Source organism: Burkholderia orbicola, assembly GCF_900100915.1.
Lineage (GTDB): Bacteria > Pseudomonadota > Gammaproteobacteria > Burkholderiales > Burkholderiaceae > Burkholderia > Burkholderia orbicola.
The window spans coordinates 339,387-451,873 of sequence record NZ_FNKW01000003.1; the positions used below are offsets into that span (position 1 = coordinate 339,387).

Sequence of the window (112,487 nt, forward strand, 5' to 3'; positions counted from 1 at the left end):
GCGGGACACTCGCTGTTGCTCGACGCGGTGGCCGCCGCGCTGATCGGTTACGCGGTGTGGGGCGCGAAGCGGCCCAACGTGTTCGGGACGGTCGTCGGCGCGGTGTTCGTCGGCGTGCTGCTCAACGGGCTCACGATGCTGAACGCTCCCTACTATATGCAGGATTTCATCAAGGGCGTGCTGCTCGTGCTGGCCCTCGCGTTTACGTTCGGCATCGGTCGCCGGGCGGATGCGCGGGCGTGACGGGTGAGGTCGCAAGCCTTGGTACAGGCACGGACTGGTTCGAATAACCTGAAGGCCTGACTGTTTGTTATCCAAAGTAATATCGATTGCCGAATCGGTCGGTTTGAGTTCGTGTGCCGTGCTGATAGATTGAGTCGATATCGTTCTGTACGGAGACAGACCCGCCATGCGCTCGTTGCTTCGCCGAAAGTCGCGCCTCGAACCGAAACTCGGTGTACTCGTATTGGGCGCCGCACTCGCGCTCGGTATGCCCGCGGCACACGCCGGCCCGCTCAAGGGCGCGCCCGCGCCGTTCGACAAGGGCGGCGTGAAGATCGCGCTCGTCAACTACCTGTCGACCGGCGATTTCTTCCAGGCCTACGAAGCCGGCGCGCAGAAGCAGGCACGCGCGCTCGGCATCGATCTGCGCATCTACGAAGGCCGGCAGGACGCGGCCGAGCAGCGCGAGCAGATTCAGCAGGCGATCAGCATCGGCGTGTCCGCGATCATCGTCAATCACGGCTTGCCGGAATCGCTGAAGGACGTCGTTCAGCGCGCGCTCGACAAAGGCATCAAGGTCGTCGCGTTCGACGTCGATCTCGCCAATCCGAAGGTGCCGCAGATCGAGCAGAACGATCGCGACCTCGCGAACCTGCTGCTCGATCAGGCCGTGAAGGACAACGGCGACGCGTTCTCGGCGGGGTACGTGTACGTGGCCGGATTCGCGCCGCTCGACCGGCGCGACGCCGCGTGGCGCGATTTCAAGCGCGCGCACCCGAAGGTGCAGGAAAAGGCGCGCTGGGGCACCGTCGACAATCCGATCGCGCAGTCGGTCGCGAACCAGGCGGCCGCTGCGTACCGTGCGAATCCGGACATTCGCGTCGTGTTCGCCCCGTACGACGAGTTCGCGCGCGGCGCGAAGCTCGCGGCCGACGAGGCCAGGCTCTCGTCGAAAATTCGCATTTACAGCGCGGACGTGTCGACGGCCGACATCGCGGCCATCCGCGCGCCGAACAGCGCGTGGGTCGCGACGGCCGCGACCAATCCGGCGGTCGTCGGCGCGGTGTCGGTGCGGGCTGCGGCGTTGCTGGTCGCCGGGCAAAACCCGGGCGCGCGCATCGCGGTCAAGCCGACGCTGATCACGCGGGACGACCTCGTGAAGAACGACATTCACACCGTGGCCGAGCTCGGCGCGAAGTTTCCGGCGTTCCGCGCGAGCGACGCGGCGACGGCCGCGTGGATTCCGGCGCTCGACTGATCGCGCTGGCACGCAGCGAACCGATCCGGCGCCCGCGTGCCGCCTACCCATGACTCGACCATGACGACCCTGAACGACTATCTCGCGCAAAAGCGCGATGCGTGGCACGCGAAGCAGCAGGCCGCCCGCAACGATCCCGATTTCAAGGCGACGCCGCTGAAGGCGACCGTGCGCGCGCTTGGCCGCAGCGGCGTGCGCGAGATCCGGATTCGCGATTTCCAGGTGATCAGCGACAGCCCGCCCGATTTCGCGGGCTACAACCTCGGGCCCGCATCGCCGGAGTTGCAGCTCGGCGTGCTCGGCAGTTGCCTCACGCACATCACGTTGATCCAGGCCGCGGAGCGGGGGCTGAAGATCGACGCGATCGAAGTCGAAGTCACCGGCGACCAGCATCCGCTCGCGCAGCAGCCGGGGTTCGAGCATGTGCCGGTATTCCCGCACAACCTCCGCTATACGCTGGACATCGTGTCGCCGGAGCCGCCGGAGGCGATCCGTGCATTGCATCAGGCGGTGGAGGAGGTGTGCCCGATCTTCAACCTGCTGAGGCTGCCGCAGCACATCGACGGGGAATTGCGGCATACCCGCGCGTGATGCGCTGACGCGTTGCTGCACGGCCAAGTTTGGAAGTGCAATCGAGGTATTGTGATAAGAATACTTATCCCGATGGTCGTGATGCGAATGCGTGGCGTTGACGGATTCGCACCATCGCGCGCCCGAGGAGGGCGGTCACGACGCTAGTTTCCCGGTTCCTTCGTCACGTCCTGACGATAGGCGCGCGGCGAGCAGCCCACGATGCGTTTGAACGCGTGGCCGAACGCGCTATCCGAGTCGTAGCCGAGCCGCTGCGCGATCGCCGAGATCGATGCGTTCGAGCGGCGCAGTTCGCGCATCGCCAGCTGTATCCGCCACCGCAGCACGTATTCGAGCGGCCCGAACCCCAACCGCCGCTTGAAATGCAGCGCGAACGTCGACCGCGACACGTGGCAGCAGGCCGCCAGCGCGTCGACGGTCCAGCGCCGCTCGGGCGCCGCGTGAATCGCGGCCAGCGCCGCGCTGACCCGCGCATCCGCGAACCCGGCCAGCCACCCGACATCGCCGTTCGCGCCGGCGTCCACGTAGCGCCGCAGGATCTGCACCAGCATCATGTGTCCGAGATGCCGAACCATCAGCGACCCGCCCGGCGACGACGCGCCGAATTCCCGTGCGAGCTGCTGCAGTGACCAGCGCAGCACCGCCGCCGGTTCGGAATCGCCGTTCACGATCACCACGGGCGGCAGGCTGCCGAGCAGCAGCGGCATGCGTTCCTCGTACGCGAAGCGGCCGCCGATCAGAAAGCAGTCGGCTGGCTCGCCGTAGTGCGCGATACCGCGTTCGAGATGCCGGTACACGTCGGCGGCCGGCGCCGGCGCGACCGACGGATCGCTCGCCAGCGAAAATGCCCGCGGCGCGGCGAGCAGGAAGCAGTCTCCCGTGCGGAGCCGAACGGGCGGTCCCGCACCGTCGACGGTCAGCCAGCAACTGCCTTCGACCACCGCATTGAACTTGATTCCGTCGGGCGGGGGAAGGTCGACCGCCCACGGGCCGCCGGCGCGCAGGCCGGTGAAAAACGAGTCGCGCGTTTCCAGCAGCGACAGCACTTCCGATAGCGGGTCCACGCGCATTCCCCGGACGATCTCGACGAAAAACCGGATTCTATTGCATTCACAGTCCGGATGCGCGGCCGGAGAATGCGTTCGTGCAGTGACGCGGCCGACGGGCGGTCGCGTGCTTCGCGCACCGTTCCTGGAGCTTTCGATGACGAGCAGGCAGCATCCCCTTCATTCCGGATTCGACGCCGCCTCGACGGCGAGCGACGTCCTGGCCGGCCTCGATTTGCACGGCAAGACCGCCATCGTCACGGGCGGCCATTCGGGTCTCGGGCTCGAGACGACGCGAGCACTGGCGCAGGCCGGTGCGCACGTCGTCGTCGGCGCACGGAGCGTCGCGGCCGCGCGCGAGGCGACGCACGGCATCGCCGGCGTGGAGGTCGCGCCGCTCGAACTTGCCGACCCAGCCAGCGTGGCCGCATTCGCCGCGCGGTTCGTCGATGCGGGACGCCACGTGCATATCGTCATCAACAGCGCGGGCATCATGGCGTGCCCCGAGACTCGCTTGGGCGACGGTCGGGAAGCGCAGTTGGCCGTCAATCACCTCGGTCACTACGCGCTCGTCAACCGGCTGTGGCCCGTGCTCGCGCATGGCGACGGCGCCCGCGTGGTGGCGGTGTCGTCGCTCGGGCACCGGCTGTCGCCGATCCGCTGGGACGATATCGATTTCGCGCGCGGCTACGACAAATGGCTCGCGTACGGGCAGTCGAAAACCGCCAATGCGTTGTTCGCGGTGCAACTCGACATGCTCGGCGCGCCGTTCGGCGTCCGCGCGTATTCGCTGCATCCGGGCAAGATCGCGACGCCGCTGCAGCGCCATCTGACGCGCGAGGAAATGATGGCGCAGGGCTGGGTCGACGAACACGGCGTGCCGATCGATCCGACGTTCAAGACGCCCGCGCAGGGGGCGGCAACCCAGGTATGGGCGGCGACGTCGCCGCGCCTGGCCGATCTCGGCGGCGTCTATTGCGAGGATTGCGACGTCGCGACGGTGACGCTCGGCGACGAGGAATCGGGCGTGCGGCCGCATGCGATCGATCCGGAGGACGCGGCGCGGCTGTGGGCGTGGTCCGCGGCAGCGACGGGCGTCGATGCCTTTGCGGCGCGGGGCTGACGCCCAGGCATTCGCCAGGCCGGGCGCCGCGCGGGTATCGGCGGCGGTTCGATACTCGCGCGCGGCAAGCTAGCCGCGCGCCTGCCGCAGCGCGCGCCCCATCTCCGCGATCGGCATCGCGACGATTGAATTCAGCAACCGCATTTCCCCGGCGTCCGGATGCGCGATGTTTCGCACTTCATCGAGCGTCTGCTCGACGTGACGATCGAGCGGTTCGAGAAAGCGCTGCAGTTCGCTGGCGGCCGCCTTGTCCCTGAGCCCGAGCGCCTGACCGAACGCGACCAGTGCATTCGTGTCGATATCGGCGAACCGCGTCGCATTCCCGAGCGGCATCGTCAGCTCGCAGTGCGGCCAGTGCTCGCCGCGATGGTCGGGCCGGTGCGTCGGCGTGTGATACACGACCGTGCTGACGATGTCGTAGAACGGCGCGAGCCGGTAGCCGCGCGCGTCGACGAAGAACGACAGGTTCTTCAGGTGCGCGTCGGCATTGCCGACCACCACGTTGAACACGGTCCAGCGGAACACCGACAGGCGTGTCAGTGCGCGCGTGCTGGTGCGCTCGATCGCGCGGGCGAGCTCCCGCGCATTCGCCCGCTGGTACTTGAAACCGCGGTCGTAGTTGAGCAACTGCATCGCGTCGATCGTATGCACGCGCCCGGCCGGTTCGGACGCGATGTCGCGGTCGAACCGGTCGATCACGTAGCAGGCGGACGGCGCGCGCAGGAAATGCACGTCCGGCACGTCGAGCCCCATCTTCTTCGCGAGCTGCATGCAGAAGAACTCGTTGATCGCCGAATGCGGATAGCCGGCCGCGCGCATGTCGGGTTTGAGCAGGTGCATCGACGGTTCGCTGCCGACCGGCTCGAACAGCGCGTAGTCGGGCGCATCGCCGCGCAACACCAGCAGCAGCTTCTGCTGCGCGCCGGCCGCCGACATGCGCTTGGGCGCGGTGGCGGTCAGCGCGCGCTCGGGCATCGCCTGGATCCGGCGCTCGAGTTCGTCGAGCGGCAGCGGCTGCAGGCCGCCGGGCGTTTCCTGCTCGCCATCGGCCAGCAGCGTCAGCGCGCCGGCCGATTCGCGGCCGAAGTATGCGAGCAGGCCCCACGCGTCGGCCGCATCGACCTTCGCCTCGCGCGCGAGCGACGTGCGCATGCCCTCCTCGGGCAGCAGGTTGTCGAAGAACCACTGGACCGGGCGATCGGTCGATGTGTCGGTGAACACGCCCGCGTGCAGCGGAAATGCCGGCGACAGCGGATATGCGACGGGTGACGCGAGCCATTGCGGGTCGTACGCGAACGACCAGATCCCCTTGTCGTCTGTCAGCGTGCCCATGCGCACGCCGTTCGCGGATGCGATCAGCGTTCTAGCCGCCATGGCTGCTCCTGCGGCGTTGCGCGGCCTTCAGCGCGGTGGCTTCGGAGATCTCGATCGACGACTCGGCATACAGCCGCACGCCCAGTTCGCCCAGCAGCAGCATGACCTTGCCGATTTGCGCGGTCGGCTTGCCGGCTTCCACCTGGCTGATGAATTTCGGCGACAGCCCGGTCGCGTTCGCGAGCTCGTCCCGAGTGAATCCCTGCTGGATCCGCGCCGCGCGAATGAAGTGGGCGAGCGCGCCGATCGTGTCGACGGATTGGGACTCCGACATAACGTTCTCCGTGCTTCGTATCTGATCGGGAACAGTATTGCATACCTCATCGGATTCGGCAGCAATTCGTATTCGTACGGGAACGAACGGTGGATCCTGCAAGCTGCATCTTTATTTCGTTCCCGACCGGGAACGGATCGCCGAGAAAGGAGTGCCGGGACGATGTTCGTATACGATCGGATACGGAGAGGGTCGAGACCGTCGCACCTTTGCACGCGCCCCACCGGCCACGCCGACGACGGCGCCCGCTGGATGTCCGCCTCGGCAGTCAGTCCGCGGCCGTTCCGCGCGCCGAGCGACGATCCTCGATCGTTCCGCGAACAGATTCGGCCCGAACCTTTCGCCACCGCGGCACGCTGTCCGCAGAACGCCCCTTTCTACAATCCCGTTCGATTCGCTACACCCGCTGTCCGTCCCAAAAGCAGGCCCGGTCCTTGCGACCGGCAAGCGTCGTCGGCGGCGTTCGCGCCCCGACACATGACGATTTGCACGGGAGGGCGTATGGAACCGATGCCGGTCGTACTGCAATGGCACGACGTGCTCGCCAGAATCGCGCTGGCGCTCGTCGCGGGCGGGCTGATCGGCGTCGACCGCAGCGAATCCGGCAAGACGGCCGGCCTGCGCACGACGATTCTCGTCTGCCTCGCCGCATGCCTGTCGATGCTGCAGGTCAACGCGCTGCTGCTGCAGGCGGGCAAACCGGAGGGCGCGTTCTCGGTGCTCGACCTGATGCGGCTGCCGCTCGGCATCCTGACCGGGATGGGCTTCATCGGCGGCGGCGCGATCCTGCATCGCGACGGCCTCGTGTCGGGCGTCACCACGGCCGCGACGCTATGGTTCGTGACGGTCATCGGGCTGTGCATCGGCGGCGGCCAGTTGTCGCTCGGCGTGCTCGGACTGGCGCTCGCACTGCTGGTCGTCTGGCCGCTGCGGTTCGTCGAGCGGCGCTTGAGGGGTGTCAGGACCGCGCTGGTCACGGTCGAATATCCGCTGGGCTCGGCTGCACGCGAGCAACTGGCCGCGAAGCTGCGCGATGCGGGTTTCACCTGCCGGACGAAAAGCTTTAGCGAAACGGCCGCCCGAGCGGTGCGCGAGGAAGAACTGTTCGTGCAGTGGCGCGAAGCGGTCGGCGCCGACGTGATGCTGAAGCAACTGATGCGGATCGTCGAATCGGCCGGCCTGACGTCGGCCCGCTGCTCGACCGAGAACTGACCGGCCCGACGGCCGGAACGCGCGATGCTCGTGCAGCAAGCCGCCGTGGGGCGGTTGATCAAGGAGCGAAACATGACATGTGTATCGGAAGTGATGACACGCGACGCCGCGACCATCGGCCCGACGCAGAGCCTGCGCGAGGCGGCCCGGTTGATGAGCGACCTGAACGTCGGTGCGCTGCCCGTATGCGACGGCACGCGCCTGATCGGCATGCTGACGGACCGCGACATCGTCGTGCGCGCGGTGTCGATGGGCGTGCCGCCGGACGAGGCGGTGGAGGGCGTCGTCAGCGGGCCCGCGAACTGGTGTTACGAGGACGACGACATCTCGGCGGTGCAAAAGAAGATGGAGGACGCGCAGATCCGCCGCGTGCCGGTGGTCGACCGGCAGAAGCGGCTGGTCGGCATCGTCGCGCTGGGCGATCTGGCGACCGCCGCGGACGGCGCGATGTCGTCGACGCTCGGCGCCGTATCGGCGCCGTCGCGCCCGGACCGGTGATCGCCATGGCAGACACGGAGAACGACATGAACGAAGACAGGGAAACGCAGATCCGCGAGCGTGCGTACCGGCTGTGGCAGGCGGACGGCGCGCCGGACGGCAGGGCCGACGAATACTGGCAACGGGCCGAGCAGCAACTCGACGCCGAGGGCAGCATCGCAGTGGACGAGCGCGCCGGGCAGACAGAAGAAGTGCCGGCCGATCAGTCCGCGAAGCGGCGCATTCCGGGCGAGCCGCTGCAGGACACCGATGCCATACCGACCGACGAGGTCGCGCACGAAAGGCGGCGCACGCGGTGAAACGCGGTGCGCGGCGAGCCGGCAAGGAGGACGAAGATGACGGCGCACGCAGGAGAGAAGGCGGAAAAGACCGGTGACTTTCGATGCGAGAAATGCCACCGGTCGACGCACGTGCAGGCGGGACACCCGATCCCGAAGTGCCCGCATTGCGGTAACGGCACGTACGGCGAGCGTACGCGCGAGCCGGGCAACAAGCAGTAGGGGGCGGCCGGCGCACGTCGCATCGTACGACGCGACGTGCGCGATCGGGCCGCAGCGCGCACTGCGGCGGCGCGATCGGCTAACCGTCCTCGCCCACTTCGGTCGGGTCCGGCAAGTCGGGTAGATCGTCGTGGCGCCCGTCGTCGGGCTCCGGCGGCGGAATATCCGGCGTGTCGGTCATCTCGTCGTCGTTCGGTGTCGCGTTTGTCGTGTGCGTCGCGCTCATGATCGTCCTCCTCGGTGTCGACAGGGCACCGGCGCGCAGCCGGCATGTCGCTTTCGAGCATCGGGCGTGCCGGGTTGCGTTTCGTATCGGCGCTGCCACTCGTGTTGCGCAGGCTGCGCCGGATGACGCACCGCTTGTAATTTCTTTAGCGGATTCATTCGCTCGCGATGCGACGACGCAGCCCGATGACGGCATGTCGCTTGCTGGAAGCGTCGTAGGCCGCCGCATCGCCCGTCGCGGCGTGGCACGGCGCAACGCAGTCCCCATCCGGACAGGGAGAAATTCATGACCCAGGACAGTCAACGACAGGACCCCGCGTCGCCCGACGCGGTGCGCGAGACGGCCGACACGCCGGAGCGGCGTAACCCGACCCGTGGCGGCGAATCGACTGCGCGCCCCGGCCATGCGCCCGGCGGCGGCGAACTCGACACGATTCCCGACGATCAGGCGCGCAAGGTGGTGCCGGACGATCCGCGCCAGACCGAGGCGCACGATCCGGCCGGCAAGCCGTGGCCGGACGAGCACGATGCGCCCGACGATTCGGGCAACCGGCCGCGGCCGCTGTAGCGCACCGGAGCGGGGGCGCCGGCCGAATCGTCACGCGTCGTTCCGTTCCGCCATCCACGCACCGGAGTCCATCATGTCATCAGACGAAGTTTCCGAGTCGCGCCGCAAATGGGTGCAAGGCACGACGGCCGGGCTGGTCGCCAGCGTCGCCCTGCCGACGCTCGCGCAGACGGGCGGCGGCGCGCCCGACGCCGGCGATACGGCGCCGCGCGATCCGCGCACGCTTTATCCGCATGCGCCGTTTCCGCAACAGCAGCAGCCCTGGCCGGGCCTCGCGGGCCGCATGACGCCGCGCCCCGATCACGGCGAGCGCAGCTATCGCGGCAGCGGCCGGCTCGACGGCCGCAAGGCGCTGATCACCGGCGGCGACTCGGGCATCGGCCGCGCGGTGGCGATCGCCTGTGCACGAGAAGGCGCGGACGTCGCGATCGTCTATCTGCCCGACGAGGAGCCCGATGCGCGCGAAGTCGTGGACCTGATCCGCGGCGCGGGACGCAAGGCGGTGCCGCTGCCGGTCGACATTCGCAGCGAAGGCGCGTGCAACGGCCTCGTCGAACGGGCGGTCGCCGCGCTCGGCGGGCTCGACATTCTGGTGAACAACGCGGGCCGCCAGCAGAGCCACGAATCGATTCTCGACATCAGCACGGAGCAGTTCGACTGGACGCTGCGCACCAACCTTTACGCGATGTTCTGGATCACGCGGGCCGCCATTCCACACATGCCGCCCGGTTCGGCGATCGTCAACACGACGTCGGTCAATGCGTACGACCCGTCGGCGAACCTGCTGGACTACGCGATGACGAAAGCGGCGATCGCGAATTTCACGAAGGGGCTCGCGAAGCAGATGATCAAGCGCGGCATTCGTGTCAACGGCGTCGCGCCGGGGCCGTTCTGGACGCCGTTGCAGGTCAGCGGCGGGCAGACCACGCACAACGTGGAGACGTTCGGCGAACAGGTGCCGATGGGGCGGCCGGGACAACCGGCCGAGATCGCGTCGATCTACGTCGAGCTGCTTTCGTCGCGCTCGAGCTACGTGACTGGGCAGATCTATGGCGCGTCGGGTGGGGCGGGGCAGCCTTAGTCGGCTGCGCGGTGCAGGCCGACGCGGCTGTATGCGGCCGGAGCCACCGTTCATCGACACCGCTTGGGCGATTCCGCCCCAAATCGGCGCCGTATGCGCGAGCAGCGATCTTTATCACCGCAGCAGATAAACGTATCCGAATCGCTTCGTTGACGCACGCCGGCACGGCCTCGTAGATTCGCGTTTTGACCGAATCAGGGGCCGTGCCGTGACGACTACCGCCATCCGCGACGCCGCAACGCTTTCCGCCAGGCATCCCGCCTTGCGGCCGGACGGCGCGGCGCAGCATTTCGACATCGTGCCGTTCGACGCGCCGCTCGGCGCCGAGGTGATCGGCCTGAACCTGTCGCAACCGCTTGGCGCCGACGATTTCGCGCGCATCCATCGCGCGCACCTCGATCACCACGTGCTGGTGTTTCGCGACCAGCGCATCACGCCGGACGAGCACATCGCGTTCAGCCGCCGCTTCGGCCCGCTGCAGATTCACGTGCTGCACCAGTTCGCGCTGGCCGGCCACCCGGAAGTGCTGATCGTGTCGAACATCGTCGAGAACGGCAAACCGGTCGGGCTCGGCGACGCCGGCCATTTCTGGCATTCCGACCTGTCGTACAAGGAAAAACCGAGCCTAGGCTCGCTGCTGCACGCGCAGGAGCTGCCGGCGGAAGGCGGCGACACGCTGTTCGCGAACATGCATCTCGCGTGGGACACGCTGCCGGCCCATCTGCGCCGCGCGGTCGAAGGGCTGCGCGCCGAGCATACGTATCTCGCGCGCTACGCGGAACTGCAGGCGCGCAGCCCGTGGCGGCCCAACCTGTCGCCCGAGCAGATCGCGCAGGTCGCGGCGGTCGTGCATCCGATCGTGCGCACCCATCCGGAAACCGGCCGCAAGGCGCTGTTCGTCAGCGAGCATTTCACGACGCGCATCGTCGGGCTGCCCGACGACGAAAGCCGCGCGCTGCTCGACGAACTGTTCGCGCACAGCGTGCGCGCCGAGCACCTGTACCGGCACGCATGGCGCGACCACGATCTGGTGTTCTGGGACAACCGTTCGCTGATGCATCTCGCCGCCGGCACGCCCGACCATCTGCGCCGCAAGCTGTACCGCACGACGATCGAAGGCGACGCGCCTTTCTGAGCCGCGCGCCGCGTCATTCATTTCCGCCCCATCCTGACCGGAGTTCCGATGTCGTTTTCGTTCTTGCCGGCGCGTCGCGCGCTGGCGGCCACGCTCACCGCCGCGCTCGCCTTCGCGGGCGCGGTCATTCCGCAAGCCGCGCATGCGGAAGGCCGCATCCGCATCGCCGAGCAGTTCGGCGTCGTCTATCTGATGCTGAACGTCGCGCGCGACCAGCAACTGATCGAGAAGGAAGGGCGCAAGGCCGGCCTCGACATCAAGGTCGACTGGGTGCGGCTGTCGGGCGGCGCGGCCGTGAACGACGCGCTGCTGTCCGGCGCGGTGGACATCGCGGGCGCGGGCGTCGGGCCGCTCCTGACCGTGTGGGACCGCACGCGCGGCCGGCAGAACGTGAAGGGCGTCGCGTCGCTCGGCAATTTTCCGTACTACCTCGTGAGCAGCAACCCGAACGTGAAGACGATCGCCGACCTGAGCGCGAAGGACCGCATCGCGGTGCCGGCGGTCGGCGTGTCGGTGCAGTCGCGCGTGCTGCAGTACGCGGCCGCGAAGCAGTGGGGCGACAAGCAGTTCGACAAGCTCGACCCGCTCACGCAGGCGATTCCGCATCCGGACGCGACGGCCGCGATTCTCGCGAACAGCAACGTGATCACCGGCCACTTCGGCAATCCGCCGTTCCAGGAGCAGGAACTTGCCGGCAACCCGAACGCGCACATCGTGCTGAATTCGTATGACGTGCTCGGCGGCCCGAGCTCCGCGACGGTGCTGTACGCGACCGAGCAGTTCCGCGACGACAACCCGAAGACCTACCGGGCGTTCGTCGCCGCGCTGGCCGACGCCGCCCGGCAGATCGCGGCCGATCCGGAACGCGCGGCCGATACCTATATTCGCGTGAACGGGTCGAAGATCGATCGCGCGTTGCTGCTGAAGATCCTGCGCAATCCGCAGGTGCAGTTCAAGACCGCGCCGCAGAATACGCTGCCGCTCGCGCAGTTCATGCATCGCACCGGCGCGATCCGCAACGAACCGAAGTCGTGGCGCGACTACTTCTTCGACGATCCGGCGACGGCCGGCGGCAGTTGAGCGGCGCCGATGCCGTGACGCCGCGATCGACGCTTATGCGTCGGCGCGGTTTCGATATGTGCAATCGATGGTTGGTCCGCACGACGCCCGGCCGTATGTTGATGTTTTTCCCGCAAGAGATTCGATCGTGAACGCCACTTCTCCCCGAACCTGGTTGCCGCCGTATGCGGCACGCGGCAGCGCATCGCCGGCCGCGTCCGCCGCATCCGAGGCCGGTGCCGCCGGGCGGCCGGCGGCGCATGCCGCGCAGGCCGGCGCGCACAGCGAACGCCTGCTCGCCATCGACGAGGTCAGCCTCGAATACCGCAGCGGCGCGCGGATCGTTCGCGCGACGCATCAGGTGAGCTTCGACGTGTACGGCAGCGACCGCTTCGTGCTGCTCGGCCCGTCGGGGTGCGGGAAGTCGACGCTGCTGAAGGCGGTCGCCGGCTTCATCGAGCCCGTCTCGGGTTCGATCACGCTCGACGGCCAGCCCGTGCGCGGGCCGGGGCCCGACCGCATCGTCGTGTTCCAGGAGTTCGACCAGTTGCCGCCGTGGAAGACGGTGGTCGAGAACGTCGCGTTTCCGTTGCGCGCCGCCGCGAAGCTGTCGCGCGCCGAAGCACGCGAGCGTGCGCTGCACTATCTCGACAAGGTCGGCCTCGGCGCGTTTGCCGACGCGTATCCGCATACGTTGTCGGGCGGCATGAAGCAGCGTGTCGCGATTGCGCGGGCGCTGGCGATGCAGCCGCGCGTGCTGCTGATGGACGAACCGTTCGCGGCGCTCGACGCGCTCACGCGTCGCAAGATGCAGGAGGAACTGCTGCGGCTGTGGGACGAATTCCGCTTCACGCTGCTGTTCGTCACGCACTCGATCGAGGAGGCGCTGGTGGTCGGCAATCGGATTCTGCTGCTGTCCCCGCATCCGGGCCGCGTGCGCGCGGAGCTCAACAGTCACGAGCATTCGCTGGAGAACGTCGATACCGGCGACTTCCGCGACAACGTCGCGCAAATCCATCACCTGCTGTTCGACACCGACGCACCGCATGCACCGCACGCAGCGACGACGGAGGACGCCGCATCATGAGTACGATCGATCCGGCCGTGCCGCCGCTGCCCCCCGTGCGCGCCGAATACACGCGCACGCTCGATACGCTGCCCGACGTAGAGCGTGCGGCACCCACGCCGCTGCTGCGCCGCATCGCCGGCGCCGCCTGGTTTCGCCGCAGCGTCATCGCGCTCGTGCTGATCGCCGCATGGGAGATCGTCGCGCGCATCGTCGCGAACGATCTGCTCGTCCCGACCTTCGGCGCGACGCTGGCCGCGTTCGTGCAGGGCATCGAGTCGGGCGAACTGCTGGTCAAGACCGGCATCTCGATGTCGGTGCTGCTGCGCGGCTATGCGCTGGGCGTGCTGCTGGCGTTCGCGCTGACGTCGCTCGCGGTATCCACGCGCATCGGCCGCGACCTGCTGACGATGCTCACGTCGATGTTCAATCCGCTGCCGTCGATCTCATTGCTGCCGATCGCGCTACTGTGGTTCGGGCTCGGCACCGGCAGCCTGCTGTTCGTGCTCGTGCATGCGGTGCTGTGGCCGCTCGCGCTCAGCATCTATACCGGCTTCGTCGGCGTGCCCGCCACGCTGAAAATGGCCGGGCGCAACTACGGGCTCACGGGCCTGCGCCAGATCGCGCTGATCCTCGTGCCGGCCGCGCTGCCGTCGATCCTGTCGGGCCTGCGCGTGGGCTGGGCCTTCGCGTGGCGCACGCTGATCGCGGCCGAGCTCGTGTTCGGCGCAAGCGCGGGGCAGGGCGGGCTCGGCTGGTACATCTTCCAGAACCGCAACGAGCTGTATACCGACCGCGTGTTCGCGGGGCTCGCGGCCGTCGTCGTGATCGGGCTGCTGGTCGAGAATCTGGTGTTCGATACGCTCGAACGCGCGACCGTGCGCCGCTGGGGCATTCAGCACTGACGGGGCGGTCCGCGATCAATCCCGGCGCTTGTATAACGTAAGCTGAAATCGGTTTTTCACGCGCGGCGGGGGCGTCCTTATACTCGGCGGATGCGTGTAACGGACGCCGTGTCGCGCGTTGCCTCGCCCCCCGATCTCCCCCAATAAGGACCTGCCGAATGACTGCCCGTGATGCCGTCGATCCGCGCGACGCATTGCGCGACGCGCTCGCCGCGCTGCCCGACCTCGCGACTTTGATCGGCGAGGATGCCGCACCACGCGAGGCGCGTCGCGAACTGCCGTTCGAAGGCTTCGCGCTCTTCCGGCGCTCGGCGCTGGGCGCGCTGCGAATTCCGGTCGAGCGCGGCGGCCTCGGCGGCACGCTGGTCGACCTGTTCGACACGATCGCGACGCTGGCGGCCGCCGATTCGAATCTCGCGCACGCGCTGCGCATCCACTACGACCAGACCGAGACGCTGCGGCTGTCGCCGCGGACGGCGTTCAACGACGTGCAGCTCGAGCGCGTGCTCGCCGGCGCGATCTTCGGCGGCGCGTCGACCGAGCGCGGCACGTCGCGCCCGGGCGAGAACACGACCGTGCTGCGCCGCGACGGCGACCACTACCGCGTGACGGGCCGCAAATACTATTCGACGGGCACCGCGTTCGCCGATTTCGCGCGCATCAACGTGGAGAACGAGCAGGGCGACGCGCTCGCCGTGATCATTCCGGTGGCGCGCGACGGCCTGCAGGTGCTCGACGACTGGGACGGCATGGGCCAGCGCATGACCGCGAGCGGCAGCCTGTTGCTGAATGACGTGCAGGTGTTCGCGGACGAAGTGGTCCCGCGTGACGGGTCGACGCTCGTCGGCCGTCATTGCGGCGCGCTGCGGCAGCTTCATCTCGTTGCGACGGGCGCCGGCATCGTGCGCAACGTGGTGGCCGATGCGCGCCGCTACGTGCTCGCGCACGGCCGTCCCGCGCTGCACAGCCCGGCGCCGACCGCGCGCGACGATCATTTCGTCCAGCAGATCGTCGGCGAGTTGTCCGCGCACAGCCATGCGATCGACGCGCTCGTGCGAGAAAACGCGCGCGCGCTCGACCGTTCCGCCGACGCGATCGAAGCCGGCGCCGCCGACGCGGATGCGCTCGTGCTCGACAGCGCGCTCGCGACCGCGCGCACGCAACTGATCGTCAGCAAGCTCGCGCTGCATGCGGCCGAGCGGCTGTTCGAAGTGGGCGGCGCGTCGGCGACGGCGCGCGAGCACAACTTCGATCGCCACTGGCGCAACCTGCGCACGATCTTCAGCCACAACCCGTTGCTGCACAAGGCGCGCGTGGTCGGCGATTACGTGCTGAACGGCGTGACCACGCACCTGACCGAAGGGCGCGTGTTCTGACGACGGCCGCCAGCGGCGGCGGCTACGCCGTCGTGGCGGGTTTCGGCGTCGGCTTCAACGCCGCAAGCCGGCTTCGCGCAGCAGCGGCAGCACGCGCTCGCCGAAGAAGTCCAGGTCGGGCTTGAAGTCGTAGAAACTCAACTGGATGCCGTCGATGCCCGCGCGGTGCAGCCGCACGATGGTATCGGCGACTTCTTCGGGCGACCCGGTGATCGAGATGTTGCCGCCGATCGCGCGCGCGGCCCCCTGCGCACGCTGCTCGAACCCGCCGCGCCACGCGTGCGCGTCGCTGTCGAAGCGGTGGAAGCTGCCTTCGTCCGCATGCGCGACGATCGCGTCACGGTAGGCGCGCGCTTCGGCCGCCGTCTCGCGGCAGATCACGAGCGGATTGAGCAAGGTGCGGATCGTACGGCCGCGCGCGGCGGCGGCCGCCTTCACGCGGGCGGTATGCGCGGGCAGCGCGTCGATCGCGCGTTCGGCGTCCGGGCCAGCCGGGCTCGTGACGAACACGATGTCCGAATAGCGCGCGGCGAATGCGATGCCCGCATCGGAACCCGTCGCGTTGATCAGCAGCGGGCGGCCGTAGCGCGGCTTCGGCGTCACGAATGCGCCGCCCAGCCGCCAGCTCGACAGCTCGGGCGTGTAGCTGAAATTATCCGGTTGCGCCCACAACTGCTGGACCGCATCGAGGAATTCCGCGGCCATCTCGTAGCGCCGGTCGTGTTCGATCCGGTTCCAGCCGAACATCTCATGCTCGATCGCGCGGTGGCCGGTCACCACGTTGATGCCCCAGCGGCCGCGCGAAATGTGGTCGAGCGTCGCGGTGAACTTCGCGAAATGCAGCGGATGCCACGGCCCGTAGAGCACGTGGCTCGTCGCGACGAGGATGATCCGCTCGGTGCGCGCCGTCAGCGCGGCCAGCGTCATGAACGAATCGAGCGCCTGGCCGTCGAACACGCCGCCGTAGCCGCCTTTCGGCAGCCATTGCGACAGCGCGAACACGAGGTCGAAGCCGAGCGCTTCGGCACGGGCCACCAGATCGGCGTTGTAGTCGAACGTCCAGTCGGTCGAGCGCGGCAGCGTCGATGCGCTCCATCCTCCAGCCTGGATCGGCAGGAACAACCCGAGCATCAGCGGCTGCGCGAGCGTGCGCGAGACGGGGCTGTCGGGGAATTCCGCCGGCGAACGAACGTCGACGAACGGCGTCGGCGCGAGCGGGGCGGCGAGGGTGGAATCGCTCATCACAGGGTCCTTGCTGAAAGGTGCCGCGCGACTCGCGCGGGTGCGTGGCCCGATGCGGCGGCAAGTGGAGCGAGACGCGTCATAACTTGCCCGGCCTCGGATCGGGCACGAAGCCGTCGCGGTTCGGCATCCGCACGCGCGGCAGCGTGCGCGCGTCGAGCCGGGCGTCGGCGGGCACGATGCCGTTCAGGTGCAGGACGTACGCGGTGACCGCATAGACATCGTCCGCGCTGAGCGATTGCGGCGCGTTGTACGGCATCGCGCGGCGAATGTAGTCGAACAGCGTCGTCGCGTACGGCCAGTAGCTGCCGACCGTCTTTTTGGGTTTCGCGCTGGCGAGCGAGCCGACCCCGCCGACGAGCGGATCGCCGACACCGCCTTCGCCGCCCGCGCCGTGACACATCGCGCATTTGTCCGCGAACACGTGGCCGCCGCGGGCGACCGTACCCGCGCCGGGCGGCAGGCCGCTGCCGTCCGGTGCGACGTCGATGTCCCACGCGGCGAGCGCCGCGCGATCGACCGGCTGGCCGAGACCGAAGCCGGCGCCGAACGCGCTCGACGTCATCGCGCAGGCTGCAAGCAGGCAGGCGAGCGGCTTACGCATTGCGCACCTCGCCGTCCGTGCCGACGCGCCAGTTCTGGATGCCGTTGTAGTGGTACTGCGAGTTCAGGCCACGCGCGGCGACGAGCGCGTCGCGGGTCGGCTGCACGTAGCCGGTCTCGTCGGTCGCACGGCTTTGCAGGTCGGCCGGCTCGCCGCGCCACACCCAGTCGGCTTCGAAGCGCGTCAGCGCACGATCGCGTACGTCGCCGGCGAGCCGCGCCGGTCGCCACGTGCGGCCGCCGTCGGTCGACACGTCGACGGCGCGAATCCGGCCGCGACCCGACCACGCGTAGCCGCTGATCGGGTAGTAGCCGTGCGCGGCGAGCCGATGGCCGGCCGACGGCCGCGTGATGACCGACTTCGCGTCCATCTCGAACACGAACTGGCGCGCGCAGCCATCCGGCAGCAGATTCGTGTACTTCGACGTTTCCTCGCGCGTCATCTCCGGCGCACGCACCAGCTTCAGCCGCCGCAGCCACTTGATGTTCGTGTTGCCTTCGAAACCCGGCACGATCAGCCGCACCGGGTAGCCGTTCTCCGGGCGCAGCCGTTCGCCGTTCTGCGCATAGACGACCAGCGCGCGCTCGAGAATCCGGTCGAGCGGCAGGCTGCGCGTCATCGCCGCGCCGTCCGCGCCTTCGGCGAGCAGCCAGCGCGCGTCGGCGTCGACACCTGTCTCGTCGAGCAGCGTCGACAGCCGGACGCCGGTCCATTCGCAGCACGACAGCAACCCGTGCGTGAACTGAACCGGCAGCCCGCTCGGGCCGTTCCATTCGCTGCCCGTGTTGCCCGAGCATTCGAGGAAGTGAATGCGCGATTCGGACGGAAAGCGCAGCAGGTCGTCGAGCGTGAAGACGCGCGGCTCGCGCACGAGGCCGTGCACGACGACGCGATGGCGTTGCGCATCGATGTCCGGCACGCCCGCGTGATGACGTTCGTAGACGAGCCCGTTCGGCGTGATGTCGCCGAACAGGTCGGCGAGCGGCGTCATCGATGAACCGGAACCGGGCAGCGCAGGCGTGCGGGCGCTGCGGCGAATCACGTCGCGCTCGTGCTGACCTGGCACGCCGTAGGGTGGCGACAGCAGCGGCGCACCGGGCGTGCGCGTCCACGGCGGCACATCGAGCGGCTCGCTCGCGAGCGCACCGCCGGCGGGCAGCATGGCGGCTGCCCAGCCGCCGGCGAGCTGGCGCAGCGCCGCACGCCGGCCGGAGCGCGGCGCACGGGGAGGAAAACGGGAATCGGTCATGGTCGAACGTGTATGGCGCGCGGGAGCCGCGCGGACAAACGATCATTCTCGGCAACCGGGCGCGGCACGGCAAACAACGATTCCCGCTTTGCTTATCGTGACGATTGCGCCACGCCCGACGCGCGTGCCGTCAGAACTTCACGCGCAGCCCGCTGACGAACGCAAGCTGGCGGTTCGTCGACGACGCGCTGCCGATGTTCGAGATCGCCGCGATCTTGCGATAGCCGCCCGACGTCGCGGTGCTCGCATCGCCGGCCGCGAGCTGGTAGATGCCCGACACATAGATATCGGTACGCTTCGACAGCGCATAGTCGAACCCGAGCGTGAACTGGTGCCAGCGCGGCTTCAGCGTCTGGCCGCTCGTGCCCGGCAGGCCGCTCGCGCGCCCGTCAGTAAACGTATAGACGCCGATCAGCGTGGCCGCCGGCGTGATCTGGTAACGCGCGTTCACGTCGTAGTTGTTGAACTTGCGCGACGAACCGTCGAGATAGTTGAGTTGCGTGTGGCTCCATGCGAAGCCGAGCGTCGCGGGGCCGAGCGCGTAGTTCGCGCCCACCGCGCCGATCTGCTGCTTCAGCACGCCGCCGTTCAGCCCGTAGAAGAACGCGCCGCTGTAGTCGTTGCCGGTGGTCGAGGTCGCGCCGCCCACCGCGCCGCTGGTATTCGACGCCGCATTCGGATGATTGAACCGCACATAGCCGCCGCCGATCGACAGCGGGCCGTTCACGTAATTCGCCGATGCGCCCCACGCGTTGTTGTTCGAGAACCCGGTGCCCGCGCCGCCATTGGCCTGGTTGCTGAATGCATAGAGCAGATCGGCGGTGAAGCCGGCGATCGTGTCGCTGCGGAACTTCACCGCGTTGTTCAGCCGGAAGCTCTGGTTCAGGTTGTCGTTGTCGCCCACGTGCGTGGCCGGCGACCAGAAACCCGCTCCCGAATACTGCGCGACGAGATCGGTGATCGGCTCGTACTGACGGCCGAACGTCAGCGTGCCGAGGCCTTTCTTGCCGAGGCCCACGTACGCGGACCGGCCGAACAGGCGGCCGCCCTGGCCGAGCCCGCCGTCGCTCGGCCGGAACCCGCTTTCCAGCGTGAAGACCGCCTGCAGGCCGCCGCCGAGATCCTCCGCGCCTTTCAGGCCCCAGCGGCTGCCGCTCAGCTTGCCGCTCGTCTGCTGAATGTTGCTCGCGCCGCCCTGGTTGTTCGTGTATGCGATGCCGGCGTCGACCACGCCGTACAACGTCACCGAACTCTGCGCCTGCGCGCTGACCGAACCGATCGACACCAAACCCAGTACCACCGTTTTTTTGATCATGACCATCCTCTGTTTTTATCAATACGTTTGCGAGGATCACGATGCTATTGACGACCGACGCGCCGATGAACGGCCGATCCGTGGTTTGTAAATCGCGGCGCGGCCGATTTGTAATGTGCGTTGCCGCCGGCCCGACAGGTGTGTCGCGATCGCATCCGGCGTGCCTGCTGCGGCGAACGCATCGCGCGGACCGCGAACGTCGCTCGCCGGAAACGACCGTGTGCGGTCATATCGATCGATGAAATCATTCGATATCCGCAATATCCGTCATTCGCATGACGATGCGTTTACGCAACGGCCCGCTAGGCGACCACCGGCCGATGCGCTATGCGCGTTCGCATATCGATTCCGCAAAACGTTGGTAGGGCCAAGCGAGGTGCGCCGGTACAGTCTGGCATCCGGCGCTGGCCGGGCATGCCTCGGGAACGGCAGGGCGCACAGGTGCGCGCGCTTCCCGACTGGATCGATCAACGAGAAAGGAGCCGATTGACATGAGTCGCGATGTGCTGTTTCTGCTGGAGCCGGGCTTTGCCGATCCGAAGCATCCGGGCCAGCGCTTCGTCTGTCCGCATGGATTGCCGATCGAAGGGCTGCTGGCAAGCGCGCCCGATCTCGCCGCGCGTCTCGACGTGAAGCGTGTCGGCTTCGCGCGGCCGCGGCCCGCGGTGATCGACGCGCTCGACGACGCACACCAGGGCCTGCCGGTGCTCGTGCTGGGCCGCGACCAGCCCGCGCCGGACGACGCGCAGACGCTCGGCGACGTGCGCTTCGTCACCGACGCGCGCCGCATCCTCGAACTGCTGGCCGAGCGCCACGGTTTTCCGACGCTGCATTGACGCGGCGGTTTCACTTCCTTCTTATCCGATCGACAGGAGCATCCGATGTCGTCAATGTCGGCGGCACGTCGCCGCCTGCTGCTTGCCGGCGCCGCCATCGCGGCGCACCCATTGGCCGCGTGCGCCGCGCCGGCCGCCGACGCCGATCTGGCCGGCACGACGTTGCGCGTCGCGACCTACAAGGGCGGTTGGCGCGCGCTGTTGCAGGCGGCCGGGCTCGCCGACACGCCGTACCGGATCGACTGGCGCGAACTGAACAACGGCGTGCTGCATATCGAGGCGCTCAACGCGGACGCGCTCGATATCGGTTCGGGTAGCGAAATTCCGGCCGTGTTCGCCGCGCGCCAGAAAGCCAACGTGCGATTCATCTCGCGCGTGCGCGAAGACCTGAACAACCAGGTCACGCTCGCGCGCAAGGACACGCCGATCCGCAGCATCGCGGACCTGAAGGGCAAGCGCGTCGGCTACGTGCGCGCGACGACGTCGCACTATTTCCTGTATCGACAGCTGGCGGAAGCCGGCCTGACCTTCGACGACATCCAGCCGATCAACCTGTCGCCGACCGACGGGCTGTCCGCGTACGATCGCGGCGACATCGATGCGTGGGCGATCTACGGCTACAACGGCCAGCTCGCGCGCAATCGCTACGACGCCCGTGTGCTGAAGACGGGGAAGGGGTATCTGTCGGGCAATTTTCCGGTGTACGCGAATCCGCGCACGCTCGACGATGCGCGTCGCCGTGCGGCGACGGGCGATCTGCTGCTGCGGTTTCGACGTGCGTATGCGTGGGCGAACGGGCATTTCCGCGACTATGCGCTCGCGCAGAATCGCGAGACGCGTGTGCCGGTTGCCGATCTCGTCGCGATGTTCGACCAGCGCAGCGAAGACTTCGCGCTGCTGCCGGTGACGCCCGACGTGATCGCGCAGCACCAGCAGGTCGCGGACGTGTTTGCCCGCATCGGCGTGCTGGACGGGCCGGCCCATGTCGCGCCGTTCTGGGACACGTCGTTCAATCCGCTGGTTGCGGCGGGGTGAAGCGATGAAACGGGAGGCGCGTGCGGGGTCGCTCGATATGTGCCGGTTCGCGTTCGTCAAACGGCGAAAATCCGCCGCTGGTAGTCGAGGATCAGGCGATCGATGTCCTGATCGGCGCGTCGCGGCTGGTTTTTCGGCTCGAGCCAAAGCCACCGCATCATCCGGTAGCGCGCCTCCACGCACATCAGCCATGCGTCCCAGTCCGACCAGTGTCGCAGCAACGGGATGTTGCGAATGTCGCGCAGCCCGTCGCGGATTTCGTACACGTTGAAGTACTTGCCCGCACGCTGGCTCAATTCGTCGAAGGCGCGTGCGGCCTGCTCCGGGTCGGAAAGCAGGAAGTCGTGGATTTCGATGATCACGTGGCTGCCGGAGAGCTGTTCCAGCAGCGCGTCGTCGAACAGGTCGAACTCCGCGCCTTCGATATCGCACAGGATGACCCGCCCGGCCGGCTCCCCGCCGTGCTCCGACAGAATCGCGGGCAAGTCGCGATCGGCCTTGCCGAAGACCGCGACGCGGTCCGCCAGCCCCATTTCCGCGGCGCGGTGCTGGATCGCGTGGCGGCGCTGCTCGTCCATCTCGAAGCACAGGCTGCGCGCAAAGACGTTGTTCCTGACCAGGCCGATGCCGAAAATCCCGTCGGCGGCGCCGAGGTCGACCAACACCTTCTCCGGCGATCCGAGCGCTTCGAGGATCGCGCAAACGGCGATCTCGTAGGTGCCGAGCAGATAGCCGCCGACCGCGACTTCCGCCCAGTGACTGAAGCCGATCGGAAAACCGCGCAGGATGCCGTACTGGACGATCGAGCCCGTCTGCTCGCGCAGCAACTGCGACAGATAGTGCAGGCGAAGATTCGCGGCCTGGATCGAGCTTTGGCTGAAATACTGCGCGTGGTCCATTTTTATCGTTCTCTCGGGTGAGGAAGCGCGTGGGGAAGGGCGGCGATGGCGGGAGACTTCCGTCGTCATTCCGCCTGGGACCAGAATATAGCGCGTTGTCGGCTCGCTCAGGAAGCCGGCTGCCGGCGCGGTGCCGGCGATACGATGGAAGGGAGCACGCGGAGCGTCCGGCCGGACGATTCGCGAATACGCCGGCCACGTTGGAGGCGGCACGCCTGGCAGCATATGGAATGCGTACCCGTCGGGCGCCCCTTCATCTGTCGGACCGCAAGGACGCACGATCCACCGACCAACCGCCTGCATACGCAGACGATCGGTCGGCACCTTCCCGTCATTCACCCGAACGCCGCATGACCACGGCCGAATCGCTTTTCTCCGAAGCGAAATCCCGTCACGCGGCTTCCGGGATTCGACGCGTTCATACAAACACGGTCAATTCACCCCCACCGCACTCCACGCGCGCGCGACCGTCGCGCTTTCGGCCGAGTTCGCGCCATACAGGTCGTTTGCCGCCTGGATCGACGCACGCCGCGCGTTCGGATAGCTCGAGTTGGCGTTCAGGTACACGGTCAGCGTCCGGTACCAGATCTTGCCGGCCTTGTCGCGACCCAGCCCGCTGAAGGTCGTGTCGCCGTTGCAGACCAGTTGCGCTCTCGACAGGCCGGTGTCGGTCGACGGCACCGACGGGCCTTCCGACAGCAGATAGAAGAAGCGGTTGCCGACCCCCGACGAGAAATGCGGATCGTGGCGCGGATTCGACCACGAGAAGCCGCCGGACGGATAGCAACTGAACGACCGGCCGTCGAGGTCCTGCTTGTACATCTTGCGCAGGCCGCCGCTCACCACGCGTGCACCGATCACGTAGTTGCCGGGATCGTTCGGGTTGTTCGCGTAGAACTTCACGAGCGTGCCGAAGATGTCGGACGTCGATTCGTTCAGGCCGCCCGCGTCACCCGAATAGTTCAGGTTGGCGGTAGCCTCGGTCACGCCGTGGCTCATCTCGTGCCCGGCGACGTCGACCGACACCACGGGTTTCGGCAGGCGCGTGCCAGGTTCGCCGTCGCCGTATGCCATCACGCGCGACGACAGCCATGCCGCGTTCGCGCCCGTCGTGCCGCTGCCGGTATTGAACACCACGTGCGCGTAGCTTTTCACGCCGCGGCCGTCGTTGAAGATGCCGTTGCGGTTGTGCGTGGTCTTGTAGTAGTCCCAAGTCAATGCCAGCCCGTAGTCGATGTCTGCCGCGACGGTCTGCCGGTCGGTGGTCGTGTTGTTGCCCCACACGTTCGTGCTGCTCGTGAAGATCGGCAGGTCGGTCGCTTGCTCGACTTCGTCCGAGCTGAGACCACGACCATCGTAGACCGAGCCGCCGCCGCGGCCCGGGTCGAGCATCCGGTACGCGTTCGTGCCGGTCTGGTCCGTCGTGAGCGTCAGGTTGCCGTAGTACAGCGAGCGGCCGGTGCCGGTCGCGGCGGCGGTCTTGATCAGGTCCTGTGCGTCGAGCACGGTGCCGGTGCGTGCGTCGACGTAGTACAGCACGGCGTCGCCATGCGTGTCGGTTGCCTTGCCGTAGACGCGCACCGCGTAGGCCAGCGTCGGCGTGACGTCGCGTGCGAACACGACCAGCTCCGCGTCGTCGACGCGGCGCACGTCCGAGTTGAAGCGCGCGGCCGCGATGTGTCTCGCGCGCGTCGCGCCCACGTCGGGTGCGTTGCGTACCACGGCGCGGTTCCCGACCTTGCCGATCGTGCCGGCGAGGTTGATCGGCGCGAGCTGGGTCACGCTGGCCTGCTTCAGTTGCCCCTTGCTCGAATGGACGACCACGTCGCCGCCGATCACGGGCAGGCCCGCATGGAAGCGGTCGAAGCGCACGTGCTCGGTGCCGTCGGGATCGACGATCACATCACGTACCTGGAACTGATCGCCGTCGGTCGGTGCGGCTGCTTGCGGCCCCGCGAACTTCAACGTGCGTGCCGTGCCGCTGACGGCCACGCTGAAGGCGGCCGGGTTCTGCTGGATCAGTTGCAGCGCCTTGTCGACAGCGGCCGGCTGGTCGCCGGCCTGGGCAAAAGCGCTGAGACTCGCGACGGTAATCGCGGTGATGGGCAGCAGTCGAGACAGTTTCTTCATGTAATTCCCCAGGTTATGGATGGGTTTGTTCGAGGAATGCATCAAGTGATGACTTTTAAACAAGACATGTCGCGAACAGCAGGGGGATGCTAGAAGGTCGTTTTTATAATTACAAGATATTTTCCATTCGATTGATTTTTCATTCCATCGCCGTCAATCAAGTCAGGATTTGGTGAGGGATTTGAAACGATCGTGTCGGATGGGTGCGGCGGCAAAAGCAACGGCGTATCGGCAGTGTGTGGTTGCCGGGCTTGTGATACCCGGGCCGAGTCAGGGCGTGGCGCGGGTCAAATAGACGGGCAGGTGAGCGACGTGAGGCCGAATCAAGAAAGTCGCCGGAATTTTATTTATTAAATGCTGGTTTTGATTGTTGCCATTTCGCCAGGCGATATTTGATCAACGGGGATTTCCGTATCGGCATGCGCTTGCGCAATGCGACGTGCGCGTGTTGCCCGTGTAATTGGGTGTAATGGATTCGCCGTGGTGAAAAGACGTACCTTGACCGAATTCACCGATACGTCGGTACAGCGTCTTCTGTCACGGGAGAGGAGCGACCCATGTCCCAGAACAAGCCCAAGCTGCAGCTGTCCGTATCCGCTCTGACGGGCGACGGATTCCCGTCGACCAACGACGAGGTGTTTCGCACCATGCTGCAGCAGGCTGCCTCGGGCGGCTCCGGCACTGAGTTTTATCTGTCGCACGTGCAGAAGTTTGCTGATTTCGCCGTCTATCTGCAAAAGGCCGGAGCGTCGGCCTACCGCTATGAAGACGGCCCGAAGGGATCAAGGCAGGCGAGCGCGACCGATGGACAGACGACGATATCGATCAACGTCCGGCTGGCCGGCCAGAGCGATGCACGGCTGTACGAGATGGCCGAGGACGACCGGCCGCCGGTGCACGGCATCGCGACAGTGAAGCTGCAATTACCGTCGCCGGAATCCATCGACCGGATCGTCAATCTCGCGATCAGCCTCGCCGAAATTCCGCCCGGCCTCAACGCCGGACAAGCGTTGATCGATGCGCTCTTCAAGCCGATCGTGGAAAAGCTCACGCAGTTCGTCCAGACATGCCTCGACAACTGGGCCGAGCTGGATCTCGGCGAGGATATCGATGCTGCAGGCGATGCCATTGCCGATGGTGCATCCGATGCAGCGAATGCCGTCGGGGAAGAGGCGGCGGAAATCGTCGTCGACGAGGTCGCGGCGGAAGCCTTCATCGATTTGGCCGCCGCCGCGCCGCCGCTTGCCGTGCTCGGCGCGCTCGTCGCGATTCCGTTCATCGTCGGCACGCTGGAGAAAAAGTTCATTCTTCATTTCGAGGTCGACAACTTCACCGACTACGATCTCGAATGGAAGATCGAATATATGGACGAAGGGACGATGACGTCCCAGCCCCAAAGCGACACGGTGCCGAAGCTCGGCTATGCCACCGATATCTGGGGTGATCAGACCACGGTTCAGGTCGCATACCAGGCGAATTACTCGTCCATGAACACGAGCGGCTTCAGCGGCATCGGCCTGCTGCTGCATCTGATGCCCAAGGGGGCGCCCGCCGGCTCCGATGTTGCCGCGGTGATCTCGATCCCATGGATCGCCGACAACGTCGTGTGGCTGGGCGACGTGCCGGGCAATCCGAACTGGAGCGCGATCTACGATCAGGCAAGTGGCGCGTCGAGCCAGTTGGCGGTCGAGCACGGCAACCTCAAGTTCTTCATCAGGCTCGCCATCAACGCGCTGTCGGGCAATCACGACCAGTACTACTGCGTGCTCACGATCGAGCCGCTTTGATCCGGGCCCGAGGCATGCGCGATGAACATTCGATCCGCCACCGATACGCTTCATGTCAGCTATGCGCCGATCACCACGGGCTTTCCGATCGTGGTGACCGACACGCTTGCCGCCACCCTCGATGCCGCGCTCGAGGGTGGCAAGACAACCGAGGCATTTTTCGAGCAGCTCAACGAGACGGCAGCCTTCTGGGCGGACATCGCCGACGGCACACTGAGCTTCGTGAACGGCACCGATCCGCATGGCGTGCCGGTGGTGATCGCGTCGAGTGGCAATGTCGACATGCGCCTGATCGCCGTATGGTCCGGTGCGACCGATATTTCCAAGCCGTTCGGCACGATGGTCGTCGAGCTCGGCAACCGCCAGACCGGCATCCAGCAGGCGATGGCGTTCTACATATGTCTCGACGAGGTGCCCGCGCAAGGTGTCGTCGGTGACGCGTTGTTCGCCGCGCTTCGGCCGTTTCTCTACTCGAGCTTCGCCGACGTCCTGAGGTCGATGGCCGCGCAACTCGCGGTAATGGCGGATACGGAAAATCCGTCGATAGATCCTCAGACCTTCATCGTCACCGTGCTGTCGGCGGCATCGCAAAAGGCGATTAGTGTGGCGGGGTCGCTGACCGCGTGGGGCCTCGGCAAGCTCTTCGTCGGTTTTGACGCACTCGCGTTCAACCTGAGCGTCGTCGCACCATTGATGGCCGTACCGCTCGTGTTGTCCTATCTTGCACATCCGATGTACCTGTCGGTGCTCGTGATCAACAACAGTCGTCTGGACTTCACGCTTTCGCTCGCGGCGCAGCCGCACGGCCAGTCATCCGTCAACTGGCCGGCTGCGACGCTGCCCGCGATCTCGCACGTCGACTTTCCGCTTGGGCGAGGAGATCAACCCGCGTTGCTGCAAACCGGCCTGTCCCAATACATCAATACGAGCACTGCCTATTCGATCGGCATCGTGCTGGAAACCAATGCGCAGGGCGGGGCGCGGGCCGCGGAGGTCGTGTCCGTTCCGTGGTCCGGCCAAAACACGATCTGGGCCGGTGCGCCGTCCGCGAGCCCGAACCAAACGTGGAGCGACCACCATGCGTCGAACGGCCGGCTGAGTTACGTCGCCCAGTTTGCCGGTTATACGGTTTGCATGGCAACCAACAAGCTTCAAGGCGAAACAAACGGAGTCTATTGGTACGCAGTGCTGATCGTCATCTCATGACACGATTCACTTCACTCGATCTCACACGCGGCGCTCGGCCGCCCAACCAGAGGGGCCCATCATGTCCAGCAACAACGACCAAAACACCGCGAAACTCGTCGCGATGCCGATCACCAAAGGCGGTTTCCCGAACGTCGTCGACGACAACTTCAAGAGCGTGATCAACCAGGCGAAAGCGGGCGGCGACGCGCTGCAGTCGTTCTACGACGCGATGAACCAGACAGCGGACTTCTGGGGCTGGCTTGCGGAGAACGCCGGCGACAACCTGAACCCGTTCGCGCCGGGCCACGATCCCAACGGCGATCCGATCATGATGGGTTCGAGCGGAAACGTCGATATGCGTTACGGCGCGTTCTATCGCGGCGATACCGAAGCGGGCAAGGCCGAAGACGACGAGCCGCCGGTCGTCGGCGTCGCGACGATTCAGACCGGCAACACGACGACACGTGCGTCGAAGACGGTGTCTTTCGCGCTCTCGATTGCCGGCCTCCCGCCCGGAATCCTGCTGAGCAAGGCGCTGTTCGGCGACTTGCTGTCGCCGCTGTACGGCAACATGAAGACGTGGATCACGAAGAACGCTCGCAAGATTCAGGAGGATGCCCAGGTCGAAGATCCAGATGTCGATCCGGAAGGCGCCGCCGACGACGCGCTGTCAGACGCATCGGAGGAGGTGGAGGACGTAGGTGGCGAACTGGCCGAGGAGGGGGTCGAGTACGCAACCATCAACTGGGGCGCGGGCGCCCTCGAGGTGGCCGGAATGGGGGCGCTCGCCGCCGTGCCGATGATCGTCTCGTACCTGGGGCACAACATGGTCACGTCGGTGCTGGTCATCAACGAGACCGACTACGATTTCGCCTGGGACATCTCGTATCAGGCGTCCGGCAAGACGTCCGTCAGCCCGAAATCCGACAATGGCAAGGTCATCCCGAAGATGGCTTATTACACGGACATGTGGGGTGACAAGACATCCGTCAAATGCGCTTACGAGGCGAATTTCCAGTTCATCAATTCGAGCGACCTTGGCTCGATCGGCGATTTGATCACGTTGACGCCGTCCGGCGGCGCGACGTCGGTCGCGAACCTGCTGGTTTCGATCCCGTGGTCCGGCGACAACACGGTTTGGGTCGGTTCGTCCTCGGGTAGCGCGCAGTCCACCTACGACGCACATTCGGCACCGAACGGACAGCTTAGCGTCTCGTCGACATTCGATCAATACACGGTGACGGTGGCGATCACCAAACTGACCGGTGAGACCAAGGGGCAGTATTTCTATGGCGTGCTCGTCCACATCGAGCCCAACAGCTGAAAACACGCAAAGGAGGCGATCAACATGGGATATGGCGCATTCATGTCGGCGACCAACAACCGGTCGGCCGCGATCAAGACTTTCGTCACCGACGTCAGTTGCATGTACGAGAACGGCGGCGACGGTAGCCATCTCGAGTATTTCGACAATTTGCTGATCGGTGCGGGCAGCCGTTATCCGGACAGCGGCCGGATCTACATCGAGGCGAAAAACAGTGGAAGCTGCTTCTTCGAGTCGGCGCAATTCAAGCTGAAAGTGACCGACAACTCGAATGGCGCGATCATCGGGACGGTCTCCTTCGTCGATTCGAGCGCGAATTGGACCGTGGCGAGCAACACCAATCCGGATGTCCTCAATGTGAACATCGACAATTCGGGCAATCACGCCACTATCAGCGTGACCGTGGCCGCATCCTGAGCTGGACGTCAACGGGTGTGCCGGCATGGGACGCCCGTTGCCGTTGCTGGCGCTTGCGATGCGAATGGATCACACAGGCTTTCGGGATGACCTCTGATATTAATTGACATAATGCGGATTATCGATATTTTTTGATGTGGCAGCCATATCCTAATGTCGTGTTCTGGCTATTTACAGATGTCGTGTTTTTGACTGCTGGCATGCTGGACGGCTCGTTGAGCAAGCGCGGGAGCCGACCATGCAGCCAGCCGGATTGGTGACACTGACGATGCGCGAGCTGGACCGATTCAAGGCCGTTCAGGACGTGGCCGACGGCAAGCTCAAGCCGCGGCGTGCAGCGGAACGGTTGGAGTTGACGACACGGCAGATTGAGCGTCTGGTATTGCGCCGCTATCGTGCTGCCGGCGTGGCGGGGTTGGTGTCAGGCAAGCGCGGGCGCATCAACTGCCTGCTGGAAAGGCGCAGCGGGCGCTGGCATTGCTACGCGGATTTCGAGGACCGTGCGCCGGCCTGCACATTACTGGTGTTCATCGACGATGCAACCGGACGGCTCATGGCGCTGCACTTCACGGCGAACGAGTCGACCTTCAGCTATTCAGGGGAAGGCTTCAGGCGGATGAAGTTGTGTGCCATGTACCCGTCAACAGGGACGGAGACGGAAATCATAGGCGTCACGTGGACGTTTCGGTTGTTACTGCATGACCAACCAACACACCGACCGTATACAATACATATACCGAAAACCATCTGCGAGACACATGACAGCGCCCGCCCCGACCCATTCCGAGAAACTCGGCGAACTCGCCTACCAAGCGTTGCGCCGCATGATCCTCGACAAAGCGCTCAGAAGCGGCGGCCCAGTCGTCGAAGGGCGCCTCGCCGAGGAGTTGAACATCTCGCGCACGCCGATGCGCGAAGCGCTCCTCCGCCTTGAAGGCGAAGGCCTGCTGGTTCGCTCTGGCGCACGTTCATACTCGGTTCGCCTCGTCAGCGCGCAAGAATACTTTCAGGCAATGAAGGTGCGAGAACTCCTGGAGTCCGAGGCCGTCGCACTCGCGATCGGCAAGATCGACAAAAAGCAGATTCATCAGCTCATCAAGAAAATCAAGTCGCTCAGCAGCGGCCAGCAGGAACAGGCACATTGGGAAGTCGACGACCAGGTGCATACGCTGATGGCCCGCGCGAGCGGCAACGATGTGCTGGCACGAACGATCGAACTCGTTCGAACCAACAGCCGGCTATTCGAGTTGGTCACGCCCTTTAATCGCATCGAGGACGATCGCGCCGAACACCTCGCGATTCTCGAAGCCTATCTGGCGGACGACGCACAGGCAGCGCGCGCCGCCGTGCGTACCCATCTTCAAAATCTCCGCCGCTACGTGCTCGAGCGTCTGGCCGAAGGCACCTATGGTTGATTCGACTCGTGCGTCGGACTCGCGAGCAGGTCCTGCAGCGCCAACGCGACCGTTTTCGTCGCGATGCGCAGGTCCTCGATTGCCACGCGCTCGTCGGCACGGTGGCCGTTCGCCTCGAGCAGCGTGCGCGGGCCCGCCCCGTAAATGACCGTCGGAACACCTGCTTCGCAATACAGGCGTGCATCCGTATAGAGCGGCACGCCTTCCGTCGGGATATCGTGACCGAACACCTCCTTGGCCGCCCGCTGGAGTGCAGCGGACAAGCGCTCTGCGCCATCGATGGCGCGCAGCGGCGACGTCACGAGAACTTCGCGAATCTCCACGTCGATGCCGGGCCAACCGGTGACTGCCGTGCCGATCAGCGTCTTCAGCTCGCTCACCACGTCGTGAGGCGATTCCTCCGGAATGACGCGCCGGTCGAGCCGGAACGTCACCTTGTCCGGCACGACGTTCGTATTGATCCCCCCTTCGATCAGGCCAACCACGAGCGTCGGATGCGAAATGCCGGGCGTCGTCGAGCGGATCTCGCGCAGTGCGTTCCGATGAGCATAAAGCGCACCGAGTACCGCAGTAGCCGCTTCCAGCGCATCATGGCCCGTATCGGGCCGTGCAGCGTGCGCCGACTTGCCGCGCACCGTCACCTCCAGATGCACCGCACCGTTATGTGCGGTCGTGATCGAATACGAGAAGCCCGCACAGATCGCATAGTCGGGCTTCACGATGCCCTGTTTCAAGAGCCAGGCGGGCCCGATCAGGCCGCCGGTCTCCTCGTCGTACGTCAAATGAAGTTCGATCGTACCAGCCAGCTGCGCACCGCTATCGATCAGCGCCTTGAGCGCGAACGCATACGTCGCGAAATCGGATTTCGATACGGCGGCGCCGCGGCCGATCATCCAGCCGTCCCGGATTTCGGCACCGTACGGATCCGCACTCCAGCCGTTGCCCGGGGGAACGACATCGCCATGCGCGTTCAGCGCCACAACCGGGCCGTCGCGGAAACGATGGCGAATGACGAGATTGGTCGCGCTGACCATACCGGCCGCCATGACCTCAGGCGCGGGCACCGAATGCCGCTCCACGGTGAAGCCCAGTGTCTCCAGCCAGTCGGCTGCCATGTCCGCATGTGCGGTGCAGTCGCCGGGTGGGTTGTCCGACGGCTTACGCACAAGTGCGGCAAGAAAATCGACCTGCGTGGCGAAATTTCGATCGATCGTGTCGAGCAGCGCTGCTGAAAGCAACTTTGCATCCATTTGCAATTCCTTGAATGGCAGTGAACTACCGCGCCGCTGCACCAGCGGTGCACGACGCGAACGTGATTTCCGGCGCCGAACCGGCTCAATGGCGCAGAATCTTTCCCACGAATTCGCGCGTCCGTGATTCTTGTGGGGCATCGAAAATTGCCTGCGGCGACCCGGACTCGACCACCTGTCCGCCCGCCATGAACACCACTTTCGTCGATACCTGCCGGACAAAGCTCATTTCGTGCGACACGATCACCATCGTGATGCCGTCCCGCGCCAGCGCGTGGATCGTATCGAGCACTTCGTTGACGAGTTCCGGATCGAGTGCCGCGGTCACCTCGTCCAGCAGCAACAGCTTGGGTTTCAGCGCCAGCGCACGGGCAATCGCGACACGCTGCTGCTGTCCGCCGGACAACTCGTCGGGATAGGCATGCAGCCGGTGAGCGAGACCGACGCGCGTGAGCAGCTCCGTTGCCTCCCGTTCAACCTGCCCGCTCGGTCTGCCGCGAATCTTCGTCGGCGTGATCATCACGTTCTCGAGCGCAGTCATGTTCTGAAACAGGTTGTATTGCTGGAACACGATTGCGACATCCGTGCGCAAGGCGCGCACGCGCTCGCGGCTGGCGTAATCGATTTCGCGCCCATCGAGCAGCACGCTGCCCTGCGCGAGCGGCAGTAACCCGAGCAGCACGCGCAACAATGTGCTCTTGCCCGATCCGGACGGACCGATCAGGCTGACGACCTCGCCTTTCTCGATGGAAAGATTGATGCGTTCGAGGACGGTATGAGCGCCATACGATGCTTTCAGATCAACGATTTCGAGTTGCGGCAAGGCTCTTCTCCAGATGCTTTCCAAAACGCGACAGCGGGTAAGACATGGCGAAATACAGCAACAGAATCGCGCCGTAGACGAGACCAGCGGAAAATCCCTTGTCGTTGAGCACCTTTCCGGCGGACGTCAGTTCCATCACGCCGATCTGCGAGGCCAGCGCGGTATCCTTGATGAACATGACGAAAAAACCGAACGTCGGCGGCACGATCACCCGCCAGGCTTGCGGCACAACCACGTACCGCAGCATTTTCAAGTAGCCGAAATTCAGCGTGACGGCCGCCTCCCGCTGATTGGGATGAACGGATTCGAGCCCGCTTCGAACGATTTCGCCGAGATACGCCGACGCAATCAGGCTTACGCTGACGAGCGCGACCGCAAATGTCGACAGCTTCGCGCCGCTCGACTGGCTCGCGAAGAACACCAGCATCAATGTGACGAGGAATGGTATACGCCGGAACACGAGGCAATACGCGAACAGCAGCGCTCGTGCAGGTGCCAGCGCGCGGGTGCGCGTCACCCGGACCACGGCGACGGCGAACCCGACGGCAAAGCCCGCGGCACACCCGACGGCGGAGAGCACGAGGGTCGCAACGAAGCCTTGTACCAGCAGCGCGGCGTTGTAGTAGGAGAACAGATGGCGCAGTTCCGACGCGGCAGTATCGACCATCAAAACACCTTTATCTTCGCTCGGCAGGCATACCGCCCAAATGCCGCGAGCGCGAACGTCGCAATCAACGTGATCGCGATGTACATCACCGCCGCCACGCTAAACGCCTCGATGGACAGATACGTCTGCGAACTGAGATTGAACGTTCGCCCGGTCAATTCCTCGACACCGAACACCGATGCCATCGAAGTCCCGAGCGTCATCATGATGAACTGGTTCGACAACGGCGGAAACATGACTTTCAACACATGCGGAAAGATGACGTAACGCACTATCTGCGCGGTCGAAAACCCGAGCACCTCTGCCGCCTCGATCTCTGCTTGACGCACCGACGCGAAACCGGCGCGCTGGATTTCGCACAGGTAGGCGCCTGCATTGAAGGTCGCGCCGATCAGCACCGCCGAAAACGGGCTCAGCGTCACGCCGACTTCCGGCAGCGCGAAGAACAGGAAGAAGATCTGGACGAGCTGCGGCGTGTTGGTCGCGAACATGACGTAGGCGGCGACGACTCGCCTTAGCGAGGCCGGCCCGTAATGCAAAATGGACGCGCATACGACGCCGATCAGCATGCCGAACACGAACGCGAGCATGGCGATCTGCAGGCTCAGCCATGCACCTGCGAGCAGATACGGCCACTGTTCGAGGATCGGGGCGAACTGAAGTGCCATCGTCGTCACTTTGCGGCGGTCATAGGCGCCGCAGTCGGATCGTGCAGCATCGGGCCGCCGAACCAGCGCTTCCAGCTGGCCGCGACGAAGCCCGTTTTATGCAGCGTGGCGATTTCCTTGTTCAAACGTTCGGTCAGCGCGGCATTGCCCTTTCGGATACCGATGCAATCGTAGTCGACCTCGATCGGTGAATCGACGACTCGCCATTTCGTCGGATAGTTCTTCGTATAGCTCAGCATGAAATCGAGCACATCGATCAGCGCATCGGCACGTCCCTGGGCAATCGCACGCACCGCGTCCGGGTAGTTGTCGAGCAACAGCAATTGCGCCTTGGGCAACTGTTCCTGGATCAGCTTCACCGGCGTCGTGCCGCGAACCTGTACCAGCCTGACCGAGGGATCGTTCAGTTGCGTGTAGTCCTTGAACGTGGTGGCCTGCGTCGTCAGGACGCCCAGCACCTCGGTATTCACCGGATCGGTGAAATCGATCACCTTCAACCGGTCCGGGTTGCGGGTCATGCCGCCCATCACGGCATCGATCTTGTCGGCCATCAGGAACGGCACGCGATCGGCCGATCCGACGGGAACGATTTCGAGCTTCACACCGAGCGCATCGGCCAGCTTGCGGGCAACGCTGACATCGAAGCCGTCGATCGTATTCTTCGCGTCGTACAAACCGAGCGGCGGCAAGTTCGGATTGATACCGAACACGATCTTCTTTGATTCGAGGATTTCTTGCAGTGAACGCGCGTGGGCCGGGAACGCGCCGATCAGCGCGACAGCGGCGAGGCCGGCGGCAAGAAGACGGCTCAGGATGATCGGAGGCTGCATGGAAAGCTCCTAACGGTACGGGTCGGGTTGCAAGGATTCGGGCTGGAAACGCTCGCCTCGAAGTACGATTTTTTTGGTGATTTTGCGTATACGAATCGTATACGTTAGTATCAAATCATCGCCCAAATTTGTTGTCAAGCAACGCTGTGCAACCGGAGAACGTCATGCGAAACGAGATCGCGGATCAGGCTGCCACGGTCGAATTCTTCTTCGACGAACGAAAGTTCACTGCCCGCGCGGGCGAATGCGTCGCGGCGGCCCTGTTCGCCGCCGGCGTCAAGACGCTTCGCAAGAGTCCCCGCCTGCTTCAGCCGCGCGGCATGTTCTGCTTGATGGGGTCGTGTCAGGAATGCCTCGTCATGGTCAACGGCGAACGCTTGCTCGCTTGCCGCACGACGGTGACGGCGGCACTGCGCGTTCGGTCAGTTCCGGAGGTCTACGTCCATGACTGATTTCGATCTGGTCGTGCTGGGCGGTGGACCGGCCGGTGCGAACGCGGCGCTTGCCGCAGCCGGGGCAGGATTGAAGGTGGCGCTATTCGACGAGAATCGCGCGATCGGTGGACAGGTCTATCGAGCGCCGGTCGATCCGCGACCGGTCGACGGTGACGCGGAGCGCGAGGACGGCGACGCATTGCGAGCAGCCGTCGAAACGAGCGACGTGTCCGTATTCACCGATCATGCGGTGTGGTCGATCGGCGGCAACTACCGTATCGACGCAGTCGGACCGCGCGGCCTGGTTCAATGCAACGCGCGCGCACTCGTCGTCGCAACCGGCACGACGGAACGCGTCGTGCCTTTCGACGGCTGGACGACGCCGGGTGTCATCGGCCTCGCCGCCGCAACCATTCTGCTGAAATCGCAGCACCGGCTGCCCGGGCGAACGACGCTCGTGGCGGGATGCGGACCGCTGCTCGCCGCCGTCGCGGCGAAAACGATCCTGAAAGGTGGCCTGGTCGTCGGGATAGCCGATCTGGCGGGACATGCGGACTGGTTGCGCACGCTACCATCGATGTCGGGGCGCCCCGGCCTGTTGCGCCAGGGTTTTGACTGGTGGCGTGTCATCCGGCGTGCCGGGGTACCGATTCATTCGCGTCATACCATCGTGCGCGTCGAGCCGCACGGCGAGCGCCTGCTCGCCACGCTGGCCCGATGCGATGCTGCCGGACGTCCGATCGACAACGCGCGCACGACGGTCATCGCCGACTGTGTCGCGGTCGGCCATGGCCTCACGCCTTCCACCGATGTGACGCGCCTGCTCGGCGCGTCGCACCGCTATTCCCGCGATGCCGGAGGATGGGTTGCCAGTGCCGACGATGACGGCCGGACATCCCGGTCCGGCCTCTACGTCGCGGGCGACGCGGCCGGGCTCGCCGGTGCGGCAGCAGCCGCCATTCACGGAAAACTCGCCGGCATTGCCTGCGCGCTCGACTTGTCGGCGCCCGATGTCGCGCGCGTGACCGAGCGGCTCGACAGTTTGCGCCGTGCATATCGGAAAGCGGCACGGGCCGGTCGTGCCATGGCCCGTCTGATGGCCCTGCGGCCGGGCCAGGCAGACGCGATCGGTGCAGATACGATCATCTGTCGCTGCGAAGACGTGCGACGTAGCGAGATCGACGCTGCGATCGACGCCGGTGCACTCGACATCAATCAGTTGAAGGCCTGGACACGCTGCGGCATGGGACCGTGCCAGGGGCGCACCTGCGGCGACATCGCTGGCGAATTACTTGCAAGCCGTGCGGAAGTCGGAACACGTGAAGCAGCCGGCTGCCTGACCGCGCGCGCGCCGTTGCGGCCCGTTCCCATCGGCGCACTCACCGGGACGTTTTGCTATGACGACATTCCGATTCCGCAGGCTGCACCGCTATGAAAGCGATACCCCATCGTATCTCCGGCCATTACGACGCTGCCGTGGTCGGCGGCGGCGTCATGGGATGCACGACCGCCCTGTTTCTGGCCCGCGCCGGGATGCGCGTCGTACTGCTGGAACGGGATGCGCTGTGTCGAGCCGCGTCGGGCGTCAACGCCGGCACGCTGACGCTGCACATGACGCGAGCCGCCCTCGTTCCCTATGCCCTCCGCGCGTGGGACATGTGGATGCATGCCGATACCTGGCTCGGCGGCGGCGTACTCGCGACGGCCGCGGCGGGACTGTCGCTCGCGTTCACCGATGCCGAATGCGCGCTGCTGAGGAAGCGGGCCGACGCGCGCCGTCAATACGGCGCTGCAATCGATCTGATATCCGCCGCTGACGCGTGCGGGATCGAGCCCGGGCTCAATCCCGCCGTGCGCGAGGCGGCATTCTGCGCGACCGACGGCTTCGCAACCGCCTATCTGACGGGGCGCGCCTATCACGCAGCGTTGCGCGAGGCGGGGGTCGAGATTCTGGAGCAGACGCCAGTCACGCACATTGACCGCGCGAATGGCCGTTATCGTCTGCACGGCCCGGACAGCGCGGTGTCCGTCGATGCGACGCGTCTCGTGATGGCAGGCGGCGTATGGCTGGAACCTCTCCTCGCGTTGCTCGACATTCACATTCCGGTCAAGACGCTCGTCAATCAATTGATCGTCACCGAACGGATGCCGCCGGTGATGCGCTCAGTGTTGAGCATCGCAAACGGGCTCCTCTCGCTCAAGCAATTCGCGAACGGCACCGTCCTGATCGGCGGTGGCTGGCAAGGCATCGGCGACCGCCGGCGTGGGGCAGTCGAAGCCTTGCCGCAGAACCTGATCGGCAACCTGCGTCTCGCGCAGCACGTCATTCCGGCCCTCGAGCACGCGCGCGTCGCAAGAATCTGGCTCGGCCTCGAGGCGGAAACCGCGGATGCGATGCCGATGATCGGCGCGCTACCCGGGCACGACGATGCCTGGGTAATCGGCTGTGTGCATTCCGGCTACACGAGCGGCCCTTACATGGGCAGGTTGCTGGCCGATGCGATGCTTGGCCGGACACTCGAAATGCCGCTCTTCGACCCCGCGCGGCTGATCGCATCAACGGGTACGCCCACCCTGACCTCACCGGAAGCCACCGCATGATTCCATCGACACCGCACCCGTTCCACGGCGTGTACGCCGCCACGCTATGCCCGCTCGACGCGCACGGTCGCACGCTCGACGAGACCGCGCTCGCCCGCCATCTCGACGATGTCACATCGGTGCCTGGCATCGTCGGCCTCCTGGTCAACGGGCACGCCGGCGAAAACCATGCACTTTCCCGTGATGAAAAACGACGCGTCGTCGAAATCGCGCATGCAGTTTGCGGCGATCGTTCGATCATCGTCGCCGGCGTCAATGCGGAGGACAGCTACGAAGCGCAACGCCATGCCGACGATGCCAAACGCGCAGGCGCCGATGCGCTGCTCCTGTTTCCGCCATTCTCCTGGGCGCTGTCTACCGATCGTGACATCGTCCTCGCGCATCACCATATCGCGAACGCCGCTGCGCGCCTGCCGATGATCCTTTATCAGGCAGGCGTCAATACCGGTGCAATGGCGTATCCGCCCGATACGCTCGCTGCGCTCGCCGCTCTGCCGGACGTGGTTGCCGTCAAGGAGGGCAGTTGGGAAACCAGTGCGTACGACGCCAATCGGAGGCTCCTGCGGGAGGTCGCGCCACACGTCGCGGTGATGGCGTCCGGCGACGAGCATCTGTTCACATGCTTTGCCTTGGGAACGGAGGGCAGTCTCGTCAGTCTCGCGGCGCTCGTTCCGGTGCAGATCGTTGCGCTCTATCGCGCGGTGGCGGAAGGTCGGCTCGCCGACGCGCAGCGTGCGCACTCGATGCTCTACCCGCTTGCCAAGGCGATCTACGGCACCGCGCCCGGCTCGCGCGCCACCGCACGGCTCAAGGCATGCCTTCACCTGGCCGGCAAGTTTCCACATCCGACGGCACGCCCGCCAGTCACACCGTTGTCCGCCGACGAAATTTCACGCCTCGAAGCCGCCCTCGCTCTCGCCCTCGAACCAGACCGGAGTTCCACATGACGCACGCCACACCCCGTACCCTCATCAAGGGCGGCCGCCTGATCACGGCGGTCGACGACTACGTCGCCGACCTCATCGTCGAGGGGGAGCGCATCGCGTGCATCGGTCACGCGCTCGAAGTCAGCCCGGACACCCACGTGATCGATGCCAGCGGCTTGCTGGTATTTCCCGGCGGCGTCGACTGCCATACCCACATGGAAAACACCTTCGGCACATCGACCACTTGCGACAATTTCGCATCCGGCACACGATCGGCCGCGTTTGGCGGCACTACCACGATCGTCGACTTCGCGCTGCAGACACCCGGCACGAGCCCGCTTGAAGCGATCGCGCGCGCTGGGGCAAAAGCGTCGTCCGCCGCCAATATCGACTATGGCTTCCATGTGATCGTCACGCAAGTCGACGAGCAGGTTCTGGCAGACATGCGTGACGCGATCCGGCATGAAGGCGTGTCGAGTTTCAAGATGTTCATGGCCTACCCCGGGACCGTGATGTCCGACGATGCGGCGATCTTCCAGGCCATGCGCATGGTCGGCCAGCATGGCGGGATGATCGCGCTCCACGCGGAAAACGGCACCGTGATCGATCTGCTGATTCGCGAGGCGATCGCTCAGGGCCACACTTCCCCCCGTTATCACGCACTGACTCGTCCGGCCATCATGGAGGGCGAAGCGACTCACCGCGGCATCAAGCTGGCCGAGCTTGCGGAAGCGCCCGTCTACTTCGTGCATCTCTCTGCCAAGGAAGCCCTCAAGCACGTGATCGAAGCGCGCGACCTGGGCATTCCGGTCTTCGCCGAAACCTGTCCGCACTATCTGTTCTTCGACGAGTCCGTTTATGCCGACGACAATTTCGATCTGGCCCGCTACGTGATGAGCCCGCCACTGCGTTCAAAGGAAGCGCAGCATGCGCTCTGGACGGCGCTCAGGACCGACGACCTGCAATTGATCTCCACCGACCATTGCCCTTACTGCATGAAGGAAGGCCATCGCGGAAACTTCAATCAGAAACCGCTCGGCGCGAGCGATTTCTCGAAGATCCCGAACGGCGTCCCTGGCGTCGAAACGAGAATGACCGTCGTCTACGACGGCGGCGTACGCGATGGCAAGATTTCGCTGAACCGGTTTGTCGAGTTGATGTCGACCGCGCCGGCGAAACTGTTCGGCCTGTTTCCACGGAAAGGTACGCTCGCGATCGGCAGTGACGCGGATATCGTGTTGTTCGATCCGGACGAACGGCACACGATCAGCGCGCACACGCAGCACAGCGACTGTGATTTCACGCTGTTCGAAGGGCGTCAAGTGACAGGGCGTGTCAAGAAAGTGATGCTGCGTGGACAATGGCTTGTCGACGATGACGAGTGGGTCGGCCCGACGGGACGCGGACGGTTTGTCGCGCGGGGCGAGCTCGGCGCGCTCGGATGATCACGACATGCCAATGTACGAGTACGCATGTCCCGGCTGCGGCGTATTCGACGCGCGCCGCACGGTCTCCGAACGAGATATTCCTGCGTGCTGCCCTCGATGCGGACAACATGCGCCGCGCGTCAGGCTGACGCTTCCGTCGATATACCGGTCGAATCATGATGCTTCGCACGAGGGCGACGATGGTGCGTACCTAAAGTCCCGATTCGATTGCGCTTGCTGTAGATCGTAGTCTTTAGCCGTTTTCGCCTCGCCCCCTTGGCGTGAAAAAGGGTTGAATCCCCACGCCGACTCACAACAACGTCACCAGCGTCCTGATCCCCCAGATGAACGGATTGCCCAACCGCCGTTCGGTACGCAACGCCGCGTCGTCCCGCGCCCATTTCCTCCAACAGTTCGACGTCCATTCGCGCCCCGGAACGTCCCTCCGTCCGCCGCAGAACTGACCTCAACTCGCCCATAAGCTTGCACCCGTGGAAAAGGCATGGATATTGCCCCGTAGCCTCATCTTTCCGAGCGAAAAACAGGAGAACCGATGAGCGATCCCACCGCACATTCCCGCACGACCGCCAAAGCGGTGCCGCCCCCGCGAGACCCGCATCTACGCGCGCTGGCGAACTGTATTCGCTTCCTTGCAATGGATGCAGTACAGAATGCCAACAGCGGCCATCCTGGTGCGCCAATGGGGCTGGCCGACGTTGCGACGGTCCTGTTCAAGGAGTTCATGCAATTTGATGCATCCGCCCCCCACTGGATCGATCGGGACCGGTTGGTCCTTTCCAACGGACACGCATCGATGCTCCTCTACAGCCTGCTCTATCTCACGGGCTATGCCGACATGACCCTCGACGAGCTCAAGCGCTTCCGGCAAGTCGGCAGCAAGACGCCGGGGCATCCGGAGTATTCGCACGCCGATGGAATCGAACTGACGACCGGTCCCCTCGGGCAAGGCATCGCGGAATCAGTCGGCATGGCGTTGGCCGAGCGCGTCATGAATGCGCACTTCGGCGATGACCTCGTCGATCACTACACATACGTATTTCTCGGCGACGGTTGCCTGATGGAAGGCATTAGTCACGAGGCCATTTCGTTGGCCGGCCACCTCCGGTTGGGCAGACTGATCGCGTTCTGGGACAACAATTCGATTTCCATCGACGGCGCCACGAAACTCGCGGTCTCGGACAACGAGATCGAGCGCTTTCACTCGGCTGGGTGGCATGTCCTGGAAATCGACGGTCACGATACGGACGCGATACGACGCGCGATCGAGACCGCCAGGACAACGCATGACAGACCGACGTTGATCGCATGCAGGACGATCATCGGGTTCGGCTTTCCGACGAAGGCTGGCACCGAGAAAGCCCATAGCGATGCCCCGGGCGAGGATGAAATCGCGGGCGCACGCCAGGCCCTCGATTGGCATTCGCCGCCGTTCGAAATCCCGGATGACCTGCTGAAAGCATGGCGGGAGATCGGGGCGCGCGGCCGCACGGCAAGACTCGCGTGGGATGAGCGTGTCCGCCGGGCGCCGCAGGCGCTGCGTACCGAATTCGACCGGCGCAATGCGGGAAGGCTTCCGGATGACTGGAAGACGGCGATTGCGGCGGCACGGCAGGCGTTTGTTGCCGCAGGCGGTGCAATGGCCACCCGCAAGGCCAGCGGTGAAGTGCTTGATCATCTCTTCGACGCGATTCCGGAATTGCTGGGCGGCTCGGCGGATCTCACGCAGTCCAACAATACGAAGACGAAGAACCAGATCGCGATCGAGCCCGGGCAGTTCAAGGGTTCATATGTCCACTACGGCGTCCGCGAACACGGCATGGCCGCCGCCATGAACGGCATTGCCCTTCACGGCGGCCTCATTCCGTACGGTGGCACCTTTCTGTGTTTTTCGGACTACTGCCGCCCGGCGATCCGGTTGAGCGCGATGATGCGGGTGCGCTCCATCTTCGTGATGACGCACGATTCCATCGGTCTCGGAGAAGATGGCCCGACGCATCAACCCGTCGAGCACCTTGCCGCCCTTCGGGCCATTCCCCAGCTCGCCGTCTATCGGCCGGCCGATCCAGTCGAAACGGCAGAGTGCTGGGAACTGATTCTCGAACAGCCCCGCAGGGCTGCGCTGCTCGCATTGTCACGACAGCCGGTCCCGCTCCTGCGCAACGAGCCCGGAAACGAAAACAAGTCGGCGCGCGGCGCCTATGTCTTGCGGGAGGCCGATGGCGGGCCACGCCGACTCACCCTGCTCGCGACAGGCTCGGAGGTCGACCTCGCCGTCCAGGCACGCGACATCCTGCAGCAGGAAGGCGTGCCGACGGCCGTCGTATCGATGCCGTGCCGCCTGCTCTTCGAGGAGCAACCACGCGATTACCAGCGGGCCGTGCTGGGCACGTCTCCCGCGAGAGTCGCGGTCGAGGCGGCGGTCGAACTGGGATGGGAGCGGTACCTCGGACCGGAAGGCCGGTTCGTCGGCATGCACAGCTTCGGCGAGTCGGGAAAAATCAAGGACGTGTACAAAAAATTCGACATCACGGTCGATGCGGTCGTTCGCGCGGCGCGTCAGGTGCTGTCCGAAGTGTGACACTGCGGCAATTCACTCGAGAGGCGATGACCTCGCGGGGTTCCTGGATACGCTTGGAGAAGTGGGCGGCCTCGATTTTCGGCGAATTCTCGCGTAGCGTTAGAATAGCGCCCCTTCTCATGGGAGACGACAATGTCCTGGTTCGTTTATGAAGTGCCCGAATACCACGAAGACGCCGCGCGCATCGAACCCTTCAGCGAGCTGCGTAGCCGCGTGCTGAAAGCCGGCGGGCCGGCCATGGCAGACGACCTGGAAAGCGTTCGCGAAAACGCTGCGGCGACAGCGGACACGCCGGAGCGCCCGCTGCGTACTCCGGAAAATCCGCAGGTCTTTCCGATTCCTTACGCCGACTCCATGATCCTGGTCGGGTTCATCTTCGACCTGAAGCGCGAATTCCGGCAACTGGTCGTATCGCCCGTGGAAATGCCCTGGCTGAAAGACGCGTAACGCGTGGCGCAGGCGGGACGTCACACCGGGCGCTCCGTTCACGGAACGTCGTGACGACGCTGTCCCGTTCGGCAAGCGGCAACGCGCGCCGGCCCGCCGCGCGCCACTCGCAGGCTAGAAGCGATGCCGCAGCCCCGCCAGCACCGCGATCTGGCTGCTACGCCCCGCCCCCGCCGGTCCGAAGAAGTTGATCGCAACGGTGCTCGCATCGCCGGCCCGCCGCTGATAGACCATCGACATGTGCAGATCGGTGCGCTTCGACAGCAGGTAGGTGATGCCCGCATCCACCTGATGCCATCTCGGCCGGTCGCCGGTCGCGAACGACGTGGCGCCGCTGCCGGTATACCCATGCCCATCGGTGAAGATGTAGCCGACCCCCGCGATCAGCACCGGTGTGAAGTTGTAGCGCCCGTTGATCTCGTAGTTGTCGACGCGCAGGCTGTGGCCGCCGCGATAAACGAGCCGCGTGTCGGTGACGACGAGGTTTACCGCTGCCGCGCCGAACGAATAGCCGGCGCCCAGTGCCGAGATGCGCTGACGCTCGACGAAGCCAGCGTTGTAGAAGATGCTGGTCGAACCGCTGTACTCGTCGCCGATCGCGCCGTTCGGATTATTCCCCGACGACGCAATCCCCGCCGACGGATTGTTCAGTTGCAGATAGCTCGCGACCACATGCAACGGTCCGCGCAGGTAATCGAGCCCGAAGCCGTACGCGCGGTTGTTGGCGAAGCCTTGGCCGGCGCCGCCGCCCGCCTGGTTGCTGAATGCATAGAGCGCGCCGAGCTTCAGTCCCGCGAGCGGACTCACCTCGTACTTGACGCTGTTGTTCAGGCGAAACGTCTGGAAGCTGTCGTCGACGTCCCCGATGTGCGCGCCGTAGATGCTGCCGAACTGAAGCCATGCCATCAGCGGTGCGACGTAGTCGAACGTGTAGTCATACTGACGGCCGAGCGTCAGCTTGCCGTACTGTTTGCTCGACAAGCCGACGTACGCCTGCCGTCCGAATAGCCGGCCGCCCTGCGACGACGTGCCGTTCAATCCGCTGAACCCCGCTTCGAGCTGGAACACCGCGGAGAGGCCGCCGCCGAGATCCTCGCGCCCGAGGAAACCCAGGCGGTCACCGCTGCCCCAGCCGGTCGCCATTGACCAGCGCGACGCGCCCTGTGCCTTGATCGACGACGCGACCGTATTCGTCCAGGCAATGCCCGTATCGATGATGCCGTACAACGTGACCGAGCTTTGCGCATGGACCGTGAGCGGCGCCGCGAGGGCGCAAGCCACCGCAGCAGTGCAGACTGCTGTTTTCATCGTGCTTCTCCGGTTTCGATGGAATGAGGTGATGCGGATCGAAGGCGGCGGGAACGCGCGGCGGGCGCGAACGCGCCGCATGCATCGCACCGGCGACCGTGCGCGAGCGCGCGCCGCGCCCGGCCGGCCCCGCCGCTGCCGCTGTTCCTAGCGCTCCGCCGCGGGTAGCGGCGGCTCGGCGCCGACGGGATCACACGCCGCGAGCCCGTCGTCGTGCGTGTCGCCGGGCCGGTACATCCGACCGAGCACGAACATCAGCGCCGCGACGGCGACGACCGGCAGCGCCGCGACCTGGAACAGCTCGCGCACCGGCACATGCGCGGCGAGCAGCATCCCGCCGATCATCGGGCCGGAGATCGAGCCGATCTTCGCGACGCCGATCGCGGTGCCGGTGCCTTTCGAGCGGAAGCTGGTCGGATAGACGATCGATGCGACGGCATTGAGCCCTGCCTGGGTGCCGGCGACGCAGAAGCCGACGCCGAACACGGCGGCCGTCAGCCAGGCGGTCTCGAGGTTCATGCCGAGCGCCGCGACGAGCGGAAAGCCGACGAGCGGCAGACAGGTGACGAGCCGCACGCCATGGCGGTCGATGAAGCGCATCAGCACGAGGCCGCCGAGCGTGCCGCCGACGGAGAACAGCGTCGTCATCAGCGCGGCGCGATGCGCGGCGACGCCGGTCGCCTCGATCAGTACCGGCAGCCAGTTTTGCAGGAAGAACAGCGCCATCGAATTCGCGATGTACGCGAGCCACAGCGCGGTCGTCACGTAGCGCAACCGGCCGGCGAACAGCATGCGCGGCGAGAACTTCGCGACGCGGCGCTCGTCGGTCACGACGAAGCGCGCATCCGGCGGCAACGCGAGTTCGGGCCGCACGCGCGCGGCAGTCGCGGCAATGCCGTCGCGGGGCCAGCTCTTCAGTACCTGATAGCGCAGCGACTCCGGCATCACGAACGACAGCGCGGCGGCCACCACGAGCGGCGCGAGGCCGCCGACCACGAATACCGCCGGCCAGCCGAAGTGCGGCACGAGCCACACGGCGACGCCGCCGCCGAAGCCCGCCCCGAGCGTATAGCCGGTGAACATCAGCGTGACCCAGGTCGCCCGCAACCGCTTCGGCGCGAATTCCGACACGAGCACGAATGCGTTCGGCACCGCGCCGCCGATGCCGATGCCCGCGGCGAAGCGCAGCCACAGCAGGTGGTCGACACTCGACGCCCATGCGGTCGCGAGCGTGATGAGCCCGTACCAGCATGCACCGAACAGGATCGCGCGCTTGCGCCCGATCCGGTCGCCGATATAGCCGAACAGGATCGAGCCGATCATGATGCCGAAGACGTTGGCGCCGAACACCGGCCCGAGCACGCTGCGCTCGATGTGCCAGGCGCGAATCAGCGAAGGCGCGGCGAACGCCAGCGCACTGAGCTCGTAGCCGTCGGTCAGCATCACGAGCCAGGTCGACGCGATCAGCAGGATCGCGAAGCGGCCGATTCTCTGTTCGTCGATCAGGCGCGACACGTCCACCGTGCGCGCATCGGGCAAGCGTTGAATCATCGTCTCCTCCTCAGGTGCCACGTCGGCGCGCCGGCAGATTCCGGCGCGTCGCGCGTTCCTTCGTTTCGTCTCTGGCCGGCGCGGCAGCGGGTGCTGGTTGCGAGCCTCCTGGCGGAGCGCCCGATGCACCTCTGTGGTATTGCCGCGCGGCCGGCGGGTCGTGCGTCAGTGCTTCAGATGCGGTGGATCGATTCGATCGACGTTGTCGGCGAGCCGCTCGCGCAGCAGGCCGCGATCGATGTCATGGACACTGCCGCCATCCGCGAGATCGAACGCGTGCGCGGCCGCCGCGCCCATCGCGATGCACGGCCCCATCACCCGCACGCTCGACAGCGCGGTCGCGTCGGCGTCGATGCAGCGGCCGACCGCGATCAGGTTGTCGGCGTCCTTCACGACGAGGCTGCCGAACGGCACGGTATGCAGATGGTCGTCGCCGAACGGCTTCCATTCGTAGCCTTCGGCGCGATCGTGCAATTCGATCGGCCAGGAGGTGCGTGCGACCGCGTCCGGAAACTGCCGGGCGGCGATCACGTCTTCCGAGCGCAACTGCTGGGCGCCGACGATCCAGCGCGTCTGCCGGATGCCGGGCAGCCCGTAGCTGCGGATGTGCGCGTTGCGATAGATGTGCGGATACTCCGCGCGCAGGAACTCGAACGCGCGGTCCGCCTGGTCGCGGCCGACGAGCGCGGTGCGCGACGCCGCCATCGGTTCGAGCGGCGTCTCGATGTGCGTCATGTTCGCAATGCCGATGTTGCGGCCCCGGAAATAGAACACGAGCCCGTCCTTGCGTTCGAGCCCATACGCGTGTGCCTTTTCCTCGACGCGCTCGCGAAACGCGGGCGGCGTCGGCAGATCGGTCTCGTCGAGGTTCTCGAGCACGATCATCTGCGTGCCGCGAATCGGCGTTTCCGGCTCCTGGCAGTCGAACCCGGCCAGCCACGTGAGCGCGGCATCGCCGCTCGCGTCGACGAAGCCGTCGGCCGCGATGCGCACGTCGCCGTAGCGCGTCGCGACGTCGAGTTCGCGCACCCGCCGCCCTTCGCGCACCACGTCGCGCAACACGGCGCCGAGCACGACGGTGATGCCTGCGTCGAGAATCTTCTGCTCGATCCAGCGCGCGAGCGCGACTTCGTCGTACAGCACGACGGTCGTCAGCGGCCCTTCCTTGTAGTGCAGCGCGCCCTTCTCGCCGAGATCGCGCAGGATGCCGTCCGCGATGCCGTGCGTGACCTGGAAGCGCTTCGGCCCGTTCGAGAACAGCCCGCAGAACGTGCCGATGATCGAGTTGACCGCCTGACCGCCGAGCGCGGGCAGGCTGTCAACCAGCACGACCTTGCGGCCCAGCGCGGCCGCTTCGAGCGCAGCCGAGGTGCCGGCGATGCCCGCGCCGACGATGCACACGTCGGCGTCGAGTGTCCAGCCCGTCGGTTGGCCGTCGCGGCGGACGATACGAGTACCAGTGTTCAAAACATGCTCTCCTTGAAAATCCATCGCGGTGGAGCGCGGACGAAGCCGCGCGCCGGAATCAGGTGCGGCTGCGCTTGAGCACTTCGACGACGCCGCGCTCGGCATCGACGCGCACCCAGTCGCCCGTTTCGATCACGTCGAGCGGATCGACGTCGAAGTCGGTCAGCGACGGCGCGTGGCTCACCACCGCGCCGAGCGCGATCTTCGTGGTCATTTCGTTGAACAGCATCGCGGCCGGCGCGGTGCCCGCGATTCGCGCGATATGGAACTGGCTGGACCATCCGGACGAACCCTTCGCGCCGGGAAACACCAGCACCTTGTTCGCGAAGCTCTGGCCGCGCAGTTCGTGACGCGTCTCGATGATCGTGCCGGTGCGCGGATCGATACCGCCCCAGCCGGAGATGCGATCGCGCGTGACGAGCGCCTCGCCCTCGACACGGCCACCGACCACCTTGCGTCCGCGCAGCACGATCGGCGTGCCGGCTTCACCATTCATGTCGTGATGCGTGCTCATGCGGCCAGCCCTCCACGCCAGCGGCCGCTCACCGCGGCCTCGATACAATCGGCCGTGGTGCCGAACCACGCCTGCACGCCCATGATCGCCGGCAGGTAGTGCGCCTGCTTCGCCGAGTCGAGCGCAACGACGCGCGTGCCCTTGGGCATCACGCGACCGATCGCCGAGCACGTGTCGGTCATCAGCACGCCGCCCGCGTCCTCGATCAGCTTCGTATAGCCGGCCTGGTCCGCGAGCTGGCGGGTCGCGCGCGCGGTGAAGATCCACAGCTCGGTATTCGTGCCGATACGGCGGCCTTCGAGCAACTGGCAGACCTCCCAGATCTGCTCGATCGAATAGTGCGGACAACCGAGCATCACGAAGTCGACCTGGGCGTCTTTTGCGGTGGTGTTGACGCGCTCGTACGCGATGCGCCGCTCGGCCGCGCCGTAGTGGATCGTCTCGAGCGGCTTGCGGCCGCGAAACGCTTCGTCGCGCGTGCGCGCCTCCGGCGTCTGGCCGACGATGTGGTACATCTCGACGCCGCCCGACGAAGCCGCGGCCGCGCCGAAGTGCTTGAGCTTCGGCAGGTTCGGCACGTCGCGCAGCCCGTCGATCACCGGAATGCGGTCCTGCACGCATTCGCCGACGTAGTAGCCGAGCAGCCCCCAGTCCTGCACCGTCTTCACGTCGACGTCGAGTTCGATCAGATGCGTGCCGCCGCGGTTTTCGTCGAGGTGCAGGCCCCAGTACGGAATCTTGCCGGTCAGCATCGCGGCGCCGGTGCTCTCGCGCCCTTCGGCATTGGAGCGCGCGCCGAGCACCGCGTTGATGTAGATGACCGCGGACGACTCCATCCATGCGCAATGCTCGCCGCGCACCGGCACGTTGCCGGTCAGGTACGGCGCGCAGGTGTTGAGCGGCTGGATGCCGAGCCGCCCGGTGAACGCCTCGCCCTGGCGGTACAGCTTCACGATCTCGCCGTCGATGCCCTGGCGCCGCGCATGCTGCGGGTCGAGCCCCTGCTGCAGGTGGCTGCTGAAGACCTTCGCCTTCGGCACCTCGACCACCTCGGGGCTATCGAGGTTGAATTCGGAAAACACCGCGTCGAGGCCGCCGTGCGTGGCCGCGTAATCGCGCAGGAACGGCATCGTCGCGCCGACCGTGCCGCACACGTTGTTCGTGTCCACCAGGCGCGCCGCGCCGAGCGCTTCGCCGTAGCGCACCAGCAGATCCATCGCGCGCTGCACGGCCGCGCCGTCGCGGCCGTCGAGCATCGCCCGTTCGTCGTCGTTCAACTGCATTAGCGTGCTCCCTGTACAGGTTCGAGTGGCTCCGCCGGCGCCGCCACGTATCGGTCGAGGTCGACCGTCGTCGCGCGCCGCAGCTCGCGGCGCACCGACAGATCGTGACGGCGGCCGCGGTGCAGCGTGCAGCGGTTGTCCCAGATCACGAGGTCGCCGGGCCGCCAGCGATGCGAATACACGAAACGGCGCGCGGTCGCATGTTCGAGCAGATCCATCAGCAACACGCGGCCTTCGGCCAGCGTGCGACCGACGACATGCGTCGCGTGCGCGCCGATGAACAGATGCCGGCGCCCCGACCCGGCGTGCTCGCGCACCAGCGGCCAGCGCACCGGCGGCAGCGCGTTGCGCTGCGCGTCGCTGTAGTCGGTATCGCCGAGCAGGAAGCGCGAGTGCAGCGCGTAGTGCTCCGCTTCAAGCCCGTCGAGTTCGCGCTGCTCGCGAGGGTCGAGCGCATCCCACGCGGCGCGCATGTCCGCGTACTCGGTCTCGCCGCCCCACTCCGGCACGACGACCGCATGCAGCATCGAATAGCGCGCCGCCGGCTGCTGGAACGAACTGTCGCTGTGCCACAGCTGATTCGCGAGATTGCCGACGATGCGCCGGTGCGCGCGATCCGCGATCTGCCCGGATTCGTCCACGTTCGAGATGTCCGCGAGTTCCTGGTATGCGAGCCGCGCATGCGGACGCGCGACGCGCTTGAAACCGACATCGAGCGGTCCGAGCGCACGCGCGAACGCGAGCTGCTGGTCCTGCGTGAGCGGCTGAGCGCGGAACACCAGCACCGCGTAGCGGTTCATCGCGGCGTCGATCGCGCATGCGAGCGGTTCGGACACGGGCGCGGTCAGATCGACGCCGCTGGCGAGACCGACGAAATCCGGACGCGCGGCGTCAATGGGAACGACTTCAAGCGACATGGGCGGCTCCTGTTTGGGCGTTGTCCGGCGCGGCATCGTCGCCGCGGCGATGCAGGCGGCCGAGCGCGAACGCGAGGAGCGCGACGAAGGCGACCGGTACCGCGCCGAGAAAGAACATCCGTTCGACCGGCAGATGCGCGGACATCAGCATCCCGCCGATCACCGGCCCGGCGATCGCGCCGATCTTCTGGATACCGACCGCCGCGCCCGTGCCTTTCGCGCGCAGCGCGGTCGGATAGACGAGCGCCGCGACCGCGTTCAGGCCAAACTGGGTGCCGACCACCGTGAAGCCGGTCAGGAACACCGCCGCGACCAGCATCGGGGCAGGCAGTCCGGTGCCGAGCAGCGCGACGAGGGGCGTGCCGACGAGCGGCAGCACGGTGATGATGATGGCGCCGCGCGTGTCGACGAAGCGCATCAGCGCGAGCCCGCCCAGCGTGCCGCCGACCTGGAACATCGTCGAGACGAGCGCGGCGTCGCGCGGTGCGAGGCCCACGCTTTCGATCAGCACCGGCAGCCAGCTGCTGAGAAAAAACAGCGCCATCGAGTTCGCGATGTAGACGGCCCACAGCACCGGCGTCAGCGCGCGCAGCCGGCCCGCGAACAGCAGCCGCAGCGAGCCGTCGCGGCGGTGCTCGTGCGCGTGACCCGGCGAAGCACCGCCGATCACGAAGCGGGCCTGCGGCGCGACGGCGAAGCCCGGTGCGATCCGCGCGACGATTCGCGCGACTTCGGCGTGACGGCCCTTGAGCGTCAGGAAGCGGATCGACTCCGGCACCGCGAACCACAACATCGCGCTCGACACGAGCGGCGCGAGGCCGCCGATCACGAACACCACCTGCCAGCCGAACTTCGGCACGAGCCACGCCGACACGAGACCGCCCACGCTGCTGCCGATCGTATAGCCGCTGTACATCAGCGTGACCCACGTCGCGCGCCAGCGCTTCGGCGCGAACTCCGTCGTGTACGCGATCGCGTTCGGCACCACGCCGCCGATGCCGATGCCCGCCAGAAAGCGCAGCACCAGCAACTGTTCGAGGCCGGTGGCACGCGACGCGGCGAGCGTGAAGCCCGCGAGCACGACGCTGCCGATCACGATCATGCGTTTGCGGCCGATCACGTCGCCGAGATAGCCGAGCACGAACGCGCCGATCATCGTGCCGAATACGAATGCGCCGAACACCGGGCCGAGCACGCCATGCTTGAGGTGCCACGCGCGGCTCAGCGCCGGGGCCGCGAACGCCATCGCGGCGAGGTCGTAGCCTTCGGTCATCATCATCACGCCCATCGCGACGATCAGCAGGACACCGAAGCGGGTGGTCTGCTGCCGCTCGATCACCGTGCCGATGTCGATTACGGTTTCGCCGCTCATCTCAACGCTCCCGCGCCGGCCGGTCCGCGCCGAGCACCGCGCCTTGCGGCATCGTGCCGACCGTCGCGCGGTAGATTTTCAGCCAGCCGGTGTCGTTGACCGGCGCGGGACGCTGCCACGCGGCGCGGCGGCGCGCCAGCTCGGCTTCGTCGACCTTCAGGTCGCAGACGCGCCGGTCCAGATCGATGTCGATCGTGTCGCCGTCCTCGACGAGCGCGAGCGGGCCGCCGGTCGCGGCTTCCGGCGCCACTTCCGCGACCACCAGCCCCTTGCAGACCAGCCCCGACAGATGCCCGTCGGTGAGCATCGCGACCTGCTCGGACAAGCCCGCGCCGTCGATCGCGAACACCACGCGCGACGCCCCGCCGCCCATTGCCGGGCCGCCGCACACGCCCGCGCCGCGCATCACGACGACCTTGCCCGGCTGCACGCGACCGTCCTTGATCGCGGCGATCGCGTCGTCGGAGGTCGAGAAGCAGATCGCGTCGCCGGTGAACGTGCGCTGCTTGGTCGGCGAGATGCCGAATTTGACGATGCCGGCCTGCGGGGCGAGGTTGCCGCGCACCAGCACGATGGCCGGATGGTTCGCGAACGCGCGTTGCGGCGGGCGGATCACGTCGTCGTCGGCGATCGTCGCATCGGCCAGGTTGTCCTTCACCGTGCGCCCGGTCACCGTCAGCGCACCGGTGTCGAGCCACGCTTCGAGCCGCTTCATCACGCCGCGGCCACCGCCCGCCGCCTCCAGTTGCTCGATCGTGTGCGAGCCGACCGGACGCACGCCGGTCAGCACCGGGATCTGCGCGGCGAATGCTTCGAACAGCGCGTACACGTCGACGTCGAGCCCGCCTTCGGCCGCGACCGCCTGCAAGTGCTTGACCGTATTGATCGAGCCGCCGACCGCGAGCACCGTCTTCACCGCATTCGCGAACGCGCCGTGCGTGAGGATGTCGCGCGGCTTCAGGTCGTCGCGCACCATCTCGACGATGCGCGCGCCGGCTTCGCGCACGAACGCGAACATCCGCTCGCTGTTGGCGGCGACCGGCGTGCTGCCGGGCAACGACATGCCGAGCGCCTCGCTGACCATGTGCATCGAGTTCGCGGTGCCGAGCCCCGAACACACGCCGGGGCCGCGAATCGCGTTCTGGCTCATGCCGATCAGGTCCTCGACGGGCAGCTTGCCGGTCAGCGCATGCATCGCACCGACGAACACGTCCTCGATGTCCACGTGCTCGCCGCGATACTCGCCGCTCGGCTGATAACCGCACGCGACGACGATGCTCGGGATATTCAGCCGCGCGGCGGCCATCAGCTGGCCCGGCACGGTCTTGTCGCACGACGCCAGGCACACCATGCCGTCGAGCTGCGCGCCCTCGACGGCCACTTCGATGTCGTTCGTGACGAGGTCGCGCGCAGCCAGCATGTAGGCGCCGCGAGCGCCCGCGCCGGTGATGAAGTCGCTCGGCGCCGCGGTGCGGATCTCGAACGGCAGCGCGCCCGCGGCGCGGATCGCCTGTTTCAGCTGCGCGGCGATGCCGTCGAGATGGCTGAAGCAGGTGGCGAGTTCGGACGAGGAATTGACGATGGCGATCTTCGGCTTGTCGAGGTCTTCCTCGCTGATGCCGAGATTGCGCCACTGCGCGGCGCGCACCGCGCCGAGGTAGGAACCGCGCGGAAAATTGCTGCGCAACGGGCGTTGCGGCTTGCGTCCATCGGACATGGTGTCTCACTCCTTTGTTGTGGAAACGATGGTAGGAAGCCCGATAAAATCCGTCAATTATGTGAAATCGATAGGTATCATCCAAACCATGGATATTCGTCAGGTCGATCTGAATCTGCTGAAAGTGTTCGATGCGCTGCTGAAAAAGCGCCATGTGACGCAGGCGGGCGTCAGCATCGGGCTCAGCCAGCCGGCGATGAGCTATGCGTTGTCGAAGCTGCGCGAGCTGTTCGAGGACCCGCTGTTCGTGCGCACGGGCCGCGGCATGGAGCCGACGCCGCGCGCGCAGGCGCTCGGCGAGCCGGTCGCGCGGCTACTGGATCTGGTGCAGACCGAAATCCTGCCGATGCCCGAGTTTCGCCCCGCCGAGTCGTCGCGCAACTTCGTGCTGTGCATGTCGGACATCGGCGAAATGGTGTTCCTCCCCCGCCTGGAGAGCTTTCTCGACAAGGCGGCGCCGCACGTGAGCATCAAGACGGTCGCGCTCAGCATGCCGGAGCTGGAGGAGGGGCTGGCGAGCGGCGACGTCGACCTCGCGATCGGCTACTTTCCGGGGTTGAACAGCGAATCGCTGAAGCGCAAGGCGCTGTACCGGCACTCGTATGTGTGTATCGCCCGCGACGATCATCCGGAAATCGGGGACACGCTGTCGCTCGATCAGTACCGCGCCGCCGCGCATGTGATGGTGCATCCCGAAGGCCGCGAGCAGGACGTGCTCGCCCGCACGCACGAGCGCCTCGGGATTCGCGTCAACGTCCGCTTCAGTACGCCGCGCTTCATCGGCGTGCCGTTCGTCGTCGCCGGGTCGGACATGATCGCGGCGGTGCCGCAGGCCGTCGGGCGGCGCTTCGCGGAGTTCGTGAACGTCAAGCTGCTGCCGCTGCCCTTCCCCGCCCCCACGTACGAGCTTTATCTGCACTGGCATCCGCGCTTTCATCACGAGCCGGCCAACCGCTGGATTCGCGACGCGATGAGCGAACTCGTCAAGGGGCCGATGCAGCACGAGCCGTTGCCGAATACGAAGCGGAAGCGTTCCGCGGCGGCGCGGTAGGCCGGCCAGGCAGAAATGGCTAACGGGGCCGGTCGCGAAGCAGCAGGCGCGACCCGACCTCCACGATCGACGTAATCGCCGGCAGCAGTTCCTGGCCCAGCGACGTCAACTCGTATTCCACCGACGGCGGCGACGTCGGCAACACGCTTCGCCGGATCACGCCCCGCTCCTCCAGATCACGCAGCCTGCCGGTCAGCACCTTCGCGGTGATGGTCGGGTTGTCGCGCCGCAACTCCGAAAACCGACGCGGGCCATTGCTCAGGCACCAGATCAGTTCGGGCGTCCACAGGCCGCCGATCAGCGCCATGCATTTCGACATCGGGCAGCCGGGAAGCGGCTCCACCTTCTTTCGCATTCTCAAGCCCATCGTCGTCCCGGAATGGTTTCCATTTGGTTACTTGAAAATGATGGTAACCGATGGATAGGTGGTTTCCAATGGAAACCTTCATCCCTACACTGGGAGCCTCACCCACCGATTCACGGAGAGAATGAACATGTATGCAATAACGGGAGCATCCGGGCAACTCGGGCGCCTTGTGATCGATGCATTGCTTGAAACCGTTCCGGCCGACCGGATCGTCGCGGCGGTCAGGAATCCCGCGAAGGCACGCGACCTCGAGGCGCGCGGCGTGGTGGTGCGCGAGGCCGACTACAAGCGGCCTGAAACGCTCGCCAGCGCGTTCGTCGGGGTCGACAAACTCCTGCTGATCTCGTCGACCGAAGTCGCCGGGCGCCTGCCGCTGCATCGCGCGGTGATCGACGCGGCCCGGCGGGCAGAAGTCTCGCTGCTCGCCTATACGAGCATGCTGCACGCCGACACCTCGCCCGCCCGACTCGCGATCGAGCACCGGCAGACGGAAGAAATCATCGCGGCCGCCGGCCTTCCCGCCGTCATCCTTCGCAATGGCTGGTACACCGAGAACCATCTGATGGCCCTCCCCGCGGCGCTCGATCACGGCGCGTTCATCGGGGCCGCGAAGGACGGGCGCTTTTCTTCCGCCGCGCGCAAGGACTATGCGGCGGCCGCGGCCGTGGCACTGGCGACGGACGGCCATGCAGGAAAAACGTATGAACTGGCGGCGGACGATGCGTTCACGCTGGCGCAACTGGCTGCCGAGGTTTCGCGGCAATCCGGCAAGACCGTCGTCTACAACGATCTCGCGCAGGATGCTTATGCAGACGCGCTGACGAGCGCCGGGCTGCCGCCCGAGTTTGCCAGCGTCCTGGCCGATGCCGACGTGGCCGCGTCGCGCGGTGCGCTGTTCGACGAGGGCGGCGCCCTCGCGCGACTGATCGGTCGCCCCACGACGCCGTTCGCGAGCGTCGTCGCGACCGCGCTGCGCGGTTAAATCGAGCAGGTTCCTGGGCGGCGCCGGCCCGCGCCGCTCGACGGCGTGCAGTGTGGCCGGCGCCGATACAGCCGGCCGCCCTGCTGCGCGTGGCCCGTCGGAGCCGGCGCAAGCGTACGTTGCGGCGCGGTGCGAATTACGCCGACCGGCGACGCGCGGAGTGCACGTTCGTTGGCGTCCGTGGTGGCACGCGGCTCACAATCGGTACGTTCGCAGCGCATTGTGGACGAACAGCGCGTCGCGCTCATCGTCGCCGGCGCCCGCGACGATTGCCGCATAAGCGTGCCAGAGCGCCCGATAGCCGGCATGGAGTCGATCGACCGGGAAGTTCGACGCGAACATGCAGCGCGCCACACCGAACACGTCGATCGCCTCGAGCACGTACGGGCGGAAACTTTCGACCGTCCAGCGATGGTCGAACATCGCGAGCCCGGACAGCTTCATCGTCACGTTCGCCCGCCGCGCGAGCCCGCGCAGTCCGTCGCGCCATTCGCGCCAGCCGTGCACGCTGCTTCGGTCGACGAACATGCCCGTGTGATTGACGATCACGGGCGTGTCGGGGTGCGCGTCGATGACGGCAAGCGCGGCGCCGACCTGGGCAGGGTACAGCTGCAGGTCGAACGACAAACCGAACTCGCTCAGCATCCCGAAGTTCTCCCGCCAGCGCGGCTCGGCCAGATAATCCACGTCGACGTAGTTGTACCAGGGGTCCGGATGCCGGTTCAATACCTGCCGGATGCCGCGCACGTTCGGATGCGCCGCCGCGCCGGCGAGCCGGATGCGTGCGTCCGGCGCGAACAGGTCGACGCCCGCGACGATGCCGTCCGGCATCCCGCCGCTCGCCGGCGCATCGGCAAGCGCCTGCAGCCAGTCGACTTCGCTCGGCCTCGTCCACGCATCGTGGATCGCCTCGACATGCACGACCTTCAGCACGTCGATATCCGCGCCGGCATCCGCGCGCAAGTCCGCGGGCAGGTACCGGCGTGGCAATTCCGCCACCGCGCCCGAGAACGCCGGTTGGGCGCGATCGAGCCAGCCGTAGCTCAGCGCGTCGGCGTCCCAGAAATGGACATGGGGATCGACAACCTGCATGTGGGCTCCATGAGTTGATGCGACACGATGATCCGCTGCAACGGGTCGGCACACGTCGAACGTGGCCGCCCGTCGAGCGGCCGGCCTCATTCCAGATGAAACATCGGCTCCAGCGCTTTCTCGACCGGGCGCCCGTCCGGCCCGGTCGCCATCAGGTCGGCCATGTACGCCCACCAGCGACGCATCACGTCCGTTTCGGCGAGTTGCGCGATCCGGTGATCGGCCGGCCGTTTGAGCACGGCGAACAGGTGATGGGTGTCGTCGTCGAGAAAGATCCAGTAGTCCGAGATACCTGCCGCACGAAGCGCGTCTGCGAGTTCCGGCCAGATCGCATCATGCCGGCGCCGGTATTCGTCCCGCTTGCCGGGGTGCAGGCGCATCCTGAAGGCGATCGTTTCCATGGTCATGCCTCGTCGTTTCACTGAAGGTTCACGTACATGCCGCCGTCGACGAGCAGCGCGGCGCCGTTCACGTAGCGCGCCATGTCGGACGCGAGAAACACGACGCAGTCGGCGACGTCGTCCGGCTCGCCGAGGCGACCGAGCGGAATCCTGCGCTCGAAGTACTCGGTCTTGCCGGGCGCGGCGAGATCGTCGTCGTTGATTTCGGTCCGGATCGTGCCGGGCAGCACCGAATTGCAGCGAATGCGGTGCGGCGCGAGCGCGACCGCGCACGACTGCATCAGCGCATGGACGCCAGCCTTGGTCGGCGTGTAGTGCGTCTGCATGCCGCCGCCGACCAGCGCGCTGATCGAGCTGGTCGCGACGATCGCGCCGCCGCGCCCTTGCGCGGCCATTTGCCGGGCGACGGCCTGGGTCATGTAGAACGCGCCGTGGAGGTTCACTTCCATCGTTCTTTGCAGCAGCTCGGGCGGCAAGTCCAGGAAGCCGTGGAACGGGCAGATTCCGGCATTGCTCGCCAGCACGTCGATCCGGCCGAATCGCTCGACTGCGGCCGCGACCAGCGCGCGCGCCGTGTCGGGCTGCGCGACGTCGCCCGGCACGGCCAGCGCGTCGCGGCCCGTCGCGCGGATCGCGTCGACGAGCGCGTCGATCTCGTGCTCGGCCTGTGCGGGCAGCAGCGGGTTCGTCCAGTAGTTGACGACGATGTCGGCGCCATGCCGCGCACACGCCAGCGCAATCGCACGGCCGATCCCGCGCGATCCACCCGTCACGACGACGATCCTGTCTTCGAGCAACTTCGTCATTGCGCCCTCCTCTGCTTTGACCATCGCGCGCTCAGTGTTCGTACGGGCGCTGCATGCGCACGTCCGGATTCAGACGCACACCGAACCCGGGGGTGTCGGGCACCTTCATCCGCCCGCCGACCGGCACCGGTTCGTCGAGCAGCAGCGGATCGAACATCGGCACGACGCGATCCGCCTGCGGCGCCATCATCAGGAATTCGGCGAACGGGCTGTTGTGGCGCGTCGCGACGAAGTGATAGCTGTAAACCGACGAGCCGTGCGGAATCACCAGCACGCCGCGCGCGTCGGCGAGCGCCGAGATCCGCATCAGCTCGGTGAGCCCGCCGCACCAGCCCACGTCCGGCTGGATGATGTCGCAGCAATCCATCTCCAGCAGCATCCGGAAGCCCCAGCGGGTCGCCTCGTGCTCGCCGGTCGTGACGAGCATGCCGCGCGGCACGTCGCGGCGCAGCTTCGCATAGCCCCAATAGTCGTCGGGCGGCAGGCATTCCTCGATCCATTTCAGGCCGAGTGCATGCGCTTCGTGCGCGAGCCGCGTCGCATACGGCACGTCGAGGCTCATCCAGCAGTCGAGCATCAGCCAGAAATCGGCGCCGACACGCGAACGCATGTCGGCGAGCGCGTCGAGATTGCGGCGCAGGCCGGCCTCGCCCTCGGCCGGGCCGTGATGCAACGGCAGCTTGCCGCCGATGAAGCCCATCTCCTTCGCGAGATCGGGCCGGGCGCCGGTCGCGTAGAACTCGAGCTCGTCGCGTACCTTGCCGCCGAGCAACTGGTGCACGGGCTCCCGCCGGACCTTGGCGAGCAGATCCCACAGCGCGAGATCGACGCCGGAAATCGCATTGAGCACGACACCTTTGCGCCCGTAGTACAGCGTCGCATGGAACATCTGATCCCACATCTTCTCGATGTCGGTCACGCGCTGCCCTTCGATGAAGCGCGCGAGATGCCGCTCGACGATGAACGCGCCGATCTCGCCGCCGGTCGTCACCGCAAAGCCGACCGTGCCGTCGCTGGCCTCGACCTCGATCACGAGCGTGCCGAGCACGTTGATGCCGAACGACTGGCGGCTCTGCCGGTATTCGGGGTAGCGCGACATCGGCGTCGCGATGTGGTCGTCGATCCAGTGACCGGCATCCTGATCGTGGTAGTCGGCACCGCCACCACGCACCGTCAGCGCGCGGACCGCGCGTATCGTCGGCATGCTCATTCTTCGGGTTCCTTGGTTGTGTCATCGAGTACGGCGGCCACGCGTACGCGTCGTGCGCACGGACCGCGGCGGAAATCGCAGGGTCGTGCCGCGAGGCGGTCGCGTCAGCGTGCCCAGCGCAGCACCAGCGCGTCGAGCCGTCGCGCGATCTCGATCAGGCCCGCGCGCGTGGCCGGATGCAGCGGCGCGAGCGGACGGCGCGGCGCGTCCGATGCGATCACGCCGCCCTCCTTCATCAGCGCCTTCGCCGCCAGCAGGCCGGCCTGACGATTCTCGTAATTGATCAACGGCAGCCATTGCTCGTACTGGGCGACCGCCTCGTCGCGCCGCCCGGCGAGATACGCGGCGAGAATCGGCCGCAGCCCGTCCGGATAACCGCCGCCGAGGATGCTGCCGGTCGCGCCCGCATCGAGATCGGCGAGCAGCGTGATCGCTTCCTCGCCGTCGAACGGCCCCTCGATCGCGTCGCCGCCGAGCGCGATCAGCTCGCGCAGCTTCGCCGCGGACTGCGGCACCTCGATCTTGAAATAGCGCAGATTCGGAATCGTGTGTGCGATGCGCGCCAGAAACGCGGCCGATACCTGCGTGCCGCTCATCGGCGCATCCTGGTACATGATCGGAATCGCGATCGCGTCGGAAAGCTCCGCATAGAACTGCTCGATCGCGGCCTCGCCGCACCGGATCGTCGCGCCATGGTACGGCGGCATCACCATCACCATCGCCGCACCGGCCGCCTGCGCGGCGCGGCTGCGCGCCGCGCAGATCGTCGGACTGAAATGCGTGGTCGTCACGATCACCGGCACGCGCCCCGCCACGTGCTCGAGGATCGCCGCGATGAGCCGCTCGCGCTCGTCGTCGGTCAACGAAAACTGCTCCGAGTAGTTCGCCAGGATGCACAGGCCATCCGCTCCCGCGTCGATGATGAAGTCGACACAGCGCTTCTGGCCCGGCATGTCGATCTCGCCCGACTCGGTGAAGATCGTCGGCGCGACGGAGAACGCGCCTGTATAGCGGCGGTGAATCGGCGTAGGCAAGCTCATCTGGAACCCTCTCTTATAATCAGTGATCCGAATTGTATGGCGCGTTCGTCATGCGCCGATACCGCGATAAATCACGCGTCACACGCGCCCGTACCGCCCTCGCAGCCCGTCCGTCACGCCGCAATAGATCGCCTTCAGCTTCAGGCGCTTGTTACGCGCATGCAGCAGCACGAACGCGACGTGCTTGAGCGTGATGAGATTGATCAGCAGCATCGCCGGATAGCGCCGCCAGTAGTCGCGCGCGACGAGGATGCAGTTGCGCGCCGCATAGTAGTGGCGCAGCGCGCTCTGATCGAAGATCTCGACGCGCGGCCAGTGCTGCTGCGCGGACGGGCTGCCGAGTTCGTGGGGCAACGACACGTCGGCATTGACGCACACCGGCACGCCGTGCGCCTGCGCGCGCATGCAGTATTCCGCGTCGACGTGGTCGATGAAGAAGTCCTCGCGGAAACGGCCGAGCGCACGATACGCATCGAGCGAGATCGCGGTGCCCGACGAGATGATGACCGAGCACGACAGCAAGCCGTGCGCGCCGCCGTGGATCGGCGTGATCTGCGCGGACCAGCGGCGCACCGTGAACAACGGCAGGTCGCGCTGGAAATTGCGGTTGAAGATCCGCGGGCCGACCAGGAAGCGGCTGTCGCCCACCCGCGCGCAGCCGGCCAGCATGCGATCGAAATAGTCGTCCGGAACGTGCGAATCCTGGTCGAAGATGAAGAAGACGTCGCAGCCGCGGCCGATCAGGAATTCGACGCCGGCGTTGAACGCACCGGCGATACCGCCGCGATTGTGATTCGGGATCACGTCGACGCCGCCGGCGGCGAGCCGTGCGTACAGCGCGGGATCGGCGACGGGCGAATTGTCGACCGCGACGACGGCGGGGCTTTTCGCGGGCAAGGTCAGCAAATGCTCGATCTGCGCCGCGGAGGGTTTGTACAGCGTGACCAACGTACCGTGTGGCATGACGGCACCTCGTGACGATCAGGTAGCGATGCGCCGCGCCGGTCGATCCGGGCGGCCCGTCCTCCTTTGCGTGACTGCTTGTCTCGTCGACCGGCCGGGCCTGCCCGTTCGCGTGCGGCACGCGAGCGTCGCACGCACTGCAGCCGGTCTTCCTTATTTTGCGTACAGCTTGACGACGCTCGCCTGGACGACGCGCGTGATCTCTTCCATCCGCCAGCGGATATGCGTGTCGGTCAGCGTCGTGCAGCGCGCCGCATCGCGTTCGGCGAGCGCGTCGAGAATCTCGAGATGCTCGGTAAACGCCTCGTTGCGTCGCTGATCGACGTCGACCCAGCGCACGTAGTGAATCCGCGCATTGATCCCTTGCAGCACCCGGCCGATCTCGGCATTGCCCGACAACGCGGCGAGCTCCAGGTGAAACTGTTCGTCCTTGACGACCAGCTCGGCCGACGACATTCGCGCGGCATTCTTCATCACCTGCTTCCAGAAGCGACGCAGCGCCTTGATGTCGTTGTCCGACGCACGCTCGCACGCGAGCATCACCGCGGTCGTCTCGATCGAGCGACGCAATTCGAACAGATCGAACACATCCTTCCCCTCCAGTTCCCGAATGAAGAAACCGCGGTTCGGCACGAACACCAGCAAATTTTCGGCAACGAGCCGGTTAAGCGCCTCGCGAATCGGCGTACGACTCACGTTGAAGCGCTCGGCAAGCTCCAGCTCGTTGAACCGTTCGCCCGGCCGGATCTCGTACAGCACGGCCATCTGTTTCAACTGCTCGTAAATCTCGTTGACCGTGAGGCCCGTGCGCATCGGCGCCGCGGTCTCCCGGCCAGCCATAACGGAAGTCGACATCTCGTCTCCTGGTTCCACCTGTTGTCACCGCGCGTCATTATCCATCGGCAATTTGCCCGCGCGCGTCTTTTTACCTGCACGAGCCATGGATCAGCGCATCAGCAGGCTGCCGAAGCCCGGTACGGGGTCATCGACGCCCGCAAGCCGCAGCGCGTGCCATGCGAGCGCGTGATTGCTCGACAGCACGGGTTTTCCCGCCCGGGCTTCGATGTCGGCCAGCGCATCGACGATGCGCAGGCTCGTGCACGACACGAATACCGCATCGACGGCCGGATCGGCGGCGAGCGTCAGCACCGCGTGCTCGATCGACGCGCGCTCGATCCGGGCGACCTCGTTGTCGTCGCGGTGCTCGAACGAGCCCACCCGCACGATATCGACGCCGCGCGCGCGCAGGTATGCGGCCATCGCATCGTTGATCGTGCGCTCGTATGGCGTCAGCAGCGCGACGCCGCGCGCGCCGAGCGCCGTCAGCGCGACGCGTGCCGCGGTAATCGGCGTGGTGCACGCGACGCCGGGCCGCGCCTCGCGAATGCGCTCGAACACACGCTCCTCGCCGAGCACCATCGACGCCGACGTGCAGCCGAACGCCACGACGTCGAGGCGCTCGCCCGGCCGGATCAACTCGACCGCCGCGCAGATGCCGCCGTCCATCCGCGCGAGCGTTTCGGCCGTGATCTCGGCCGAATTCGCGATCCGGCTTTCGTAGAACGCGACGCCATCGATCGCGAGCAGACGCCGCCACTCGTATTCGATCGTATGATCGGTCGCCAGCACGACGAGGCCGATCGCCGCGCGCCGCGCGATGCCGGCGTCGAGCGAGAAATCGAAGCGGGCGTACGCATCGCGCGCCGGACCGGCGCCGACGCTCGGATCGGACGTCTGGGGGGTAGAGAGAAGTTCGCTCATTGCAGGGTCATCCCGGTGATGTCGATATCGGGCCGCTTGCCGTGGATCAGGTCCGCCACGATCTTCGCGGTGCCGCACGACATGGTCCAGCCCATATGGCCGTGGCCGGTGTTGAAAAACAGGTTGCGGTGCCGGGATGCGCCGATGATCGGCGTGCCCTCCGGCGTCATCGGCCGCAGCCCGGCCCAGTACGACGGCTTCGCGTAGTCGGCGCCGTTCGGGAACAGTGCCTGCGCGGTCGCGAGCATGTGCGCGAAATCGCCCGGCGAATGCGTGGTGTCGTAGCCGCTGAACTCGGCGGTCGCGGTCAGCCGCAGCCGGTCGCCGAAGCGCGCCCAGGCGACGAGCTGGTTCTCCTCGACGCCGCCGAGCGCCGGCGGCTCGTGCGTATCGCCGATCGGCAGCGTGACCGAGTACCCCTTGACCGGATAGATCGGCAACCGGTAGCCGAGCGCGCGCGCGACGCCCGGCGAATACGCGCCGAGCGCGAGCACGTAACGATCGCCGCTCACGCGGCCCTGCGACGTCTCGACGTAGTCGATCGCGTCGGCGCTCGCGCGCACGCCGTCGATCGACGTGCCGAAGCGGAATTCGACGCCGAGCGCACGGCAGCGCTCGGCGAGCGCACGGGTGAACAGATGCGCGTCGCCGCTCTCGTCGCTCGGGCAATGGATCGCACCCGCGATCCCGGCCGCCGCGTGGCGCAGTGCCGGCTCGCGTTCGACGGTGGCCCGCGCATCCAGGATGTCGAGCGGCAGACCGTTGTCGGTCAGAATCCGCATGTTCGCGACGCCGCGCTCGAACGACGCCGGATCGCGATACAGGTACAACAGCCCACCGCTTGTCCGGTCGTACTCGAGCCGTTCGTCGTGCGTCGCCTGCTGAAGCCGCTGCTGCGCATAACGGCACAGCCGCACCTTGATCGACGTGTTGCGTCGCGAGCGCTCGGCCGTGCAGTTCTGCAGGAACAGCGCGCACCAGGCCCACATGCGCCAGTCGGGCGTCCATTTGAGCCGCAGCGCCTGGCCATCGGCGAACAGCGACTTGAAGAGGATCTTCGGTGCGCGCGGCGACGCCCAGGTATACGAATGGCCAGGCGCGATCAACCCCGCATTCGCGAAGCTGGTTTCGAGCGCGACGCCGTCGCGACGTTCGATCACCGTCACCTCGTCGCCCGCCTTCGCGAGAAAATATGCAGTGGTCACGCCGACGATGCCGCCGCCGAGCACGATCGTCTTCATCGTCCGGTTCTCCTGTACTAGCTCGCGGCAATCGCCGCGATCTCGACCGTGTACTGGGGAAACGCGAGCTTCGATTCGACGCACGCGCGTGCCGGTGCGTCGCCCTGCGGCACCCACGCGTCCCATACGCCGTTCATCTCGGCGAAGCTGCGATAGTCGGCCAGCCAGATGCTCGCGGACACGATCCGGCGCTTGTCGAGCCCCACGCCTTCGAGCAGCCGGTCGATCTTGTCGAGAATCTGACGGGTCTGTCCGGCCACGTCGAGCGACGTATCGTCCGCCACCTGGCCCGCGACGAATGCCAGCCCGCCCGCGACCACCAGCTGGCTCATCCGTTCACCCACGCCGTATCGCTTGATCTCCACCATCTGACTGCCCTCCGAGGCCGTGTCGAGTTGGGCAGATTTAAGCACCACAATTCACCTCTGTATACACTTTTTTCAGAAATATTCTCGATTGCTCCACATTGGAGCGCGCGTGCACCACGGCTATTCGCGATCTTTATATGCGTGCATAAATGCATGAAAACAGGGCGATTTTTCTGTCATTCCCAGGGCTTCTACGATTCTTCACAGCCACTCGAAAATTTATTTGCAAACGATTTTTGATCTGTGATTCTGTCGACACTTCTGTATATCAAACCATGCCGCCAGCCGTGCGGCCGACCATGCGACGGGAGAACGAAGATGAAGGCAAGTCAGTGGAGTGTCGGTATCTGGATCGCGCTCGGTGCGGTTGCGTCGGGCGCTGCACAGGCCGACGTCAGCGTGGGCGCGGTGCTGCCGCTGACCGGCGCGAGTGCGTCGATCGGCGAAGACCAGCGCCGCGGCATCGAGCTCGCCGTCGCGCAGATCAATGCGAAAGGCGGCGTGCTAGGCCAGAAGCTCGCCGTGCGCATCGAGGATTCGGGCGGCTCGGCCAATACCGCGCTCGACGCCGCGCGCAAGCTCGCGACCGTCGAGCACGTGCCGGTCGTGCTCGGCGAGTTCTCGTCGTCGGTGACGATTCCGGTCGGGCAGTTCCTGGTGCGTCAGGGCGACGTGCACATCAACATCGGCTCGTCGAGTCAGCAAGTGCGCAAGATCGGCGCGGGCTCGTTCAGCGTGATCGGGCTGGATGACCTGTCCGCGCGCTTCGCCGCGCAGGACGTGTATGCCCGCAAGCTGCGCCGCATCGCGCTGATCGCACCGAACAACGGCTACGGCCAGGGCATCGCGGGCGAGTTCAGGAAGCGTTTCGAGGCGCTCGGCGGCACGGTGGTGTCGACGGTGCTCTACACGGAAGGGCAATCGACCTATCGCCGCGAGCTGGAGCAGGCGTCGCGCGCGCAGCCCGACGCGTACGTCTACAGCGCCTATGGCCAGGAAGCCGCGACGCTGAACCGCCAGGCGTTCGAGATGCGGCTCAACCAGCATCCGTGGTACGGCATCTATCTGACGATGTGCACGAGCGACACGCCCGCGCAGATCGCGCAAGGCCAGATCGGCCTCGAGGTCGCCGCGCTCGGCGCGGGCGCGAAAGCGTATGCGAGCGCCTATCAGGCGGCGTACAACGAGGCCCCGCGCTCGGCGTTCGGCAGCTATGCGTACGACGCGACGCTGTTGTCCGCCGCCGCGATCGGCCGCGCGCAATCCATCGAACCGGCGAAGATTCGCACGGCGCTCGCGGCATTGGGCAAGTCGTATACCGGCGTGACCGGCGCGATCGCGTTCGATGCCGACGGCCAGCGCGAAGTCCAGCCCTACGAGAAGGTGATCTACCGCCAATCGGTCGTCGCGCAGCAGTGAGCGACCGCCCGCCTGGATGAACCCGAGGACCTCGCCATGCTGTCATTCATTGTCGACGTATTGATCCGCACCGCCGATCTGCTGCTGGTGTCGGTCGGCCTGTCGACGCTCTATTCGCTGATCCGCTTTCCGAACATCGCGCATGTCCAGTACGCGATGCTCGGCGCATTTGCGACGCTCTGGCTGGAGCGCGCAGGGATGCCGTTCGCACTCGCGACGGTCGTGTCCTGCGTGCTGATCGGCACGGCCGCGACGCTGCTGAACCTGTTCGTGTTCGCGAGACTGCTGCGCTCCGGCAGCGCGGTGGCGATGATCGGCTCGCTCGCGATCTCGATGCTCGCGGTCGCGCTGGTGCTGGGTATCGCCGGCTCGCGGCCGCAGCAGTATGCGCGGGACGTGCATCCGCCGATGGTGATCGCCGGCGTCGCGCTGTCCGTGCCGCAGTTGGGCTCGATCGCATGCGGCGCCGGCGCGCTCGCGATATTCGCGGCACTGCTGTACCGCACCGGCCTCGGCCGGGCGATGCGCGCGCTCGCGTCGAATCGCGCACTGGCGCTCGCGACCGGCATCGACGCGACCCGCGTGACCAACGTGATCACGTTCGCGAGCGGCGTGCTGGCGGCGCTCGGCGGCACGATGCTCGGCGCCACCGAGAGCGTGCACGTGAATCTCGGCTACGGGCTGCTAATCCCGGTGTTTTCCGCGGCGATCCTGGGCGGCCTCGGCAATCCGCTCGGTGCGGCAGCCGGCGCGCTGCTGATCGCGGTGGCCGAAACCGTCGCGTTGAACGTCGACTTCGGCGGGCTCGTCGACCGGCCGATGCAGTTCTTTCCGGTCGAGTACGTCGGCGCGGTGTCGTTCGCGATCCTGCTCGTCGCCCTGATCTTCCGGCCCTACGGCATCTTCGATCGGGAGGTACGACGTGTCTAGCTTCGTCATCCATCTGCTGACCGTCGGCTGCCTGTACGCGACGATGGCGCTCGGGCTGAACCTGCAGGCCGGCTATGCGGGGCTCGTCAATTTCGGCTTCATTGCGTTCAGCGGGCTCGGCGCGTACGCGGCCGGCATCGCGTCGCAGCTCGGCTGGCCGTTGCCTTCGGCGCTGGCGCTCGCGCTGGCCGCCGCGGGTGCGCTGGCGATCGTCGTCGCGCGGCTCGGGCGACAGCTCTCCGCCGACTACTGGGGGATCGCGACGCTCGCGATCGCCGAGATCCTGCGCACGATCGCACTCAACGAAAGCTGGCTGACCGGCGGCGCGCAAGGCATCGGCGGCATCGCGCCGCTGTTCCCCGGGCTGCGGGCGCCGTGGGCCGACCTCGCCTTTCTCGCGGTCACGGCCGGCTGCCTCGCGCTCACCTACGCGACCTACCGGCGCCTGACCGCGAGCCGCTTCGGCCGGGCGCTGAAGGTGATGCGCGAAGAACCCGCGCTCGCCGTCTGCTTCGGCTACGATCCGCTCGCGCTGAAGACGCGTGCGAGCATCGCGGGGGCGCTCCCCGCCGCGCTGGCCGGAGCGCTCGCCGCGTGGTACATCGGCTATGTTGGGCCGGACGCGATGATCGCGTCCGAGACCTTCGCGCTCTGGACCGTCGTGATGGTCGGCGGCCTCGGCAGCCACGTGGGCGTGCTGGTCGGCACGCTGATCGTGCAGGCCGTCTACGCGCTGGCGCCGTTTCTCAAGGACTGGCTCGGGGTCGGCAGCGACCTGACCGGCGCGGTGCGGCTGGGCCTCGTCGGCCTGATGCTGCTCGCGTGCGTGCTCTGGCGCCCGCACGGGCTCGTGCCGGAGCGCCTGGAGGTGCGGCCATGAGCGCGCTGCTCGATCTAGACGGCGTGACGATCCGCTACGGCGAGAACGTCGTCCTGTCCGGCGTCACGCTGTCGGTCGACGGCGGCGAGATCGTCGGACTGCTCGGCCCGAACGGCTCCGGCAAGAGCACCGCGCTCAACGCGATCACCGGCTTCGCGCCGCTCGCGGCGGGCGCGATCCGCTTCGACGGCCAGCGTATCGACGCGCTGACGCCGCACCGGATCGCCCGGCTGGGGGTGCGCCGCACGTTCCAGTTGCCGTCGATGCCCGCGCGCATGTCGGTGCTCGAACTCGCGATGGCGGCTTCGTCCGCGCGCCACGGCATCGCCGCCGCCCTCTGGCGCGGCCGGGCGACGCGCGCGCTCGATGCCGATACCCGTACGCGCGCCGCCGCGCTGCTGGACGAGCTGAAACTCTCGGGCGTCGCGCACCTTTCCGCCGCGTCGATCTCCGGCGGCCAGAAGAAGCTGCTGGGCATCGCGTGCGCGATGATGACCGAGCCCAAGCTGCTGCTGCTCGACGAGCCGACCGCCGGCGTGCACCCGAACCTGCGCGGCGAATTGATCGACGCGCTGCAACGGATTCGCGAACAGGGCGTCACGCTGGTCGTCATCGAGCACGACATGCATTTCATTCGCGAGCTGTGCGACCGCTGTGTCGTGCTGGACCGCGGCGTGACGATCGCGAACTGCCGCCCGGCCGAGCTGGAGCGCAACCGTCGCGTACTCGATGCGTATCTCGGGCGCGCCCATGCCGCCCCTCGCCCGCTGGAGGCGTCATGATCGACGTGCGCGAACTCGTCGCCGGCTACACGCCCGAAGTCGACATCCTGCACGGTGTGTCGCTCACGGTCGGCGCCATCGACATCGTGACGATCCTCGGCCCGAACGGCTGCGGGAAATCGACGCTGCTGAAGGCGATCGCGGGCTTCGTGCTGCCGCGCGCCGGCAGCGTGACGATCCAGGGCACGGACGTGGCGCGCGTGCCGGTCCATCGCAAGATCCGCGAATACGGCATCGGCTTCGTGCCGCAGACCGACAACGTGTTCGCGTCGCTGACCGTGCGGGAGAACCTGATACTCGGCGGCCAGTCGATGTCGGCGTTTCCGCGCGAGGCACGCATCGACGAGCTGTGCGAACAGTACCCGGTGCTGCGGCGTCGCCACCGGTCGCTGGCCGGCGCGTTGTCCGGCGGCGAGCGGCAGATCGTGTCGCTCGCCCGCGCGCTGATGCCGCGCCCGGTGTTGCTGCTGCTCGACGAGCCGTCGGCGGGCCTGTCGCCGAAGATGGTCGACGAGGTGTTCGACGCGATCGTCCGGATGCGCGACACCGAGCATATCGCCGTGCTGATGGTCGAGCAGAATGCGATCGAGGCGCTGCGCATCGCGGATCGCGGCATCGTGCTGACGATGGGGCGCGTCGCGCTCGAAGGCTCCGCTGCCGAGTTGCTCGACAGCGACGAGATGCGGCGCCTGTACCTCGGCGGGAGGGCCGCATGAACGGCGGGCGCGCGGCGCCGGCCGCCGGCGCATACGCCTCCGCGGCGGCGCGCCCGGTGCTCGTGATGGTCGCGCTCGCGTGCGGCTTCGTGATGGCCATGCTCGATGTGACGATCGTCAACGTCGCACTGAAGGCGATGGAAACCAGCCTGTCGATGTCGCTGACCGCGCTGGTGTGGGTCGTCGATGCGTACACGCTCAGCTTCGCGGCGCTGCTGCTGCTCGGCGGCGCGCTCGCGAACCGCTACGGGTCGAAAGCCGTCTACGTCGCGGGGCTCGCGCTGTTCGTCGGCGCGTCGGTGCTGTGCGCGGCCGCGCAGTCCAGCGGCGCCCTGGTCGCGGCGCGCCTCGCCCAGGGTGTCGGCGCGGCGCTCTTCATGCCGAGTTCGCTGAGCCTGCTCACGCTCGCGTTCCCGCCGGGGCCGATGCGCACGCGGATGATCGGCATCTGGGGCGCGCTGGTGTCGGCCGCGATGGCGCTCGGCCCTTGCGTCGGCGGCGTGCTGGTCGACGCGATCGGCTGGCGCGGCATCTTCTGGGTGAACCTGCCGGTCGGGGCGGCCGGCCTGTGGCTCACGTACCGGCATATCGCGCGGGCGCCGCGTCATCCGGGCCCGTTGAACGCGCTCGGCCATCTGTTCGGTGCACTCGCGCTCGCCGCGCTGAGCTTCACGCTGATCGAAGGGCCCAGCGCCGGCTGGCGCTCGCCGTCGATCCTCGCCGGCGTGGCCGCGACGCTGGCCGCCACCGCGGCATTCGCATTGCGCGAGCGCTACGCGACCTCGCGCATCCTGTCGCCGGCGCTGCTCGCGAACCGGCGCTTCGTCGCGGGCAGCACGCTGGGCCTCGCGATCAACTTCGGCATTCTCGCCGAGATCTTCTTGTTGAGCCTCTATTTGCAGAACGTCCGCGGCGCGAGCGCACTCGTCGCCGGATTCGAGCTGTTTCCGCTGATGGCGATGTTCGGCATCGGCAATCTCGCGTCCGCGAAGGTCAGCGCCCGGCTCGGCGCGCGCCGCACGCTGCTCACCGGGCTCGCGCTCGCCGCGCTCGGCAGCGTGGCGCTCGTCGGCGTCGCGGCGATGCCGTATCCGGTGCTGGCGCTGGCGGTCGGCCTCGCCAACTTCGGCGCCGGTCAGGCCATTCCGGCGATGAATCTCGTCGTGATGCAGTCGGCCGATGCGGCGGATGCGAATCTCGCCGCCGCGTCGCTGAACGCGAGCCGGCAGATCGGCTCGCTCGTCGGCATCGCGATCGCGTCGGTGATCCTGCACGTGGTCGACGATCCGGACCGCGCGACGGCCGTCGGCTTCGCGGTGATCGCCGCGCTGTACGCGCTCGGCTTCGCGATCGTGTTTCGTGCGATTCACGCCGGGCCCGCCGAGCAGTCGTAGCCGGGCGCGCACGGGTATCGCCGGCAATCGGGCGCAATCGGGCGCGATCAGCGCATTCGGTGTATTCCGCGTATCACGCACGCATTTTTCCTCTTGCAGCGAGGGACCTCATGCAAACAGCGATTGGCCGTAAAGGACTGATTCTGGCGGGCGGCTCGGGCACCCGGCTCCATCCGCTCACGCATTCGGTATCGAAGCAATTGATGCCGGTGTACGACAAACCGATGATCTATTACCCGCTCAGCACGATCATGCTGTCGGGCATCCGCGACGTGCTGATCATCTCGACGCCGCGCGATCTCGACGCGTTCCAGCAACTGCTCGGCGACGGCAGCCAGTGGGGCATGAGCTTTTCGTATGCGGTGCAGCCGAGCCCCGACGGTCTCGCCCAGGCGTTCGTGATCGGCGCGCCGTTCATCGGTCGCGACGCGGCGACGCTCGTGCTCGGCGACAACATCTATCACGGGCCCGCGCTGTCGTCGCTGCTGCAGCAAGCCGCCGCACGGACCGCCGGCGCGACCGTGTTCGGCTACTACGTGCGCGATCCGGAGCGCTACGGCGTCGTGTCGTTCGATGCGGATGGCCGCGCGATCGACCTCGAGGAGAAACCGCGCGAGCCGAAGTCGAACTACGCGGTCACCGGCCTCTATTTCTACGACAACGACGTCGTCGAACTGGCGAAGGCCGTGCGACCGTCCGCGCGCGGCGAGCTGGAAATCACCGACCTGAACCTCGCGTATCTCGCGCGCGGCGCGCTGAACGTCGAGCTACTCGGGCGCGGCTACGCATGGCTCGACACCGGCACGCACGAATCGCTGCTCGACGCGGCCAATTTCATCCAGGTGATGCAGGCGCGGCAGGGTCTGCAGATCGCGTGTCCGGAGGAAATCGCGTACCGGCTCGGCTGGATCGATGCGGAGCAGCTCGAAACGCTCGCGCACAAGCTCGCGAAAAGCGGTTACGGCCGCTATCTGCTCGATCTGCTGAGCAAGGAGGTCGCGGCATGACACGGGTGATCGAGACGCCATTGCCGGGCGTGCTGGTGATCGAGCCCGGCGTGTTCGGCGATGCGCGCGGCTTTTTCGTCGAAAGCTTCCGGGCAAGCTGGCTGCGCGACGCCGGCGTCGACGCCACCTTCGTGCAGGACAACCAGTCGCGCTCGCGGCGCGGCGTGCTGCGCGGGCTGCACTACCAGCGGGTGAATCCGCAAGGCAAATTGGTGCACGCGGCGCGCGGCGCGGTCTACGACGTCGCCGTCGACATCCGGCGCGGCTCGCCGTCCTTCGGCCGCTGGTTCGGCGCGCTGCTCGACGACGTATCGCACCGGATGCTATGGATTCCGCCCGGTTTCGCGCACGGCTTCTGCGTGTTGTCCGACGAGGCCGATTTCGCGTACAAGTGCACGCAGTACTACGATCCCGATTCGGATGCGGGCGTGCGCTGGGACGATCCGGCGATCGGCATCGATTGGCCCGATCCCGGCGCGCCGTATCAGTTGTCGGACAAGGATCGTCGGCAGCCGCCGCTCGCCGAACTCGCCGCCGGTGCGCCGGGGATGCTGCCGGCCTACGGGAGCGCGCGATGACGATCGTCGTGACCGGCGCGCTCGGCCAGGTGGGCCGCGAACTCGTGCTGCGCGCGGGCGAGCAGCCGCTCGTCGGGCTGTCGCGCGCCGCGCTCGACATCGCCGACGCAGACGCGGTGCGCCGCGCGCTCGACGAACATCGCGCCACGCTCGTGATCAATGCCGCCGGATGGACCGCCGTCGACCGCGCGGAGGCCGAGCCCGATGCCGCGTGGCGGGCGAACCGCGACGGCCCGGCCGTGTTGGCCGACGCGTGCGCCGCGCGCGGCATTCCACTGATCCATCTGTCGACCGACTATGTGTTCGACGGCCGCCTGCCCGGCCCGTACGCGGAAACCGCCGCCGTCGCGCCGCTCGGCGTGTACGGCCGCAGCAAGCTCGCGGGCGAGGACGCGGTGCGCGAGCGGTTGCCCGACCGTCATCTGATTCTGCGCGTCGCCTGGGTATTCGGCGCGCACGGCAGCAATTTCGTGCGCACCATGCTGCGCCTGGCGCGCGAGCGCGAGGTCGTCGGCGTCGTCGCCGATCAGTACGGCGGCCCGACGCATGCCGGCGGGATCGCCGACGCGCTGCTGACGATCGCGGCGCGCTACCGGGCCGGTGAAGCGCTGCGCTGGGGCACCTATCACCTGTGCGGCACGCCCGTGACCACGTGGCACGGCTTCGCCGAAACGATCTTCACCGAGGCGCGGCGCACCGGCCTGATCGACCGCGTGCCGTTCGTCCGGCCGATCCGGACCGACGCCTATCCGTTGCCTGCGCCGAGACCGGCGAATTCCGCGCTCGACTGCAGCCTCCTGCGAGAACACTTCGGGGTCGAATCGCCTTCGTGGATCGCGGGTCTCACCGACGTGTTTGCCACCTGGAAGCGAAACCCATGAGCTATCGACCGAAACATGTTCTCGTGACGGGCGGCGCCGGTTTCATCGGCGCCAATTTTGTGCGTCATCTGCTCGACAGCGACCCGCAGGTCAGCGTCACCACGCTGGATCTGCTGACCTACGCGGGCAGCCTCGACAATCTCGGCGACGACCTGCCGGGCGCCGGTCGTCATCGGTTCGTCCTCGGCGACATCTGCGACCGACCGCTCGTCGAGTCGCTGCTGCGCGACCATGCGATCGATACCGTCGTCCACTTCGCGGCCGAAAGCCACGTCGACCGCTCGATCGACGGTCCAGGCGAATTCGTCCGCACGAACGTGCTCGGCACGTGGACGCTGCTCGATGCGTGCCGCCAGATCTGGCTGAACGATCAGAAACTCGGCCGGGCCGACGCCCTCGCGCGCCGCCGCTTTCACCATATCGGTACCGACGAGGTGTACGGTTCGCTGGGCCCCGACGACCCGCCGTTTTCCGAAACGACGCCCTATGCGCCGAATTCTCCGTACTCGGCCACCAAGGCAAGCTCGGATCACCTCGTGCGAGCGTATTTCCATACGTACGGCTTGCCCGTCACCACGACGAACTGCTCGAACAATTACGGGCCGCGCCAGCACGGCGAAAAGTTCATTCCGACCGTGATCCGTCATTGCGTCGAAGGCACCGACATCCCCGTGTACGGCGACGGCGCGAACGTGCGCGACTGGCTGTACGTCGACGACCATTGCCGCGCGATCGATGCGGTCATCCGGCGCGGGACGATCGGCGAAACCTACACCGTCGGCGGCTGCAACGAATGGCGCAACGTCGACATCGTCGCGCTGATCTGTACGCTGCTCGACGCGCGACGGCCCGAACACGCGCCGCATGCGCGGCTCGTCCGGTTCGTCACCGATCGCGCCGGTCACGACCGGCGCTATGCGATCGATGCGGGGAAACTCGCTCGCGAGTTGCAATGGCGGCCGGCGGAGAGCTTCGAAACGGGAATCGTGAAGACGCTGGATTGGTATCTATAGGCGGCGGCCCTCGTCGAGGTCAATCGCCAAGCCGTGGTTGCTGACGGTATCGCGCGAACCTTTCTGTTTGAAAGCTTCGCGCGGCCCGCGCCTTGCTCACCTGCAACGTGCGCAACATCCCAGGTTGCGACCAAGGAGAGCAAGATGACACGTCAACAGCCACAGGCAGACAAGCAGACAGGTAACGAGAAGCCCGCGGAGAAACGCGACGATGGGCAGCAGACCTTCGAAACCGATATTTCTGAAACCGGCGACGACGGCACCACGGTGCGTCAGGCCGAGGTTCGCGAGGACGACTTGTCCGAAGTGAAGCCGCCGTCCGGGCCGTCGCGCTGAACCGATGGACGCGACGCGACGGCGCAGGTACGCCGCCGCGTCTTTTCCAGCGTGCCGTTGCAAATTCCGCCTTCTATCGCCGTGCTTTGATCCGCGCAGCGCCGGACATGTCGGCCCCCGCCATCGCGACGCCGATCATGCCGACGCCCCGACGATGAATCTCCTACAGGGCACCCGCACGTATCGACAGAATGCCGTCGCCCTCCCCCCTTGAAATTCACTCGACGTATCCTATTTTAGGTATCGCTCAAGGCAGTCGCGGTTGACGCGCTGCGTGTTTCGATTTGTTAGTCAGCGACCCTGTCGCGGATGGACGAACTGGAGCGCGTGGTCCGGTTCGTCCCTTCGCACAGGGGCAACAGGAGCCAATCATGAGCGATATCTTCTTCCCTACCGATCTGCTGGCGGAATTCGACCGCCTGCAACGGCAGATGGCCAGCGCGTTCACGGGCTTTCCGGCCAGTCTGCGCGCGCCGCGCCCCGGTACGTTCCCACCGGTCAATATCGGCAGCACCGACGACACGATCGAGATCGTCGCGTTCGCGCCGGGTCTCGACCCCGCGAAGATCGACATCTCCGTCGATCGCCGGCTGCTGACGATCAGCGGCGAGCGCACACCCCCGGACGACGGCGCGACCGACGACGAGCGGCGCATCTACGCGAACGAGCGTTTCATGGGCGCGTTCCGCCGCGTGGTCGAGCTACCGCAGCATGCGGACCCCGACAAGATCGAGGCCCGCTATGCGAACGGCTGCCTGACGATCAGCGTCGGCAAGTCGGAAGCCTCGAAGCCGCGGGCGATTACCGTCCAGTAAACAGTACGACGTCACGAACGCATGACGGAGGACATCATGAGTGACACGAACACGACCGAACTGACCACCCGCCCGGCCGAGACGCGAACGGCCGTGACGAACCGCGAAGCGGCTCAGCGCGACACGCCGCGCACGCGGATTGCGCCCGCCGTCGACATCGTCGAGGATGCGCACGGCATCACGCTGTACGCGGACCTGCCGGGCGTGCCGCGCGACAAGCTCGACGTCCGCGTGCACGACGGCAGCCTCGCGATCGAAGCGGAGGCCGTCATTCCGACGCCACCGGGCCTGCGTCTGCAGCACGGCGAAGTGCAGCATCCGCACTTCTCGCGCGCCTTCACGCTCAGCCCGGATTTCGACGTGTCGCGCATCGACGCGCAACTGCGCGACGGCGTGCTGAAACTGAGTATCCCGCGGCGTGAAGAAGCGAAGCCGCGGCGGATTCAGGTGATGGCGGGGTGAGTGGCGGCGCCGGGTGCGTGTCATCCACCCGGCGCGATCCGCGCCGCTTCGTACGCCAGGCGCGGGCATCCCGCGCTCACGCTTGCGGCGTGAAGGGCTGGCGCTCCGCTTGCGCGGCGGCGCCAGCGCGTGGTGACACCTGTCGCATTTCCCTGCAGGAGGCATCCGATGCATACCAACAGGACGATCGAACATGGTGGATATACGGTCCGGGCCGTGGTGACCGACACGGAAACGGGCCGCTACTCGGCGGCGGCGATCCTCACGGATCGCGACGGTGAAACCCGGACGCTCGGCGTCGACGGCGACTTCGCCGATACCCGCGAAGCCAGCGACCAGGCGCTCGAACTCGCGCTCGCGTGGATTCAGCGACGGGCCGTCGTGTCGGACCGGTACGTGAGACGAAATCGCACCGGGCCGCGCCGCGATTCGGGCGACGTACCGCGCGCACGACGGCAAGCGTGACTTGTATCGCGCTTGCGATCGGTGACGGCCCGGCAGCCACGCCAGGCGAATGGGCTCGCCGCGCGCGGGCAGCCGGGTCGATCACCGACGCGCAACCCGCCACGCACCGGTATTCGACGGCCCGGTGATCGTCACCCGAGCCACGACCGGATATTCGCGCGCATCGCGCCAGCCGAGATCCCGTAGCGCTCATGCAACGTCGGCAGCGCGCCCGCGGCGAGGTACGCGTCCGGCAGCGCGATCTGCCGGAACGGCACCGTCACCCCGGCCCCGAGCAACGCGGTCGCGACCGCTTCGCCGAGCCCGCCGATCACCGTATGGTTCTCCGCGACGACGACCATGCGCCCTTTCCGCGCGGCCTCGCGGACGAGGGTCGCCGTATCGAGCGGCTTGATCGTCGGCACATGCAGCACGGCGACATCGACCCGATCGGCTTCGAGCGCCTTCGCCACCTCGAGCGCACGCATCGTCATGATCCCGGACGAGATCAGCAGCACGTCGTTGCCGTCGCGCAGCAGCTTGGCCTTGCCGAGCTCGAAACGGTAATCGTATGCGTCGAGCACGGCCGGCACGTTGCCGCGCAGCAGACGCGCGTACACCGGCCCCTTGTGCGCGGCGATGGCTGGCACCATCTGTTCGATGTCGAGCGCGTCGCACGGGTCGATCACCGTCATGTTCGGCATCGCACGCATCAGCGCGAGATCCTCGGCGGCCTGGTGGCTCGGCCCGTAGCCGGTCGTGAGCCCCGGCAATGCGCAGATCAGCTTCACGTCGAGGTTGTCCTCGGCGATCGCCTGGTGAATGAAGTCGTACGCGCGGCGCGTCGCAAACACCGCATAGGTCGTGACGAACGGCTGCGCGCCTTCGTGCGCGAAGCCGGCGGCGGCTCCCATCAGCAGTTGCTCGGCCATGCCCATCTGGTAGTACCGCTCCGGGAACGCCTTCGCGAAGATGTGCAGGTCGGTGTACTTGCCGAGATCGGCCGTCATGCCGATCACGTTGGCGTTGGTGCGCGCGAGTTCGGTCAGCGCATGGCCGAACGGCGCGGAGCGGGTCGCCTGCCCTTCCGCGGCGATCGAGGCGATCATCGCCGACGTCTTCAGGCGCGGCTTGTTGTCGGCGGTGCTCATGCGTGTCTCCCTGCTTCGAGTGCGTCGAGCGCGAGTTGCCACTCGTGCGCATCGACCCGGATGAAATGGCTCTTCTCGCGTGCTTCGAGGAACGGCACGCCGCACCCCATCTTCGTGTCGCAGACGATGATGCGCGGCTGCGGCGCGTCGTGCCGGCGCGCATCGTCGAACGCACGTTTCACCGCGTCGATGTCGTTGCCGTCCACCCGTTGCACGTACCAGCCGAACGCCTCGAGCTTGTCGACCAGCGGCTCGAACGCCATGACCTGGGTCGACGGGCCGTCGGCCTGCTGGTTGTTCACGTCGACGATCGCGATCAGGTTGTCGAGCTTCCAGTGCGCGGCCGACATCAGCCCTTCCCAGATCGCGCCTTCGTCGAGTTCGCCGTCCGAGAACAGCGTATAGACGAACGCATCGGAGCCCTTGCGCTTCAGGCCGAGACACCGGCCGACCGCGATCGTCAGCCCCTGCCCGAGCGAGCCGCCGGACATTTCCATGCCGGGCGTGTAGCTCGCCATGCCGGACATCGGCAAGCGGCTGTCGTCGCTGCCATAGGTTTCGAGTTCCGCGGCCGGCAGGATGCCGGCTTCGAACAGCGCCGCGTACAGCGCGATCGCATAGTGCCCGTTCGACAGCAGGAAGCGGTCGCGCCCTTCCCAGTCGGGATCGTCGGCGCGATAGCGCATCGCGCCGAAATAGGCGACGGCCAGCACGTCGGCGATGTCGAGCGCCTGGCCGACATAGCCCTGCCCCTGCACTTCGCCCATCAGCACGGCGTTTCTTCGGATGCGGTACGCGCGCTCGGCGAGCGTGACCGCTTCATGGATGGTTTCGGTTTCCATCGATCACTCCAGTATCGGGTCGGAAGGAATGCAAATGAATCGGCGGTGATCAGCGGTTCACGGATCGGGGCACGAGGAACACCAGCAGCGCGCCGGCCGTGATCGCGACGGAGATGAACACGAGCCCCGCGGTGGACTTGCCGGTCAGGTCGTTCAGCCAGCCGACGATCGCCGGCGAGAAGAAGCCCGCCAAGTTCGCGAAACAGTTGACCGCGGCGATGCCCGCCGCCGCCGACATCCCGCCCAGCAATGCGGTCGGCAGCGACCAGAACTGCGACGACGACGCGAGGATGCCGGCGGACGCGATGCTCAGGCACACGATCGACGCGCCGACGCTGCCGAGCATCGGCAACGTGGCGAAGCCCGCCGCCGCGACCAGCATCGGCACCGCGAGATGGAAGCGTCGCTCGCGGCGACGATCCGCGCTGATGCCGATCAGCGGCAGCGCGACGATCGCGCACGCATACGGAATCGCGGTGAACAGGCCGACCCACAGCGGATCGGCCACGCCGGCCTTGCGAATGATCGTCGGCAGCCAGAACGTGAGGCCGTACTGCCCGAGCACCACGCAGAAGTAGATCGCTGCCATCAGCCACAGTCGGCGGTCCGCGACGAAGGTCCGAATCGACAGGTGGGCGGTGGTGTGCGCGGCGTCGGCCGACACGTTGCGCGCGAGCAAGGCTTTTTCGGCGTCGGTCAGCCATTTCGCGCCGGCGATGCCGTCGTCGAGATACAGCAGGATCGCGAAACCCAGCACGAACGACGGCAGCGCCTCGAGCAGGAACAGCCACTTCCAGCCGGCCATCGACATCGCGCCGTGCAGCGAATGCATGATCGCGCCCGACAGCGGCCCGCCGATGATCCCGGCGAGCGGAATCGCCATGAAGAACAGCGACAGCGCCTTCGCGCGCCGCGCCGACGGGAACCAGTACGTGAGGTACAGGATCACGCCCGGCGCGAAGCCGGCTTCGGCGACGCCGAGCAGAAATCGCAGCACGTAGAACGCGGTGGGCGACTTGACGAACACGAAGCTCGCCGAGATCACCGCCCAGGTCAGCATGATGCGCGCGAGCCAGCGGCGCGCGCCGACGCGATGCAGGATCAGGTTGCTCGGCACCTCGAACAGGAAATAGCCGAGGAAGAAGATGCCGGCGCCCATCCCGTAGACCGTCTCGCTGAAACGCAGGTCGTTGAGCATCTGCAGTTTCGCGAAGCCGACGTTGACGCGGTCGAGATACGCGCCGAGGTAGCACAACATCAGGAACGGGATCAGCCGTCGCGCGACCTTCGCGTAGGTGGCCGCTTCGAACGTCCGCGCGTCGTCCCGTTGCAGCATCTCGCCCTCGACGGGCGGTGCGGGGTACTTTGCTCTCATCCTTGTCTCCTGCCATGGCCCCGGGTTGTCCCGGGTGCATGATGGTCGGCGCCGCGCATCGGGCGGCGCCGTTCTCAGTGAATCAGCATCCCGCCGTTGACGTCGAGCGTGATGCCCGTCAGGTAGCTCGACAGGTCGCTCAGCAGGAACAGGCACGCATGCGCGACGTCGGCGGCCTCGCCGAGCCGGCCGAGCGGAATGCCCTTGATGATGTCCTCGCGCATGTCGGGCGTCAGCTTGTCGCCGGTGATGTCGGTCTGGATCAGGCCCGGCGTGATCGAATTGACGCGGACCCGGTCGGCGCCGAATTCGCGCGCCATCGCCTTCGCGAGGCCGAGCACGCCGGCCTTGGCGGCGCTGTAGTGCGGGCCGCCGAAAATGCCGCCGCCGCGTTGCGCGGAGACCGACGACATGCAGACGATGCTGCCGCCGCGCTGCGCCTGCATCGCGGGCAGCACCGCTTGCGACATGTACAGCGTGCCGCGCAGGTTCACGTCGACGATCGCATCGAAGTCGCGCGCCGAGATCTCCAGCGTGCGCACCGGCTGCGTGATGCCGGCGTTGTTCACGAGGCCGTCGATGCGGCCGAAGTGCTCCAGCGCCGCGCGGGCGGCCGCCGCGCACGCGTCGCGGTCGGTCACGTCGCAGGCGAGGCCGAGATGGCCGGCGCCGAGTTCGGCGGCGGCCGCTTCGGCGTCGTCGCGACGCAGGTCGAGGATCGCCACGCGTGCGCCGTGGGCGGCCAGCGCGCGGGCCGTGGCCTTGCCGATCCCGCGCGGCGACGCGGCGCCGGTCACGATGATGGTCCGGTTGTCGAGCAACATCGCTTGTCTCCTGTGTTGATGTGTTGTCCGGAGTGTCGGCTCACCGGGCACCCGCATCAACGCGGAAACGTTCAGCCATAGTTGAGAAAATTTCAGATGACGGCGAGTACCCGGTGCTGCAGCGCAATATCGCGGGGCGTGCCGCCGGATGGCGCGGTCAACCCGCTTGGCGATGAACGGCGACTTCCCGCTCGATCCACGCCAGGAAGCGCTTCACGCGCGGCAATTCCGCATTCTGCCGCGGGTAAACGAGATGATGAGCACCGACTTCGACCGCATGGCGCTCGCCGAACACCGGCACCAGCAGCCCTTGACGGATCTTCACCGACGCGAGCATCAGGCTTTCGAGCGCGATGCCGAGGCCGAGCGCGGCGGTTTCGAGCGACATGTACGAGCGGTCGAACGAGAAGTCGAAGGTTTTCTGCGCCGCCAGCGGCACGCCGGTGCGGCCGAACCACTGCTTCCACTGGACCAGCGGCGTTTCGGAATAGATCAGACGATGGGCGAGCAGGTCTTCCGGCGCGTGCACCGGATGTTGCTCGAGGTACCGCGGCGACGCGAGCGGCGCGATGAACTCGCCGCGCACCGTCTTCACCTCGAGGTTGTCCCAGTTGCCGTAGCCGTGCCGGACGTCGATATCGTAGAAGCCGTTCGAGAACGACACGTTTTCGTACGAGCACGCGAGGTTCAGCTGGATATCGCCGTTCGCCTCCTGAAACGACGACAGCCGCGGCAGCAGCCACATCAGCCCGAAGCTCGGGCTCGAATGCACGCGCAGGATATCGACTTCGGTGCGGCTCGACGCGCGCTCGGTCGCGCGGCTGAGGTCGGCCAGCGAGCCGGTGACGTCGGCCAGGTAGCGTTCGCCGGTCGGCGTGAGGACGAGGCCGCGCCCCGAGCGCTGAAACAGCGGTTGACCGATCTGCGCTTCGAGGTTGCTGAGCTGGTGACTGACGGCGGACGCGGTCAGGCCGAGCTCTTCCGCCGCGCGGTTGACGCTTTTGGTCCGGGCGACGCTTTCGAACGCGATGATGGCCTTGAGCGGCGGAATGCGCATGCTGGAATCCGTTGAAGAGAGCGGGCTCGCGCGGCTGGCCGGCGCTGGCGGCAGCGCGGCAGTGCCGGAGCCCTGCCCGCCCAAAAGCGATACGGTACATCAGGAAGCGGCACCGGGACGATCGATTCGCGGCGCGGCCCGCGCTATCCCGGCCGGCCCGGAGGCACACCGAGCCACGCCAACGCTGCCGCACTGGGGACGCGACACGCATGACGCCGACGGAATCATGCAAAATGCTGCGCATCTGAGTGGCGGAGAGTGACCGGTGGGCATCAATTTCGATTTGACGGACTTGCAGGCGTTTCGCGCGGTCGTGGAAACGGGCAGTTTCCGCAAGGCCGCCGAAGCGGTCAGCCTCTCGCAGCCTGCGTTGAGCCGCCGGATCGACAAGCTCGAGGACGCGCTCGGCGTGCGGCTCTTCGAGCGCACCACGCGCCGCGTCGCGCTCACCACCGTCGGCCGCGTGTTCGCGCAGAGCGCCGAACAACTGCTCGACGATCTCGACGCCGCGCTGCTCGGCATCCGCGACGTGTCGTCGAGCCGCCTGGGCCATGTGACGATCGCCTGCGTGCCGTCGGTCGCCTACTACTTCCTGCCGCCCATCATCGCCCGCTATCATCAGCGCTTTCCGCGCATCCGGGTGAAGCTGCTCGACGCCAGCGCCAACGAGGTGCTGGGCGCCGTCATCAGCGGCGAGGCGGATTTCGGCGTGAGCTTCATCGGCAGCCAGGAGGCGGAGGTCGAATTCAAGGTGCTGCTCCAGGAGCGGTTCGTCGCCGCCTGTCGCCGCGACCACCCGCTCGCGCGCAAGAAGCGCGTCACCTGGAACGAGCTTTACGAGCACGACTACGTGTCGGTGGACAAGACGTCCGGTAACCGCCTGCTGCTCGACCAGGCCTTGGCGGCCGTCGCGCCGCGCACGCCGAGCGTGTGCGAGGCGCGCCACGTCACGACGCTGCTCGGGCTGATCGAGGCGGGGCTCGGCGTCGCCGCGGTGCCGTCGATGGCGATGCCGGGCCATGACCACCCTGTCCTCACGAGCGTGCCGCTCGTCGAGCCGGCCGTGAAGCGGCGCGTGGGCATCGTCAAGCGGCGCGGGCGCTCGCTGACGCCGGCCGCCGAGGCATTTCACCGGATGATCGTCGACGCGAAGCGCGGCGACGCCGCCGGCAACGGCACATCGGCATGACGACGACGGAACGGAAACGAAGGAAGACCGCATCGTGAGGGGGGCCCGGCTGCTGAAATCGCTTTACGTGCAGGTCCTGCTCGCGATGATCCTCGGCATCGGCATCGGTCACGTGTGGCCGGCGGCGGGCGCGATGCTCAAGCCGCTCAGCGACGCATTCGTCGGGCTCGTGAAAATGACCATCGCGCCGATCGTCTTTTGCACGATCGTGTCGGGCATCACGTCGTTGTCGAACGGGCAGGCGATCGGCCGCACGATCGTGCGCTCGCTCGCGCTGTTCTATCTGTTGACGGCCGCCGCGCTCGCGTTCGGGCTCGTCACCGCCTACGTGCTGCGACCGGGCGCCGGCATGCACATCGACGTCCATCATCTGGATGCGAGCATCCTCGCGCCGTATGCGAAGCATGCGGAGCCGCGCAGCCTGGTCACGTTCGCGCTCGGCGTGATTCCGGACACGATGCTCGGCGCATTTGCCACCGGCGAAGTGCTGCCGGTGCTGCTGCTGTCGCTGCTGTTCGGCTTCTCGCTGAATGCGCACCCGCGCGCCGCGCGGCCCGTGCTCGTGCTGATCGACGGCATCGCCCAGGTCGTCTTTCGCGTGCTCGCGATGATCATGCGGCTCGCGCCGCTCGGCGCATTCGGCGCGATGGCGTTCACGGTGGGCCGCTTCGGCATCGGTTCGGTCGGCTCGCTGGCGAAGCTGATGGTGTCCTTCTACGTGGCCTGCGCGCTGTTCGTCGCGCTGGTGCTCGCCCCGCTCGCGCGACTGCACGGCTTCGCGCTGTGGCGGCTGTTGCGCTACCTGCGCGAAGAGTTGCTGATCGTGCTCGCGACCTCGTCCACGGAGCCGGTCCTGCCGCGCCTGATCGTCAAGCTGGAAGCGCTCGGCTGCGACAAAGGCGTCGTCGGGCTCGTGCTGCCGGCCGGCTATTCGTTCAATCTGGACGGGACCGCGATCTACCTGACGCTCGCGGCGCTGTTCATCGCGCAGGCCTGCGACGTCCCGCTTTCCGCGCCGCAGGTCGCGACGATGCTCGCGATCATGCTGGTCACGTCCAAAGGGGCGGCCGGCGTGTCCGGCAGCGGACTCGTCGCGCTGGTCGCGACGCTCGCCGTGATGCCCGACCTGCCCGTCGCCGGGGTCGCGCTGCTGGTCGGCATCGATCGCTTCATGTCGGAGGCGCGCGCGCTGACCAGCGTGATCAGCAATGCGTGCGCGGTGATCTTCGTGTCGTCGTGGGAAGGTGCGTGCGATCGTGCGCGTCTCGCGCAGCGGCTCGCGGCGGCCGGGCCGGCGTTGACGAACGGGGCCGATGAAAACGGTGCCGCGGCAGACGGCGGTGACGGCGACGGGAAGACGGTCTGATACGCGCCCGCGCGTCGCTCGGGTTCAATGCGCGGAAACGGAATCCAGGCCGGTCGATTTCACGTCGGCCTGCACGTCGGGCGACGCGAGATAGTCGAGCAGCGCCTTCGCTTCCTTCGGATGCTGGGCGCCGACCGGGATGCCGGCGGCGAAGCGCGTGACGGACTGCAGCGATTCGGGAATCTTGCCGACGAAAGTCGCCCCCTTGACGGGCAGCAGCTCGCTGACCTGCTGGAAGCCGATTTCGTAGTCGCCGTTCGCGACGACCGACGCCACCGGAATCCGCGGAATCATCTTCGCTTTCGACTTCACCTGCTCCTCGACGCCGAGCTTCCTGAACAGCTCGCGTTCGATGTACACGCCGCTCGCGCTGTCCGAGTAGGCGATCGATTTCGCGTGCAGCAGCACCTGCTTGAGCCCTTCGGGGGTGCTGATGTCGGGCTTGGCCGCGCCGTCGCGCACGACCATGCCGATGCGCGAGTCGGCCAGATCGACGCGGGAATCGGGGATGACCTTGCCCTGCTTGATCAGATCGTCCAGCGCGTAGCCGACCATGATCACGGCGTCGGCGGGCTCGCCGCGCGCGAGCCGGTTCGGAATCGCTTCGGGCGACTTGCCCATCGACGGGCCGAGCGCGGTCGCGAGCGTATTGCCCGTGGTGGACGCGAACCGCGGGCCGAGCACCTTGTAGGCGGCGGTGAAACCGCCCGAGCTCATCACGTGCAGTTCGGCGGCCTGGACGTTGGCCGCCACGGCCGCGGTGGCGACGAGTGCGGTCGCGCAGCATTTCAGGAACAGGTTTTTCATGATCATGGTGGTGCGAATGCGTGGGTGTGGATCAACGTTCCGGCCGGGCCGGACCTCAATGCGCCGGCGTCAACGTCGCGGCGCGGCGACGATAGAGCGCGAACGTCGCCAGCAGCGCGCACACCGCGGCGAAGCTCATCCAGTAGCCTGGCGCGGCCTTGTCGCCCGTCATGTGAATGAGCCCGGTCGAGATGGCCGGCGTGAAGCCGCCGAACACGGCCGTCGCGAGGCTGTACGCGAGCGAGAAGCCCGCGACGCGCACCTGCACCGGCATCACTTCGGTGAGCGCGACGACCATCGCACCGTTGTACATGCCGTACATGAACGACAGCCAGAGCAGCACGATCAGCATGTTGGCGAACGACGGCGCATGCGCGAGGAACGACAGCGCCGGGTAGGCGGTCACGACGGTGAGCATCGTCATGCCGACCAGCAACGGCCGGCGGCCGATCCGGTCGGACAGCGCCCCGCCGATCGGCAGCCACACGAAGTTCGACACGCCGACGCAGAGCGTGACGAGCAGGCTGTCGGCGGTGCTCAGATGCAGCACGGTCTTGCCGAAGGTCGGCGCGTAGACGGTGATCAGGTAGAAGCTCGTGGTGGTCATCGCGACCAGCATCATGCCGGCGACCACGACGCCCCAGTTCTGGACCAGCGTGCCGAACACTTCCTTCATGCCCGGACGATGCTTGCGGGCCTTGAACTCCTGGGTTTCCTCCAGATTGCGGCGCAGCATGAAGATGAACGGCACGATCATGCAGCCGACGAAGAACGGCACGCGCCATCCCCACGCGGCGATCTGCGAGGCGCTCAGCCACTGATTGAGCGCGAAGCCGAGGGCCGCCGCGATGACGATCGCCACCTGCTGGCTCGCCGATTGCCAGCTCGTGAAGAAGCCCTTGCGGCCCGGCGTCGCCAGCTCGGCCAGATAGACCGACACGCCGCCCAGCTCGGCGCCCGCGGAGAAGCCCTGCAGCAGCCGGCCGATCAGCACGAGCACGGGCGCCAGCAGCCCGATCGTCGCGTAGCCCGGTACGAACGCGATCAGGATGGTGCCGCTCGCCATGATCGACAGTGTGACGATCAGGCCCTTGCGGCGGCCGACCTCGTCGATGTACGCGCCCAGCACGATCGCGCCGAGCGGACGCATCAGGAAGCCGGCGCCGAACACGGCGAAGGTCATCATCAACGATGCGAATTCGCTTTGCGCGGGGAAGAAGACGTTGGCGATCTGCGTGGCGTAGAAGCCGAACAGGAAGAAGTCGAACTGCTCGAGAAAGTTGCCGGCCGTGACGCGAAAGATCGCGGCGGCCTTCGAGCGTTCGGCCGGAAGGCTGGACGAGGGGTGCATCTGGGTGTCTCCTGAAAATCCTGGAATACGCGGGAAGGGCTGGTCGATTGTCGTTTTCCGGCATGTTGGCGCGGTATCGATCAAACGATAAGTGCGATTTTCGGAACGATTGATGCAGTGTTGTTATCAATCGAAAACGACCCGCGTGGGTCCGGACAGTGAGCGGGCCGTATCGCCGCATGGCCGCACACGTTTGCGTCGCCGCGCCCGGCCGATGTCGTCGACGGGCGATCGATCAGCGGCCTTCTCGGCCTCGATTTTTTGTTAACCGTGCCGTTAACCCTGATTGGACCCGCGCCGGCGCAAGTGCAGCCGGCATCTCAAAACGAGCGCGAGCATGCCCGCATTCACTTCGATCGAGAAAATCGCCGACTGGGCCGGACGCCACCCGTTCGTCGTCGGCGCGTTGGGCACGCTGATGTCGCTCGCGGCACTCGGGATCAGCGCGGTGACGCTGTGGGTCGCGCGCAGCGAAGTCATCGAGCACGCGCATGAGACGTCGCGCAACGTCGCGGCCGTCCTGGCGAGTCAGATCGCGAGGACGGTCGAAACGTCGAACAACGCGCTGGTCGCGCTGGCCGCCGATCTCGGCAAGCCGGCGGTACAGCGGATGGACGTCGGGTTGCGGCACGACCTGCTGTTCGAGCGCACCGCGGCGCAATACATGACCGGCATGGGCGTGACCGACCGGCGCGGCCGCCTCATTGACGGGTGCTGCAGCACGACCCATCGCTGGGACTTCGCCGATCGCGACTACTTCAAGGTCCATCGCGATGCGGACAACGTCGGGCTCTACGTCTCCCAGCCCTATCGCGCGCGCTCGCGCGGCGGCAAGGAGTCCATCGCGCTGTCGCGGCGCATCGAGCGGCCGGATCATACGTTCGACGGGATCGCGGTCGTCGCCGTCGATCTCGCTTACTTCGAGCAGTTGCTGTCCCGCCTCGATGTCGGGCCGAACGGCGTCAGCGCGATCGTGCGCGCGGACGGCACGATCCTCGCGAGAAACCCGTCGTTGAACGACGGCCAGATGAATCTCCTGCGCCGTTCGAAATCCTTCCAGCGGATGGTGAACAGCGAATCGGGCTTCTATCCCGCGCGTTCGAGCATCGACGGCATCGTGCGGCTGTACACCTACCAGCGGATACCGGGCACCCCGCTGATCGCGGTCGTCGCGCCGGCCGAAAACGACGTGCTGGCCGGCATCCGGCGCCTGTCGTGGACGGTCGGCGTGTCGGCGTCCGTGATCGGCGCGTCGTTCTGCGCGGTGGTCTGGCTGCTGGCCTTCGCGTTGCGCGACAACTTCCGCAAGCAGACGCTGCTGACCGATCTCACGCGTACCGATCCGTTGACCGGATTGCGCAATCGTCGCGCGCTCGATACCGCGCTGGCCGACGAATGGGAGCGGCTGCAGCGCGGCAGCGGCGGCAGCCTGTCGGTGCTGTTCATCGACGCCGATCACTTCAAGCAGTACAACGACCAGCACGGGCACGCGCAGGGCGACACCGCGCTGCGTTTTCTCGCCGAATGCATCCGCGCGCATACGCGGCGGCGCGGCGACCTCGCTGCGCGCTACGGCGGCGAGGAATTCGTCGCGGTGTTGCCGGATACGGACGAAAACGGCGCCGCGCAGGTCGCCGAAGCGATTCGCCGGGAAGTCGAAGGCAACCGGCTCGTCGGGTTTGCGGAAACCGTGCCGCCTTTCACCGTCAGCATCGGCTGCGCGACCGGTCGGCGCGCGCGGCACGCGTCCATGCTCGCGCTGTCGCACCAGGCGGACATGGCGCTCTACCGCGCGAAGCGCGAAGGCAGGAACCGCGTGTGTTGCGCGCAGACGGACGCGGTGTGAAAACCGCGGTTCGATCGGGACGGGTGGCGTGGCATGCGCCCTTGCCGATCGCGACGGCCGCCCGCTCGGGACATCGCGATGCGCGCCGCCGTGGCCGTTTCACCGCCCTGGTTCGATATACGCGGCCAGTTCTTCCGGCTCGCCTGACGGAAACGCGTCCTTCAGGTGATCGAGAAACGCGGACACGCGTGCGCTCAATAATCGCCTGGACGGATACAGCGCCCACAGCGCGATATCGGACGCCGGCACGTCGCCCCAACTGACAAGCGTGCCGGCAGCCAGATCGCGGCTCACGAGCGAGATCGGGAGGCACGCGGCGCCCAGGCCGAGGCGGACCGTATCGCGCACCATGCTCAGCGACGACAGCCGCGCCACCGGTTCGACCGGGATGCGCGCCGTCCCGTCCGGCCCCGTGACCTCCCATCCGGTGCGGGTGTCGTTCGCGCCGCGCACCACGGCCGGCGCCGGTGTGGGCACGGCGCCGCCGGGCCGCGCCAGCCCGGGCTTCGCGACGACGACCAGCCGGTCGCGCAGGATCACGCGCCCGATCAGGCTCTCGTCGGGGTCCGGGTTCACGCGAATCACGAGGTCGTACCCTTCCTCGATCATGTCGACCGGCCGGTCTTCCGTCGTCACCTCCAGCCGGACGTCCGGGTATCGCAGCGCGAACGTCGCCACCAATCTCCCCATCGCGAACTGGGAAAACAGCATCGGCGCGCTGATGCGCAGCCGGCCGCGCGGCCGCTCGCTCCCCGCTGCAATCGCCGACGCGCTGTCGGCCAGCTCGGCGAGCAACGCGCCCGTGCGCTCGTAGAGCGCGCGCCCTTCCTGCGTGAGCTTCACGCCGCGCGAGCCGCGCTCGAACAGGCGCAGCGACAGACTGTTCTCCAGTTCCGCGACGCGGCGCGACAGCGTCGCCTTCGGGCGATCCGCGACCCGCGCGGCCTCCCCGAAGCTGCCATGGCGGGCGACGAGGTTGAAATCGGCGAGAGCGAGCAGGTCCATGCGTTCCACCAGTGAGACGACACGTCTATTTACCACACCTTCCGGATCGTGTGTGGATCACTTAACTTAGGTAGGCAGTCAACCCGACCATTACCTCAGGAGCGAACATCATGACCATTCTCGTTACCGGCGCCACCGGCCGTATCGGCCGCCAGCTCGTCCGTCAACTCGTCGATCGCGGCGCCGACGTGCGCGTGCTGGTGCGCGATCCGGCCAAGGCCGATTTTCCGGCGGCCGTGACCGTCGCGCAGGGCGACATGCTCGACGTCGACGCGCTGCGGGCGGCCTTCTCCGGCGTGCGCACGCTGTTCCTGCTCAACGGCGTGGCGGGCGACGAATTCACGCAGGCGCTGATCGCGCTGAATCTGGCCCGCGAAGCGGGCATCGAGCGCGTCGTCTATCTGTCGGTCCTGCACGCCGACCGCTTCGTGAACGTGCCGCACTTCGCGGTGAAATTCGGCGCGGAGCGGATGATCGAGCAGATGGGCTTCAGCGCGACGATCCTGCGGCCCGCGTATTTCATGGACAACGATGCGACGGTCAAGGACGTGATCGCCGGGCACGGCGTGTACCCGATGCCGATCGGCGGCAAGGGCATCGCGATGATCGACGCGCGCGACATCGCGGAAGTCGCAGCGCTCGAGTTGATCCGCCGCCACGATGCGCCCGGCAAGCTGCCGGTCGAGACCCTCAATCTCGTCGGGCCCGACACGCTGACCGGCCCGCAACTGGCGTCGATCTGGTCGGACACGCTCGGCCGTCCGGTTGCCTATGGCGGCGACGATCCGACGCCGTTCGAAGACAATTTCGCGAAATTCATGCCGAAATGGATGGCGTACGAAATGCGGCTGATGGCCGAACGCTTCGTCAGCGACGGGATGGTGCCGGAGGCCGGCGACGTCGAGCGGCTGACCGCGATCCTCGGCCGCCCGCTGCGGACGTATCGCGACTTCGTGGCGGTGCTCGTGCGTTGAGCGCGTTGAGCGCGATGCGGCGCGTTCATGCGCCGGGAGGCTGTGCAGGGCGTCGCCGAGCGGTTGAACCGGCGGCGTGCGTGGCCTGTTCGCCGCGACGCCATACCGTTGCCGGCGACAGCGGCCACGCGGCCGCGCCCCTGGCGTCCGGATCGAGCGGGAGCCGGACACCAGGTCGGGCCCGCTACAACATCGCCTGACTGACCAGCCCGTACAGCCCGGCTACCGGGTCGGCCACGCCCTCGTGTGCCGCGGCCGGCGCATTGCGAACCATCTTCGAACAGGTATCCACCTGCTTCAGTCCCTGTTCGCTCAGCCACGCCGGCAAACTGCTCCCGTCAGGCACATCGATCCGCACGAATTCGCCGTCCCGTTTCGTCAGCCAATAGCCGATCAGCGCCTTCGCATGCGCATCGTCGCCCGAACGCGGCGCAACCACCGGGCCGACCACGTAACCGCGGCCGAAGCGCCGCAGCACCGAAAACCCGACGACCTCGCCGTCGCGTTCGAGCACGACGCTTTCTCCCCGCGCCTGCAACGCGGACAACAGCGCTTCGCGCTCGAGGCCGGACGCACGCGCGTCGAGTTCGACGAGACGCGGCCAGTCGGCCGGCGATCCGGCGCGCAGCCGCTCGCCATCGGGCACGGCCACCGCGGCGGGCCGATCCACGTTCCCCTGATACTGGCTCAACGATCCGCACACGTTGAATCCGAGTTTCTCGTAGAGCGGCCGACCGGCCGGCGTCGCGTGCAGAAACGTGATGCGCGGCCCCAGCTCATCGAGGAGCGTCTCCATCAGTTTGCGGCCGATTCCCCGGCCCTGATGCGCGTCGGAGACGATCACGTGCCCGATCGCCGCGCGATCCGCACCGTACTTCCAGCACATCGCCGTGCCGATGACGACGCCGTTTTCCTCGGCCGCGAACGCGATCGACGTGTCGGCGGAAAACTGCCAGTCTTCCGCCCGGAACGGCCAGCGCAGCGCCATGGAAAGCGCATGGGCAGCGGGGACGTCCTCTGCGGTGAATCTGCGGTAGTGAAGCGCGGACGTCGCGCCGCGCTCCTTCACTTCATGTTCCTGGGTCATCAAGCAGTCCGTCTAAATGGTGTTTTCGTGCGACACGGCACGTCAGAAAAATGCGCAGTGACCACATCGAAGCGGCTAAAAATTGCACGGCGCTCCCCGGCTGGCATGAATGCCCGACGATCAGGAAGCACGCCGTTCCCGGACCTGACGCCCGATCAACCAGACATCAGCCGGTTTCCACGCCGCTCCGAAGCATCACGCCGATCGCGTGAAGTAATGCTGCGCCAACGCGACCCAATACCGGACGCCGGCCGGAATGATGTCGTCGTTGAAATCGTATTTCGGGTGATGCAGCGCCGGTGAGGCCGCGCCATCCTGCGCATTGCCGATCAGCACATAAGCGCCCGGCCGCTCCTCCAGCATGAAGCCAAAGTCCTCGGACGTCATGTTCGGCGGCACGTCGGGAGACAGGCGCTCGTCGCCGAACGTATCGCGAATCACCGCTTCGCACAGCGCCGTCTCGGCCGGCGTGTTGACCGTCGCCGGGTAGTACTGGAAAAACTCCACGTCGACCTGCGCCCCATAGGCCCCCGCGAGTCCTTCGCACGCGAGCCGGACGTCGCGCTGCAGCTTCTGCTGCAAGGCCGACGACAGCGTGCGGATCGTGCCGCGCAGCTCGGCGGTGTCGGGAATCACGTTGTCCGTCGTGCCCGCATGAAACATGCACACGGAAATGACCGCCGGGTCGACGGGGTCCTTGTGCCGCGCGGCGATGGTCTGGCACTGCAGCACCATCGAGCACGCGAGCGGCACCGGATCGATGCCCAGATGCGGCTGCGCCGCGTGCGCGCCCTTGCCCGTCACCGTGATCCTGAAGCGCGAGCCCGCAGCCATGATCGCGCCGGTGCGCAACCCGAAATGCCCGGCCGGCAACCCGGGCCAGTTGTGCATGCCGAATACCGCTTCCGTCGGGAATTGCTCGAACAGCCCGTCGTCGATCATCTTGCGCGCGCCCGCGCCGCCCTCTTCGCCCGGCTGAAACACGAAATGGACGGTGCCGGGCAACTGCGGCAATTCCTTCAGCACGCGCGCGGCGCCGAGCAACATCACGGTATGGCCGTCGTGGCCGCACGCATGCATGATCCCGTGCGAGCACGACGCATGCGCGAAGTCGTTGGCTTCGTGGATCGGCAACGCGTCCAGATCGGCGCGCAACACGATGCCGCGGCCCGGATCGGCGCCGGGCAGGCTCGCGACCACGCCCGTGCCACCCAGCCCGCGCGACACCGCGTAACCGAGCGCTTCAAGCTCGCGGGCGACGACGTCGGCCGTCCGGTGTTCCTCGAATCGCAACTCGGGATGCGCATGCAGGTCGCGGCGCAGCTTCGCCCAGTGCGCACGGTGCGCGTTCAACGACGTGTCGGGGATGATGGCGTTTTCCAATCTCGGCACCCTTGCAAAGCCAACCGGTTCAAATCGCGACTGCCGCATCGCGCGCGGCAGCCGCCTCAATCATAAAAGCCCAGGACAGACTTGACCTCCATGTACTCCGCCATTCCTTCGATCCCGTACTCACGGCCGTTGCCCGACTGCTTGTATCCGCCGAACGGCGCCTGAGGGTCCCATGCCGGGTAGTTCAGATGCACCTGCCCGGCCTGGATACGCGCGGCCACCGCTCGCACGCGCGCCATGTCGGTGCCCTGCACGTGCGCGCCGAGCCCGTACACCGTGTCGTTCGCGATCGCGACCGCTTCTTCCACGGTGTCGTAAGGCAGGATCGCGAGCACCGGGCCGAAGATCTCCTGCTGCGCGATCGCCATGTCGGTGCGCACGTCGGAGAAGATCGTCGGCCGCACATAGAAGCCCTTGTCGAGGCCGACCGGCCGGCCGGGGCCGCCGGCGATCAGCTTCGCGCGTTCGTCGATGCCCACGTCGATCATCTGCGCGACCCGGCCGAACTGCGCGCGATTGGCGAGCGGCCCGTGCGTGGTGGCTTCGTCGAACGGATCGCCGACGACGAGCGTTTGCATCGCCGCGACGGCCAGTTCCTCGACCGCGCCGAGCACGGCGCGCGGCACGATCATGCGGGTCGGTGCGCTGCACGACTGGCCCATGTTGCGGAACGCCGCGGCCACGCCCGGCGGGATCGCGCGCGACAGGTCCGCATCCGGCAACACGACGTTAGGCGACTTGCCGCCCAGCTCCTGCGCGACGCGCTTGACGGTCGTTGCCGCCGCCTGCGCGACGAGCACGCCGGCCCGCGTCGATCCGGTGATCGACACCATGTCGACTTCCGGATGCGACGAAAGCGCGGCCCCCACCGTTTCGCCGCTGCCGCTCACGAGGTTGAATACGCCGGCGGGCGCGCCCGCGTCGGCAACTACTTCCGCGAACAGCAACGCGCTGAGCGGCGACAGCTCGCTCGGCTTCAGCACCACCGTGCAGCCTGCCGCGAGCGCCGGCCCGACCTTCGCGGTGATCTGGTAGATCGGCCAGTTCCACGGCGTGATCAGCGCGCATACGCCGATCGGCTCGCGCACGACCGCGGTCGTCCCGCGCCGCTCGACGAACGGGTAGCGCGCGAGGTTGTCGCGTGCGACGCGGATGTGTTCGGCCGCGAGCGGCACATGCGCGCCGCGTGCATAGCCGATCGGCGCGCCCATCTCCAGCGCGAGCGCGGTGGCGAACAGCTCGGCGCGTTCCAGGATCAACGCATGGATGCGGTCGAGCAGCGCCGCGCGTTCCTGCGGCGACGTCGCGGACCAGCGTTCGAACGCATTGCGCGCGGCCTGCACTGCGCGGTCGGCGTCGCGCGCGCTGCCGAGCGGGATCTCGCACAGCGTGTCCTCGGTGGACGGGCTGATGACGGCAAACCGCTCGCCGCCTTCGGGCAGCACCCAGTCGCCGTCGATGAAGAAGCGATCGAGCCTTCCGGCTTGCATCAGGTGAACAACAGGGGAATTCATTGCAAGGGGTCCTTGAGTCGATACCGTGCGCCGACGCACGGCGAAAGCCACGATGGGCCGAGGCAGCGGCCGGAGCGCCGCAGCCGCCCCGTTAGAAATCCGCGACCTTGCCCCAGGCGGACTCGCTGAACCGGCCGGGCCGGTACGGCGTCGGGTCCACGAACGGCTCCGCACCGGACGCGAGATCGGCGATCAGGTGGCCGGCGCCCGGGCCGATCCCGAAGCCGTGCCCCGAGAAGCCCGCCGCGAGGATCAGCCCCGGCACGCCCGGCACTTCGCCAATGCCCGGCACGCCGTCCGGCGTGCTGTCGACGTACCCGGCCCATGCGTGCGTGATCGTCGCCTCGCGCAGCTCGGGCAACAGTTCGGACGCGCGGCGGTACGTTTCGGCGACCGTCGGCATGTCGGGCTTCGGATCGAGAATGCGCACCGCTTCCATCGGCGTCGGCGCATCGAGGCGCCAGCGCTTCAACGTTTCATGACCGCCGCGTACGCCTTCGAGGCCGCCCGGCAGCAGGTTGCGCCAGCGCTTCGCGAACATCGGCACGAATTGCGGCGCGAAGCGCAGGAACTGCGGCGTCGGGTCCACGCGCGCGCGGCCGCTGATCGCCAATGCGTAGCGTCCGTCGCTGCGGCGCGTGATGGACACGCCGGACGTGTACATCGCGCCCGGCAGCGGCGTGTCGACGGGCGACACGCTCAGGATCGACTGACGGATCGACGCCTGCGGAAACCGGATGCCGAGCTGGCGGCAGAACGACGACGCCCATGCGCCGCCGGCCATCACGGCCGTCCGGGTCTTGATGACGCCGGCCTCCGTGACGACGCCGGCGACACGGCCGCCTTCGAGCTCGATACCGCGCGCCGCGCAGTGCTGGTGGACACTGCCGCCCAGCTTGATCAGCGCGGCGGCCACGGCCGGCGCGGCCTTGCCTGGATCGGCCGTGCCGTCGGTCGGCGAAAAGACGCCGCCCTTCCACTGCCGCCCGGTCGCCCGTCCGCGCTCGGCGGCCTGCTTGCTGTCGAGCATGTACGTGGTCACGCCCGCGGTCTTCGCGAATTCGCCCCAGCTGGCCCAGCGGGACAGCTCGGCTTCGTCATTGCTGAGATACAGCAGCCCGCAGCGATGAAAGCCCGTGTCTTCTCCGGATTCGGCGGCGAATCGTTCCCACAGATCAATGCTCTTGCTCGCCATCGGCAACTCGCGCGCATCGCGGTTCTGCTGCCGGCACCAGCCCCAGTTGCGGCTCGACTGTTCGGCGCCGATGCGCCCCTTCTCGACGAGCGCGACCGACAGCCCGCGCCGGGCCAGATAGTAGGCGGTGAAGACGCCGATGATGCCGCCGCCGATCACGACGACGTCGGCCGCGGCCGGCGGCGTGGACAAGGTTTCGATATGACGCAGCGGAGGGGACATGCTCAGTCTCGTTCGGTGGAGGGTTTGACGTTCTGCATCACGTAGAACTTCGCCACGCGTTCGCTGCTTTCCCACCCGATCGACGCGCCGCGCGGCACGAACAGCGCGTCGCCGGCACCGACCGACTGCACGCTGCCGTCGGGCGCCGCGAAGCGGACGCCGCCGTCCAGCAGGAACATGAACTCGTTCGCGCGATGCGGCCGGACGATCCGGTGATACGGCGTCGAATCCCACGTGCCCGCGCAGTATCCGGCTGCGTCGTCGGTGAACACGTTGTCGCTGCGACATTGCGGCGCGGGGCCGAGCAGCACCTCGGCCGGCAGCGTGGCGGACGGTTTGAAATCCGCGTCGGCGTACAGCGCAAAAATGCCTTGCTTCGTCGGAGTCTCGCACGCTGCCGAGCAGAACGTCAGCAGCACGGGCGATTGCGCGACGATGCGCAGCGCGGTGCCGCAGCCGATCACGGCGCCTTGCCCCGGGCCGACCACCCGCGGTGCGGCCCCGGCCGCTTCGAGCGTCAGCTCGCCTTCGACGACGACGAGGGTTTCGATGTGCGGAAAGCTCGACACGTCCAGCTCGCCGGCGAAGCGGATACGTCCCGCGGCCATCGCGTCGGGGCCTTCCCACGCGATCTCGCGATGCGACGCGAACGGATCGCTCGCGCCGAACGCCTGCTGGCGGAATGCGGTGGAAGACGGTGCGCCGTCGGCCCGGTGCAACACGAAAACTGCGGTCATTTCTGCTCCTGTGCAGTGCGTGGCGGCCTGGTTCAACGCCGTCACGCGATATCGGAAATCGTCGTTCGCCGGCTCTCCGGCCGGAAAATCCTCAGCGGGGCATGTCGTCCATGCGTGCGCTTACGCCGCGTGACACGACGCTTCGCGGCGTTCGGTGCGCAGGCGCGCCGACGGCGTTCGTACCGGTGCGCTGCCCGTTCGGGCAACCACGTAATCGCGCGGCGTGATCCCGAGCACGCGCCGGAAATGCCGGCACAGATGGCTCTGATCGAAGAAGCCGACGTCGGTCGCGACGACCGACGGCGCAAGACCGGCGCGCAACAGGTCCTGCGCCCGCCGTATCCGCACGAGACACAGATACCGGTGCGGCGACAGCCCGGTTTCGCTGCGAAAGCGCGCGGTAAAACGCGACACGCTCAAGCCGGCCACCGCCGCGAGCGTGTCGAGGTTCAGCGGCTGCGCGAACGACGCGTCGATCGTGCGCAGCACGTCGCCGATCGCCGGCGAGACGGGCCGCGCGACACGCGGCGAACCAACGAATTGCACTGTCATATCGAGTTCTCCCCGCGCTCGCTTCAATGCAGGAAATCCTGCATCCGGTAATACGCGCCGACGAGCGGCAAGAACCACGCGTGTCCGAAATGGCCCGGTATCGCCGGCCATTCGAGTTCGCGCCACGGGTTCGACGCGGCCGCGCCATACAGCACGTCGGCCATCACGCGGCCCATGTGCACCGACATCTGCACGCCGTGACCGCTGTAGCCCATCGAGTAATAGAGTCCGTCGTGCTGGCCCGCGCGCGGCAGCCGGTCGGCGGTGATATCGACCAGCCCGCCCCAGCAGTAGTCGAGGCGCACGTTGGCCAGCTCGGGGAAATAGCCGGCCATCCCGGCGCGCAGGATGTCGCCGCTCTTCGCATCGGAGCGCGGGCTCGACATCGCGAAACGCGCGCGGCCGCCGAACAGCAGCCGGTTGTCGGGCGTCACGCGGAAGTAATTGCCGATCTGGCGCGACGTCACGTACGCACGGCGATGCGGAAACAGCCGGTTCAACTGCGCGTCGGGCAGCGGCTCGGTCACGACGATGAAGCTGCCGACCGGCGCGATGCGTCGCCGGAACCACGCGAACGGCCCGTGCTGCGACGCGCCGGTCGCGACCAGCACGCGGTCGGCGACGATCGTGCCGCGGGCGCAGGTAATTCGGTGACGCTCGCCGTCGAGCCGGTCGAGCTGCGTGACGGCCGCGTGCTCGTACACACGTGCGCCGGCCCGCACGGCCGCTTGCGCGAGGCCGACGCCGAACTTGCCCATGTGCATCTGCGCGCCGTTGCGCTGCAGGAGCCCGCCGTAGAAACCGTCGGACGCGATTTCATCGCGGATTCGCGACGGCTCGATCAGTTCGATGTCGGGATCGACATCGCGCCGCAACGCGTTGAAGGTCTTTTCGAGCCCCGCGAAGTGCTGTGGTTTCGCGGCAAGCTTCAGCTTGCCCGCCCGCCGGAAATCGCAATCGATCGCCTGTTCGGTGACGATCGTCTCGACGCTCTTCACCGCGCTTTCGTAGGCGCGATAGAACTGCTTCGCCTGTGCTGCACCGATGCGCGCAGCCAGCGACGCGTAGTCCTGCGCGACGCCCGTATTGCACTGGCCGCCGTTGCGGCCGGACGCTTCGCCGGCGACTTGCGCGGCTTCGAGCACGACCACCGAGACGCCGCGCTGCGCGAGCGCGAGCGCCGCCGACAAGCCGGTGAAACCGCCACCGATCACGACCACATCGGCCCGCCCCTCGACGGGCCCAACGCTGCCGTCGCGAAACGCGGGGCGGGTATCCAGCCAGTACGATTCCAGTTTCATCGGATCCTTCTTTTGCATGCCTGCAACGACGATCGGTGACCGTTCAATGAGAATCATTTAATCACCGTCAAAAACCGCAGTTGCCGCGTATTCGCGCGCGGCACGCGTACAAATCGCCGTTTTGCGCGACCGCCGCAGCAGACTATGCGGCGGCCCGTTCACCGCACCGCGCGATGAACGGTTCGCGCGCCACGTACTACAGTTGCACCGGCGTGACGCCGGCCGGCGCCGGCTCCGCCTGGAAACTCGCGAGATCCTCCTCGCTGCGATGGCACAGCACCTGCGCGCCGTTGCCGAGCGTGCGCAGCGACGGGGCCGTCCGGTTGCACACGCCGTCCACCCGCATCGCGCAGCGCGACAGGAACGGACACAGCTCGTCCTCGTGCTCGCGCTCGCCGATCGGCACCAGCGGCCGGTGGCAACGCTCGGCCGCATCGTCGAGCCAGCCCGCGCGCAGTTCCGGCGCGGACGACACCAGCAAGTGCGAATACGGGTGATAAGGCGGCGCGCACAGCGCGTCGCGGCTGCCCGTCTCCACGCGGCGGCCTGCATACAGCACGACGATGTCGTCGCTGATCGCGCGCACCTTCGCGATGTCGTGCGTGATGAACACGTACGACACGCCGAGCTTCGCCTGCAGGTCGCGCAGCAGCTCGATGATCGCGGCGCCGACGACGGTGTCGAGCGCCGACGTAACCTCGTCGCACAGGATCAGGTCGGGCTCGGCCGCGAGCGCGCGCGCGAGGTTCACGCGCTGCTTCTGCCCGCCCGACAGTTCGCCGGTACGCCGCGACGCCACCGCCGGCGGCAGCCGCACGAGCTCGAGCAGTTCCGCGACGCGCTGGCGTGCACGCGCGCCCTTGATCCCGTGATAGAACGCCAGCGGCCGCGCGAGCGTGCGCTCGACGGTATGCACCGGGTTGAGCGCGGTATCGGCGTTCTGGAACACGATCTGCACGCGGCGATGCTGCTCCTTCGTCCGTTTGCCGATATCGCGCGCGAGCGGCTCGCCGTCGAGCAGGATCGTGCCGCCGGTCGCCGGCACGAGGCCCGCGATCACCTTCGCGAGCGTCGTCTTGCCAGAGCCCGATTCGCCGATCACGCCGACCGTCTGCCCGCGCCCGATGCGCAGGTCGACTTCATGCAGGATCACTTTCGCGGGCCAGCCGTTCGCGGCGCGGCCGCCGTAGCCGGCGATCGCGCCGCGCACGTCGAGCAGCGGCGCCGGCGCGGCCGGCTCGCGTGCCTGCGCTTGCGTGTCGCGTTCGGCATCGTTCGGCGTGACCGCCGCGATCAGGCTCTGCGTGTACGGGTGCGCCGGCGCATGCAGGATCTGTTCGGTGTCGCCCGCCTCGCGGATCACGCCGTCGCTCAGCACGACGATCCGGTCGGCCATCTGCGCGACCACGGCCAGGTCGTGCGACACGTACACCGCACTCATCCCGTAGCGCTGGATCACGCTCTTGAACGCCTGCAGCACGTCGATCTGCGTGGTCACGTCGAGCGCGGTGGTCGGCTCGTCGAGAATCACCAGTTCCGGATCGGTGATCAGCGCCATCGCGGCCATCAGCCGCTGCAGTTGACCGCCCGATACCTGGTGCGGATAGCGCTTGCCGATCGTCTCCGGCTCCGGCAGCGCGAGCGCGCGAAACAGCTCGATCGCCTTCGCCTGCGCGTCGCGCTTCGTCATCGTCTTGTGGATCAGCGCGGCCTCGATCACCTGGTCGAGAATCGTGCGCGACGGGTTGAACGCGGCGGCGGCGCTCTGCGCGATATACGCGACCTTGCGGCCGCGCAGCGCGGTCAGCGCCGCAGCCGAAAGCGTGCACACGTCGGTGCCGTCGAGCTTCACCGAGCCGCCGGCGATCCGGCATCCGGTGCGCGCATGGCCCATCAGCGACAACGCGATCGTCGTCTTGCCAGAGCCCGATTCGCCGATCAGCGCGAGCACCTCGCCGCGCCCGATGTCGAAGTCGACGCCGTGGACGATCGTCGTTTCCTCGCCGCCCGGCCGGCCGCCGACCACGCGCAGCCCGCGTACCTCGACGAGCGGATTCGATTCGTGTCGCATCAGTGTCCTCCGGCGGCGCCGGCCGCGCCCTTGCGGCGGCCGCGATGCGGCAGGCCGTCGATCATCAGGTTGACGCCCACCGTCAGGATCGCGATCGCGACCGCGGGAATGATCGCGACGGCCGAGCCGTCGCCGAGGCTCGCGATGTTCTCGCGCACGAGCGAACCGAGGTCCGCATACGGCGGCTGCACGCCGAGCCCGAGAAAGCTCAGGCCGCTCAGCAGCAGCACGACGAACGTGAAGCGCAGCCCGGTGTCCGCCAGCATCGGGTGGATCATGTTCGGCAGCATCTCGACGCACGCGATGTACAGCGCGCTTTCGCCGCGCGCCCTGGCCACCTGCACGAATTCGAGCGTGCTGATGTTGACCGCCAGCGCGCGCGCGATCCGGTACGAGCCGGGCATGTAGCTGATCGCGGCGGTGAGCACCAGCAGCGGCAGCGACGAGCCGAACGCGGCGACGAGCATCAGCGCGAACATCTTCGACGGAATCGACGTGAGCGCGTCGAGCAGCCGGCTCATCGTCTCGTCGACCGCACGGCCCGACACGGTCGCGAGCAGCCCGAGCGTCGTGCCGGTCACCGCGGCGAGCAGCACCGCGGCCAGCGCGAGCAGCACGGTCAGCCGCGCGCCGTACAGGATTCGGCTCAGCATGTCGCGGCCGAGGAAGTCGGAGCCGAACGGCAGCTTCGCGCTGAACGGCGCGAACACGTCCGGCGTGACGATCGCGCCGACGTCATGCGGCGCGATCAGCGGTGCGAACACCGCGACGAACAGCATCAGGCCGACCATCGACAGGCCGACGCGGCCGCCGGTCGTCAACGCGATGCGCGCGCCGCGGCGCTTGCGCGGCTGGTCGGGGGCAGGCGCGGCAGGCGGCATGCTGCCCCGCCCCAGGGGCGGGTCGCCGGAGGGCGGCAGCGCGCTGCTGCGTTGTACGGGTTCGATCGGTTGCATGGGCGGCATCTCGGAAGGAAGACGAAACACTCAGGTGCGCAGTCGCGGGTTCGACACGATCGAGCACAGGTCGGCGAACAGCACGAGCGTCAGGTAAGCGACGCAGAAGATCAGCGTGCACGCCTGGACCAGCGGGAAATCGCGATTGCTGACGGCGTCGACCATCAGGCTCGCGAGGCCCGGATAGTTGAAGATCGTCTCGACGACGATCACGCCGCCGAGCAGATACGACAGGCTCAGCGCGATCGCATTGGCGATCGGGCCGATCGCGTTGGGCAGCGCATGGCGCAGCACGACGCGCGCGGGGCTCGCGCCCTTCAACGTGGCCATCTCGACGTACGACGCGCTCAATTGCTCGATCACCGCGGCGCGCGTCATCCGCGCCATCTGCGCGATCACGACCGCGCACAGCGTCAGCACCGGCATCGCATACGCACGCAGGAAATCGTGCAGGCTTTCGATCGGACCGCTGTACGACAGCGCGGACAGCCAGTGCAGCTTCACCGCGAACACGAGCACGGCAACCGTCGCGATCAGGAATTCCGGCGTGGCGACGAGCGACAGCGTGCCGAGGCTGATCACGCGGTCGATCACCGATTCGCGCTTGACCGCCGCGAGAATCCCGAGCAGCAGCGCGATCGGCACCGACACGGCGGTCGTGATCGCCGCCAGCGCGAGCGACTTCGGCAGACGCCCGCCGATCAGCTCCGACACCGGCATGTCGCCGGAAAACGACCGGCCGAAATCGCCGTGCAGCAGCCCGGCGAGCCAGTGCACGTAACGCACGTGCGCCGGCATGTCGAGACCGAACTGCTGACGCAGCGCGGCGACCGTCTCCGGCGTCGCCGACTGGCCGAGCGCGGCCTGCGCGGCGTCGCCCGGCAGCAGGTTCGTGATCGTGAAGATGATCGCGGACACGATCAGCAGCGTCAGCGCGGTGACCGCGATGCGCCGGCCGATCAGCCCGATGAGAATTCGGTTCATGGAGCGACACTCCCGAAAAAACCGCGCGTGGCCGGCGCGGGGGTCCGCACCGGCCGCGCGGCGGCGGCCAACCACAACGTCATGCGTTCCACCACACGTTCTCGGCGAACATGAAGCCCATCATCCCGCCGGTCGGGATCGAACCGAGGCCCGCGAGCCGCTTGTCGTACCCGTCGAGGAAGCTGATGAACGCCGGAATGCCGACCCGGCCCTGCTGCGACACGATCACCTGCATGTCGCCGTACATCTGCTTGCGCTTCGCGTCATCGGTTTCCGAGCGCGCGGCGAGCAGCAGCTGGTCGAATTTCGCGTTCTTCCAGCCCGATTCGTTCCACGGCGCATCCGACTTGAAGAACTGCGTGAACAGCACGTCGGCGCTCGAGCGCGGATTGATGTTGCCGAACGTGAGCGGGTGCTTCATCCAGTGGTTCGACCAGTAGCCGTCGGGCGACGCGCGGTTGACCTGCAGGTTCAGCCCGATCTTCTGGCCGGCCTGCTGCAGCAGCACGGCCATTTCGATCGACCCGTTCGCGTCGGACGTCGCATAGATCGGCGGCAGCGTGGCGCCGAGCGCCCCGGCCTTCTGGAGCAGGAACTTCGCCTTGTCCGGATCGTGCGCGCGCTGCGGCAGCGACGCGTTGAAGTAGCGGTGTCCCGGCGGAATCGGCTGGTCGTTGCCGATCACCGAGTAGCCGCGGAACACCGCCGTGCGAAGCTGCTCGCGATCGAACAGGTACTTCATCCCTTCGACGAAATCGGGGTTCGCGACGATCGGGTTGTCGCTGCGCATGATCAGGTCGGTGTAGAGGCCCGACTTGGTTTCCTTCAGCGCGTAGCCCGGCGTCGACGAGACCCGCTGCGTCGAGCGCGGATCGATCGCGTTGATCAGGTGCACGTCACCCGACAGCAGCGCGTTCAGGCGCGCGGCGCTGTCGCTGATGCCGATCAGCTCGATCTCGTCGAGATACGGCTTGCCCGGCTTGAAGTAGCTGTCGTTGCGCACGCCGACGGTCGACACGCCCGGCTTGAACGACTTGAGCTTGTACGGGCCGCAGCCGATGCCGGTGCTGAAGTCGGTCGTGCCGTCCTTGACGATCACGAGCTGCGGCGTCGCGAGGATCACCGGCAGGTCCGCGTTCGCGCTGGCGAGCGTCAACGTGACTTCGTCGGGGCCGGTCGCCTTCGCCTCCGCGAACTGTTCGGCGAGCGGCTTGACCTTCGACGCGGTGGCCGGGTTCTTGTGGCGCATCAGCGAATACACCACGTCGGCCGGGCCGACCGGCTTGCCGTCGTGGAACGTGACGCCCTTGCGCAGCTTGATGATCCAGGTCTTCGCATCGGTCGTCTGCAGCGACTCGGCGAGGTTCATCTGCGGCGTCAGGCTCGCATCGAGCTGCGTGAGGCCGCTGTAGAACATGAAGAAGCGCGTGTAGTCCGCGCCCGTCGAGCCCTTGGCCGGATCGAGCGTATCGGCCGTCGAGCCGGCTTCGTTCGCAACCCGGATCTTGCCGCCGCGCTTCGGCGCGGGCGCGGCGAAGGCGGAGTCGGGGGTCATCAGCAGTCCGCCGGCGCCGGCGGCCATCATGCCGCCCGCCGCCATGACCTTCATCATGTCGCGGCGCGTGAAGCCGCCCTTGCCGCCGTTGTCGATATCGTCGCTCATCCGAACTGCTCCTGACTGTGGAAAGTGGGTCCAAGGGTCCAGCGTGGTTGTTCAATCCCGCTGCGCCCGCTTGCTGGTGGCGGACGCGACGTCGTACACATGCAATTCATTTAAGCATCGCCAAAATGCGGTTTGTCGCGATTCGGGCGGCCCGCACGATACGAATCGACCGTTTTGAGCCGCCCGCGCAGCATGAATTGCTGCATGCGCATCCGTGTCGCCGTGTGCCCGGCGGTGTGTCGCGGCGGCTGCCGAACCCGTGTCGATGCAGGAAATCGTAAGGCCGCAGCCGCCGCAGATTGCGCCGACAAAATTGCCCGTTCGGCATCCGGCGCGCGTTTGGCTCGCGCAAACCGCACGTTTGTATCGAATGGGGGCTTGCATGCCGACGACGGCTGAAACGCGCCGCGCGGTGCGGCAGATCGCCGCATGCACGGGCGTCGGCGGTGGCACGCCGCGGATGAAAGTTCAGAAGAATGCCGCTCGATCGGAGCGGCTTGGCGAGAAGGCGGGAAGAGGACGGGACTGGCCGGCGATCGGGCGCACGCGGGCCGTGCAGCCGTCAGGAACCGTGGTGATCCCGTGGGGCGGCGCGTCCGTCACCGGCATGCCGGTGCGGCGTGATGGAGGTGGAGTGATGCGCCGGCTGCCCGCGAGCGGCACGAAGCCGTCACGCAGCGAGCCGGAATACCGACACGGCGGCCCGCAGGCGCGCCGCCTGCTCGTCCAGCGACGATGCGGCGGCGGCCGCCTGCTCGACGAGCGCGGCGTTCTGCTGGGTGACCTCATCCATTTGCGCAACCGCCAGCCCGATCTGTTCGATGCCGGTGCTTTGCTCGACCGATGCAGCCGAAATCTCGCCCATGATGTCGGCCACCCGGTCGATCGACCGGACGATCTCCGTCATGCGCTCACCGGCCGTCTCGACGAGCCGGCTGCCGCTGCCGGCCCGCTCGACCGACGCGTCGATCAAGCCCTTGATGTCCTTCGCGGCCGCGGCGCTGCGTTGCGCGAGCGAGCGGACTTCCGATGCGACGACGGCGAACCCGCGCCCCTCCTCGCCGGCCCGCGCGGCTTCCACCGCGGCGTTGAGCGCCAGGATGTTGGTCTGGAATGCGATGCTTTCGATGACGACGGTAATGTCGGCGATCCGCACCGATCCATCCGAGATCTGCCGCATCGTCTCGACGACCGCCTGCACGGCGGCGCCGCCCAGTTCGGTCGCATCCTTCGCCTGGGTCACGAGCGCATTCGCCTGGCGTGCATTGTCGGCGTTCTGTTTGACCGTCGACGTCATCTGCTCCATGCTCGCGGCCGTCTCCTGCAGCGACGCGGCCTGCTGCTCCGTGCGCTGCGACAGATCCAGGTTGCCTTGCGCGATCTCGCCGGTGCCGGTGGCGATCGAGTGGGTCGTGGTCTGGATTTCGGCGATGGTGTCGGTCAGCCGCGCCTTCATGTCGCCCAGCGCGACGAGCAGGCTGCCGGGCGCGGCATGCGCCGTATCGAACTGCACGTCCAGTTCGCCGGCAGCGATGCGGGCCGCGATCTGCGCCGCCTGCGCGGGCTCCCCGCCGAGCGTGCGCCTGACGCTGCGCAGCACACCCCACGCAATCGCCGCGAGCGCCGCGGCAATGACGAGCGTGACGACGCCCAGCACCGTCGCGAGCCGGGTAAACGCCGCGTTGATGTCGTCGTAGAAGAATCCCGTGCCGATCCACCAGTCCCAGTCCGGAATCGCGACCACGCCCTGCAGCTTCGGCTCGAGGTCCGCGTCGGGGCTGCGCTTGATCAGCACGTCGACGAGCGCGAAATGCGCCTGCGCCATGCCCGCGCGGTACGCCTCGCTGTCGGTCATGCCGCTGGTCGTGCGGTTGCCCTTCGCGCGCGTGCCGATGAACTTCGCGTTCGGATGGACGAGGTTGACGCCGTCGGACGTCGTGACCCAGAAGTAGCTCTTCGAATTCGCGTTGAGCGCCGCCAGCGCGGCCTTGGCCTGCTGCTGCGCCTGCTCCTGCGTGAGCGTGCCGCTCGTCTGCATCGCGCGATACGAATCGACCAGATGCTCGGCCTTGGTCAGCAGAATGACGATCTCTTCGCGGCGGCTGTCGATCAGCGCGTCGCGCAGCGTATGCAGCGACAACGCGGCGAGCAGGACGATACCGAGCAGCGCCGCGACGACGAGCATCAGCAGTTTGGTGGACAACTTCATGCGGGGGCCTCGCAATATTAACCGTTCGGTACATATATCGGCCCGGGCGAGCCGGCCTTGAACGATTCAATATCGGTAATTACCCTCGCTTCGTGCGCTGATCGAACGCGCACTGGGACGCGACGGGCTCCGGCGGCATCGCGGCCGCGTCCCGTCACGTCATGGCGATCGACGAACCGGCTTACAGCCCCAGCTGCGTCGCGAGCTGGCCGATGTCCGACACTTCGTAATAGTTGTAGAACGGCGTGCCCGGCTCGTGGCCGCGGTTCACGAACGCCTTGTGCTTGATCCCCAGATCCTCGGCGGTCATCAGGTCGTAGCGCAGGCTCGACGACACGTGCAGCACGTCCTCGGGCTTGCAGCCGAGCTTGTCGAACATGTATTCGAAGCCCTGCATCCGCGGCTTGTACGATTGCGCCTGCTGCGCGGTGAACACCGCGTGGAACGGCGCGCCGAGCTTGTCGACGTTGCTCATGATCTGCTCGTCCATCGCGTTCGACAGGATCACGAGCTTGTACTTCGACGCCAGCCGCGACAGCCCGGCCGGCACGTCCGGATGCGGGCCCCAGGTCGGCACCGCATGATAGAAAAGCTCGGCCTCGGCTTCGTCGAACGTCACGCCGAGCCGCGCACAGGTGCGGCGGATCGCGTTGACGACGACGTCGCGGTACGGCTTCCACGCGCCGAGCACCTCGTCGAGCCGATAGGCGGCGAACGCGCGCACGAAGGCCTCCATCGTGGCCGGCGACAGCCGGTCCGCATAGATTTCGCGCGCCGTCTCGGCCATCCGGAAATGGGTCAGCGTGCCGTAGCAGTCGAAGGTGATGTACTTCGGTTCAAACTGGATCATGGTCGGGTCCTGTCGGTGTGAAGCCCCGGCGGGCCGGGGATGGGCTGGGTTCAACGAAATTGAATCAGGGCAAAAAGTCGTTCGCGCATCGTTCGGCGCCGCTCAAAACGCAGAATCGCCGCGTGTTGCCCGGCACATGCAGCACGATCTGCGGCGCGATCGGGCGTGGCGCCGCGGCGCCGGCCGATGAGCACTGCGCCACCGCGGCGGGCGCGCCTGCCGGTGCGGCCCTTCGGCAGGCGACAACGCCGCCGTGCATGCATCGTAGAGGCATTCCCACAGCAGGAGTGGCTGGATCGACCGGCCGCGCCGGCACGGTCCGCGCGTTCGCGCGCGCCGATCATGCGGGTTTGCATCGATCGTGCGCGAGCGGCCGCCGCACCCCGAAAACAGGCGAATCGTCCTATCCGCGCCGCACCCGCGCTGGCAGAGTCGACCTGTCATTTCCACCCATCCGGAGTCCGGCGTGTCCGACCTCAATCCTTCCCGCACGCTTACCTATCGCCCGTTCACCGAAACGGACCTGCCCGCCGCGCATCGTCTGTCGGAAGCCGTCAAGTGGCCGCACCGCATCGACGACTGGCGCTTCGCGTTCCAGCTCGGCGGCGGCTTCGTCGCCGAGGATGAATCCGGCGTCGTCGGCACCGCGCTCGGCTGGCGCTTCGACGACGCGCATGCGTCCCTCGGCATGGTGATCGTGTCGCCCGAGCGCCAGGGCTGCGGCATCGGCCGCGAGCTGATGACCCGCGTGGTCGACAGTCTCGGCGAGCGGACCGTGTTTTTGCATGCGACGCCGTCCGGCGAACCGCTCTACGCGAAGTTCGGCTTCGCAGCGATCGGCACGGTCGATCAGCACCAGGGCGCCGCGTTCCAGCCGCCGCTGATCTCGCTGCCGCCCGGCGAGCGGCTGCGCCCGCTCGGCACCAATGACGGACCGCGCCTCGCCGCGCTCGCCTCGCGCGCGGCCGGCTACGAGCGCGGCGCGGTGATCGACGCGCTGCTCGACGTCGCGAACGGCATCGCGCTCGATCGCGACGGCGAGCTGCTGGGCTTCGCGCTGTTCCGCCGCTTCGGCCGCGGCCACGTGATCGGCCCGGTGGTCGCGCCCGATGCGCTGCGCGCGCAGGCGCTGATCAGCCACTGGCTCGCGCTGCACGAGGGCATGTTCGTGCGGCTGGACGTGCCGGGCGACAGCGGGCTGTCCGACTGGCTGCAGGGGCTCGGGCTGCCGCGCGTCGATACCGTCGTCGCGATGGCGCGCGGCACGCCGCCGGCCCGCGACCCGGCGCTGCGCCCGTTCGCGATCGTGAACCAGGCGCTCGGTTGAGGGGGCGCGCACGATGAGCTTCCTCTACAAGGCCGACCCGGTGCGCGGCGCGCAGTGGGCGGCGCGCTTCGCGCAACAGGCGCCCGATCTGCCGTTCCGGATCTGGCCGGACCTCGGCGACGCCGCAGCCGTCCGCTATCTCGCCGCATGGCAGCCGCCTGACGATCCGGTCGCGCTGCTGCCGAATCTCGAGGTCGTGTTCTCGGTCGGCGCCGGCATCGACCAGTTCGACCTGTCGCGCGTGCCTTCGCACATCCCCGTCGTGCGGATGATCGAGCCGGGCATCGTCGAAGGGATGGTCGAATACGTGACGCAGGCCGTGCTGACGATTCATCGCGACCTGTTCGACTATGCGGCCCAGCAGCGCGACCAGGTGTGGCGCGAGCATCCCGTGCGCGCGGCCGCGTCGCGGCGCGTCGGCGTGCTCGGGCTCGGTACGCTCGGCCAGGCCGTGCTCGACACGCTGCGGCGCTTCGGTTTCCCGTGCGCCGGCTGGAGCCGCACGCCGCGCACGCTCGACGGCGTCGACTGCTACGCGGGGGACGCGGCGCTCGACGCGTTCCTCGCCCGCACCGACATCCTGATCTGCTTGCTGCCGCTCACCGACAGCACGCGCGGCCTGCTCGGCGCGCGCGTGTTCGATGCGCTGCCGGCCGGTGCATCGCTGGTGCAGGTCGGGCGCGGCCCGCAGCTGGATTCGGCGGCGCTGCTCGCGGCGCTCGCAAGCGGGCGCCTCGACAGCGCGATCCTCGACGTGACGGACCCCGAACCGCTGCCGCCCGGCCATCCGTTCTGGACGCACCCGCGCATTCGCCTCACGCCGCACATCGCCAGCGCGACGCGGCCCGACACCGCGGTCGACGCGGTGCTCGCGAACCTCGCGCGCCATCGCGCGGGCCAGCCGATGATCGGCGTCGTCGACCGCACGCGCGGCTACTGACCTGCTGCGCGCCCCGGCCCGCCGGGCGCGCAGCAGAAAATGCCGAAGCGCCCCGTGCAAACGCCGCGCGCATACGTTTCGGGCCGCAAATTGAAGACGCATGCGGAATTCTCGCCCGTTAGCATGAACTCACCGCTGACACCTGACGAGAGTCCCGCCTTCCCATGAACCAAGCCGCGCTGATCGAAGCCGATCGTCAACACCTGATCCATCCCGTCGTCAATTACCGTGCGCACGAAGCGCGCGGCGTCACCGTGCTGGAATCCGCGGACGGCGTGTTCCTGCGCGACGCCGCCGGCCACACGCTGCTCGACGCGTTCTCCGGCCTGTGGTGCGTGAACGTCGGCTACGGCCGCGACAGCATCGTGAAGGCCGCCGCCGACCAGATGGCGAAGCTGCCCTACGCGACCGGTTATTTCCATTTCGGCTCGCAGCCGGCGATCGAGCTCGCCGAACGGCTCGCCGCGCTCGCGCCGCCGTCGCTGAACCGCGTGTACTTCACGCTCGGCGGCTCGGACGCGGTCGATTCCGCGGTGCGCTTCATCACGCACTATTTCAACGCGACCGGCCGCCCGTCGAAAAAGCAGATGATCGCGCTGGAGCGCGGCTATCACGGCTCGTCGTCGTTCGGCGCCGGCCTCACCGCGCTGCCGGCGTTCCACCGCCATTTCGACCTGCCGCGCGCGGACCAGCACCATATTCCGTCGCCCTACCCGTACCGCCATCCGCTCGGCGACGATCCGCAGGCGCTGATCGCCGCGTCGGTCGCCGCGCTCGAAGCGAAGGTCGCCGAACTCGGCGCGGACAACGTCGCCGCGTTCTTCTGCGAGCCGGTACAAGGCTCGGGCGGCGTGATCGTGCCGCCGGCCGGCTGGCTGAAGGCGATGCGCGACGCGTGCCGGCGCCTCGGCATCCTGTTCGTCGCCGACGAGGTGATCACCGGCTTCGGCCGCACCGGCCCGCTGTTCGCCTGCGAGGCCGAACAGGTCGACCCCGATCTGATGACCGTCGCGAAGGGATTGACCGCCGGCTATGCGCCGATGGGCGCGGTGCTGATGTCCGACGAAATCTACGAAGGAATCGCGGGCGAGCGCGCCGATGCGCCGGTGGTCGGCCACGGCCATACGTATTCCGCGCATCCGGTGAGCGCGGCGATCGGCCTCGAGGTGCTGAAGCTCTATCACGAAGGCGGCCTGCTCGCGAACGGCCAGGCGCTCGCGCCGCGCTTCGCCGCGGGGCTCGATGCGCTGCGCGCGCATCCGCTCGTCGGCGACGCCCGCTCGGTCGGCCTGCTTGGTGCGCTCGAACTGGTGGCCGACAAGGCGCACAAGACGCGCTTCGACGCGGCGCTGAACGTGCCGGACAAGATCGCGGCCGCCGCGTACGCGAACGGCGTGGTGTTCCGCGCGTTCGGCGACGGCGTGCTCGGCTTCGCGCCGGCGCTGAGTTTCACCGCGGGCGAGTTCGACCTGCTGTTCGAACGCGTGCGCAAGACGCTCGACGACGTGCTGGCCGATTCGGGCGTGCAGCGCGCGCTCGACGCCGCGCACGCGCAGCCGGCCTGACCGGCCAAGGGAAAGCCGGGCTTGTGGCCGCCATCGTTCGACTCTAAAGTAACCGGACATTCCATTTTTGCCTTCTCACGTGAACATGACGGACAGCAAGCTGGATCGCATCGACCTGCGCATCCTCTCCCAGTTGCAGAAGCGCGGCCGCATGACCAACGTCGAGCTGGCCGATGCGGTCGGGCTGTCGCCCAGTCCATGCCTGATCCGCGTGAAGCGGCTCGAGAAGGCCGGTTACATCGGCGGCTACGGCGCGCACATCCAGCTCGAGAAACTCGGCGACGTGCAGGTCGTGTTTACCGAGGTCACGCTGGCCGACCATCGGCGCGAGGATTTCGACCGCTTCGTCGCGGCGATCCGCAACGTCGACGAGATCGTCGAATGCCACCTCGCGAGCGGCGGCTACGACTACCTGCTGAAGTTCATCACGCGCAGCGTGAGCCATTACCAGACGATCGTCGAAGGGCTGCTCGAGCAGAACATCGGCATCGAGAAGTATTTCAGTTACGTGATCATCAAGTCGCCGTTCGTCAAACGGCACTACCCGCTCGAATCGCTGTTCGGCGAACGTCACTGACACCCGGTGTGCGTCATCCCGTCACGCGGCAGCCCGCTGTCCGCGCGGGGGGAGTCGCGCCCGCTCCGCCGTCGTCGTTGTCGTTGTCGAACCGCTTCATTCAAGGACCTGTCATGCCGCTTACGCTGTCCCGAACCGAACTCGTTCGCACCGCCAACCTGATCGATGGCACCTGGCGCGATGCGCTCGACGGCCGCCGCTTCGCCGTCACCGATCCCGCCACGCTCGAGACCGTTGCCCACGCACCCGACAGCGGCGCCGCCGACGCGCGCGCGGCAACCGACGCGGCGGCCCGCGCGCTGCCTGCGTGGCGCGCGACGCCCGCGCGCGAACGCGCCGCGATCCTGCGTGCCTGGCATGCGGCGATCGTCGCGCACACCGACGATCTGGCGAAGCTGATGTCGCGCGAACAGGGCAAGCCGCTTGCCGAAGCGCGCGGCGAAGTCGCGTACGGTGCGTCGTACGTGCTGTGGTTCGCGGAGGAAGCGACCCGCACGTACGGCGACCTGATCCCTCAGCAGCAGCGCGGCAAGCGGTTGAGCGCGGTGAAGGAGCCGATCGGCGTCGTCGCCGCGATCACGCCGTGGAATTTCCCGCTCGCGATGATCGCGCGTAAGATCGCACCCGCGCTCGCGGCCGGCTGCACGGTGGTCGCGAAGCCGGCGGAGGACACGCCGCTGACCGCGCTCGCGCTCGCGTTGCTCGCGCAGGAAGCCGGCGTGCCGGCCGGTGTGCTGAACCTGATCACCGCGTCGCGCGAACGCGGCGTCGACGCGGCGGCCGACTGGCTCGCCGACGGCCGCGTGCGCAAGATCACGTTCACCGGCTCGACGCCCGTCGGCAAGCTGCTCGCGCGCGAATCGG

111 protein-coding genes and 1 pseudogene (2 of these 112 cut by a window edge) are annotated in these 112,487 nt (G+C 67.0%); 57 read left to right on the forward strand and 55 right to left on the reverse strand.

Annotation, left to right across the window (positions count from 1 at the left end; all coding sequences use genetic code 11):
* From BLS50_RS31420 to BLS50_RS31430, 3 genes are all read left to right on the forward strand, one after another.
* A protein-coding gene (locus tag BLS50_RS31420) for an ABC transporter permease (RefSeq protein ID WP_074807408.1) crosses the window boundary here: on the forward strand, positions 1–243 show its final stretch. 819 nt of this gene lie to the left of the window's left edge; the window shows 243 of its 1,062 coding nt (coding positions 820–1,062); the start codon falls outside the window, past its left edge; the stop codon is at positions 241–243.
* A 166-nt stretch (positions 244–409) separates the two neighbouring features.
* Entirely contained in the window at positions 410–1,480 is a 1,071-nt protein-coding gene (locus BLS50_RS31425) for a substrate-binding domain-containing protein (RefSeq protein WP_074807411.1), read from the forward strand.
* Between the two features lie 60 nt (positions 1,481–1,540).
* Positions 1,541–2,071 carry an OsmC family protein gene (locus tag BLS50_RS31430; RefSeq protein WP_053523832.1) on the forward strand — a complete coding sequence of 177 codons (531 nt, stop codon included), beginning with the start codon at positions 1,541–1,543 and terminating at the stop codon, positions 2,069–2,071.
* A 143-nt stretch (positions 2,072–2,214) separates the two neighbouring features.
* On the opposite strand, the gene BLS50_RS31435 is transcribed toward BLS50_RS31430, so the two are convergent.
* Positions 2,215–3,135, reverse strand: coding sequence for an AraC family transcriptional regulator (locus BLS50_RS31435; RefSeq protein ID WP_074808684.1), 921 nt, complete (start codon positions 3,133–3,135; stop codon positions 2,215–2,217).
* Positions 3,136–3,274: 139 nt separating this feature from the next.
* On the opposite strand from BLS50_RS31435, the gene BLS50_RS31440 reads away from it, so the two are divergent.
* Positions 3,275–4,240, forward strand: a complete 966-nt coding sequence (locus BLS50_RS31440; protein WP_074808687.1) for an SDR family NAD(P)-dependent oxidoreductase — start codon at positions 3,275–3,277, stop codon at positions 4,238–4,240.
* A 69-nt stretch (positions 4,241–4,309) separates the two neighbouring features.
* Here BLS50_RS31440 and BLS50_RS31445 read toward each other — a convergent pair whose 3' ends face one another.
* Together BLS50_RS31445 and BLS50_RS31450 are read right to left on the reverse strand one after the other, a co-directional pair.
* Positions 4,310–5,614 (reverse strand): HipA domain-containing protein, encoded by a 1,305-nt coding sequence (locus BLS50_RS31445; RefSeq protein ID WP_074807414.1) that lies wholly within the window; start codon positions 5,612–5,614, stop codon positions 4,310–4,312.
* Entirely contained in the window at positions 5,604–5,888 is a 285-nt protein-coding gene (locus BLS50_RS31450; RefSeq protein ID WP_011545460.1) for a helix-turn-helix domain-containing protein, read from the reverse strand. Before BLS50_RS31450 ends, BLS50_RS31445 begins: the two co-directional genes overlap by 11 nt.
* A gap of 501 nt (positions 5,889–6,389) precedes the next feature.
* Between BLS50_RS31450 and BLS50_RS31455 the strand changes: the two genes are divergently transcribed.
* From BLS50_RS31455 to BLS50_RS31470, 4 genes are all read left to right on the forward strand, one after another.
* Complete coding sequence (locus BLS50_RS31455) at positions 6,390–7,100, forward strand: MgtC/SapB family protein (protein ID WP_074807417.1); 711 nt, start codon at positions 6,390–6,392, stop codon at positions 7,098–7,100.
* Positions 7,101–7,172: 72 nt separating this feature from the next.
* A complete protein-coding gene (locus BLS50_RS31460) occupies positions 7,173–7,598 on the forward strand; it encodes a CBS domain-containing protein (RefSeq protein WP_027810848.1) in 426 nt (141 codons plus the stop codon).
* A 26-nt stretch (positions 7,599–7,624) separates the two neighbouring features.
* On the forward strand, positions 7,625–7,897 hold the full coding sequence (locus BLS50_RS31465) for a DUF2934 domain-containing protein (RefSeq protein WP_027806270.1): 273 nt from the start codon (positions 7,625–7,627) through the stop codon (positions 7,895–7,897).
* Between the two features lie 36 nt (positions 7,898–7,933).
* On the forward strand, positions 7,934–8,098 hold the full coding sequence (locus tag BLS50_RS31470) for a zinc ribbon-containing protein (protein ID WP_023476606.1): 165 nt from the start codon (positions 7,934–7,936) through the stop codon (positions 8,096–8,098).
* A 79-nt stretch (positions 8,099–8,177) separates the two neighbouring features.
* Here the strand turns inward: BLS50_RS31470 and BLS50_RS36130 are convergent, their stop codons facing one another.
* Positions 8,178–8,324, reverse strand: coding sequence for a hypothetical protein (locus tag BLS50_RS36130; protein ID WP_023476607.1), 147 nt, complete (start codon positions 8,322–8,324; stop codon positions 8,178–8,180).
* A 285-nt stretch (positions 8,325–8,609) separates the two neighbouring features.
* Here BLS50_RS36130 and BLS50_RS31475 point away from each other — a divergent pair, with 285 nt between their 5' ends.
* The 7 genes from BLS50_RS31475 (at position 8,610) to BLS50_RS31505 (ending at position 15,513) form a co-directional block, all read left to right on the forward strand.
* Positions 8,610–8,891, forward strand: a complete 282-nt coding sequence (locus tag BLS50_RS31475) for a hypothetical protein (RefSeq protein WP_074807422.1) — start codon at positions 8,610–8,612, stop codon at positions 8,889–8,891.
* 73 nt (positions 8,892–8,964) lie between these two features.
* Positions 8,965–9,972 carry an SDR family oxidoreductase gene (locus BLS50_RS31480; protein ID WP_027810850.1) on the forward strand — a complete coding sequence of 336 codons (1,008 nt, stop codon included), beginning with the start codon at positions 8,965–8,967 and terminating at the stop codon, positions 9,970–9,972.
* Positions 9,973–10,180: 208 nt separating this feature from the next.
* Entirely contained in the window at positions 10,181–11,107 is a 927-nt protein-coding gene (locus BLS50_RS31485) for a TauD/TfdA dioxygenase family protein (protein WP_074807425.1), read from the forward strand.
* 48 nt (positions 11,108–11,155) lie between these two features.
* A complete protein-coding gene (locus tag BLS50_RS31490) occupies positions 11,156–12,187 on the forward strand; it encodes an ABC transporter substrate-binding protein (protein WP_074807428.1) in 1,032 nt (343 codons plus the stop codon).
* A gap of 67 nt (positions 12,188–12,254) precedes the next feature.
* Positions 12,255–13,253, forward strand: a complete 999-nt coding sequence (locus BLS50_RS31495) for an ABC transporter ATP-binding protein (RefSeq protein ID WP_074807430.1) — start codon at positions 12,255–12,257, stop codon at positions 13,251–13,253.
* The gene (locus BLS50_RS31500; protein ID WP_074807433.1) at positions 13,250–14,137 is read left to right on the forward strand and encodes an ABC transporter permease; all 888 of its coding nucleotides are present in this window, start codon (positions 13,250–13,252) and stop codon (positions 14,135–14,137) included. The genes BLS50_RS31495 and BLS50_RS31500 overlap by 4 nt, the downstream gene beginning before the upstream one ends.
* A gap of 158 nt (positions 14,138–14,295) precedes the next feature.
* The gene (locus tag BLS50_RS31505; protein WP_074807437.1) at positions 14,296–15,513 is read left to right on the forward strand and encodes an acyl-CoA dehydrogenase family protein; all 1,218 of its coding nucleotides are present in this window, start codon (positions 14,296–14,298) and stop codon (positions 15,511–15,513) included.
* 54 nt (positions 15,514–15,567) lie between these two features.
* On the opposite strand, the gene BLS50_RS31510 is transcribed toward BLS50_RS31505, so the two are convergent.
* From BLS50_RS31510 to BLS50_RS31525, 4 genes are all read right to left on the reverse strand, one after another.
* Entirely contained in the window at positions 15,568–16,755 is a 1,188-nt protein-coding gene (locus tag BLS50_RS31510) for an LLM class flavin-dependent oxidoreductase (RefSeq protein WP_074807441.1), read from the reverse strand.
* Positions 16,756–16,834: 79 nt separating this feature from the next.
* Positions 16,835–17,359: a c-type cytochrome gene (locus BLS50_RS31515; protein WP_074807444.1), complete on the reverse strand. Its 525-nt coding sequence runs from the start codon at positions 17,357–17,359 to the stop codon at positions 16,835–16,837.
* The gene (gene soxC / locus BLS50_RS31520; RefSeq protein ID WP_053524581.1) at positions 17,352–18,608 is read right to left on the reverse strand and encodes a sulfite dehydrogenase; all 1,257 of its coding nucleotides are present in this window, start codon (positions 18,606–18,608) and stop codon (positions 17,352–17,354) included. The genes BLS50_RS31515 and soxC overlap by 8 nt, the downstream gene beginning before the upstream one ends.
* A 130-nt stretch (positions 18,609–18,738) precedes the next feature.
* On the reverse strand, positions 18,739–19,923 hold the full coding sequence (locus BLS50_RS31525) for a porin (protein WP_012336737.1): 1,185 nt from the start codon (positions 19,921–19,923) through the stop codon (positions 18,739–18,741).
* Between the two features lie 491 nt (positions 19,924–20,414).
* On the opposite strand from BLS50_RS31525, the gene BLS50_RS31530 reads away from it, so the two are divergent.
* On the forward strand, positions 20,415–20,759 hold the full coding sequence (locus BLS50_RS31530) for a DUF3088 domain-containing protein (RefSeq protein WP_074807447.1): 345 nt from the start codon (positions 20,415–20,417) through the stop codon (positions 20,757–20,759).
* Positions 20,760–20,804: 45 nt separating this feature from the next.
* Complete coding sequence (locus tag BLS50_RS31535; RefSeq protein WP_074807451.1) at positions 20,805–21,794, forward strand: ABC transporter substrate-binding protein; 990 nt, start codon at positions 20,805–20,807, stop codon at positions 21,792–21,794.
* Between the two features lie 56 nt (positions 21,795–21,850).
* Here the strand turns inward: BLS50_RS31535 and BLS50_RS31540 are convergent, their stop codons facing one another.
* Both BLS50_RS31540 and BLS50_RS31545 read right to left on the reverse strand, forming a co-directional pair.
* Positions 21,851–22,918: a hypothetical protein gene (locus BLS50_RS31540; RefSeq protein ID WP_249191845.1), complete on the reverse strand. Its 1,068-nt coding sequence runs from the start codon at positions 22,916–22,918 to the stop codon at positions 21,851–21,853.
* Positions 22,919–23,125: 207 nt separating this feature from the next.
* The gene (locus BLS50_RS31545; protein WP_074807454.1) at positions 23,126–24,823 is read right to left on the reverse strand and encodes a M4 family metallopeptidase; all 1,698 of its coding nucleotides are present in this window, start codon (positions 24,821–24,823) and stop codon (positions 23,126–23,128) included.
* 557 nt (positions 24,824–25,380) lie between these two features.
* On the opposite strand from BLS50_RS31545, the gene BLS50_RS31550 reads away from it, so the two are divergent.
* The 6 genes and pseudogenes from BLS50_RS31550 (at position 25,381) to BLS50_RS36475 (ending at position 30,954) form a co-directional block, all read left to right on the forward strand.
* Positions 25,381–26,610, forward strand: coding sequence for a hypothetical protein (locus BLS50_RS31550; protein ID WP_074807457.1), 1,230 nt, complete (start codon positions 25,381–25,383; stop codon positions 26,608–26,610).
* Positions 26,611–26,631: 21 nt separating this feature from the next.
* Entirely contained in the window at positions 26,632–27,816 is a 1,185-nt protein-coding gene (locus tag BLS50_RS31555; RefSeq protein WP_074807459.1) for a hypothetical protein, read from the forward strand.
* A gap of 61 nt (positions 27,817–27,877) precedes the next feature.
* A complete protein-coding gene (locus BLS50_RS31560) occupies positions 27,878–29,122 on the forward strand; it encodes a hypothetical protein (RefSeq protein ID WP_074807463.1) in 1,245 nt (414 codons plus the stop codon).
* A 42-nt stretch (positions 29,123–29,164) separates the two neighbouring features.
* Positions 29,165–29,539: a hypothetical protein gene (locus BLS50_RS31565; RefSeq protein ID WP_074807465.1), complete on the forward strand. Its 375-nt coding sequence runs from the start codon at positions 29,165–29,167 to the stop codon at positions 29,537–29,539.
* Positions 29,540–29,777: 238 nt separating this feature from the next.
* Positions 29,778–30,134 (forward strand): annotated as a pseudogene (locus BLS50_RS36470) (helix-turn-helix domain-containing protein); the annotation flags it as partial.
* A gap of 163 nt (positions 30,135–30,297) precedes the next feature.
* A complete protein-coding gene (locus tag BLS50_RS36475) occupies positions 30,298–30,954 on the forward strand; it encodes a GntR family transcriptional regulator (RefSeq protein ID WP_012336743.1) in 657 nt (218 codons plus the stop codon).
* On the opposite strand, the gene BLS50_RS31580 is transcribed toward BLS50_RS36475, so the two are convergent.
* The 5 genes from BLS50_RS31580 to BLS50_RS31600 form a co-directional block, all read right to left on the reverse strand.
* A complete protein-coding gene (locus BLS50_RS31580) occupies positions 30,945–32,204 on the reverse strand; it encodes an ArgE/DapE family deacylase (RefSeq protein WP_074807469.1) in 1,260 nt (419 codons plus the stop codon). The two genes, BLS50_RS36475 and BLS50_RS31580, sit on opposite strands and share 10 nt — an antisense overlap.
* Positions 32,205–32,289: 85 nt before the next feature.
* On the reverse strand, positions 32,290–33,027 hold the full coding sequence (locus tag BLS50_RS31585) for an amino acid ABC transporter ATP-binding protein (RefSeq protein ID WP_011549776.1): 738 nt from the start codon (positions 33,025–33,027) through the stop codon (positions 32,290–32,292).
* A complete protein-coding gene (locus BLS50_RS31590; RefSeq protein ID WP_011549777.1) occupies positions 33,005–33,694 on the reverse strand; it encodes an amino acid ABC transporter permease in 690 nt (229 codons plus the stop codon). The genes BLS50_RS31585 and BLS50_RS31590 overlap by 23 nt, the downstream gene beginning before the upstream one ends.
* Positions 33,694–34,362 carry an amino acid ABC transporter permease gene (locus BLS50_RS31595; protein ID WP_012336745.1) on the reverse strand — a complete coding sequence of 223 codons (669 nt, stop codon included), beginning with the start codon at positions 34,360–34,362 and terminating at the stop codon, positions 33,694–33,696. The genes BLS50_RS31590 and BLS50_RS31595 overlap by 1 nt, the downstream gene beginning before the upstream one ends.
* Before the next feature lie 5 nt (positions 34,363–34,367).
* Complete coding sequence (locus BLS50_RS31600) at positions 34,368–35,192, reverse strand: transporter substrate-binding domain-containing protein (protein WP_027810864.1); 825 nt, start codon at positions 35,190–35,192, stop codon at positions 34,368–34,370.
* A 164-nt stretch (positions 35,193–35,356) separates the two neighbouring features.
* Between BLS50_RS31600 and BLS50_RS31605 the strand changes: the two genes are divergently transcribed.
* The 8 genes from BLS50_RS31605 (at position 35,357) to BLS50_RS31640 (ending at position 43,626) form a co-directional block, all read left to right on the forward strand.
* Positions 35,357–35,644 (forward strand): (2Fe-2S)-binding protein, encoded by a 288-nt coding sequence (locus BLS50_RS31605; RefSeq protein ID WP_027806284.1) that lies wholly within the window; start codon positions 35,357–35,359, stop codon positions 35,642–35,644.
* Positions 35,637–37,061 (forward strand): FAD/NAD(P)-dependent oxidoreductase, encoded by a 1,425-nt coding sequence (locus tag BLS50_RS31610; RefSeq protein ID WP_074807471.1) that lies wholly within the window; start codon positions 35,637–35,639, stop codon positions 37,059–37,061. Before BLS50_RS31605 ends, BLS50_RS31610 begins: the two co-directional genes overlap by 8 nt.
* Positions 37,058–38,227, forward strand: coding sequence for an NAD(P)/FAD-dependent oxidoreductase (locus BLS50_RS31615; protein ID WP_053524588.1), 1,170 nt, complete (start codon positions 37,058–37,060; stop codon positions 38,225–38,227). Before BLS50_RS31610 ends, BLS50_RS31615 begins: the two co-directional genes overlap by 4 nt.
* Positions 38,224–39,174: a dihydrodipicolinate synthase family protein gene (locus BLS50_RS31620; RefSeq protein WP_074807474.1), complete on the forward strand. Its 951-nt coding sequence runs from the start codon at positions 38,224–38,226 to the stop codon at positions 39,172–39,174. Before BLS50_RS31615 ends, BLS50_RS31620 begins: the two co-directional genes overlap by 4 nt.
* Positions 39,171–40,598, forward strand: coding sequence for a dihydropyrimidinase (hydA, locus tag BLS50_RS31625; protein WP_074807476.1), 1,428 nt, complete (start codon positions 39,171–39,173; stop codon positions 40,596–40,598). The genes BLS50_RS31620 and hydA overlap by 4 nt, the downstream gene beginning before the upstream one ends.
* Positions 40,599–40,611: 13 nt before the next feature.
* The gene (locus BLS50_RS31630) at positions 40,612–40,830 is read left to right on the forward strand and encodes an FmdB family zinc ribbon protein (protein WP_256334270.1); all 219 of its coding nucleotides are present in this window, start codon (positions 40,612–40,614) and stop codon (positions 40,828–40,830) included.
* A gap of 303 nt (positions 40,831–41,133) precedes the next feature.
* The gene (gene tkt, locus BLS50_RS31635; RefSeq protein WP_074807482.1) at positions 41,134–43,179 is read left to right on the forward strand and encodes a transketolase; all 2,046 of its coding nucleotides are present in this window, start codon (positions 41,134–41,136) and stop codon (positions 43,177–43,179) included.
* Between the two features lie 132 nt (positions 43,180–43,311).
* Positions 43,312–43,626 carry a hypothetical protein gene (locus tag BLS50_RS31640; RefSeq protein WP_027806289.1) on the forward strand — a complete coding sequence of 105 codons (315 nt, stop codon included), beginning with the start codon at positions 43,312–43,314 and terminating at the stop codon, positions 43,624–43,626.
* 114 nt (positions 43,627–43,740) lie between these two features.
* On the opposite strand, the gene BLS50_RS31645 is transcribed toward BLS50_RS31640, so the two are convergent.
* The 8 genes from BLS50_RS31645 to ilvD form a co-directional block, all read right to left on the reverse strand.
* Positions 43,741–44,934: a porin gene (locus BLS50_RS31645; protein WP_074807485.1), complete on the reverse strand. Its 1,194-nt coding sequence runs from the start codon at positions 44,932–44,934 to the stop codon at positions 43,741–43,743.
* 147 nt (positions 44,935–45,081) lie between these two features.
* Positions 45,082–46,485, reverse strand: a complete 1,404-nt coding sequence (locus tag BLS50_RS31650; RefSeq protein ID WP_074807488.1) for an MFS transporter — start codon at positions 46,483–46,485, stop codon at positions 45,082–45,084.
* A 165-nt stretch (positions 46,486–46,650) separates the two neighbouring features.
* Complete coding sequence (locus BLS50_RS31655; RefSeq protein ID WP_011549789.1) at positions 46,651–47,976, reverse strand: FAD-dependent oxidoreductase; 1,326 nt, start codon at positions 47,974–47,976, stop codon at positions 46,651–46,653.
* A 34-nt stretch (positions 47,977–48,010) separates the two neighbouring features.
* Entirely contained in the window at positions 48,011–48,466 is a 456-nt protein-coding gene (locus tag BLS50_RS31660) for an aconitase X swivel domain-containing protein (protein ID WP_080486957.1), read from the reverse strand.
* Positions 48,463–49,749, reverse strand: coding sequence for an aconitase X (locus tag BLS50_RS31665; protein WP_074807495.1), 1,287 nt, complete (start codon positions 49,747–49,749; stop codon positions 48,463–48,465). The genes BLS50_RS31660 and BLS50_RS31665 overlap by 4 nt, the downstream gene beginning before the upstream one ends.
* The gene (locus BLS50_RS31670) at positions 49,749–50,666 is read right to left on the reverse strand and encodes a TauD/TfdA dioxygenase family protein (protein WP_074807498.1); all 918 of its coding nucleotides are present in this window, start codon (positions 50,664–50,666) and stop codon (positions 49,749–49,751) included. The genes BLS50_RS31665 and BLS50_RS31670 overlap by 1 nt, the downstream gene beginning before the upstream one ends.
* A complete protein-coding gene (locus tag BLS50_RS31675; RefSeq protein WP_074807502.1) occupies positions 50,656–52,038 on the reverse strand; it encodes an MFS transporter in 1,383 nt (460 codons plus the stop codon). Before BLS50_RS31675 ends, BLS50_RS31670 begins: the two co-directional genes overlap by 11 nt.
* 1 nt (position 52,039) lies before the next feature.
* Positions 52,040–53,755 (reverse strand): dihydroxy-acid dehydratase, encoded by a 1,716-nt coding sequence (gene ilvD / locus BLS50_RS31680; RefSeq protein ID WP_074807505.1) that lies wholly within the window; start codon positions 53,753–53,755, stop codon positions 52,040–52,042.
* 88 nt (positions 53,756–53,843) lie between these two features.
* Here ilvD and BLS50_RS31685 point away from each other — a divergent pair, with 88 nt between their 5' ends.
* Entirely contained in the window at positions 53,844–54,806 is a 963-nt protein-coding gene (locus BLS50_RS31685; protein ID WP_011549795.1) for a LysR family transcriptional regulator, read from the forward strand.
* Positions 54,807–54,825: 19 nt separating this feature from the next.
* On the opposite strand, the gene BLS50_RS31690 is transcribed toward BLS50_RS31685, so the two are convergent.
* Positions 54,826–55,161, reverse strand: a complete 336-nt coding sequence (locus BLS50_RS31690; protein WP_023474530.1) for a winged helix-turn-helix transcriptional regulator — start codon at positions 55,159–55,161, stop codon at positions 54,826–54,828.
* 139 nt (positions 55,162–55,300) lie between these two features.
* Between BLS50_RS31690 and BLS50_RS31695 the strand changes: the two genes are divergently transcribed.
* Entirely contained in the window at positions 55,301–56,155 is an 855-nt protein-coding gene (locus BLS50_RS31695) for an SDR family oxidoreductase (protein WP_074808690.1), read from the forward strand.
* Between the two features lie 195 nt (positions 56,156–56,350).
* On the opposite strand, the gene BLS50_RS31700 is transcribed toward BLS50_RS31695, so the two are convergent.
* From BLS50_RS31700 to BLS50_RS31745, 10 genes are all read right to left on the reverse strand, one after another.
* A complete protein-coding gene (locus BLS50_RS31700) occupies positions 56,351–57,247 on the reverse strand; it encodes an amidohydrolase family protein (protein ID WP_074807507.1) in 897 nt (298 codons plus the stop codon).
* 86 nt (positions 57,248–57,333) lie between these two features.
* A complete protein-coding gene (gene rhaM / locus BLS50_RS31705; protein WP_034175478.1) occupies positions 57,334–57,648 on the reverse strand; it encodes an L-rhamnose mutarotase in 315 nt (104 codons plus the stop codon).
* Between the two features lie 17 nt (positions 57,649–57,665).
* Positions 57,666–58,454: an SDR family NAD(P)-dependent oxidoreductase gene (locus BLS50_RS31710; RefSeq protein ID WP_027810880.1), complete on the reverse strand. Its 789-nt coding sequence runs from the start codon at positions 58,452–58,454 to the stop codon at positions 57,666–57,668.
* 31 nt (positions 58,455–58,485) lie between these two features.
* Complete coding sequence (gene rhmD, locus BLS50_RS31715) at positions 58,486–59,664, reverse strand: L-rhamnonate dehydratase (protein WP_074807510.1); 1,179 nt, start codon at positions 59,662–59,664, stop codon at positions 58,486–58,488.
* Positions 59,665–59,768: 104 nt separating this feature from the next.
* Complete coding sequence (locus BLS50_RS31720) at positions 59,769–60,704, reverse strand: dihydrodipicolinate synthase family protein (protein WP_074807513.1); 936 nt, start codon at positions 60,702–60,704, stop codon at positions 59,769–59,771.
* A gap of 78 nt (positions 60,705–60,782) precedes the next feature.
* Complete coding sequence (locus BLS50_RS31725) at positions 60,783–61,667, reverse strand: glycosyltransferase family 2 protein (RefSeq protein ID WP_006481237.1); 885 nt, start codon at positions 61,665–61,667, stop codon at positions 60,783–60,785.
* A gap of 153 nt (positions 61,668–61,820) precedes the next feature.
* The gene (locus BLS50_RS31730; protein WP_074807516.1) at positions 61,821–62,522 is read right to left on the reverse strand and encodes a GntR family transcriptional regulator; all 702 of its coding nucleotides are present in this window, start codon (positions 62,520–62,522) and stop codon (positions 61,821–61,823) included.
* Between the two features lie 90 nt (positions 62,523–62,612).
* The gene (locus BLS50_RS31735) at positions 62,613–63,428 is read right to left on the reverse strand and encodes a maleate cis-trans isomerase family protein (protein ID WP_074807519.1); all 816 of its coding nucleotides are present in this window, start codon (positions 63,426–63,428) and stop codon (positions 62,613–62,615) included.
* Positions 63,425–64,669, reverse strand: coding sequence for a D-amino acid dehydrogenase (locus BLS50_RS31740; RefSeq protein ID WP_012336770.1), 1,245 nt, complete (start codon positions 64,667–64,669; stop codon positions 63,425–63,427). Before BLS50_RS31740 ends, BLS50_RS31735 begins: the two co-directional genes overlap by 4 nt.
* A gap of 17 nt (positions 64,670–64,686) precedes the next feature.
* Positions 64,687–65,037: a RidA family protein gene (locus BLS50_RS31745; protein ID WP_027810886.1), complete on the reverse strand. Its 351-nt coding sequence runs from the start codon at positions 65,035–65,037 to the stop codon at positions 64,687–64,689.
* Positions 65,038–65,355: 318 nt separating this feature from the next.
* On the opposite strand from BLS50_RS31745, the gene BLS50_RS31750 reads away from it, so the two are divergent.
* The 14 genes from BLS50_RS31750 to BLS50_RS31815 all read left to right on the forward strand — a co-directional run bounded on the left by BLS50_RS31750 (position 65,356) and on the right by BLS50_RS31815 (position 76,715).
* The gene (locus tag BLS50_RS31750; RefSeq protein WP_011549807.1) at positions 65,356–66,456 is read left to right on the forward strand and encodes an ABC transporter substrate-binding protein; all 1,101 of its coding nucleotides are present in this window, start codon (positions 65,356–65,358) and stop codon (positions 66,454–66,456) included.
* Positions 66,457–66,492: 36 nt separating this feature from the next.
* On the forward strand, positions 66,493–67,386 hold the full coding sequence (locus BLS50_RS31755) for a branched-chain amino acid ABC transporter permease (RefSeq protein ID WP_074807524.1): 894 nt from the start codon (positions 66,493–66,495) through the stop codon (positions 67,384–67,386).
* Positions 67,379–68,266, forward strand: coding sequence for a branched-chain amino acid ABC transporter permease (locus BLS50_RS31760; protein ID WP_011549808.1), 888 nt, complete (start codon positions 67,379–67,381; stop codon positions 68,264–68,266). Before BLS50_RS31755 ends, BLS50_RS31760 begins: the two co-directional genes overlap by 8 nt.
* Positions 68,263–69,048, forward strand: coding sequence for an ABC transporter ATP-binding protein (locus BLS50_RS31765; RefSeq protein ID WP_074807527.1), 786 nt, complete (start codon positions 68,263–68,265; stop codon positions 69,046–69,048). Before BLS50_RS31760 ends, BLS50_RS31765 begins: the two co-directional genes overlap by 4 nt.
* On the forward strand, positions 69,045–69,764 hold the full coding sequence (locus BLS50_RS31770; RefSeq protein ID WP_074807529.1) for an ABC transporter ATP-binding protein: 720 nt from the start codon (positions 69,045–69,047) through the stop codon (positions 69,762–69,764). The genes BLS50_RS31765 and BLS50_RS31770 overlap by 4 nt, the downstream gene beginning before the upstream one ends.
* Positions 69,761–71,158, forward strand: coding sequence for an MFS transporter (locus BLS50_RS31775; protein ID WP_074807532.1), 1,398 nt, complete (start codon positions 69,761–69,763; stop codon positions 71,156–71,158). Before BLS50_RS31770 ends, BLS50_RS31775 begins: the two co-directional genes overlap by 4 nt.
* 110 nt (positions 71,159–71,268) lie before the next feature.
* Positions 71,269–72,165 carry a glucose-1-phosphate thymidylyltransferase RfbA gene (rfbA, locus tag BLS50_RS31780; RefSeq protein ID WP_027806311.1) on the forward strand — a complete coding sequence of 299 codons (897 nt, stop codon included), beginning with the start codon at positions 71,269–71,271 and terminating at the stop codon, positions 72,163–72,165.
* Positions 72,162–72,743: a dTDP-4-dehydrorhamnose 3,5-epimerase gene (gene rfbC / locus BLS50_RS31785; RefSeq protein WP_074807535.1), complete on the forward strand. Its 582-nt coding sequence runs from the start codon at positions 72,162–72,164 to the stop codon at positions 72,741–72,743. The genes rfbA and rfbC overlap by 4 nt, the downstream gene beginning before the upstream one ends.
* Positions 72,740–73,624: a dTDP-4-dehydrorhamnose reductase gene (rfbD, locus tag BLS50_RS31790; protein WP_074807537.1), complete on the forward strand. Its 885-nt coding sequence runs from the start codon at positions 72,740–72,742 to the stop codon at positions 73,622–73,624. The genes rfbC and rfbD overlap by 4 nt, the downstream gene beginning before the upstream one ends.
* Positions 73,621–74,637: a dTDP-glucose 4,6-dehydratase gene (rfbB, locus tag BLS50_RS31795; RefSeq protein WP_074807540.1), complete on the forward strand. Its 1,017-nt coding sequence runs from the start codon at positions 73,621–73,623 to the stop codon at positions 74,635–74,637. Before rfbD ends, rfbB begins: the two co-directional genes overlap by 4 nt.
* A 144-nt stretch (positions 74,638–74,781) precedes the next feature.
* Positions 74,782–74,973, forward strand: a complete 192-nt coding sequence (locus BLS50_RS35740) for a hypothetical protein (RefSeq protein WP_027810892.1) — start codon at positions 74,782–74,784, stop codon at positions 74,971–74,973.
* A 371-nt stretch (positions 74,974–75,344) separates the two neighbouring features.
* Entirely contained in the window at positions 75,345–75,788 is a 444-nt protein-coding gene (locus BLS50_RS31805) for an Hsp20/alpha crystallin family protein (protein WP_074807544.1), read from the forward strand.
* Between the two features lie 36 nt (positions 75,789–75,824).
* Positions 75,825–76,250: an Hsp20/alpha crystallin family protein gene (locus BLS50_RS31810; RefSeq protein WP_074808693.1), complete on the forward strand. Its 426-nt coding sequence runs from the start codon at positions 75,825–75,827 to the stop codon at positions 76,248–76,250.
* A gap of 168 nt (positions 76,251–76,418) precedes the next feature.
* Positions 76,419–76,715, forward strand: coding sequence for a hypothetical protein (locus BLS50_RS31815; RefSeq protein WP_074807547.1), 297 nt, complete (start codon positions 76,419–76,421; stop codon positions 76,713–76,715).
* A gap of 131 nt (positions 76,716–76,846) precedes the next feature.
* Here the strand turns inward: BLS50_RS31815 and BLS50_RS31820 are convergent, their stop codons facing one another.
* The 5 genes from BLS50_RS31820 to BLS50_RS31840 all read right to left on the reverse strand — a co-directional run bounded on the left by BLS50_RS31820 (position 76,847) and on the right by BLS50_RS31840 (position 81,943).
* Complete coding sequence (locus tag BLS50_RS31820; RefSeq protein WP_074807550.1) at positions 76,847–77,845, reverse strand: transketolase family protein; 999 nt, start codon at positions 77,843–77,845, stop codon at positions 76,847–76,849.
* Positions 77,842–78,687: a transketolase gene (locus BLS50_RS31825; RefSeq protein ID WP_006481216.1), complete on the reverse strand. Its 846-nt coding sequence runs from the start codon at positions 78,685–78,687 to the stop codon at positions 77,842–77,844. The genes BLS50_RS31820 and BLS50_RS31825 overlap by 4 nt, the downstream gene beginning before the upstream one ends.
* A gap of 49 nt (positions 78,688–78,736) precedes the next feature.
* Positions 78,737–80,062: an MFS transporter gene (locus BLS50_RS31830; RefSeq protein WP_011549819.1), complete on the reverse strand. Its 1,326-nt coding sequence runs from the start codon at positions 80,060–80,062 to the stop codon at positions 78,737–78,739.
* 74 nt (positions 80,063–80,136) lie between these two features.
* Positions 80,137–80,886, reverse strand: coding sequence for an SDR family NAD(P)-dependent oxidoreductase (locus BLS50_RS31835; RefSeq protein ID WP_074807554.1), 750 nt, complete (start codon positions 80,884–80,886; stop codon positions 80,137–80,139).
* Positions 80,887–81,043: 157 nt separating this feature from the next.
* Complete coding sequence (locus BLS50_RS31840; protein WP_074807557.1) at positions 81,044–81,943, reverse strand: LysR substrate-binding domain-containing protein; 900 nt, start codon at positions 81,941–81,943, stop codon at positions 81,044–81,046.
* Here BLS50_RS31840 and BLS50_RS35745 point away from each other — a divergent pair.
* From BLS50_RS35745 to dctA, 3 genes are read left to right on the forward strand one after another with little or no spacing between them, the layout of a single operon-like run.
* Complete coding sequence (locus tag BLS50_RS35745; protein ID WP_124620699.1) at positions 81,942–82,205, forward strand: hypothetical protein; 264 nt, start codon at positions 81,942–81,944, stop codon at positions 82,203–82,205. The genes BLS50_RS31840 and BLS50_RS35745 overlap by 2 nt on opposite strands.
* A 3-nt stretch (positions 82,206–82,208) precedes the next feature.
* Positions 82,209–83,132 carry a LysR family transcriptional regulator gene (locus tag BLS50_RS31845; RefSeq protein ID WP_027806319.1) on the forward strand — a complete coding sequence of 308 codons (924 nt, stop codon included), beginning with the start codon at positions 82,209–82,211 and terminating at the stop codon, positions 83,130–83,132.
* Positions 83,133–83,166: 34 nt separating this feature from the next.
* The gene (gene dctA / locus BLS50_RS31850; RefSeq protein WP_074807561.1) at positions 83,167–84,498 is read left to right on the forward strand and encodes a C4-dicarboxylate transporter DctA; all 1,332 of its coding nucleotides are present in this window, start codon (positions 83,167–83,169) and stop codon (positions 84,496–84,498) included.
* Positions 84,499–84,522: 24 nt separating this feature from the next.
* On the opposite strand, the gene BLS50_RS31855 is transcribed toward dctA, so the two are convergent.
* Together BLS50_RS31855 and tcuC are read right to left on the reverse strand one after the other, a co-directional pair.
* Positions 84,523–85,305 carry a substrate-binding domain-containing protein gene (locus tag BLS50_RS31855; protein ID WP_074808696.1) on the reverse strand — a complete coding sequence of 261 codons (783 nt, stop codon included), beginning with the start codon at positions 85,303–85,305 and terminating at the stop codon, positions 84,523–84,525.
* A gap of 55 nt (positions 85,306–85,360) precedes the next feature.
* Positions 85,361–86,656, reverse strand: a complete 1,296-nt coding sequence (gene tcuC / locus BLS50_RS31860) for an MFS transporter (RefSeq protein ID WP_006481209.1) — start codon at positions 86,654–86,656, stop codon at positions 85,361–85,363.
* A 337-nt stretch (positions 86,657–86,993) separates the two neighbouring features.
* Between tcuC and BLS50_RS31865 the strand changes: the two genes are divergently transcribed.
* A complete protein-coding gene (locus BLS50_RS31865) occupies positions 86,994–88,502 on the forward strand; it encodes a GGDEF domain-containing protein (protein ID WP_027806322.1) in 1,509 nt (502 codons plus the stop codon).
* Between the two features lie 99 nt (positions 88,503–88,601).
* Here the strand turns inward: BLS50_RS31865 and BLS50_RS31870 are convergent, their stop codons facing one another.
* Positions 88,602–89,507: a LysR family transcriptional regulator gene (locus BLS50_RS31870; protein WP_074807564.1), complete on the reverse strand. Its 906-nt coding sequence runs from the start codon at positions 89,505–89,507 to the stop codon at positions 88,602–88,604.
* Between the two features lie 110 nt (positions 89,508–89,617).
* Between BLS50_RS31870 and BLS50_RS31875 the strand changes: the two genes are divergently transcribed.
* Positions 89,618–90,481: an SDR family oxidoreductase gene (locus tag BLS50_RS31875; protein WP_074807567.1), complete on the forward strand. Its 864-nt coding sequence runs from the start codon at positions 89,618–89,620 to the stop codon at positions 90,479–90,481.
* Positions 90,482–90,665: 184 nt separating this feature from the next.
* On the opposite strand, the gene BLS50_RS31880 is transcribed toward BLS50_RS31875, so the two are convergent.
* The 13 genes from BLS50_RS31880 to BLS50_RS31940 all read right to left on the reverse strand — a co-directional run bounded on the left by BLS50_RS31880 (position 90,666) and on the right by BLS50_RS31940 (position 107,214).
* The gene (locus tag BLS50_RS31880) at positions 90,666–91,568 is read right to left on the reverse strand and encodes a GNAT family N-acetyltransferase (RefSeq protein WP_074807570.1); all 903 of its coding nucleotides are present in this window, start codon (positions 91,566–91,568) and stop codon (positions 90,666–90,668) included.
* 195 nt (positions 91,569–91,763) lie between these two features.
* Positions 91,764–92,951: a M20 aminoacylase family protein gene (locus BLS50_RS31885; RefSeq protein ID WP_074807574.1), complete on the reverse strand. Its 1,188-nt coding sequence runs from the start codon at positions 92,949–92,951 to the stop codon at positions 91,764–91,766.
* Positions 92,952–93,016: 65 nt separating this feature from the next.
* On the reverse strand, positions 93,017–94,474 hold the full coding sequence (locus tag BLS50_RS31890) for an aldehyde dehydrogenase family protein (RefSeq protein ID WP_027810904.1): 1,458 nt from the start codon (positions 94,472–94,474) through the stop codon (positions 93,017–93,019).
* A gap of 91 nt (positions 94,475–94,565) precedes the next feature.
* The gene (locus BLS50_RS31895) at positions 94,566–95,891 is read right to left on the reverse strand and encodes an NAD(P)/FAD-dependent oxidoreductase (RefSeq protein ID WP_074807576.1); all 1,326 of its coding nucleotides are present in this window, start codon (positions 95,889–95,891) and stop codon (positions 94,566–94,568) included.
* A gap of 2 nt (positions 95,892–95,893) precedes the next feature.
* Entirely contained in the window at positions 95,894–96,628 is a 735-nt protein-coding gene (locus BLS50_RS31900; protein ID WP_074807578.1) for a cupin domain-containing protein, read from the reverse strand.
* Positions 96,629–96,748: 120 nt separating this feature from the next.
* Positions 96,749–97,180, reverse strand: coding sequence for a helix-turn-helix domain-containing protein (locus BLS50_RS31905; RefSeq protein WP_074807581.1), 432 nt, complete (start codon positions 97,178–97,180; stop codon positions 96,749–96,751).
* 23 nt (positions 97,181–97,203) lie between these two features.
* Positions 97,204–98,481, reverse strand: a complete 1,278-nt coding sequence (locus BLS50_RS31910; RefSeq protein ID WP_074808699.1) for an NAD(P)/FAD-dependent oxidoreductase — start codon at positions 98,479–98,481, stop codon at positions 97,204–97,206.
* Between the two features lie 196 nt (positions 98,482–98,677).
* Positions 98,678–100,552: an ABC transporter ATP-binding protein gene (locus tag BLS50_RS31915; protein WP_074807582.1), complete on the reverse strand. Its 1,875-nt coding sequence runs from the start codon at positions 100,550–100,552 to the stop codon at positions 98,678–98,680.
* Positions 100,552–101,508, reverse strand: coding sequence for an ABC transporter permease (locus BLS50_RS31920; RefSeq protein WP_027806332.1), 957 nt, complete (start codon positions 101,506–101,508; stop codon positions 100,552–100,554). Before BLS50_RS31920 ends, BLS50_RS31915 begins: the two co-directional genes overlap by 1 nt.
* 30 nt (positions 101,509–101,538) lie before the next feature.
* The gene (locus tag BLS50_RS31925; RefSeq protein WP_053526277.1) at positions 101,539–102,492 is read right to left on the reverse strand and encodes an ABC transporter permease; all 954 of its coding nucleotides are present in this window, start codon (positions 102,490–102,492) and stop codon (positions 101,539–101,541) included.
* Positions 102,493–102,571: 79 nt separating this feature from the next.
* Positions 102,572–104,155: an ABC transporter substrate-binding protein gene (locus BLS50_RS31930; protein ID WP_011549839.1), complete on the reverse strand. Its 1,584-nt coding sequence runs from the start codon at positions 104,153–104,155 to the stop codon at positions 102,572–102,574.
* Between the two features lie 670 nt (positions 104,156–104,825).
* The gene (locus tag BLS50_RS31935; protein ID WP_011549841.1) at positions 104,826–106,364 is read right to left on the reverse strand and encodes a methyl-accepting chemotaxis protein; all 1,539 of its coding nucleotides are present in this window, start codon (positions 106,362–106,364) and stop codon (positions 104,826–104,828) included.
* Positions 106,365–106,545: 181 nt separating this feature from the next.
* Positions 106,546–107,214: a haloacid dehalogenase type II gene (locus BLS50_RS31940; protein ID WP_074807585.1), complete on the reverse strand. Its 669-nt coding sequence runs from the start codon at positions 107,212–107,214 to the stop codon at positions 106,546–106,548.
* Between the two features lie 466 nt (positions 107,215–107,680).
* Between BLS50_RS31940 and BLS50_RS31950 the strand changes: the two genes are divergently transcribed.
* The 5 genes from BLS50_RS31950 to BLS50_RS31970 form a co-directional block, all read left to right on the forward strand.
* On the forward strand, positions 107,681–108,541 hold the full coding sequence (locus BLS50_RS31950; RefSeq protein WP_074807591.1) for a GNAT family N-acetyltransferase: 861 nt from the start codon (positions 107,681–107,683) through the stop codon (positions 108,539–108,541).
* 13 nt (positions 108,542–108,554) lie between these two features.
* Positions 108,555–109,481, forward strand: a complete 927-nt coding sequence (locus tag BLS50_RS31955; protein ID WP_074807593.1) for a 2-hydroxyacid dehydrogenase — start codon at positions 108,555–108,557, stop codon at positions 109,479–109,481.
* A 164-nt stretch (positions 109,482–109,645) separates the two neighbouring features.
* Positions 109,646–111,046 (forward strand): aspartate aminotransferase family protein, encoded by a 1,401-nt coding sequence (locus BLS50_RS31960; protein ID WP_074807596.1) that lies wholly within the window; start codon positions 109,646–109,648, stop codon positions 111,044–111,046.
* A gap of 85 nt (positions 111,047–111,131) precedes the next feature.
* Positions 111,132–111,623 (forward strand): Lrp/AsnC family transcriptional regulator, encoded by a 492-nt coding sequence (locus BLS50_RS31965; RefSeq protein WP_006749694.1) that lies wholly within the window; start codon positions 111,132–111,134, stop codon positions 111,621–111,623.
* A gap of 113 nt (positions 111,624–111,736) precedes the next feature.
* Positions 111,737–112,487: the 5' portion of an NAD-dependent succinate-semialdehyde dehydrogenase gene (locus BLS50_RS31970; protein WP_074807599.1), read on the forward strand. 722 nt of this gene lie beyond the right edge of the window; only the first 751 of its 1,473 coding nucleotides appear in the window; its start codon is at positions 111,737–111,739; its stop codon lies beyond the right edge, outside the window.

Excerpts from the sequence above, each read along its gene's own strand:
- BLS50_RS31425 (WP_074807411.1), top strand. The coding sequence starts at position 410 with ATGCGCTCGTTGCTTCGCCGAAAGTCGCGCCTCGAACCGAAACTCGGT.
- BLS50_RS31430 (WP_053523832.1), top strand. The coding sequence starts at position 1,541 with ATGACGACCCTGAACGACTATCTCGCGCAAAAGCGCGATGCGTGGCAC.
- BLS50_RS31440 (WP_074808687.1), top strand. The coding sequence starts at position 3,275 with ATGACGAGCAGGCAGCATCCCCTTCATTCCGGATTCGACGCCGCCTCG.
- BLS50_RS31445 (WP_074807414.1), bottom strand. The coding sequence starts at position 5,614 with ATGGCGGCTAGAACGCTGATCGCATCCGCGAACGGCGTGCGCATGGGC.
- BLS50_RS31450 (WP_011545460.1), bottom strand. The coding sequence starts at position 5,888 with ATGTCGGAGTCCCAATCCGTCGACACGATCGGCGCGCTCGCCCACTTC.
- BLS50_RS31455 (WP_074807417.1), top strand. The coding sequence starts at position 6,390 with ATGGAACCGATGCCGGTCGTACTGCAATGGCACGACGTGCTCGCCAGA.
- BLS50_RS31460 (WP_027810848.1), top strand. The coding sequence starts at position 7,173 with ATGACATGTGTATCGGAAGTGATGACACGCGACGCCGCGACCATCGGC.
- BLS50_RS31465 (WP_027806270.1), top strand. The coding sequence starts at position 7,625 with ATGAACGAAGACAGGGAAACGCAGATCCGCGAGCGTGCGTACCGGCTG.
- BLS50_RS31470 (WP_023476606.1), top strand. The coding sequence starts at position 7,934 with ATGACGGCGCACGCAGGAGAGAAGGCGGAAAAGACCGGTGACTTTCGA.
- BLS50_RS36130 (WP_023476607.1), bottom strand. The coding sequence starts at position 8,324 with ATGAGCGCGACGCACACGACAAACGCGACACCGAACGACGACGAGATG.
- BLS50_RS31475 (WP_074807422.1), top strand. The coding sequence starts at position 8,610 with ATGACCCAGGACAGTCAACGACAGGACCCCGCGTCGCCCGACGCGGTG.
- BLS50_RS31480 (WP_027810850.1), top strand. The coding sequence starts at position 8,965 with ATGTCATCAGACGAAGTTTCCGAGTCGCGCCGCAAATGGGTGCAAGGC.
- BLS50_RS31490 (WP_074807428.1), top strand. The coding sequence starts at position 11,156 with ATGTCGTTTTCGTTCTTGCCGGCGCGTCGCGCGCTGGCGGCCACGCTC.
- BLS50_RS31495 (WP_074807430.1), top strand. The coding sequence starts at position 12,255 with ATGGTTGGTCCGCACGACGCCCGGCCGTATGTTGATGTTTTTCCCGCA.
- BLS50_RS31500 (WP_074807433.1), top strand. The coding sequence starts at position 13,250 with ATGAGTACGATCGATCCGGCCGTGCCGCCGCTGCCCCCCGTGCGCGCC.
- BLS50_RS31505 (WP_074807437.1), top strand. The coding sequence starts at position 14,296 with ATGACTGCCCGTGATGCCGTCGATCCGCGCGACGCATTGCGCGACGCG.
- BLS50_RS31510 (WP_074807441.1), bottom strand. The coding sequence starts at position 16,755 with ATGAGCGATTCCACCCTCGCCGCCCCGCTCGCGCCGACGCCGTTCGTC.
- BLS50_RS31515 (WP_074807444.1), bottom strand. The coding sequence starts at position 17,359 with ATGCGTAAGCCGCTCGCCTGCCTGCTTGCAGCCTGCGCGATGACGTCG.
- soxC (WP_053524581.1), bottom strand. The coding sequence starts at position 18,608 with ATGACCGATTCCCGTTTTCCTCCCCGTGCGCCGCGCTCCGGCCGGCGT.
- BLS50_RS31525 (WP_012336737.1), bottom strand. The coding sequence starts at position 19,923 with ATGATCAAAAAAACGGTGGTACTGGGTTTGGTGTCGATCGGTTCGGTC.
- BLS50_RS31530 (WP_074807447.1), top strand. The coding sequence starts at position 20,415 with ATGAGTCGCGATGTGCTGTTTCTGCTGGAGCCGGGCTTTGCCGATCCG.
- BLS50_RS31535 (WP_074807451.1), top strand. The coding sequence starts at position 20,805 with ATGTCGTCAATGTCGGCGGCACGTCGCCGCCTGCTGCTTGCCGGCGCC.
- BLS50_RS31540 (WP_249191845.1), bottom strand. The coding sequence starts at position 22,918 with ATGCTGCCAGGCGTGCCGCCTCCAACGTGGCCGGCGTATTCGCGAATC.
- BLS50_RS31545 (WP_074807454.1), bottom strand. The coding sequence starts at position 24,823 with ATGAAGAAACTGTCTCGACTGCTGCCCATCACCGCGATTACCGTCGCG.
- BLS50_RS31550 (WP_074807457.1), top strand. The coding sequence starts at position 25,381 with ATGTCCCAGAACAAGCCCAAGCTGCAGCTGTCCGTATCCGCTCTGACG.
- BLS50_RS31555 (WP_074807459.1), top strand. The coding sequence starts at position 26,632 with ATGAACATTCGATCCGCCACCGATACGCTTCATGTCAGCTATGCGCCG.
- BLS50_RS31560 (WP_074807463.1), top strand. The coding sequence starts at position 27,878 with ATGTCCAGCAACAACGACCAAAACACCGCGAAACTCGTCGCGATGCCG.
- BLS50_RS31565 (WP_074807465.1), top strand. The coding sequence starts at position 29,165 with ATGTCGGCGACCAACAACCGGTCGGCCGCGATCAAGACTTTCGTCACC.
- BLS50_RS36475 (WP_012336743.1), top strand. The coding sequence starts at position 30,298 with ATGACAGCGCCCGCCCCGACCCATTCCGAGAAACTCGGCGAACTCGCC.
- BLS50_RS31580 (WP_074807469.1), bottom strand. The coding sequence starts at position 32,204 with ATGGATGCAAAGTTGCTTTCAGCAGCGCTGCTCGACACGATCGATCGA.
- BLS50_RS31590 (WP_011549777.1), bottom strand. The coding sequence starts at position 33,694 with ATGGTCGATACTGCCGCGTCGGAACTGCGCCATCTGTTCTCCTACTAC.
- BLS50_RS31595 (WP_012336745.1), bottom strand. The coding sequence starts at position 34,362 with ATGGCACTTCAGTTCGCCCCGATCCTCGAACAGTGGCCGTATCTGCTC.
- BLS50_RS31600 (WP_027810864.1), bottom strand. The coding sequence starts at position 35,192 with ATGCAGCCTCCGATCATCCTGAGCCGTCTTCTTGCCGCCGGCCTCGCC.
- BLS50_RS31605 (WP_027806284.1), top strand. The coding sequence starts at position 35,357 with ATGCGAAACGAGATCGCGGATCAGGCTGCCACGGTCGAATTCTTCTTC.
- BLS50_RS31610 (WP_074807471.1), top strand. The coding sequence starts at position 35,637 with ATGACTGATTTCGATCTGGTCGTGCTGGGCGGTGGACCGGCCGGTGCG.
- BLS50_RS31615 (WP_053524588.1), top strand. The coding sequence starts at position 37,058 with ATGAAAGCGATACCCCATCGTATCTCCGGCCATTACGACGCTGCCGTG.
- BLS50_RS31620 (WP_074807474.1), top strand. The coding sequence starts at position 38,224 with ATGATTCCATCGACACCGCACCCGTTCCACGGCGTGTACGCCGCCACG.
- hydA (WP_074807476.1), top strand. The coding sequence starts at position 39,171 with ATGACGCACGCCACACCCCGTACCCTCATCAAGGGCGGCCGCCTGATC.
- BLS50_RS31630 (WP_256334270.1), top strand. The coding sequence starts at position 40,612 with ATGTACGAGTACGCATGTCCCGGCTGCGGCGTATTCGACGCGCGCCGC.
- tkt (WP_074807482.1), top strand. The coding sequence starts at position 41,134 with ATGAGCGATCCCACCGCACATTCCCGCACGACCGCCAAAGCGGTGCCG.
- BLS50_RS31640 (WP_027806289.1), top strand. The coding sequence starts at position 43,312 with ATGTCCTGGTTCGTTTATGAAGTGCCCGAATACCACGAAGACGCCGCG.
- BLS50_RS31645 (WP_074807485.1), bottom strand. The coding sequence starts at position 44,934 with ATGAAAACAGCAGTCTGCACTGCTGCGGTGGCTTGCGCCCTCGCGGCG.
- BLS50_RS31650 (WP_074807488.1), bottom strand. The coding sequence starts at position 46,485 with ATGATTCAACGCTTGCCCGATGCGCGCACGGTGGACGTGTCGCGCCTG.
- BLS50_RS31655 (WP_011549789.1), bottom strand. The coding sequence starts at position 47,976 with ATGGATTTTCAAGGAGAGCATGTTTTGAACACTGGTACTCGTATCGTC.
- BLS50_RS31660 (WP_080486957.1), bottom strand. The coding sequence starts at position 48,466 with ATGAGCACGCATCACGACATGAATGGTGAAGCCGGCACGCCGATCGTG.
- BLS50_RS31665 (WP_074807495.1), bottom strand. The coding sequence starts at position 49,749 with ATGCAGTTGAACGACGACGAACGGGCGATGCTCGACGGCCGCGACGGC.
- BLS50_RS31670 (WP_074807498.1), bottom strand. The coding sequence starts at position 50,666 with ATGTCGCTTGAAGTCGTTCCCATTGACGCCGCGCGTCCGGATTTCGTC.
- BLS50_RS31675 (WP_074807502.1), bottom strand. The coding sequence starts at position 52,038 with ATGAGCGGCGAAACCGTAATCGACATCGGCACGGTGATCGAGCGGCAG.
- ilvD (WP_074807505.1), bottom strand. The coding sequence starts at position 53,755 with ATGTCCGATGGACGCAAGCCGCAACGCCCGTTGCGCAGCAATTTTCCG.
- BLS50_RS31685 (WP_011549795.1), top strand. The coding sequence starts at position 53,844 with ATGGATATTCGTCAGGTCGATCTGAATCTGCTGAAAGTGTTCGATGCG.
- BLS50_RS31690 (WP_023474530.1), bottom strand. The coding sequence starts at position 55,161 with ATGCGAAAGAAGGTGGAGCCGCTTCCCGGCTGCCCGATGTCGAAATGC.
- BLS50_RS31695 (WP_074808690.1), top strand. The coding sequence starts at position 55,301 with ATGTATGCAATAACGGGAGCATCCGGGCAACTCGGGCGCCTTGTGATC.
- BLS50_RS31700 (WP_074807507.1), bottom strand. The coding sequence starts at position 57,247 with ATGCAGGTTGTCGATCCCCATGTCCATTTCTGGGACGCCGACGCGCTG.
- rhaM (WP_034175478.1), bottom strand. The coding sequence starts at position 57,648 with ATGGAAACGATCGCCTTCAGGATGCGCCTGCACCCCGGCAAGCGGGAC.
- BLS50_RS31710 (WP_027810880.1), bottom strand. The coding sequence starts at position 58,454 with ATGACGAAGTTGCTCGAAGACAGGATCGTCGTCGTGACGGGTGGATCG.
- rhmD (WP_074807510.1), bottom strand. The coding sequence starts at position 59,664 with ATGAGCATGCCGACGATACGCGCGGTCCGCGCGCTGACGGTGCGTGGT.
- BLS50_RS31720 (WP_074807513.1), bottom strand. The coding sequence starts at position 60,704 with ATGAGCTTGCCTACGCCGATTCACCGCCGCTATACAGGCGCGTTCTCC.
- BLS50_RS31725 (WP_006481237.1), bottom strand. The coding sequence starts at position 61,667 with ATGCCACACGGTACGTTGGTCACGCTGTACAAACCCTCCGCGGCGCAG.
- BLS50_RS31730 (WP_074807516.1), bottom strand. The coding sequence starts at position 62,522 with ATGTCGACTTCCGTTATGGCTGGCCGGGAGACCGCGGCGCCGATGCGC.
- BLS50_RS31735 (WP_074807519.1), bottom strand. The coding sequence starts at position 63,428 with ATGAGCGAACTTCTCTCTACCCCCCAGACGTCCGATCCGAGCGTCGGC.
- BLS50_RS31740 (WP_012336770.1), bottom strand. The coding sequence starts at position 64,669 with ATGAAGACGATCGTGCTCGGCGGCGGCATCGTCGGCGTGACCACTGCA.
- BLS50_RS31745 (WP_027810886.1), bottom strand. The coding sequence starts at position 65,037 with ATGGTGGAGATCAAGCGATACGGCGTGGGTGAACGGATGAGCCAGCTG.
- BLS50_RS31750 (WP_011549807.1), top strand. The coding sequence starts at position 65,356 with ATGAAGGCAAGTCAGTGGAGTGTCGGTATCTGGATCGCGCTCGGTGCG.
- BLS50_RS31755 (WP_074807524.1), top strand. The coding sequence starts at position 66,493 with ATGCTGTCATTCATTGTCGACGTATTGATCCGCACCGCCGATCTGCTG.
- BLS50_RS31765 (WP_074807527.1), top strand. The coding sequence starts at position 68,263 with ATGAGCGCGCTGCTCGATCTAGACGGCGTGACGATCCGCTACGGCGAG.
- BLS50_RS31770 (WP_074807529.1), top strand. The coding sequence starts at position 69,045 with ATGATCGACGTGCGCGAACTCGTCGCCGGCTACACGCCCGAAGTCGAC.
- BLS50_RS31775 (WP_074807532.1), top strand. The coding sequence starts at position 69,761 with ATGAACGGCGGGCGCGCGGCGCCGGCCGCCGGCGCATACGCCTCCGCG.
- rfbA (WP_027806311.1), top strand. The coding sequence starts at position 71,269 with ATGCAAACAGCGATTGGCCGTAAAGGACTGATTCTGGCGGGCGGCTCG.
- rfbC (WP_074807535.1), top strand. The coding sequence starts at position 72,162 with ATGACACGGGTGATCGAGACGCCATTGCCGGGCGTGCTGGTGATCGAG.
- rfbD (WP_074807537.1), top strand. The coding sequence starts at position 72,740 with ATGACGATCGTCGTGACCGGCGCGCTCGGCCAGGTGGGCCGCGAACTC.
- rfbB (WP_074807540.1), top strand. The coding sequence starts at position 73,621 with ATGAGCTATCGACCGAAACATGTTCTCGTGACGGGCGGCGCCGGTTTC.
- BLS50_RS35740 (WP_027810892.1), top strand. The coding sequence starts at position 74,782 with ATGACACGTCAACAGCCACAGGCAGACAAGCAGACAGGTAACGAGAAG.
- BLS50_RS31805 (WP_074807544.1), top strand. The coding sequence starts at position 75,345 with ATGAGCGATATCTTCTTCCCTACCGATCTGCTGGCGGAATTCGACCGC.
- BLS50_RS31810 (WP_074808693.1), top strand. The coding sequence starts at position 75,825 with ATGAGTGACACGAACACGACCGAACTGACCACCCGCCCGGCCGAGACG.
- BLS50_RS31815 (WP_074807547.1), top strand. The coding sequence starts at position 76,419 with ATGCATACCAACAGGACGATCGAACATGGTGGATATACGGTCCGGGCC.
- BLS50_RS31820 (WP_074807550.1), bottom strand. The coding sequence starts at position 77,845 with ATGAGCACCGCCGACAACAAGCCGCGCCTGAAGACGTCGGCGATGATC.
- BLS50_RS31825 (WP_006481216.1), bottom strand. The coding sequence starts at position 78,687 with ATGGAAACCGAAACCATCCATGAAGCGGTCACGCTCGCCGAGCGCGCG.
- BLS50_RS31830 (WP_011549819.1), bottom strand. The coding sequence starts at position 80,062 with ATGAGAGCAAAGTACCCCGCACCGCCCGTCGAGGGCGAGATGCTGCAA.
- BLS50_RS31835 (WP_074807554.1), bottom strand. The coding sequence starts at position 80,886 with ATGTTGCTCGACAACCGGACCATCATCGTGACCGGCGCCGCGTCGCCG.
- BLS50_RS35745 (WP_124620699.1), top strand. The coding sequence starts at position 81,942 with ATGCTGGAATCCGTTGAAGAGAGCGGGCTCGCGCGGCTGGCCGGCGCT.
- BLS50_RS31840 (WP_074807557.1), bottom strand. The coding sequence starts at position 81,943 with ATGCGCATTCCGCCGCTCAAGGCCATCATCGCGTTCGAAAGCGTCGCC.
- BLS50_RS31855 (WP_074808696.1), bottom strand. The coding sequence starts at position 85,305 with ATGAAAAACCTGTTCCTGAAATGCTGCGCGACCGCACTCGTCGCCACC.
- tcuC (WP_006481209.1), bottom strand. The coding sequence starts at position 86,656 with ATGCACCCCTCGTCCAGCCTTCCGGCCGAACGCTCGAAGGCCGCCGCG.
- BLS50_RS31865 (WP_027806322.1), top strand. The coding sequence starts at position 86,994 with ATGCCCGCATTCACTTCGATCGAGAAAATCGCCGACTGGGCCGGACGC.
- BLS50_RS31870 (WP_074807564.1), bottom strand. The coding sequence starts at position 89,507 with ATGGACCTGCTCGCTCTCGCCGATTTCAACCTCGTCGCCCGCCATGGC.
- BLS50_RS31875 (WP_074807567.1), top strand. The coding sequence starts at position 89,618 with ATGACCATTCTCGTTACCGGCGCCACCGGCCGTATCGGCCGCCAGCTC.
- BLS50_RS31880 (WP_074807570.1), bottom strand. The coding sequence starts at position 91,568 with ATGACCCAGGAACATGAAGTGAAGGAGCGCGGCGCGACGTCCGCGCTT.
- BLS50_RS31890 (WP_027810904.1), bottom strand. The coding sequence starts at position 94,474 with ATGAATTCCCCTGTTGTTCACCTGATGCAAGCCGGAAGGCTCGATCGC.
- BLS50_RS31895 (WP_074807576.1), bottom strand. The coding sequence starts at position 95,891 with ATGTCCCCTCCGCTGCGTCATATCGAAACCTTGTCCACGCCGCCGGCC.
- BLS50_RS31900 (WP_074807578.1), bottom strand. The coding sequence starts at position 96,628 with ATGACCGCAGTTTTCGTGTTGCACCGGGCCGACGGCGCACCGTCTTCC.
- BLS50_RS31905 (WP_074807581.1), bottom strand. The coding sequence starts at position 97,180 with ATGACAGTGCAATTCGTTGGTTCGCCGCGTGTCGCGCGGCCCGTCTCG.
- BLS50_RS31910 (WP_074808699.1), bottom strand. The coding sequence starts at position 98,481 with ATGAAACTGGAATCGTACTGGCTGGATACCCGCCCCGCGTTTCGCGAC.
- BLS50_RS31915 (WP_074807582.1), bottom strand. The coding sequence starts at position 100,552 with ATGCGACACGAATCGAATCCGCTCGTCGAGGTACGCGGGCTGCGCGTG.
- BLS50_RS31920 (WP_027806332.1), bottom strand. The coding sequence starts at position 101,508 with ATGCAACCGATCGAACCCGTACAACGCAGCAGCGCGCTGCCGCCCTCC.
- BLS50_RS31925 (WP_053526277.1), bottom strand. The coding sequence starts at position 102,492 with ATGAACCGAATTCTCATCGGGCTGATCGGCCGGCGCATCGCGGTCACC.
- BLS50_RS31930 (WP_011549839.1), bottom strand. The coding sequence starts at position 104,155 with ATGAGCGACGATATCGACAACGGCGGCAAGGGCGGCTTCACGCGCCGC.
- BLS50_RS31935 (WP_011549841.1), bottom strand. The coding sequence starts at position 106,364 with ATGAAGTTGTCCACCAAACTGCTGATGCTCGTCGTCGCGGCGCTGCTC.
- BLS50_RS31940 (WP_074807585.1), bottom strand. The coding sequence starts at position 107,214 with ATGATCCAGTTTGAACCGAAGTACATCACCTTCGACTGCTACGGCACG.
- BLS50_RS31955 (WP_074807593.1), top strand. The coding sequence starts at position 108,555 with ATGAGCTTCCTCTACAAGGCCGACCCGGTGCGCGGCGCGCAGTGGGCG.
- BLS50_RS31960 (WP_074807596.1), top strand. The coding sequence starts at position 109,646 with ATGAACCAAGCCGCGCTGATCGAAGCCGATCGTCAACACCTGATCCAT.
- BLS50_RS31965 (WP_006749694.1), top strand. The coding sequence starts at position 111,132 with ATGACGGACAGCAAGCTGGATCGCATCGACCTGCGCATCCTCTCCCAG.